This window comes from Holophaga foetida DSM 6591, assembly GCF_000242615.2.
In the GTDB taxonomy this organism is placed as follows: domain Bacteria; phylum Acidobacteriota; class Holophagae; order Holophagales; family Holophagaceae; genus Holophaga; species Holophaga foetida.
In genome coordinates this window covers 1,756,342-1,869,969 of sequence record NZ_KI912268.1, presented here as the reverse complement: position 1 = coordinate 1,869,969, position 113,628 = coordinate 1,756,342, and the positions used below count along the sequence as shown (strand labels likewise).

98 protein-coding genes, 3 tRNA genes and 1 pseudogene (2 of these 102 cut by a window edge) are annotated in these 113,628 nt (G+C 63.5%); 49 read left to right on the top strand and 53 right to left on the bottom strand.

The annotated features are described in order from the left end of the window. Together HOLFODRAFT_RS0208115 and HOLFODRAFT_RS20150 are read right to left on the bottom strand one after the other, a co-directional pair. Positions 1–304, bottom strand: the start of a protein-coding gene (locus tag HOLFODRAFT_RS0208115; protein WP_005037676.1) for a PAS domain S-box protein. The gene continues 1,937 nt to the left of window position 1, outside the view; only the first 304 of its 2,241 coding nucleotides appear in the window; the start codon lies at positions 302–304; its stop codon lies off the left edge, out of view. A 608-nt stretch (positions 305–912) separates the two neighbouring features. Beyond that, positions 913–1,491 (bottom strand): annotated as a pseudogene (locus tag HOLFODRAFT_RS20150) (GTP-binding protein); the annotation flags it as partial. Between the two features lie 146 nt (positions 1,492–1,637). Between HOLFODRAFT_RS20150 and HOLFODRAFT_RS0208105 the strand changes: the two are divergent. The 7 genes from HOLFODRAFT_RS0208105 (at position 1,638) to HOLFODRAFT_RS0208080 (ending at position 8,913) form a co-directional block, all read left to right on the top strand. Next, positions 1,638–2,702: an FHA domain-containing protein gene (locus HOLFODRAFT_RS0208105; RefSeq protein ID WP_005037673.1), complete on the top strand. Its 1,065-nt coding sequence runs from the start codon at positions 1,638–1,640 to the stop codon at positions 2,700–2,702. 66 nt (positions 2,703–2,768) lie between these two features. Beyond that, positions 2,769–3,242, top strand: coding sequence for a hypothetical protein (locus HOLFODRAFT_RS0208100; protein WP_005037671.1), 474 nt, complete (start codon positions 2,769–2,771; stop codon positions 3,240–3,242). After that, positions 3,233–5,161 (top strand): acyltransferase family protein, encoded by a 1,929-nt coding sequence (locus tag HOLFODRAFT_RS0208095; RefSeq protein WP_005037668.1) that lies wholly within the window; start codon positions 3,233–3,235, stop codon positions 5,159–5,161. Before HOLFODRAFT_RS0208100 ends, HOLFODRAFT_RS0208095 begins: the two co-directional genes overlap by 10 nt. Further along, entirely contained in the window at positions 5,161–6,405 is a 1,245-nt protein-coding gene (locus HOLFODRAFT_RS0208090; protein ID WP_005037666.1) for a GDSL-type esterase/lipase family protein, read from the top strand. The genes HOLFODRAFT_RS0208095 and HOLFODRAFT_RS0208090 overlap by 1 nt, the downstream gene beginning before the upstream one ends. Beyond that, positions 6,402–7,616 carry a GDSL-type esterase/lipase family protein gene (locus tag HOLFODRAFT_RS0208085; protein ID WP_005037663.1) on the top strand — a complete coding sequence of 405 codons (1,215 nt, stop codon included), beginning with the start codon at positions 6,402–6,404 and terminating at the stop codon, positions 7,614–7,616. The genes HOLFODRAFT_RS0208090 and HOLFODRAFT_RS0208085 overlap by 4 nt, the downstream gene beginning before the upstream one ends. 269 nt (positions 7,617–7,885) lie before the next feature. Continuing rightward, a complete protein-coding gene (locus HOLFODRAFT_RS24460; RefSeq protein WP_005037661.1) occupies positions 7,886–8,590 on the top strand; it encodes a hypothetical protein in 705 nt (234 codons plus the stop codon). A gap of 14 nt (positions 8,591–8,604) precedes the next feature. Further along, positions 8,605–8,913 carry a hypothetical protein gene (locus HOLFODRAFT_RS0208080; protein WP_026939157.1) on the top strand — a complete coding sequence of 103 codons (309 nt, stop codon included), beginning with the start codon at positions 8,605–8,607 and terminating at the stop codon, positions 8,911–8,913. A 194-nt stretch (positions 8,914–9,107) separates the two neighbouring features. Here HOLFODRAFT_RS0208080 and ssb read toward each other — a convergent pair whose 3' ends face one another. Then, positions 9,108–9,569, bottom strand: a complete 462-nt coding sequence (gene ssb, locus HOLFODRAFT_RS0208075; RefSeq protein ID WP_005037659.1) for a single-stranded DNA-binding protein — start codon at positions 9,567–9,569, stop codon at positions 9,108–9,110. A 92-nt stretch (positions 9,570–9,661) separates the two neighbouring features. Here ssb and HOLFODRAFT_RS20145 point away from each other — a divergent pair, with 92 nt between their 5' ends. Next, positions 9,662–10,387, top strand: coding sequence for a gamma-glutamyl-gamma-aminobutyrate hydrolase family protein (locus tag HOLFODRAFT_RS20145; RefSeq protein ID WP_005037657.1), 726 nt, complete (start codon positions 9,662–9,664; stop codon positions 10,385–10,387). On the opposite strand, the gene HOLFODRAFT_RS20140 is transcribed toward HOLFODRAFT_RS20145, so the two are convergent. Further along, positions 10,344–11,507 carry a sensor histidine kinase gene (locus HOLFODRAFT_RS20140; protein WP_005037655.1) on the bottom strand — a complete coding sequence of 388 codons (1,164 nt, stop codon included), beginning with the start codon at positions 11,505–11,507 and terminating at the stop codon, positions 10,344–10,346. The genes HOLFODRAFT_RS20145 and HOLFODRAFT_RS20140 overlap by 44 nt on opposite strands. 102 nt (positions 11,508–11,609) lie before the next feature. Between HOLFODRAFT_RS20140 and hrpB the strand changes: the two genes are divergently transcribed. Further along, on the top strand, positions 11,610–14,093 hold the full coding sequence (hrpB, locus tag HOLFODRAFT_RS0208060; protein WP_026939156.1) for an ATP-dependent helicase HrpB: 2,484 nt from the start codon (positions 11,610–11,612) through the stop codon (positions 14,091–14,093). Positions 14,094–14,125: 32 nt separating this feature from the next. Here the strand turns inward: hrpB and HOLFODRAFT_RS0208055 are convergent. Continuing rightward, positions 14,126–14,201: transfer RNA gene (locus HOLFODRAFT_RS0208055), tRNA-Thr, on the bottom strand. Between the two features lie 99 nt (positions 14,202–14,300). Here HOLFODRAFT_RS0208055 and HOLFODRAFT_RS0208050 point away from each other — a divergent pair. Continuing rightward, positions 14,301–14,543, top strand: coding sequence for a hypothetical protein (locus HOLFODRAFT_RS0208050; RefSeq protein ID WP_005037651.1), 243 nt, complete (start codon positions 14,301–14,303; stop codon positions 14,541–14,543). Between the two features lie 67 nt (positions 14,544–14,610). Beyond that, a complete protein-coding gene (locus HOLFODRAFT_RS0208045) occupies positions 14,611–14,835 on the top strand; it encodes a hypothetical protein (protein ID WP_005037649.1) in 225 nt (74 codons plus the stop codon). Between the two features lie 924 nt (positions 14,836–15,759). Here HOLFODRAFT_RS0208045 and HOLFODRAFT_RS24455 read toward each other — a convergent pair. Beyond that, on the bottom strand, positions 15,760–16,425 hold the full coding sequence (locus HOLFODRAFT_RS24455; RefSeq protein WP_005037647.1) for a hypothetical protein: 666 nt from the start codon (positions 16,423–16,425) through the stop codon (positions 15,760–15,762). 274 nt (positions 16,426–16,699) lie between these two features. Here HOLFODRAFT_RS24455 and HOLFODRAFT_RS24450 point away from each other — a divergent pair, with 274 nt between their 5' ends. Together HOLFODRAFT_RS24450 and HOLFODRAFT_RS0208035 are read left to right on the top strand one after the other, a co-directional pair. Beyond that, positions 16,700–17,140, top strand: a complete 441-nt coding sequence (locus HOLFODRAFT_RS24450) for a hypothetical protein (RefSeq protein WP_148300394.1) — start codon at positions 16,700–16,702, stop codon at positions 17,138–17,140. A gap of 359 nt (positions 17,141–17,499) precedes the next feature. Beyond that, positions 17,500–19,203 (top strand): IS1634 family transposase, encoded by a 1,704-nt coding sequence (locus HOLFODRAFT_RS0208035; protein ID WP_052572510.1) that lies wholly within the window; start codon positions 17,500–17,502, stop codon positions 19,201–19,203. A gap of 303 nt (positions 19,204–19,506) precedes the next feature. Here HOLFODRAFT_RS0208035 and HOLFODRAFT_RS0208030 read toward each other — a convergent pair. The 5 genes from HOLFODRAFT_RS0208030 to HOLFODRAFT_RS22880 all read right to left on the bottom strand — a co-directional run bounded on the left by HOLFODRAFT_RS0208030 (position 19,507) and on the right by HOLFODRAFT_RS22880 (position 24,346). Further along, positions 19,507–19,582 (bottom strand) — tRNA-Thr (locus HOLFODRAFT_RS0208030). Positions 19,583–19,618: 36 nt separating this feature from the next. After that, complete coding sequence (gene nusB, locus HOLFODRAFT_RS20135) at positions 19,619–20,107, bottom strand: transcription antitermination factor NusB (RefSeq protein WP_005035311.1); 489 nt, start codon at positions 20,105–20,107, stop codon at positions 19,619–19,621. Then, complete coding sequence (ribH, locus tag HOLFODRAFT_RS0208020) at positions 20,107–20,592, bottom strand: 6,7-dimethyl-8-ribityllumazine synthase (protein ID WP_005035313.1); 486 nt, start codon at positions 20,590–20,592, stop codon at positions 20,107–20,109. Before ribH ends, nusB begins: the two co-directional genes overlap by 1 nt. A gap of 60 nt (positions 20,593–20,652) precedes the next feature. After that, positions 20,653–21,804 (bottom strand): response regulator, encoded by a 1,152-nt coding sequence (locus HOLFODRAFT_RS0208015; protein WP_005035314.1) that lies wholly within the window; start codon positions 21,802–21,804, stop codon positions 20,653–20,655. Positions 21,805–21,811: 7 nt separating this feature from the next. Next, entirely contained in the window at positions 21,812–24,346 is a 2,535-nt protein-coding gene (locus tag HOLFODRAFT_RS22880) for an ATP-binding protein (RefSeq protein ID WP_005035316.1), read from the bottom strand. Between the two features lie 111 nt (positions 24,347–24,457). Here HOLFODRAFT_RS22880 and recA point away from each other — a divergent pair, with 111 nt between their 5' ends. Further along, complete coding sequence (gene recA / locus HOLFODRAFT_RS0208005) at positions 24,458–25,516, top strand: recombinase RecA (protein WP_005035318.1); 1,059 nt, start codon at positions 24,458–24,460, stop codon at positions 25,514–25,516. 100 nt (positions 25,517–25,616) lie between these two features. Here the strand turns inward: recA and HOLFODRAFT_RS22875 are convergent, their stop codons facing one another. Continuing rightward, positions 25,617–26,510 carry an ATP-binding response regulator gene (locus HOLFODRAFT_RS22875; RefSeq protein WP_026939153.1) on the bottom strand — a complete coding sequence of 298 codons (894 nt, stop codon included), beginning with the start codon at positions 26,508–26,510 and terminating at the stop codon, positions 25,617–25,619. A 48-nt stretch (positions 26,511–26,558) separates the two neighbouring features. Beyond that, positions 26,559–27,812, bottom strand: coding sequence for a 3-deoxy-D-manno-octulosonic acid transferase (locus tag HOLFODRAFT_RS20120; RefSeq protein ID WP_005035323.1), 1,254 nt, complete (start codon positions 27,810–27,812; stop codon positions 26,559–26,561). Positions 27,813–27,874: 62 nt separating this feature from the next. Between HOLFODRAFT_RS20120 and HOLFODRAFT_RS22870 the strand changes: the two genes are divergently transcribed. From HOLFODRAFT_RS22870 to HOLFODRAFT_RS0207975, 4 genes are all read left to right on the top strand, one after another. Further along, positions 27,875–28,867: a CobW family GTP-binding protein gene (locus HOLFODRAFT_RS22870; RefSeq protein WP_158412936.1), complete on the top strand. Its 993-nt coding sequence runs from the start codon at positions 27,875–27,877 to the stop codon at positions 28,865–28,867. An 81-nt stretch (positions 28,868–28,948) separates the two neighbouring features. After that, on the top strand, positions 28,949–29,539 hold the full coding sequence (locus HOLFODRAFT_RS0207985) for a rhodanese-like domain-containing protein (protein WP_005035327.1): 591 nt from the start codon (positions 28,949–28,951) through the stop codon (positions 29,537–29,539). Beyond that, positions 29,536–30,018, top strand: a complete 483-nt coding sequence (locus HOLFODRAFT_RS0207980; protein WP_005035329.1) for a MauE/DoxX family redox-associated membrane protein — start codon at positions 29,536–29,538, stop codon at positions 30,016–30,018. The genes HOLFODRAFT_RS0207985 and HOLFODRAFT_RS0207980 overlap by 4 nt, the downstream gene beginning before the upstream one ends. Before the next feature lie 99 nt (positions 30,019–30,117). Continuing rightward, complete coding sequence (locus tag HOLFODRAFT_RS0207975; RefSeq protein ID WP_211237940.1) at positions 30,118–30,261, top strand: hypothetical protein; 144 nt, start codon at positions 30,118–30,120, stop codon at positions 30,259–30,261. A gap of 123 nt (positions 30,262–30,384) precedes the next feature. Here HOLFODRAFT_RS0207975 and HOLFODRAFT_RS22865 read toward each other — a convergent pair whose 3' ends face one another. Together HOLFODRAFT_RS22865 and mqo are read right to left on the bottom strand one after the other, a co-directional pair. Further along, on the bottom strand, positions 30,385–31,929 hold the full coding sequence (locus tag HOLFODRAFT_RS22865) for a serine/threonine-protein kinase (protein ID WP_005035334.1): 1,545 nt from the start codon (positions 31,927–31,929) through the stop codon (positions 30,385–30,387). Between the two features lie 42 nt (positions 31,930–31,971). Then, entirely contained in the window at positions 31,972–33,471 is a 1,500-nt protein-coding gene (gene mqo, locus HOLFODRAFT_RS0207965; RefSeq protein ID WP_005035336.1) for a malate dehydrogenase (quinone), read from the bottom strand. A gap of 251 nt (positions 33,472–33,722) precedes the next feature. On the opposite strand from mqo, the gene HOLFODRAFT_RS0207960 reads away from it, so the two are divergent. The 3 genes from HOLFODRAFT_RS0207960 to HOLFODRAFT_RS20105 all read left to right on the top strand — a co-directional run bounded on the left by HOLFODRAFT_RS0207960 (position 33,723) and on the right by HOLFODRAFT_RS20105 (position 37,709). Continuing rightward, positions 33,723–35,333: an ABC-F family ATP-binding cassette domain-containing protein gene (locus tag HOLFODRAFT_RS0207960; RefSeq protein ID WP_005035338.1), complete on the top strand. Its 1,611-nt coding sequence runs from the start codon at positions 33,723–33,725 to the stop codon at positions 35,331–35,333. Between the two features lie 36 nt (positions 35,334–35,369). Then, positions 35,370–35,445: transfer RNA gene (locus HOLFODRAFT_RS0207955), tRNA-Arg, on the top strand. 326 nt (positions 35,446–35,771) lie between these two features. Then, positions 35,772–37,709, top strand: coding sequence for a pectinesterase family protein (locus HOLFODRAFT_RS20105; RefSeq protein WP_148300392.1), 1,938 nt, complete (start codon positions 35,772–35,774; stop codon positions 37,707–37,709). Positions 37,710–37,838: 129 nt separating this feature from the next. On the opposite strand, the gene HOLFODRAFT_RS0207945 is transcribed toward HOLFODRAFT_RS20105, so the two are convergent. Both HOLFODRAFT_RS0207945 and HOLFODRAFT_RS0207940 read right to left on the bottom strand, forming a co-directional pair. Further along, positions 37,839–38,708 carry an XdhC family protein gene (locus HOLFODRAFT_RS0207945; RefSeq protein WP_005035342.1) on the bottom strand — a complete coding sequence of 290 codons (870 nt, stop codon included), beginning with the start codon at positions 38,706–38,708 and terminating at the stop codon, positions 37,839–37,841. A gap of 10 nt (positions 38,709–38,718) precedes the next feature. Next, positions 38,719–39,522 carry a Rossmann-like domain-containing protein gene (locus HOLFODRAFT_RS0207940; protein ID WP_005035344.1) on the bottom strand — a complete coding sequence of 268 codons (804 nt, stop codon included), beginning with the start codon at positions 39,520–39,522 and terminating at the stop codon, positions 38,719–38,721. Between the two features lie 227 nt (positions 39,523–39,749). On the opposite strand from HOLFODRAFT_RS0207940, the gene HOLFODRAFT_RS0207935 reads away from it, so the two are divergent. The 3 genes from HOLFODRAFT_RS0207935 (at position 39,750) to HOLFODRAFT_RS0207925 (ending at position 42,005) form a co-directional block, all read left to right on the top strand. Continuing rightward, entirely contained in the window at positions 39,750–40,226 is a 477-nt protein-coding gene (locus HOLFODRAFT_RS0207935; protein WP_005035346.1) for a hypothetical protein, read from the top strand. 19 nt (positions 40,227–40,245) lie between these two features. Further along, complete coding sequence (locus tag HOLFODRAFT_RS0207930) at positions 40,246–41,346, top strand: ROK family protein (RefSeq protein WP_005035348.1); 1,101 nt, start codon at positions 40,246–40,248, stop codon at positions 41,344–41,346. 185 nt (positions 41,347–41,531) lie between these two features. Further along, complete coding sequence (locus tag HOLFODRAFT_RS0207925) at positions 41,532–42,005, top strand: ferritin-like domain-containing protein (protein WP_005035350.1); 474 nt, start codon at positions 41,532–41,534, stop codon at positions 42,003–42,005. A gap of 130 nt (positions 42,006–42,135) precedes the next feature. On the opposite strand, the gene HOLFODRAFT_RS0207920 is transcribed toward HOLFODRAFT_RS0207925, so the two are convergent. Next, positions 42,136–42,534 carry a hypothetical protein gene (locus HOLFODRAFT_RS0207920; RefSeq protein WP_005035353.1) on the bottom strand — a complete coding sequence of 133 codons (399 nt, stop codon included), beginning with the start codon at positions 42,532–42,534 and terminating at the stop codon, positions 42,136–42,138. Between the two features lie 335 nt (positions 42,535–42,869). Here HOLFODRAFT_RS0207920 and ispH point away from each other — a divergent pair, with 335 nt between their 5' ends. Further along, positions 42,870–44,585 carry a 4-hydroxy-3-methylbut-2-enyl diphosphate reductase gene (ispH, locus tag HOLFODRAFT_RS22860; RefSeq protein ID WP_005035355.1) on the top strand — a complete coding sequence of 572 codons (1,716 nt, stop codon included), beginning with the start codon at positions 42,870–42,872 and terminating at the stop codon, positions 44,583–44,585. Positions 44,586–44,597: 12 nt separating this feature from the next. Here ispH and HOLFODRAFT_RS20095 read toward each other — a convergent pair whose 3' ends face one another. Beyond that, the gene (locus HOLFODRAFT_RS20095) at positions 44,598–46,613 is read right to left on the bottom strand and encodes a S46 family peptidase (RefSeq protein ID WP_005035357.1); all 2,016 of its coding nucleotides are present in this window, start codon (positions 46,611–46,613) and stop codon (positions 44,598–44,600) included. 15 nt (positions 46,614–46,628) lie between these two features. Next, complete coding sequence (fabG, locus tag HOLFODRAFT_RS0207905) at positions 46,629–47,375, bottom strand: 3-oxoacyl-[acyl-carrier-protein] reductase (protein WP_005035360.1); 747 nt, start codon at positions 47,373–47,375, stop codon at positions 46,629–46,631. Between the two features lie 90 nt (positions 47,376–47,465). Between fabG and HOLFODRAFT_RS20090 the strand changes: the two genes are divergently transcribed. The 6 genes from HOLFODRAFT_RS20090 to HOLFODRAFT_RS0207875 all read left to right on the top strand — a co-directional run bounded on the left by HOLFODRAFT_RS20090 (position 47,466) and on the right by HOLFODRAFT_RS0207875 (position 53,848). After that, complete coding sequence (locus HOLFODRAFT_RS20090; RefSeq protein ID WP_005035362.1) at positions 47,466–48,608, top strand: diguanylate cyclase; 1,143 nt, start codon at positions 47,466–47,468, stop codon at positions 48,606–48,608. 281 nt (positions 48,609–48,889) lie between these two features. Then, on the top strand, positions 48,890–49,636 hold the full coding sequence (locus tag HOLFODRAFT_RS0207895) for a lysophospholipid acyltransferase family protein (RefSeq protein ID WP_026939151.1): 747 nt from the start codon (positions 48,890–48,892) through the stop codon (positions 49,634–49,636). After that, on the top strand, positions 49,633–49,908 hold the full coding sequence (locus HOLFODRAFT_RS0207890) for a hypothetical protein (RefSeq protein WP_005035366.1): 276 nt from the start codon (positions 49,633–49,635) through the stop codon (positions 49,906–49,908). The genes HOLFODRAFT_RS0207895 and HOLFODRAFT_RS0207890 overlap by 4 nt, the downstream gene beginning before the upstream one ends. Next, positions 49,889–51,358: a class I adenylate-forming enzyme family protein gene (locus tag HOLFODRAFT_RS0207885; RefSeq protein WP_005035368.1), complete on the top strand. Its 1,470-nt coding sequence runs from the start codon at positions 49,889–49,891 to the stop codon at positions 51,356–51,358. The genes HOLFODRAFT_RS0207890 and HOLFODRAFT_RS0207885 overlap by 20 nt, the downstream gene beginning before the upstream one ends. A 4-nt stretch (positions 51,359–51,362) precedes the next feature. Next, positions 51,363–52,037, top strand: a complete 675-nt coding sequence (locus tag HOLFODRAFT_RS0207880; protein WP_005035370.1) for a class I SAM-dependent methyltransferase — start codon at positions 51,363–51,365, stop codon at positions 52,035–52,037. Between the two features lie 50 nt (positions 52,038–52,087). Further along, a complete protein-coding gene (locus HOLFODRAFT_RS0207875) occupies positions 52,088–53,848 on the top strand; it encodes a M1 family metallopeptidase (RefSeq protein ID WP_026939150.1) in 1,761 nt (586 codons plus the stop codon). A gap of 699 nt (positions 53,849–54,547) precedes the next feature. Here HOLFODRAFT_RS0207875 and HOLFODRAFT_RS0207870 read toward each other — a convergent pair. From HOLFODRAFT_RS0207870 to HOLFODRAFT_RS22855, 3 genes are read right to left on the bottom strand one after another with little or no spacing between them, the layout of a single operon-like run. Further along, on the bottom strand, positions 54,548–55,537 hold the full coding sequence (locus tag HOLFODRAFT_RS0207870; RefSeq protein ID WP_005035373.1) for a cation diffusion facilitator family transporter: 990 nt from the start codon (positions 55,535–55,537) through the stop codon (positions 54,548–54,550). Next, entirely contained in the window at positions 55,534–56,595 is a 1,062-nt protein-coding gene (hydE, locus tag HOLFODRAFT_RS0207865) for a [FeFe] hydrogenase H-cluster radical SAM maturase HydE (protein ID WP_005035374.1), read from the bottom strand. Before hydE ends, HOLFODRAFT_RS0207870 begins: the two co-directional genes overlap by 4 nt. A gap of 9 nt (positions 56,596–56,604) precedes the next feature. Further along, positions 56,605–57,315, bottom strand: coding sequence for a ComF family protein (locus HOLFODRAFT_RS22855; protein WP_005035376.1), 711 nt, complete (start codon positions 57,313–57,315; stop codon positions 56,605–56,607). A gap of 124 nt (positions 57,316–57,439) precedes the next feature. On the opposite strand from HOLFODRAFT_RS22855, the gene HOLFODRAFT_RS0207855 reads away from it, so the two are divergent. Together HOLFODRAFT_RS0207855 and HOLFODRAFT_RS22850 are read left to right on the top strand one after the other, a co-directional pair. Further along, positions 57,440–58,828, top strand: coding sequence for a heparan-alpha-glucosaminide N-acetyltransferase domain-containing protein (locus HOLFODRAFT_RS0207855; RefSeq protein ID WP_005035378.1), 1,389 nt, complete (start codon positions 57,440–57,442; stop codon positions 58,826–58,828). Then, positions 58,825–60,075, top strand: coding sequence for a hemolysin family protein (locus HOLFODRAFT_RS22850; protein WP_148300391.1), 1,251 nt, complete (start codon positions 58,825–58,827; stop codon positions 60,073–60,075). The genes HOLFODRAFT_RS0207855 and HOLFODRAFT_RS22850 overlap by 4 nt, the downstream gene beginning before the upstream one ends. Here HOLFODRAFT_RS22850 and HOLFODRAFT_RS0207845 read toward each other — a convergent pair. Genes HOLFODRAFT_RS0207845 through HOLFODRAFT_RS0207830 form a run of 4 tightly spaced genes read right to left on the bottom strand, consistent with a single transcriptional unit; the run spans position 60,062 to position 64,458 of the window. Continuing rightward, positions 60,062–61,207, bottom strand: a complete 1,146-nt coding sequence (locus HOLFODRAFT_RS0207845; RefSeq protein WP_005035383.1) for a hybrid sensor histidine kinase/response regulator — start codon at positions 61,205–61,207, stop codon at positions 60,062–60,064. The genes HOLFODRAFT_RS22850 and HOLFODRAFT_RS0207845 overlap by 14 nt on opposite strands. Next, entirely contained in the window at positions 61,204–61,578 is a 375-nt protein-coding gene (locus tag HOLFODRAFT_RS0207840; protein ID WP_005035385.1) for a response regulator, read from the bottom strand. Before HOLFODRAFT_RS0207840 ends, HOLFODRAFT_RS0207845 begins: the two co-directional genes overlap by 4 nt. An 11-nt stretch (positions 61,579–61,589) precedes the next feature. Then, positions 61,590–63,899 carry an ATP-binding response regulator gene (locus HOLFODRAFT_RS20075; RefSeq protein ID WP_005035387.1) on the bottom strand — a complete coding sequence of 770 codons (2,310 nt, stop codon included), beginning with the start codon at positions 63,897–63,899 and terminating at the stop codon, positions 61,590–61,592. 13 nt (positions 63,900–63,912) lie between these two features. Then, positions 63,913–64,458 carry a YfiR family protein gene (locus HOLFODRAFT_RS0207830; protein ID WP_005035389.1) on the bottom strand — a complete coding sequence of 182 codons (546 nt, stop codon included), beginning with the start codon at positions 64,456–64,458 and terminating at the stop codon, positions 63,913–63,915. Between the two features lie 293 nt (positions 64,459–64,751). On the opposite strand from HOLFODRAFT_RS0207830, the gene HOLFODRAFT_RS0207825 reads away from it, so the two are divergent. The 5 genes from HOLFODRAFT_RS0207825 to lysS all read left to right on the top strand — a co-directional run bounded on the left by HOLFODRAFT_RS0207825 (position 64,752) and on the right by lysS (position 70,659). Continuing rightward, positions 64,752–66,032, top strand: coding sequence for a glycoside hydrolase family 113 (locus tag HOLFODRAFT_RS0207825; protein WP_005035391.1), 1,281 nt, complete (start codon positions 64,752–64,754; stop codon positions 66,030–66,032). After that, a complete protein-coding gene (locus tag HOLFODRAFT_RS22845) occupies positions 66,029–66,739 on the top strand; it encodes a response regulator transcription factor (protein ID WP_005035392.1) in 711 nt (236 codons plus the stop codon). Before HOLFODRAFT_RS0207825 ends, HOLFODRAFT_RS22845 begins: the two co-directional genes overlap by 4 nt. 101 nt (positions 66,740–66,840) lie before the next feature. Beyond that, complete coding sequence (locus tag HOLFODRAFT_RS0207815) at positions 66,841–68,079, top strand: DUF1015 domain-containing protein (protein ID WP_005035394.1); 1,239 nt, start codon at positions 66,841–66,843, stop codon at positions 68,077–68,079. Positions 68,080–68,166: 87 nt separating this feature from the next. Further along, a complete protein-coding gene (locus HOLFODRAFT_RS0207810; RefSeq protein ID WP_005035396.1) occupies positions 68,167–69,051 on the top strand; it encodes an NAD(P)-dependent oxidoreductase in 885 nt (294 codons plus the stop codon). A gap of 63 nt (positions 69,052–69,114) precedes the next feature. Beyond that, positions 69,115–70,659 (top strand): lysine--tRNA ligase, encoded by a 1,545-nt coding sequence (lysS, locus tag HOLFODRAFT_RS0207805; protein WP_005035398.1) that lies wholly within the window; start codon positions 69,115–69,117, stop codon positions 70,657–70,659. A 120-nt stretch (positions 70,660–70,779) separates the two neighbouring features. Here the strand turns inward: lysS and trxA are convergent, their stop codons facing one another. Genes trxA through ribB form a run of 3 tightly spaced genes read right to left on the bottom strand, consistent with a single transcriptional unit; the run spans position 70,780 to position 72,672 of the window. Beyond that, complete coding sequence (gene trxA, locus HOLFODRAFT_RS0207800; RefSeq protein WP_005035400.1) at positions 70,780–71,100, bottom strand: thioredoxin; 321 nt, start codon at positions 71,098–71,100, stop codon at positions 70,780–70,782. Positions 71,101–71,116: 16 nt separating this feature from the next. Further along, entirely contained in the window at positions 71,117–71,614 is a 498-nt protein-coding gene (locus HOLFODRAFT_RS20065) for a Crp/Fnr family transcriptional regulator (protein ID WP_005035402.1), read from the bottom strand. Continuing rightward, positions 71,611–72,672, bottom strand: a complete 1,062-nt coding sequence (ribB, locus tag HOLFODRAFT_RS0207790; protein ID WP_005035404.1) for a 3,4-dihydroxy-2-butanone-4-phosphate synthase — start codon at positions 72,670–72,672, stop codon at positions 71,611–71,613. Before ribB ends, HOLFODRAFT_RS20065 begins: the two co-directional genes overlap by 4 nt. 170 nt (positions 72,673–72,842) lie before the next feature. Between ribB and HOLFODRAFT_RS0207785 the strand changes: the two genes are divergently transcribed. The 5 genes from HOLFODRAFT_RS0207785 to HOLFODRAFT_RS0207765 all read left to right on the top strand — a co-directional run bounded on the left by HOLFODRAFT_RS0207785 (position 72,843) and on the right by HOLFODRAFT_RS0207765 (position 78,294). Beyond that, positions 72,843–73,784, top strand: coding sequence for a DUF4388 domain-containing protein (locus tag HOLFODRAFT_RS0207785; protein ID WP_158412935.1), 942 nt, complete (start codon positions 72,843–72,845; stop codon positions 73,782–73,784). Continuing rightward, positions 73,781–74,713 carry a cell division protein FtsX gene (locus HOLFODRAFT_RS0207780; RefSeq protein ID WP_005035408.1) on the top strand — a complete coding sequence of 311 codons (933 nt, stop codon included), beginning with the start codon at positions 73,781–73,783 and terminating at the stop codon, positions 74,711–74,713. Before HOLFODRAFT_RS0207785 ends, HOLFODRAFT_RS0207780 begins: the two co-directional genes overlap by 4 nt. A gap of 60 nt (positions 74,714–74,773) precedes the next feature. After that, positions 74,774–75,841: an NAD(P)/FAD-dependent oxidoreductase gene (locus HOLFODRAFT_RS0207775; protein ID WP_005035410.1), complete on the top strand. Its 1,068-nt coding sequence runs from the start codon at positions 74,774–74,776 to the stop codon at positions 75,839–75,841. A gap of 72 nt (positions 75,842–75,913) precedes the next feature. After that, a complete protein-coding gene (locus HOLFODRAFT_RS20060) occupies positions 75,914–76,558 on the top strand; it encodes a response regulator (protein WP_005035412.1) in 645 nt (214 codons plus the stop codon). After that, the gene (locus tag HOLFODRAFT_RS0207765) at positions 76,555–78,294 is read left to right on the top strand and encodes a tetratricopeptide repeat protein (protein ID WP_005035413.1); all 1,740 of its coding nucleotides are present in this window, start codon (positions 76,555–76,557) and stop codon (positions 78,292–78,294) included. The genes HOLFODRAFT_RS20060 and HOLFODRAFT_RS0207765 overlap by 4 nt, the downstream gene beginning before the upstream one ends. 8 nt (positions 78,295–78,302) lie before the next feature. On the opposite strand, the gene HOLFODRAFT_RS0207760 is transcribed toward HOLFODRAFT_RS0207765, so the two are convergent. The 15 genes from HOLFODRAFT_RS0207760 to HOLFODRAFT_RS0207690 form a co-directional block, all read right to left on the bottom strand. Next, positions 78,303–79,082 (bottom strand): slipin family protein, encoded by a 780-nt coding sequence (locus HOLFODRAFT_RS0207760; RefSeq protein ID WP_005035415.1) that lies wholly within the window; start codon positions 79,080–79,082, stop codon positions 78,303–78,305. A gap of 101 nt (positions 79,083–79,183) precedes the next feature. Next, the gene (locus tag HOLFODRAFT_RS0207755) at positions 79,184–81,490 is read right to left on the bottom strand and encodes a response regulator (RefSeq protein ID WP_005035417.1); all 2,307 of its coding nucleotides are present in this window, start codon (positions 81,488–81,490) and stop codon (positions 79,184–79,186) included. A 49-nt stretch (positions 81,491–81,539) separates the two neighbouring features. Beyond that, entirely contained in the window at positions 81,540–81,749 is a 210-nt protein-coding gene (locus tag HOLFODRAFT_RS0207750) for a hypothetical protein (protein ID WP_005035421.1), read from the bottom strand. Between the two features lie 10 nt (positions 81,750–81,759). Next, positions 81,760–82,239, bottom strand: coding sequence for a YaiI/YqxD family protein (locus tag HOLFODRAFT_RS0207745; RefSeq protein ID WP_005035423.1), 480 nt, complete (start codon positions 82,237–82,239; stop codon positions 81,760–81,762). A 27-nt stretch (positions 82,240–82,266) separates the two neighbouring features. Then, entirely contained in the window at positions 82,267–82,869 is a 603-nt protein-coding gene (locus tag HOLFODRAFT_RS20055) for a V-type ATP synthase subunit D (protein WP_005035425.1), read from the bottom strand. Next, positions 82,866–84,266 carry a V-type ATP synthase subunit B gene (locus tag HOLFODRAFT_RS0207735; protein ID WP_005035427.1) on the bottom strand — a complete coding sequence of 467 codons (1,401 nt, stop codon included), beginning with the start codon at positions 84,264–84,266 and terminating at the stop codon, positions 82,866–82,868. The genes HOLFODRAFT_RS20055 and HOLFODRAFT_RS0207735 overlap by 4 nt, the downstream gene beginning before the upstream one ends. Before the next feature lie 307 nt (positions 84,267–84,573). Then, complete coding sequence (locus tag HOLFODRAFT_RS0207730; RefSeq protein ID WP_005035429.1) at positions 84,574–86,325, bottom strand: V-type ATP synthase subunit A; 1,752 nt, start codon at positions 86,323–86,325, stop codon at positions 84,574–84,576. Further along, a complete protein-coding gene (locus tag HOLFODRAFT_RS0207725) occupies positions 86,322–86,942 on the bottom strand; it encodes a V-type ATP synthase subunit E (RefSeq protein WP_005035431.1) in 621 nt (206 codons plus the stop codon). The genes HOLFODRAFT_RS0207730 and HOLFODRAFT_RS0207725 overlap by 4 nt, the downstream gene beginning before the upstream one ends. Continuing rightward, positions 86,939–87,256, bottom strand: a complete 318-nt coding sequence (locus HOLFODRAFT_RS20050) for a V-type ATP synthase subunit F (RefSeq protein ID WP_005035434.1) — start codon at positions 87,254–87,256, stop codon at positions 86,939–86,941. Before HOLFODRAFT_RS20050 ends, HOLFODRAFT_RS0207725 begins: the two co-directional genes overlap by 4 nt. A gap of 7 nt (positions 87,257–87,263) precedes the next feature. Further along, positions 87,264–87,584, bottom strand: coding sequence for an ATP synthase subunit C (locus HOLFODRAFT_RS20045; RefSeq protein ID WP_005035436.1), 321 nt, complete (start codon positions 87,582–87,584; stop codon positions 87,264–87,266). Next, on the bottom strand, positions 87,581–89,425 hold the full coding sequence (locus HOLFODRAFT_RS25505; protein WP_005035438.1) for a V-type ATP synthase subunit I: 1,845 nt from the start codon (positions 89,423–89,425) through the stop codon (positions 87,581–87,583). Before HOLFODRAFT_RS25505 ends, HOLFODRAFT_RS20045 begins: the two co-directional genes overlap by 4 nt. After that, positions 89,418–90,374, bottom strand: coding sequence for a V-type ATPase subunit (locus HOLFODRAFT_RS0207705; protein ID WP_005035441.1), 957 nt, complete (start codon positions 90,372–90,374; stop codon positions 89,418–89,420). The genes HOLFODRAFT_RS25505 and HOLFODRAFT_RS0207705 overlap by 8 nt, the downstream gene beginning before the upstream one ends. After that, positions 90,371–90,691, bottom strand: a complete 321-nt coding sequence (locus tag HOLFODRAFT_RS0207700; protein ID WP_005035443.1) for a hypothetical protein — start codon at positions 90,689–90,691, stop codon at positions 90,371–90,373. The genes HOLFODRAFT_RS0207705 and HOLFODRAFT_RS0207700 overlap by 4 nt, the downstream gene beginning before the upstream one ends. A 33-nt stretch (positions 90,692–90,724) precedes the next feature. After that, the gene (locus HOLFODRAFT_RS0207695) at positions 90,725–93,307 is read right to left on the bottom strand and encodes a cation-translocating P-type ATPase (protein WP_005035445.1); all 2,583 of its coding nucleotides are present in this window, start codon (positions 93,305–93,307) and stop codon (positions 90,725–90,727) included. Positions 93,308–93,431: 124 nt separating this feature from the next. Continuing rightward, positions 93,432–94,328 carry a LysR family transcriptional regulator gene (locus HOLFODRAFT_RS0207690; RefSeq protein WP_005035447.1) on the bottom strand — a complete coding sequence of 299 codons (897 nt, stop codon included), beginning with the start codon at positions 94,326–94,328 and terminating at the stop codon, positions 93,432–93,434. A gap of 221 nt (positions 94,329–94,549) precedes the next feature. On the opposite strand from HOLFODRAFT_RS0207690, the gene hpdB reads away from it, so the two are divergent. The 6 genes from hpdB (at position 94,550) to HOLFODRAFT_RS0207660 (ending at position 101,981) form a co-directional block, all read left to right on the top strand. Next, on the top strand, positions 94,550–97,243 hold the full coding sequence (hpdB, locus tag HOLFODRAFT_RS0207685; protein ID WP_005035449.1) for a 4-hydroxyphenylacetate decarboxylase large subunit: 2,694 nt from the start codon (positions 94,550–94,552) through the stop codon (positions 97,241–97,243). Between the two features lie 39 nt (positions 97,244–97,282). Then, positions 97,283–97,543, top strand: a complete 261-nt coding sequence (gene hpdC / locus HOLFODRAFT_RS0207680) for a 4-hydroxyphenylacetate decarboxylase small subunit (protein ID WP_005035450.1) — start codon at positions 97,283–97,285, stop codon at positions 97,541–97,543. 6 nt (positions 97,544–97,549) lie between these two features. Further along, a complete protein-coding gene (hpdA, locus tag HOLFODRAFT_RS0207675) occupies positions 97,550–98,491 on the top strand; it encodes a 4-hydroxyphenylacetate decarboxylase activase (protein WP_005035452.1) in 942 nt (313 codons plus the stop codon). 565 nt (positions 98,492–99,056) lie between these two features. Next, positions 99,057–100,172 (top strand): Fic family protein, encoded by a 1,116-nt coding sequence (locus HOLFODRAFT_RS0207670; RefSeq protein WP_005035453.1) that lies wholly within the window; start codon positions 99,057–99,059, stop codon positions 100,170–100,172. A 301-nt stretch (positions 100,173–100,473) separates the two neighbouring features. After that, entirely contained in the window at positions 100,474–100,617 is a 144-nt protein-coding gene (locus tag HOLFODRAFT_RS24810) for a hypothetical protein (RefSeq protein WP_158412934.1), read from the top strand. A 326-nt stretch (positions 100,618–100,943) separates the two neighbouring features. Next, positions 100,944–101,981: a hypothetical protein gene (locus HOLFODRAFT_RS0207660; protein WP_005035456.1), complete on the top strand. Its 1,038-nt coding sequence runs from the start codon at positions 100,944–100,946 to the stop codon at positions 101,979–101,981. Positions 101,982–103,078: 1,097 nt separating this feature from the next. Here HOLFODRAFT_RS0207660 and HOLFODRAFT_RS0207650 read toward each other — a convergent pair. The 8 genes from HOLFODRAFT_RS0207650 to HOLFODRAFT_RS0207615 form a co-directional block, all read right to left on the bottom strand. Beyond that, on the bottom strand, positions 103,079–106,201 hold the full coding sequence (locus tag HOLFODRAFT_RS0207650; RefSeq protein ID WP_005035459.1) for a type I restriction endonuclease subunit R: 3,123 nt from the start codon (positions 106,199–106,201) through the stop codon (positions 103,079–103,081). A 103-nt stretch (positions 106,202–106,304) separates the two neighbouring features. Then, the gene (locus HOLFODRAFT_RS20035; RefSeq protein WP_005035461.1) at positions 106,305–106,652 is read right to left on the bottom strand and encodes a hypothetical protein; all 348 of its coding nucleotides are present in this window, start codon (positions 106,650–106,652) and stop codon (positions 106,305–106,307) included. 754 nt (positions 106,653–107,406) lie between these two features. Continuing rightward, entirely contained in the window at positions 107,407–108,780 is a 1,374-nt protein-coding gene (locus tag HOLFODRAFT_RS0207640) for a restriction endonuclease subunit S (RefSeq protein WP_005035465.1), read from the bottom strand. Beyond that, the gene (locus HOLFODRAFT_RS22835) at positions 108,777–109,811 is read right to left on the bottom strand and encodes a RhuM family protein (protein WP_005035466.1); all 1,035 of its coding nucleotides are present in this window, start codon (positions 109,809–109,811) and stop codon (positions 108,777–108,779) included. Before HOLFODRAFT_RS22835 ends, HOLFODRAFT_RS0207640 begins: the two co-directional genes overlap by 4 nt. Next, a complete protein-coding gene (locus HOLFODRAFT_RS0207630) occupies positions 109,808–111,550 on the bottom strand; it encodes a type I restriction-modification system subunit M (RefSeq protein ID WP_005035468.1) in 1,743 nt (580 codons plus the stop codon). The genes HOLFODRAFT_RS22835 and HOLFODRAFT_RS0207630 overlap by 4 nt, the downstream gene beginning before the upstream one ends. A 307-nt stretch (positions 111,551–111,857) precedes the next feature. Next, on the bottom strand, positions 111,858–112,235 hold the full coding sequence (locus HOLFODRAFT_RS0207625) for a hypothetical protein (RefSeq protein WP_005035470.1): 378 nt from the start codon (positions 112,233–112,235) through the stop codon (positions 111,858–111,860). Between the two features lie 15 nt (positions 112,236–112,250). After that, positions 112,251–113,288: a DUF932 domain-containing protein gene (locus HOLFODRAFT_RS22830; RefSeq protein ID WP_005035472.1), complete on the bottom strand. Its 1,038-nt coding sequence runs from the start codon at positions 113,286–113,288 to the stop codon at positions 112,251–112,253. A 304-nt stretch (positions 113,289–113,592) separates the two neighbouring features. Then, a protein-coding gene (locus HOLFODRAFT_RS0207615; RefSeq protein WP_005035474.1) for a hypothetical protein crosses the window boundary here: on the bottom strand, positions 113,593–113,628 show its 3' portion. Its footprint extends 417 nt past the window's final position; the window shows 36 of its 453 coding nt (coding positions 418–453); its start codon lies beyond the right edge, outside the window; its stop codon occupies positions 113,593–113,595.

Here is a 113,628-nt window from a genome sequence, read left to right as displayed (position 1 = left end):
AGACAACCAATAGCGTCGCCATCAGCGCGGGAGAGAACTTCCTGTCGAGGAATTGCGCAACTCCCACAAAGATGCACACGCGCCCAGCCACCAGGAAGGGGTTCCCGAACATGCTCAGGAACTCGATGGCGTCAATGACGGTCGCGCAGAGAAAGATGCACCCGAGTGCTGTCAGTGTGGAGCCCAACATCCACCAGCCGATGCCAGGGTAGGCGCGGTTCACCCGGTACTGCACCGTCAGGGCGACCGCCAGCGCAATGGAGATCAGGCCCATGATGAGTGCAAGGGTTGGAACATGGAGCATCGCTGGGGGCTTCTGTAATGATTAAAGCATAAATTATAGGCGACAGGCGGAGTATGTAGCCCGTGATAGAAAACTGACCCCTTGAACGGGGTTTCAACTGGTTTGCACCCTCCACTTTACAACATGCCCTTGAAGTTCGTTGCCAGTTGAACAGCGACTGTCCTTCCGCTTCGTAGCATGCGGTAATGAGGTCGACCTCTATAAGTTACAGGGTTTCAAAATGCCGTCGAAATTTGATGCACTGAAGGCAAAAAGACAATAATTAAATATTCATTCATGGTCTTTGTTTTTCTGGCCGGGAGTTTTTGGCCCGGATGCCCGGCCTACTTGAGATAGAGCTTCAGCTTGATCTCCACGGGGCCTTCCCCGCTGAACAGGCTGCGGTCCAGAACCACCGGAACCTCCACCACGCTGGTGTGGGCACTGAGGTGAAGTGCGGTGGTCTTTGTGCCCGCCTTGCCGTCCGCGCCTGGGAGTTCCTCGATCTCCTCCAGCATCTCGCCGCCACTCAGCTCCTCGACTTCGAGGGGCTTGGATTCCTCGGCTCTGGGGCGGGGAAGGGGCATGGGAGGCGGAGGTGGCTCAGCCTCGAGGGCCCCACCGTATTTCTCTGAAAGGTGTTTGAGCACGAGTTTGGCGATGCCTGTCAGGGTTTCACGGACGCCCTCACCCCGGGTGGCGCAGGCCTCGAAGGTGGGCGTCTTGAAACGGTTGACCTCGCGCTCCAGGATTTCCACAGGCAGGGCGTTGGGCGTATCCCGCTTGTTCCACTGGATGACGTGGGGCATGGTCTCCAGGTCCGCTCCCTGCTCCTTCAGATTGTCGATGAGGTTCTGGAAGCTCTCGCGGTTGCTGTCCAGCATGGGCGACTGGGAGTCCGCCACGAAGACCACGCCATCGGCTCCCCGGAGCACCAGTTTGCGGGTGGCGTCGTAGAAGACCTGGCCTGGCACGGTGTAGAGCTGGATGCGGGTCTTCATGCCACGGATGGTGCCCAGTTCGATGGGAAGGAAGTCGAAGAAGAGGGTCCGGTCGGTCTGGGTGGCCAGGGATAGCATCTTGCCCCGCCCATCCTGGGGAAGGGAGTCGTAGACATGCTGCAGGTTGGTGGTCTTGCCGCAGAGGCCGGGTCCGTAATACACGACCTTGGCCGTCAGCTCCTTGGTGGCTGCATTGAACAGGACCATGTGGCCTCCAGCGTACAGGTGACGTCTTTGCCAGATTGGCTCAGGGAATGAGTCTGGTCAAGGGAGGAAGCAACTGATTCATATGTCTTTGCAGGAAGCGGTCTGACCATCTAAACTTCAGGCACGCTATCCCATGTGAGGAACATATGGCCAAACTGCTTGTGCAAGAAAGCACCGGAGTCCGGGAGTTCGAATTAGTGGATGCCGAGATCCACATCGGACGGGAGTTGGATAATGCCCTTCGCCTGTCGGATCCCAGCATCTCCCGGCATCACGCGATCCTCCGCCAGGTGGGGAACTCCTACGAGTTGCAGGACCTGCAGAGCAGCAACGGGGTCCTTGTGAACGGCACCCGGATCCAGACATCTCCGCTGATGGACGGGGATCGCCTCACCCTGGGCCAGGTCCAGATGACCTTCGTGAACCCCCAGCCCACGGAGGCCATCAGTGTGAACCCCCTCGGGACCGTCCGCCTCAGCAGCGAGGATGTGGCCAAGCTCCAGGCGACCCCTGGTGGTGCTCCCGACCCTCTGGAGGTCACTCCCCAGGCAGAGCTTCCTGTCGTCCAGCCTTCCCCCCTGCCGCCGCCAGCGGCTCCAGCCGTTGCGCCCATCGCTCTGGCACTGCCTCCGCCAACGCCCCAGGCTCCCCCTCCGGTGGCTCCCAATCCCGCACCGGCTCCCACGTCCTTCACTGCCTCAGCGGCCAATCCTGCCCCGGGCTTCCTGCAGCGCCTCCTCCCCCCGGTTCCCGACGATGCCATTCCCACTGGCGAGCGGGGCGATTTCGTGACGCGACTCTGCGCCCATGTGCTGGACGGGGTCATCTTCGCTGTGCCGGTCATCGTGCTCATGATCGTGGGCGGGGTCCTCACGGCGATTCTTGCCAGGATCATCGGCCCCGGGGTGGCTTTCCTGGGCTGCATCTTCTCGCTGCTCTACTTCGTCATCTGCATCGGCTACATCATCTTCATCCCCTGGTGCTGGATGAAGTTCGGGGCGACCCCTGGCAAGAAGATCATGAAGCTGCGGGTGGTGCCCGAGGATGACCCCTACGGTCGCATCGAACTAGGCCCCGCTGTCCTGCGAATGGTCGGCCACTGGGTCAATGGCATGATCTTCAGCCTGCCCTATCTCATGATCCTGGGTGCCGAACGCAAGGGGCTCCAGGATATGTTCTCCAAGTCGATTGTCATCAAGGTTGATCGTTAGGAACCCTCCCCCAGCTTTTTGAAAGGCGGGCGGAATGCCCGCCTTTCCTGTTGATACGATATCCCTATGAAAATGGTCCTCGGCAGGTTGGCCTGCTACCTCGTCTGGTCTACCCTCCCGATCCACGCCCAGCCCGCCGCAGGTGCAGCGGAGATCCGGGAAGCCGGTCTGCCGACCAAAGCTCCCATCAAGAAACGCGCCCTTCGAAAGGGGCTCAGAGACCGCCGCAAAGGGCCTTCGCTGGTCGGTCCCTGGCCTGGGCAGGGGGATCCCGAGGTGGAGCGGGTCCGGAAGTGCATTCTCCGCCGGGAGGGGGGCGCAGACTACAGGATTGCAGACCCCTCCAATCGCTGGTTCGGTGCCTACCAGTTCCAGTTGAGCACCTCTAATGAGGCTGCGCGACGCATGAAACGCCCAGATCTGGTGGGAGTGCCAGCGAACCGATGGAGCCCGGCGGATCAGGACGCCGCCTTCTATGTCATCTATGACCGTGGTCGAGGCCGGAAACACTGGGCCGGAGGGGCGTACGCTTGTCTCTGAGCAGGGATGTCAGTCAGATCCAGGGCCTTGACGGTGCCAGAGCCCTCTCTGTGGCCGCAGTCATCCTCTACCACGCCGGGTTCGGTTGGATCCGCGGGGGCTTCCTGGGGGTGGAGCTCTTTTTTGTCATCAGCGGCTACCTCATCACCCACCTCCTCCTTCGGGAGGATCACATCGAGCTGGGACGCTTCTGGATGAGACGGATGCGCAGGCTCCTGCCTGCCCTTCTGGTGGTGATCCTGGCGGTGGAGGCCCTGGGGGTTTTCTGGATGGGCAGTGCCGCCTCCCAGTTCCGGGGGGATCTCCTGGCTTCGCTCTTCTACCTGGAGAACTGGTACCAGATCCGCTCCGGAAGCTCCTATTTCGCGGATGCGGGGCATCCCCTCCTGCGCCATCTCTGGTCGCTCTCCGTGGAAGCCCAGTTCTACCTTGTGTGGCCCTTCCTGGTGATTGCAGGGCGTCGGCTGCTCAAACGTCGATGGATGCTTGTGGCAGGCCTCGCCCTGCTGGCCCTGGGCTCGGCCCTCCTCATGGCTCTGCGGGTGGACCCCGGCAATCCTTCAAGCGTCAAGGCGCTGGAGAGCTTCAATCGGGTCTATCTGGGGACGGACACCCGGGCCTCCGGCCTGCTGGTGGGTGCCCTTCTTGCGGTGCTTCCCCGGCCCATCGAGCGGATCCGGGGGGCCTGGGTCCTGGACTTGGCAGCCTTCGGGGCCCTGTTGGGCCTTGGGGCCTTCTGTTGCCTGGCGGATATCGAAGGGCTCTTCCTCTACCGGGGTGGCTTCCTCTGCGTGGATCTCCTGATGGCTCTGGTGATCGCGGCCCTGGTCATGCCTGGGACGCGTATCCTGCGCTTCCTGCTGGGATGGGCGCCCCTGGAGGCCCTGGGGCGCCGTTCTTATGGGTTCTACCTCTGGCACTGGCCGATCTTCCGGGTGGTGGCTCCCGATCTTCAGGGGCTGCAGGGCTTTGCGCTTCGGATGGGACTGACCCTGGTCCTCTCTGAGATTTCCTACCGCTGGGTCGAAACCCCCATCCGGCAGGGGGCCCTGAGGCGATGGCTGGCCAGTCACCCCGGGATCGGGTCCTGGCGCCGCCGTCTGGTCCTGGCCTCCGGCATGGGCCTTCTGACGGCTTCCCTGGCTGGAGCAGCGGTCCTCATCCGCCGTCCCGCCTATGTGGACGAGGTTCAGGCCAGCCTTCAGGCCAGTGCCCCTGCCCTGGATACCGGGGTGCTGGTGCCCGCTCCGGTTGTTCCTCCGCAGATTCCGATGCCCGCCGTCCAGCCCAGACTGCCCCTCCCGCCCCCGGATCCTGCCCTGGAGGCCGTCTCCTTGGAGGGCATGCGCGTTACCGCCATCGGGGACTCCGTCATGAAGGGGGCGGCCCTTTCCCTCAAGGCTATGGGCGAAGCCCGGCTGGGCGAGGGGCAGCTCACCATCAACGCAGAGGAGTGTCGTTCCTTTGCCCGGGCCCTGGGGGTGGTGCAGGCATACAGGCGCCAGGAGCGGCTGGGAGAAGTGGTGGTCATCCACCTGGGGGCCAATAACAGCAACCTCGACTCCCGCAATTTCAGCCATCTCATGGAGGCCCTCTCGGATCGGAAAAGTGTCTGGTTCCTGACCGCCAAGTCCGACAAGACCGAGGCTGTTGAGGCCGTGAACCGCTCCCTGCAGGTCCTGGCCGCCCGTTACCCCAACGCCCATCTCTTCGACTGGCGTGGCGCTTCCGAGGCCCATCCCGAACTCTTCTATTCCGACCGGACCCATCTGCGCCCCGAGGGGGCCCGCTTCTATGCCCGGGAGATCTTTGCCCGCATTGCCTCCGAGGTTCTGCGGGCCCAGCCCCCGAAACAGGCGCATCAGGCAACGCCTGAGCGGCCGAACGACACCCAGGCCCCTTCGGCGGAAGCCAACTGATGAGGCACCGCGCCTTTCTGCTGATAGTCCTCGCCCTGGGGGCGGCTCATGCCGAGGATCTGGCTGTTTTCCTGTCCCGGGGCAAGCAGGCCAGGGCGGGGGGGGGGCTCCTGCGCATCCTGCACTTTGGCGACAGTCACCTGGCTGCCCCCGGCACCCGCCGAGCCTACCGTCAGACCTTCCAATCCCAGTTCGGGGACGGGGGGCCTGGGCTGAGCCTCCCATGGGCTGAGGCTCCTGGCAATGGGGCCACCTCGATGAGCCGGGGTTGGCGCAAGGCCCTTCACCCTGCTGGGGATACATGCTTGGGCCTGGGGGCCCGCTTCATGGAAGCCCGAGGGGCTGGGGAATGGGCTCGCCTGGAGGGCGCCTTCTCCAGGCTCCGGCTCCACTTCCTCCGGGGTCCAGGGGCTGGCTCTGCCCGGATCCTGGTGGATGGCCGGTGCCTGGGGGAAGTCTCCCTTCGAGGGGGCGGGCCAGGGCTGGAGCTCTTCGATCGTCAGGTGGGGGCTGGGCGGCATCGTCTGGAAATCCTGACCTCCCAGGACGGTCCGGTGCGCCTTCTGGGGGTCTCCCTGGAGGCAGCCTCAGGGGTGGCCTACAGTCCTCTAGCCTTCAATGGGGCCGAGGCCTTCTGGATGGGGGCACCGGGGGAACTCCTCCTCTCCCAGCTCCAGGCGGAGGCCCCGGATCTGGTGATCCTGGCCTTCGGTACCAATGAGGCCAACGGTCCGCGCTTCGATCCGACGGCCTATCGCCGTCGCCTGGAGGCCTTCCTGGGGCGTTTCCGGAAGGCGGTTCCGGGCGCTCTCCTGCTCCTGCTTGGTCCCCCCGATGCCCGGCTGCCCCAGGGCCTGCCGGGCTCCCTGGATCAGGTCATCGCCGCGCAGCAGGCGGTCGCCTCCCGTCTGGGGGCCCTCTTTCTTGACCAGCGGGAGGCCATGGGGGGGGCCGGGAGCATTGGCTCCTGGCAGCGGTCCGGGATGGCGGCCCGGGATGGCGTCCACCTCACCCCCCAGGGCTATGACCGGCTGGCGGACCTGATGACGGGGCGTCTATTCGATCGCATGGGGGCGCCGATGGCTGCCCGGGAGCGTCCCCGCCCCCAGGAACCCCCGGAGGTCTCCGAGGCGCCGCAGGGCCTTTTCCTGTTCCGCACCGAGGACGGGCGCACGATCATCACGGATCGCGCCTCCGTGGTGGCTGGCCAGCGCGGGAAGTGGATAGGGAGGAGACCGCAATGACCTTTGGACGACTCGGAAGGACGGTGGCCCTCCTGACCCTGGGTTGCCTGGCCTGGGGGGGCCACGCGCGCAGGAAACCCCGTCCAAGGCCCAGGCCGCGCCCCGGGAAGGTGCGGCTGCGGGAGACGACGCCATCCCAAGTGAACATTGTCAACGCCCTGGCCCTTTCCCCCTTCCTCGGTGCCCTGGGGGCCTTGGAACACCAGTCCAATGGTCGAGGCGTCCGCATCCTCCACTTCGGGGACTCCCATACCGCCGCGGACTACTGGACCGGGCGCTTGCGCCAGCGCCTTCAGGCCCGCTTCGGGGATGGGGGGCCCGGGATGATCCTTCCCGGGAGGCCTTGGCGGGGCTACCACCATGAGGGGGTAGATCTCCAGGAGGGACTCCATTGGCCCGCCGACAGCCTCCGCTCCAAGACCTGCGAAGGTTGGGTGGGGCTCGCGGGGGCGGCCCTCCAGAGCCCTGCCGAGGGGGGCACCTTCACCCTTCTGGCGGCCTACCGGGAGGCCCGCATTCAGGTCCTTGGATCAGGGAAGCCTGCGGTGCTGGGGGCTGCTGTCGAGCCCCTGCTGGAGCAGCCGATGGGGGAGCGGACCCTCCGGGTCTTCAAGGCTCCAGGGTACGGGCTGGAGACCCTGGCTATCCAGCTTCCCCAGGAGAGCCTTCTGCTGGGGGTCGATCTGCGTTCAGGAAAGCCCGGCGTCATCTACGACGAACTGGGGCTCAACGGGGCGGAGCTGCTGGACCTGGAGCGCTGGCGGCCGGAACTGAGGCGGAGCCTCCTGGCCCAGGTCCAGCCGGACCTGCTGGTGCTGGCCTACGGCACCAATGATATGGGGCGCACCGATATCTCGCCCGAGGACTACCAGGAACGGGCCCGTCGCCTCTTTGCCGCCCTGAAGCGGGAGAGCGGTGCCTCTGTGCTGGTGGTGGGCCCCCTGGACCGCATGGGGCGGAACCGGCGGCAGCTTCCCCGCCTTCGCGAAGGGGCCCGCTGGGTCACCAAAGCCCTTCGATCCGCTGCCCTTGCCTCAGGTTGCGCCTTCTGGGACGCCCGCCAGGCCATGGGGGGTGAGGGCTCCCTCCTGAGCTGGAAGCGCAGGGGCCTGGCCCAGAAGGATCTCGTCCACCTCACCGGACCCGGCTACGAGAAGCTGGGGGACCTGATGGTGGAGGCGCTGCTGAGGGAATACCGCGCGGGGGAGTAGAGCATCCGGTTGCCGACTTACTTCGGGCAAATCCGAAGGCTTGGGGGGACTTCTGAAAAAAAATCAGCCAGGATGAAGGGATGAGGAGCGACTCCCAACAAGCCCTTTGATCTGGGCTTGGCTGCCTGGATTGTCTTTCTTGCGGACGAACTTTGATTTCCCAACTCCTATCGTCGTCCTGGCTGCATCGCAAATCGGGTAGTTAATTATTTCTTCATATTTACAACACTGGATCAATGAGAATACCCTCCTTTGAGGAGGGCTGACTCATGTTCTTCTTTAGCCACAGAGGAAACCGCTACTGTATTCAATACGGAATGGGTTCATTCGGGAATGAGGCCGTAGTAGAGCACGTATTCAGCGAGGGAATCATACGTGATCTTTCCCGGGACTCTTTTGCAATTAATACTCTTCGGCAATTCCTAAGACGTGGTTGCGGCAGTTATGGAGCAGATCGACTGACCACTGTCGGGGTCATGGATGAGATCGCCCGTATGTTCCGAGAACGAAGGGCATACTTGGTGATGGAAACTCATCCCCAAAAAGTTCTAGATGACCCCAGGAGAAACCAATCCAATACCAAAGGACATTGGGAATGGCATGATTCCCAAAAAGTCTTCATGATTGACGAAAAAATGCCTTCCTTATCTGCTCAGGGTATTATTGACTTCAATTTGCGATTGTATCGCTGGTGGCAGAAGCATCTTGTTCAACTGGGTGTTGGCCAGTATGCTCGCCCTGGAATAGTCTCGAACATTAGAAAATATGTGATAGGTCAAGACAATCTACCTGATTGTATTGATTATTCTCAAGCATGTGCTGATTTTCTAAATTCTAACGGCCTCTACCCAGGTACATGGGCCGTACCAGTGCCAAGCGATAAGACTAATGTATGGCATTATTTGGTTGTTATAAAGTATTCTGGCGGTGAACTCGATCGTTATGATCCGTGGAAAAGCAATTTTTTCCACTAGAAGGAAGGCACTTTATGTCTAAGCCAATTGTGGACCAGTTCATGGTCTTGATTAGAAAGTTGCTTTTATTGATTTCCGTATTTATGGGGTGCATGCTTGGTTTCCAAATCTCATATCCTCAAGCTGCTGGTGTAGCTCCAGAGTCTACAATCTGTCGACTTTTGATATTATTTACGGCGCTGTTGGGTATTGTATTGATTTTTGTGTTTCTTAGAGAATGGTTTGTCAAAGTTAAGATGTTTGGGATCGAGTTGGCTATAGGCTTTGTATTAGGGGTAGTTGGATTGGTTTATGTTGTTTTTGTACTGACATGGGTAAGGTGATTTGTAAACGTGAAAGAAATTGGGATGAATTAATAAATAACCATGGGCTCACTCCGGGCCGCCCTGCTCTGCTGCAGAGATGCCCGAGTGTCCTGGTCGGCGCGCCAAGCTTCTCTTCGTGAAACTTGGTGCCCTTGGACCTTAGTGGTGGAATGCTTCTTTTTGCAAAAAACCCGCCTTCCGGCGGGTTTTTGTCAGAAGGGGATGTCGTCGTCGTAGCCGCCGGACTGGGCGGCGGGGCCAGGCTCGAAGTCCCGGGCGGGGCTGCTGCTGCGGTACTCGGAGGGGGCGCCGCCACCCTGCCGCTCAGCGTAGGGGGTCGAGTCCAGGATCACGAAGTCGTGGGCCACGATCTCGGTGTTCTTGACCTCCTTGCCGCTCTGGTCTGTGTACTGGTTGGTTCGGAGCTTGCCCTCGATGTAGACGAGGGAGTCCATCTTGATGAAGCGCTCGCCGAGCTCGGCCAGCTTGCCCCAGATGACGATGCGGTGGTACTCGGTGTTCTTCTTCTTGTTGCCTTCCTTGTCCTTGGTGACCTCGGTGGTGGCCATGGAGAAGCGCAGGATAGGCGTTCCTGAAGGTGTGACCTTGAACTCGGGGGGGAACTTGAAGCTCGTTTTCCCGATAAGTGAGACTTTATTCAATGAGTTAAACATCGATTTCCTCCAGGCATGATGGGAAAGGGCTCCTCGTTCCGTCCTGAGCGTTGAGCTGATGGTAGTTTGACATGATGCCCTGAGGGGGAAACGTGTCAAGCATCCTTCTGACCTGCAGAAACAAGGAAAGTGCCCACAAGCATTACGTTGCGGCCCTTCGCGCCGGGGGCTGGACGGGGTCCGTCGAGCTGCTGGCCCCCGGGGATCCGGTCCCTTCCCTGGTGGGCTGCTCCGGCCTGCTCCTCCTGGGGGGGGCCGATATCCACCCCCGGCACTGGGATCCCCAGGAGCCCATCCATCCCACCGTGGAACTGGACGAGGGGCGGGACGCCCTGGAGCTCCCCCTGGCACGGGAGGCATGGGAGCGGGGCATCCCGATCCTGGGCATCTGCCGCGGGGTGCAGCTGCTCAATGTGGCCCTGGGGGGGAGTCTCCACCAGGACATCCCGAGCTGCTTCGGGGTCGATCCGTGTCTGCACCAGCGGGGCACCCCGGATCATCCGGAACTGGCCCATGCCGTGGCGGTGGAGCCGGATTCGGCCCTGGCGGGGCTTGTGGGGTGCACCCATCTGGAGGTGAACAGCCGCCATCACCAGGCTGTGCGCCGCATCGCTCCGGGGCTGAAGGCCGTGGCCTGGCACCCCGATACCCACGATGGGGAGGGGCCGCTGGTGGAGGCGGTGGAGGCGGTGGAGGCCGGGCGCTTCGCCATCGGTGTCCAGTGGCACCCCGAAAACCTGGTGGGCCTGTCCAGCGAGGCGGGCAGGGCCGCTCTCAGGCTGTTCCGGTCTTTCGTGGAGCGGGCAGCGACAGGGTGAAGGTCGTGCCGTCCGCAGGATTGGAGTGCAGCTGCCAGGTGCCCCCGAGGTAATCCTCTCCCAGGAGTTTCATGCTGTAGGTCCCCAGGCCTCGGCCCCGGGAGGCCTTGGTGCTGAAGGAGCGCTGGAAGATCTGGCGCTGGATGTCTTCCGGGATGGCTCCGGCGTTGTGGATGGAAAAGGAGGGGCGGGATTCCAGGCCATGGAACCAGGCCCGCACTTCCCCTTCCGGTGGGGTGGCCTCCAGGGCGTTCAGCACCGCGTTGGTCAGGACCCGGAACAGCAGCGAGTGGTCCGACTGGAAGTGGGCGGAGGGCCCCTCGCGGAAGAGGGTGAGGCGCTTGCCTCGCGCGGCTGGATGCAGATGGAAGAACTGCACCAGGGCGTCCAGTACGGTCTGGGCATCCAGATCTCTCATCTGGGGCTTCAAGTCTCCCCGCTCGGCCTCCATGAGCAGACGGTGATGGGTGATGTCCGCGTCCAGCATCTCGCACAGTTCCGTGATCTGCTGGAGCGCCGGGCGATGCTCCGGCTCCGCCCTGCACAGCAGCTCGGATCGCATGCGAAGCCCCTGCAGGGTGTTGGCCACGTCGTGGAAGAAGACCTTCTCCAAGGTCTCAAGGCGCTTCTGGGGGCTGATGTCCTGGATGACAAAGACCACGAGGGAGCTGCTTTCCAATTCCAGAGGTGCGGCCCGGACCGCGAACTCATGGGCCTGTTCCTTTCCGTTCTGCTGGACCCTCATGAGGCATTCCCCCTGGGCCGGAGCCTCCCGGACTTGGCTGGCCAGGATCGCCAGGAGGGCGCCGCACTGAACGCAGGCTGGACTTGTTCCACAGCCGTCGGGGCCAAAGGGTACCCGAACGCACCCGAACACCTCTCCTGGGCGTTTTCCCAGCAGGGGCGAGGCGTTGCGGAGACCCATGGCCTCCAGCAGCTCCTGGTTGGCCGCGATGGTCTGCCGGTTCCTATCGAGGATCAGGGCGCGTCCTTGAAGGGATGAGAGCACGGCTTCCAGAATGGGGTTCTGCAGGCAATGCAACGCCAGTTCGCTCAATGCCTCGGGGGTCGATCGGGTCGACGGCATCTGGTCTGGGCGGGGGGCTGGGCGCTGGGACATGAAATGCCTGGGAATATCTGCACTATACGCCCATCCCATTCTGCTCACCCATACGAATGCGCCTCCATGCAGCCGCTCCTGCTCCCGTGCGATCCTGGTCCGATGCCTTTGAACTCCCTTCCCATCGATTCCCTTCTCTCCCGCATCGTCGAGGTGATCCGGGGGGGACGGGACCTGGTGCTCACCGCCGAGCCCGGGGCGGGCAAGACCACCCGGGTGCCCCGGGCCCTCCTGGATTCGGGACTCTTGAAGGACCAGGAGTGCTGGGTGCTGGAGCCCCGGCGCCTGGCGGCCCGCCTCGCCGCCGCCCGGGTGGCCGAGGAGCTGGGGGAGGAGCCCGGGCAGCGGGTGGGCTACGCCGTGCGCTTCGAGCACCGGGTCTCGGCCGCGACCCGGGTGCGCTTCGTGACCGAGGGGCTGCTGCTGCGGCGCTTCCAGGAGGACCCCGAGCTGAAGGGCATCGGCATCGTGATCCTGGACGAGTTCCACGAACGGCACCTCCAGACGGACGTGGCCCTGACCCTCCTGAAGCGCCTCCAGGCCCGCAGACCCGAGCTGTGCCTGGTGGTGATGAGCGCCACCTTGGATGCGGAACCCATCGCGGCCTACCTGGGGGCGGAGCTCCTCAGGAGCGAGGGGCGCGCCCACCCCGTGGAGCTGCGCCATGCCCGGAGCCAGGACGACCGCCCCCTGGCCCAGCGGGTGGCTGAGACCCTGGAGGGGCTGGACTGCCCAGGCCATACGCTGGTCTTCCTCCCCGGTGCGGCGGAGATCCGGGCCTGCATGGGGGCCTGCGAGGAACTGGGGCGGCGGCGGGGGCTCAAGCTCCTGCCCCTCCACGGCAGCCTCTCCTTCGAGGCCCAGCAGGCGGCGGTGGCTCCCTCCCGGGAACCCAAGGTGATCTTCTCCACCAATGTGGCGGAGAGCTCCGTGACCCTGGACGGGGTGCGCACGGTTATCGATTCCGGTCTGGGAAGGGAAGCCCAGCATTCGGTCTGGTCCGGGCTCTCCAGCCTGCGCACGGCGCGCATCAGCCGGGCCCGCTGCGTCCAGCGGGCGGGGCGCGCCGGTCGCCAGGGGCCTGGGCTCTGCATCCGCCTCTTCACCGAGGCCGATTTCCGGGCCCGCCTGGATTTCGACCCACCGGAGATGCTGCGCAGCGACTGGGCCGAGACCCTTCTGGGCCTCCACGGGGCCGGGGTGGAGGACCCCGCCGGGCTGCCCTGGTTCGAGACGCCCCCAGCGGCGGCCCTGGCAGCAGCCGAGGCGCTTCTCCAGCGCCTCGGGGCTCTGGAGGGGGGGCGCCTCACGAGCATGGGCCGTCGCATGGTCAGGTTGCCCCTCCACCCCCGATTGGCGCGGCTGGTGCTCGCCGGGGAGGAGGCGGGTATCCCCGAACTGGCCCGCCTGGCGGCGGCCCTGCTCGAAACCGGAGACCTGAGCGCCCGGGGCAGCCTGGAGCGCCGTCAGGGAGGGCACGCCCTGGCCTCGGATCTCTGGCCTCGCCTCGATGCCTTCCGGGAGGCCGAGGCGGCACGTTTCGCTCCCGGGGCCTGCCGGGCGGCGGGACTGGATACGGGGGCCGTGCGCCAGGCCCATCTGGCCTTCAAGGCCCTGGGGGGCCGCCACAGCGAGGGAGGCCCCGCCGATGGGGAGGAACGCCTCCTCCTGGCCTTGCTCCGGGCCTACCCGGACCGGGTGGCCCGGGCCGGGGGATCGGGCACCTTCGCCCTGGTGGGGGGCACCGGGGCCAGGCTGGACCCCGGGAGCCGGGTCCGGCGCTCCGAATGGATCCTGGCCCTGGAGGCCGACGAGGTGATCCGGGGCACCGGGCGGGAGGTGCTGGTGCGCGCCGCCTCCAGCATCGAGCCCGAGTGGCTGCTGGAGGCCTTCCCGGAGCGCCTTCAGGACCGCCTGGACTTCGCCTGGAACCCCGATCAGGGGCGGGTGGAGCGGCGCTCCAGCCTCTGGTACGAGGACCTCTGTGTGGATGAAACCCGCCGCAGGGCCGATGCCGATGATCCCCGGACCGCCGAGGTCCTGGCCCGGGCGGCTCAGGACCTGCCCCTGGAGGGCCTGGATGCACTGCTGGATCGCCTGGCCTTCCTGGGGCGGGCGCGCCCTGAGCTCGGCCTGGGGTCGGGGGCGGAGCTTCGTCACAGCCTGCTGGCCAAGGGCTGCCTGGGCTGCGGCACCCTGAAGGAGCTCCAGGGGGTGAACTGGGCCTGGGCCGCCAAGGAGCTGCTGGGCTCCGAGGGGGCCAAGCAGCTCGACGCCTGGGCCCCGGAATCCGTCGCACTCCCCAAGCGCCGCGTGAAGGTGAACTACGGCGGCGAGGCCCCATGGATCGAATCCCGGCTCCAGGACTTCCTGGGGATGAAAGAAGGCCCCCGGGTGGCCGGGGGCTCCGTTCCCCTGGTCCTGCACCTCCTGGCCCCCAACTTCCGGGCCGTCCAGGTCACCAAGGATCTGGCGGGCTTCTGGCAGCGGGCCTACCAGGAACTCAGGCCCCAACTCTCCCGCCGCTACCCCCGCCACCTCTGGCCCGAAGATCCCCTCAAGGCCGAGGCGCCGGAGAGGCGATAAAACAAAGGCCCCACCTCACGGTGGGGCCATCCTGGAGCCGCTTCCCGGATTTGAACCGAGGACCTTTCGCTTACAAGGCGAGTGCTCTACCAGCTGAGCTAAAGCGGCAGCGCGGGTTTGCGAGCCTTCATCATTTCCGTGCACCTCTATTGCACTTCTGTCCATTCTTCCAGATCCGCTCCCAACGCTCCACCGACAGGAGCGGGCTTGACCACCAAATACCAAAGAGGGCTAGCCAAACACGAAAGCGGAGTCTTCTACTACTGCTTCCGAATCAACGGGCAACAGTTCAAGGGCAGCACCCGAGCAACCGACCTCACCACTGCCAGGAAGGTGCTGGAAGAGAAGAAGAGGATCGTTCTCCAGGAGGAATGCGGGATCAAGCGCATCCCCACCCTTGCGGAGGTCCGGGACCAATGGTTGAAGGTCCACAAGGCTGTCTATAAGTAAATGCCATCTGGAGGATGTGGAGTGCGTATCACGCCTCTGGATTCTTCCCACTCTTGGACGGCGAGGGGTGGACAAGATCAGCACCGGGGACGTCACGCTTCTACGCGCCAAGATGCTAGAGGCAGGGCGCAGCCCCGTCTATGTGAACGACATGCTGAAGATCCTCAAACTGTTGGTTGGGTTCGCGGTGAAGCAGGACATTTTGAAGAAGCTCCCTTTCCGGGTCCAGTTTCTCAAGGTTCAGAAGAAACCCCGGTCGATCGTTCCTGCCAGTCAGGTATCTCTGCCATGACTCCTCCCTGGCGAAGGGGGGTTCAATACTTTTGTCGCCAGGGGGTTAGTTTCTTTTGACGCCTGACAATTGGTCCACGTCCGCTGGGGCAGTGCTTGCCGAGCCTTTCACAAGGGCAAGCGTAACCCATTCGTCTCGGCTGCATTCCTCAAGCGCAGGGGACGCTGAGATGCCTAACTGATCTAGTCTCTGACTTAGTGTGGTGATGCGATCCTGGGTCCGAGTTTTGTAGCCAAATAGGCGTAACAAGGACTTCAGCAGCATTCGTCTGGAACCCTTCGGGCTGGAGACAAGGCTATCCCGTAGCTCAAGGAGCTTGGTTTCCATGAGTTCGTCTGCAAAGCCGTCCGTCATACGGTCAGGAACCCCTTCTGATGTTTTGGAAATGCCTGAACCTATCACTTAAGACTTGGTAGAGGTATGCGAATTTGCGAAAAAAGGCGTTGAGTGGTTGAAAATTACAAAGTTATCTCGCTGAGACGCTTCGTCTCTTTATCTGGAGTGGCGGGCGGAAGATCTCCAGCACCCTCGGTATCTAGATAGACCACCCCTATGGTTCTGGGATTGTGTCCAGGTAGTCTGGGAAACCCCAGCCCCATATAGGTTTTCCTTGAAAAAGGACTGACGTAAATGTGACGCAGGGAGCCCCCTGGGGCTACAATCTGGGCATCACTTGCGGGTCACTCTTGGATCTTCGACTTGATAAGGAAAACCCCCGAAACCTTTTATTTATAAGGTTTTCATGGGTTTCTTCCGGTGCACCCGGCGTGACCTTTGGCTTCCATGGAAGCAAGCGAGCTCGTCCACTCAAATTGATATTTTCTGCGTTTCATGGAAAAAGCCCCTGAACCTTCAAGGGTTGAGGGGCTAGGCTGCTGCACGTCGGTTGAGCCGAGCAATAGAAGGGATTACTGCGGTATTATGTCACTTGTTGGTTTTTGATATTATGTATATGCCAAAGGTGTTTATTCGCAATAAGAACTGACCAAGATTTTCATCCACCTCTGGACTTTCGTTGCCGCCATTGGCGTATGCTTTTAGTTTTTCGTTAAAAGCTGAGTATGATTTGTCGGTTATTTGCACTGCTGTATTTTTGTCGAGTCCATATGTCATGAGGAGCATGATCGTGGCTATTTTTGAATTAAGTAGATTGGAAGGTTCTGAAATGTGGATATGGGAAAATGTATTGTCCCCATTGGCTCCTGCGAAATCACTTTTGGTTTTTGTTGCTAAGATTGTGAGTGGTCCATTATCGCTATTCAAGCTTCTTTTGGATATGATTTTCATGTTATCAAGTAGTGTGGCGTTCTGCATTATCCTGCGTTTGGCATCATCATTCAGTGCCACATCTTGCAGTCTTTGGCTTTGTTTGGAGATTTCAAGATCCAGGACACTATTCCATTTTGTGATGAATATGTCGATGTTTTGAATGTTGGCTGATTGTTGTTGTGGTGTTTTCTTGCTATCACAAGCTAGGCTGCTAGCTATTGCCAGTGGAAGTGTGATCAGCAGTGTCGAACATGCGATATGCTTGATGGATGTGCCGTTTTTGGTGATATGTGCTTTTTGGGTTTTGTGAATCTTATTCATTAATGCCTCCAGTGAGGTTGATGGATACAAGGCTCAGGTGGATTTTACAGGACCAAGAATATCACACACGTGAAGGTTGTGTCATCCATTTTATTTACAATGTCAAAGTCAATCCATCGCGCTGGTTGGGGGCTGTTTTAATAATTCATATTCTGTGCTTTAGTGCTGGATTGTGCGGTCTTTTGTGGTTGTAATTTATTACAATGCGAGCGGTGCCGACACTGGGGTCGCCTGATGTTATGATTCTGTATTTTATTGGGTAGGGAGCTGACTGATGAATATCGACGCCCTAGGTAGATGCCTCCATGAGTGGGGGAATGCTGAGCTTTCATCAATGGCAAGCCACATGCTTTCTACAGCAGGGGGAGGGCGCAGCATCGAGACTTGGATTACGCCATCAATGGGGAAGTATCTGAGTCAAAAGTTGAAGATTGATACATTAACAATTCATTATGAAAAAAGATATCCAAACTCTAGGTATCGGTGTGATATCTGCATTGGAGATTTTTGGATTGAGGTTAAACATATTTGGCTTGAAACGCAGAATAAAATTGAAGAGAGATTGAATCGGGATATCGAGCGCATTGCTATGGGTGGACAGGGTGTGCTGGTTGTATTCGAGATTGGCACGATGCCCAAGTGGTATGATGGATGGAAAGTTAATGTGGGTTCGGATGTTATGTGCATTCCGGTAGAGGGAAATAATTTCCCCTAATGAATCGTATTCCTGATTGTCTGGGGTAACGTTGCCCGCTTGGTGGTCTTGTGACGAACTGGGGCGGCTGAAGGGGCGCAGAGGTGTTTGGTGCAGGCTCTCCTGGTTGTGGTTTCGACCAGGGCTTGTGGGGCATCTCTGGCTCAATCTGGAGGACCAGGGGCAGGACGCCCGACCTCGGAATCTAGGAAGACCACCCCCTGTCCTTTGGTATGTGCGTCCTGGCGTTCCGGGCCGAAGTTCGATATGCGAATGGACGGCCAGCGTAGTCCAGGTGCGGCTTGGAATGGCTTTGCATGTGTCAAATGTAGACACTAATTAACCTTGACATATTCCGTGGCATGCCTATTTTGATTGGCATGAAGACCAATCAGCTCTCCGTTCATGTCGCCACAACGACCCGCAAGGTGGGCGAGAAGGTCTACCACTCGCACCTGCTGCGCCACTCCTTCCGAGAAGACGGAAAGGTCCGCAACGTGACCCTGGCCAACCTTTCCATGTTGCCGGACACGGTGATTGATGCGATCCGATTGGGACTCAAGGGGCAGGCTGTGGGCCCTGTGGGGCATTCCTTCGAGACGATGGAATCGCGCCCCCACGGTCATGTTGCAGCCGTGGTGGGGACGATGAAGAAGTTGGGTCTGGATCGCCTGCTGGCTGTCCGGCCGAGCCGGGAGAAAGACATCGCCTTGGCCTTGGTGGCGGGTCGGCTGATCCATCCCGGGAGTAAGTTATCCCTCTCCCGTCATTGTTTGGGCGAGACCCGGATGTCCTCGCTGGCGCAGGTGCTGGGGGTGGAGGGAGCCACGGAGAGCGAGTTCTACCAATCCATGGACTGGCTGTTCGAGCGCCAGTCCAAGATCGAGGCCGCCCTGGCCAAACAGCACCTGAGCAGGGGTTGCATGGTGCTCTACGACGTGAGCGGGAGCTACTTCCAGGGCAAGACCTGTCCCCTGGCCCAGCGGGGCTACTCCAGGGATCACCGCTCGGACTTGCTGCAGATCGTCTACGGACTGCTCTGCAACGCCCAGGGGGTGCCGGTGGCCATCGAGGTGTTCGAGGGCAGGACCGGCGATCCCAAGACGGTTCCGAACCAGATCAAGAAGCTCAAGGAGCGCTGGGGCCTGGAGCATGTGGTGCTGGTGGGGGACCGGGGCATGATCACCCAGACCCGGATCGACGAGGACGTGGAGCCTGCTCATCTCGATTACCTGACGGCTCTCCGGGGTCCGGCCATCGAGAAGCTGTGCGCGGCCAAGGTGATCACCCCAAGCCTGTTCGACGAGCGGAACCTGGCAGAGATCAGCCATCCCGACTATCCAGGCGAACGCCTGGTGGCCTGCTTCAATCCCTTTACCCAGGAGAAGCGTCAGGTCCAGCGAGGGGAACTGCTGGAACTGACGGATCGGAAGCTCCGTGAGGCCCACCGGGCCTGCATCCGGAAGGTCAAGCCACTGAGAGGCAAGGGGCCGATCGGGGTGGAGGTGGGCAAGGCGCTCGTGGCCTACGGCATGGCCAAGTACTACCAGGTGGAGATCGGAGAGACGGACTTCACGTGGCGGCGCAGGCTGGATCGCATCCAGCATGAGGCTGCAGCGGATGGAATCTATGTGGTGCGGACCAAGGTCCCGGCCACCCAGTTGAAGGCCGAAGAGGCGCGAGACGCGTATCACAGCCTTTCCCATGTGGAATGGGCGTTCCGCAGCCTGAAGGGAATGGATCTGCAGATCCGCCCCATCCACCACCACTTGGAGGACCGGGTCCGAGCCCATGTATTCCTCTGCATGCTGGCCTACTACGTGGAGTGGCACATGCGGAAGGACTGGGAACCCCTGCTGTTCGACGGCGAGCCCCAGGGCGTGGCGAACGGCAAGCGCAGGACCCGTAGAAGCCGGGAAGGTCATCCCGTCATGTCCTTCCATGACCTTCTGGCGGATCTGAAAGGGCTGACGCGGAATCAGGTTCTGTTCCAAGGAGCCAAATCGCCCGTCACGCTCTACTCGACCCCCAGCCCTCTGCAGCAGCGTGCGCTGGACCTGCTGGGGGTATCTCACGCCCTGTAGCCAGAACCGCAACACCCGATTTCCCTAGAAAGGCCCGCCAGATAAGGAAAGTCTCGCGGTTTCACTATCGAACTTCGGTCCGGGAAACACCTACCCCGGAATTGTGCACTTCTTTGGTTCGGTCAGAATGAAGAAAAGCTATGTAGGCAAAGGGCTTCTGGGTAAAATTCTGTGCACCTCTATTGCACTCTCGACCCGCAAAAGAGGGGCTTTTCTCCCTAAACCCAGCGTTGTGGGCTGATCCTTGAAAGCGTGACCAGATACAGCAAAGCCCCGTCAGCATTCGCTTTCGGGGCTTGATCCTGGAGCCGCTTCCCGGATTTGAACCGAGGACCTTTCGCTTACAAGGCGAGTGCTCTACCAGCTGAGCTAAAGCGGCGCGGAGCTCTATTGTCGCGCATCTGCGCGCCCAGGGCTACTCCTTGGGAGCTTCGATGGGGGCTTCGGCAGGGGGGGCTGGCTGGTGCTTCTTGCCCTTGTGATTGGCTCCGAACTCTTCCTTGCGGAACTCCCGGCTGGCGGCGTCCAGGATGCCGTTCACGAACTGGGTTCCCTCGTGATCGCTGAATTCCTTCACGATCTCCAGGGCCTCGTTGATGATGATGGGGAAGGGGGTTTCCTTCGCATACATCAGCTCGTAGATCCCCAGGCGGAGCAGGTTGCGGTCCACCACGGCCATGCGGTGGATCTTCCAGTTCTCGGCGAAGCGGGTCAGGATGCCGTCGATCTCTGCCTGGCGTCCGTGGATGCCCTCCACCAGGCGCCGGGCCTGGTAGAACGCGTCCCGGTTCAGATCCTGGATGGCGTTGAATCCGGCGAATACCTCCTCAGGCTTGTAGCCATTGAGATCCATGGCATACAGCATCTGGAGGGCGTACTCGCGCCCGCGGCGGCGAACACCCATTACTTGCCCTTCTTGGCAGGCTTGAGGGCGCGGTAGAGGTCCACCATCTCGATCAGGCTCTGGGCGGCTTCCCAGCCCTTGTTGCCCATCTTGGTGCCCGCCCGCTCGATGGACTGCTCGATGGTGTCGGTGGTGAGGACGCCGAAGATGATGGGGAGACCCGTCTCCATGCCGACCTGGGCGGTGCCCTTGGTGACCTCGTTGGCGATCATGTCGAAGTGGGGGGTGCCACCGCGGATCACGGCACCCAGGACGATCACGCCTGCATAATTGCCACTGCGGGCCGCGGTGAGGGCGGTGAGGGGCAGTTCGAAGGCTCCGGGGACCTTGATGATATCGATCTGGTCCTCGGCACCGCCATGGCGGACGATGCAGTCCGTGGCGCCGCCGATGAGGCGATCGACGATGAATTCGTTGAAACGTGAAGCCACAAAGGCGAAACGGTCGCCCTTGTCTACACGAAGCTGGCCCTCAAAGATCCCCATTGGAACCCCCCCAAAAGGTGGTGATCCATGAGACTAGCACAATCCGGAGAGCGGATAAACCTATGCGAAGAGGCTCATGATCTCATCGACCTTCTTGAGCACGGACAGGATCTTGAAGGGCTCCACCGGGAAGTAGTCCACAGCTCCGGCCCCGACGGCGCGGTTCCGCTTGAGTTCCAGATCCTCTTCGCCTCCCACCAGCAGGATGGGCAGGGGGCACTGTTCCTGTTCGATGAGCTGGCGTGTCAGTTCCAGGGGGCTGACAAGGCGGAGCTGGTTGTGGACGAGGATGAGGCGGAACCTGCCCCAGTTGTTTTCTCCGGCACCCAGGGGCCTGAGGAGGGCGTGGACCGGGCCCTTGATGTAGTCGAGGCTGGCAAACCCGAACTTCCGCCCCAGGCCCTCCGCCATGCGCCGGGCGAAGTCCTCCCGCTCCGTGAGGAGGAGGACCAGGGGATCGCGGTCCACCATGAGCCGGGCCGTAGGCAGGACGGGGGCATGGCTCATCCGCGGGCCACCCCCGGTCTCGAAAAGCTCCCGGTCCCGCTGGGCCTGGAGCCGCTGCTGGCCCTCCATCCAGTTGCGGAACTGGCCGAGGGCAGCGTTCTCCATCCGGTCGGTGAACTGGAGGCCGACGCAAGCCTCACCGAAGTAGGCGACCTTGGTGGGGGCCTGGACCCGGGTATCCCCTTCCAGAGCGATATCGAGGGTCGCCTCTTCGCCGATCCGGAAGAATTCCTGGATGTTCTGGCGTGGATCGTTGAGGGCCAGTTCCAGGCCATTGCGTCCAAACCCGCGGATCTGCCCGTCCATGAGCGTGTTGCGGGCGTTGATGAAGGTGCATTTGGGTGGGGTGTCCGGGACGAAGTCCACCAGACGGTTATCCTCGGAGCGGCGCAGGCTCCGAGGTCCCAGAAGGATGAGGGCGGGCGTGCCGTCTTCCTCTCCCTGACCCTCGATGTTCACCACGCCTTCGTACTTCATCCCTCGGTCTTCCAGGGTGAGCCCGATCTTCTCGCCGATCTCGGGCTTCCAGGTGGCGGCCTGGGACAGAGGCATGCGGACGGCAAAGCGCCCGGGATCCTGCTTTAGGATCTGGAACTCCTCCCTGAACTCCCGGTAGGCCAGGCGGACTTTGATATTCCCCAGGTAGAGGCGCTGGAGCACCATCTGGATGGCCAGGGAATCTTCAATAACGCGGTCGTTGGTCATGGGGGGCTTACTGGGGAAGGGTGTCGGCGGGAAGCCATCGGTGAAGAAGGAGCATCAGGCTATCAAGGGTGACAGGTTTGGCAATGTAGTCGTCCATGCCGGCTTCGACGCAGCGTTCCCGGTCCCCGTGCATGGCGTTGGCAGTCATGGCCAGGATGGGGACCCGCCGCCCCTCGCCTTCTCCGTCCCGGATCAGCCGTGTGGCCTGGAAGCCGTCCATTTCCGGCATCTGGCAGTCCATGAGGATCACGTCGTAGGCTTTTCGGCGGTTGGCCTCCAGGGCCTCCCGCCCATTGGCGGCGACATCCGCCTTGAGGCCCATCTTCTTCAGGATGGCCAAGGCTACCCGCTGGTTGACCAGATTGTCCTCCGCAAGGAGGATGGCCACCTCCGATTGGCCGGGCTGGACCTCTGGGTGGGCCTGGAGGGGATCCGCCTGGGGCGGGGCGCCGTCCACGAGGGCCCGCAGCTGGGATCGCCGGAGGGGCAGGGGAAGGAAGGCCACCTCCTTCAGATCCTCGCGGGCCAGGATCTTTTCCTTCTCGTAGAGGCTGTGGGCCAGGACAAGGTGCAGGCCTCCCAGTGAGGGGCGTGCCAGGAGGGCGGCGATCAGCGGCGGAACGGTGCTGCCCTGGAGATGGAAGACGATACAGGTGTTCCCGGCGAGCCGGGTCAGGGCATCCAGGTCTGCATCGGCTTCCAGGGCCCTGGCCTGGAAGCCCCAATCATGGAGCTGCCCCTCCAGGACTCGGCTCGTGGCTTCCGGCAGTCCATGGATCAGGAACTTGGTGGGCCTGGAGGGCCTCCATGGGTCCATACCTGTGTCCTGGAGGGGGAGGTGGGCGGTGAACCAGAAGGTGCTGCCTTGACCGGGGGTGCTCTCGACCCCGATGCTGCCATCCATGAGTTCGGCGATCTTCTTGCAGATGGCCAGCCCCAGGCCGGTACCGCCGTACTTGCGGGTGGTGGAGGAATCCCCCTGGAAGAAGGACTGGAAGAGGCGCCCGGCGACTTCCTGGGACATGCCGATGCCGCTGTCCTGGACCTCGAAGCGGAGGACTGCAGAGTCTTCATCCCGGGACTGGAGCGTGATCCTGATGAGGACGGAGCCGTGCTCCGTGAACTTGAGGGCGTTGTCCGTGAGGTTGGAGAGGACCTGGCGGAGGCGGATCGGGTCGCCCATGAGGCGGGTTGGGGCATCCCCCGATACCCAGGTGGCCAGTTCCACCCCCCGGTTATGGGCCTTGACGCCCAGGGCCGCCAGGAGGTCATCCAACAGCTCCTGGAGGTCGAAACCGATCTTCTCCAGGGTCATCTTGCCCGCCTCGATCTTGGAGAAGTCCAGGATGTCGTTGATGAGCCGCAGCAGGGTCATGGCGCTGGAGCGGATGGTCGTGGCGTAATCCACCTGCTCAGCGTTGAGGGGGGTACGGATCAGGAGATCCGTCATGCCGATGACGCCGTTCATGGGGGTGCGGATCTCGTGGCTCATGTTGGCCAGGAACTCGCTCCGGAGTCCCGCCAGCTGGAGCGCCTCGTCCCGGGCGTCCGCCAATTCCCAGTTCTTGACCTCCAGGTCCATGGCGGCCATGGCCAGCTTCTGTTCGGCCCGCTTCTGTTCGGTGATGTCGTGGAACTGCCAGAAATGGCCGAAGAAGTCCTCGCCAGCCTGGATGGGAACGAAGTCCATGGCGAGCAGCCGACCATCCTTGAGGGGCACGACCTCCTGGCTGGCCAGGGCTCCCAGCTGATGGATCTCGTGGAGGCGCTTCTGGAAGGATGAGGGGGATTCTGCCAGGGGAAGGCACATCTCCAGGAGTTCCGCGGCGGGGCTGTCGGTCAGCATGTGGGCCGGGACTGGCACCTCGAAGATCTGGCAGAAGGTCTCGTTCAGCAGGGCAATCCTGCGGTCCTGGGTCTCCACCAGGATGCCAGCCTGCATGTTCTCCAGCAGGGCCATGAGGCGGGAGGTGATGGTGGCCAGGGCGGTTTCGGCCCGGCGGCGTTCCGTGATGTCATTGAGGGTGCCGGTCACCCCGGTGACCGTGCCGTGGGTGTCCACGGTGACGCGGTTGTACATCTCCACCCAGCGGGGATGTCCCTCCTGGGTGACGAACCGGAACTCCCCCCGGATCGTGTCCTGGCTGGTCTCCAGGGCGTAGGTGAGGAGATTCATGTAGCGGGCGGTGTCTTCGGGGTGCATGTAGCCCAGGAAGGGCTGCCCAAGACTCTCCGCCAGCGGGAATCCCATGATGCTGGTCCAGGCCGGGTTCAGCAGGGACCAGTTCCCCTCGCGGTCAATCTGGAAGACCACCTCCTTGAGGTGATCCACCAGGGAGCGGTACTGGAGCAGGTCCTGGCATGGATGGCGTTCCGAGAGCTGGCACCCGGTGTCCATATCCTTCAGGAATGCCTCCCAGGCCGGGCCGCTGGGCAAGTCCACACCTCCGGCTTCCAGGCGGGCGAGAGCGAGGGCGAGGTGGTTGCTGCGTGACGGATGGGGATTGGATCCAGGAGGCATGCAGGTCCGGTGGGTGTCCATGAAAACCCCCCATCATGGCATCCTGGGAAGGCATTGTGGCGAAGGAAAAGTTTCTTGTTTTTTTCGCCTCTCTGCTTCATCCTTGGGCATTGACCCACGCAAGGAGATTCCATGGCCGCCACTGACCAAGAAGATCGTCTGAAAGTCCTGAACCGTGCCTTGGCGGACATCGAGCGGGCCTTCGGCAAGGGCTCCATCATGAAGCTCGGCGATCGCATGAACGCCGATGGCATTGAGGTCATCTCCACGGGTTCCATCAGCCTGGATTCGGCCCTGGGGGTCGGAGGCGTTCCCAAGGGCCGCATCGTCGAGGTCTATGGCCCCGAGGCCAGCGGTAAGACCACCCTCGCCCTCCATATGGTGGCCGAGGCCCAGAAGAAGGGCGGTCTGGCGGCCTACATCGACGCCGAGCATGCCCTGGATCCTGAGTACGCCCGCAAGCTGGGTGTGGATGTTGACAACCTGTTCATTAGTCAGCCCGATAGCGGGGAGCAGGCCCTGGAAATCTGCGACCAGCTGGTGCGCAGCGGTGCCCTGGACATCATCGTGGTGGACTCCGTGGCGGCCCTGGTGCCCAAGGCCGAGATCGATGGTGAGATGGGCGATACCCACGTGGGACTGCAGGCGCGCCTCATGAGCCAGGCCCTGCGCAAGATGACCGCCACCATCAGCCGCACCAATTCCTGCGTGGTCTTCATCAACCAGATCCGCATGAAGATCGGCGTGATGTTCGGCAACCCCGAGACCACCACCGGCGGCAACGCCCTCAAGTTCTACGCCTCTGTGCGCCTCGACGTCCGCAGCATCCAAAGCATCAAGGGCAACACCGGGGATCCCCTGGTGGCCGCCAAGGATGAGGATTCCAGTGTCGTGGGCAAGAAGACCAAGGTGAAGGTGGTGAAGAACAAGGTCGCCCCGCCCCTCAAGGTCGCCACCTTCGACATCATGTACGGCGAGGGCATCAGCAAGGTCGGCGAGCTGGTGGAGCTGGGCGTTCAGCTGGAGATCATCCAGAAGAGCGGTTCCTGGTTCTCCTACAAGGACTCCCGTCTGGGCCAGGGCGCAGAGAACGTGAAGAAGCTCCTCCAGGACAACCCCGAGCTGGCCGAGGAGATCGAGAACCAGATCCGGGAGAAGATCGGCCTGAAGGTGGCTGTGGCTGCCAACTGATACCCGTTTGCCGTCTATTGTAAAGATTCAAAAGCCACTTCCACCACCAGACAACCCCGCCGCGCGGGGTTGTCTGGTGGTGGAACGAGGAGACCAAGCTTCAACGAACCTTCTTCTTGAGGACCATGGTGATCTGATTGCCCGCCGGGTTCAGGGTGACTTCGTCCATCACCATGTGGATCATGGCCAGACCACGGCCGAAGCGGCGGGCGAGGTCATCGCTCACACACTGGCCGACCAGACGGGTGTCATATCCGTTGCCACCATCCCTTACGATCACCTCGTAACGCTCCGGGGTGACTTCCATGCGAACATCCACCCGCCGGGCGGCCCAGGGATCCGTTGAGAGCCTTGTCCGGCTGAGGGCCTCGAATTCATCCCTGGGGTTGAAGATATCCCCCTTCAGGGACGAATCCAGTTCAAGGTTTCCATGCTCCAGGGCGTTGACCAGTGCCTCGTGGTAGGCCATGGCGATCACATCCACATTCGAGGGCTGGGCGAAACCGAAAGGCACCAGGCGGTCTGTCAGATGCCGGACCATGCTTGGAATGTTCAGTTCGTCCGAACGGAAGGAGAAGTGACGGGTCTCCCGCACCAAGCCCCGCAGCCCCGCTTCCGCCAGACGCAGTTCCCGGTGCAGGCCCACCAGATGGAAGACGCTGTTGACCATCTCCCGGACTGTCAGAGGTTTCTGGTAGAGGTTGGCGGCTCCCATCCGCATGGCCCGGATGGCGAAGTCCAGTGTGGCATCTCCGGTCATCAGGACCACCGGCAGGGTGTTGTTGATGGCCTTGACGCGATGAATCACGTCGAAGCCGTCCATCCCCTCCATATTGATGTCCGAAATAACCAGATCCACCTCGGGCTGGGAGGGGTCCTCAAGAAACTTGAGAGCACAATCCCCGTCCGAAAAGGCGTGAACTGTCATCCCGTGGTGGCTCAATGCGTCGCTGACCATGCCCAGGACGGCCCGGTCATCATCGACAAGAACCACATGAGGTGATGGGTTTTCCATTTACGAGAATCCTGGCGTTTACAAACTTTACCGTTTATCGGACCGAGGGAGCAGATCCTTAAGAATATCCATGGTACGGTCCAGCGCCCCCTGAAGAGAAGGCGGGAGGGGAGGTGCGGTGCCTCCGGGACTTCGCGCCAATGTCTCCCTGAGGGCCCCCTCCAGATCGCCGATCTCGACAACCTGGACCAGTCCGGCCTCCCGAAGGGGAAGCACCAAGTCCTCGAAATTCTCGAAGCCTGGCCCGATGAGGGTTGGGACCCCCCAACGGAGGGGTTCCAGGGGATTGTGTCCCCCCTTCCAGTTCCAGCCTCCCCCCACCAAGGCCACGTCGCCCAGGGCATAGGCCGCGGAGAGCTCCCCCAGGGTGTCCACGAGGAGGGCTTCTGTCGTCTCCCACTCGGAGGAGCACCCCGGCCACTCCCCCGAGGCCCGGCGGAAGACCAGCCCCTCGGCCTGAAAGAGTTCCGCAACCTCCTGGAAGCGGCGGGGTTGACGGGGGGCAAGAAGGAGACGCAGCCCTGGATGGGCAGCCCGCAGGCGTCGCCACACCCCCAGCAGCAGGGTCTCCTCTCCATCCACGGTGTTGCCCACCGCCAGCACGGGGTGGGAAGCCCAGGCCTGCCGAAGCGTCTCCCAGCCTGCATGCAGGGAGGGGGGGGGCGGGAGATCCGCCTTGAGATTGCCCCCCAGTCGCACATCCGGCGCCCCCAGGGCCCGGAAGGCTGCTGCCGAGGCCTCGTCCCTGGCAGCCACTCGGGTGAGACGGGAGGCGGCCCGTCGAAGCCAGGGCCCTCCCCGCTCCATGCTCCGGGCGGTAAGGCGACCGTTCACTACGCAACGGGGCACCCCATGTCGCTCCAGTTCCCGGATCAGGTTGGGCCACAGCTCCGTCTCCAAGGCGATGAAGACCCCAGGTTTTCTGCGGAAGAAGGGGGCCAGCCCCCGGGGATCGTCCACAGGAAAGGCCCCGCCGGAGACCCGTCCCGTGTCGGCATCCCACCCGGGCATCCGCTTCTGGAGGAGTTCCAAACCTGCGGGGGTCCCGGTGGTGACGTGGATCCGATGCCCCTGGCCCCGGAGACGACACACCAGGGGATCCGCCAGCATCAGCTCCCCCACGCTCACGGCATGGAGCCAAATCCAACCTTCCTCGAGGTCCTCCGGGAGCCGGGCCTCCAACCGCAAGCGCCATCCGGGGGGCAGTCCCCGCCGGATGGCAGACGCCACAGCCCCGGCCAGACTGATGGCGATGAGATAGCTTCCATCCAGGATGTCCATGTTTCCAGCCTCCCATATCCGGGCCGGGAAGGCATCATGTAGGAATGGAAAGCTATCGCCCCGTGCAAATCCTCCTGGTCACCGGCCCCCTGGGGAGTGGCAAGACCACCGTCGTCAACCGCCTGCTGAAGGCCGAAATCGCCGCCGGACGCCAAGTGGCGGTGCTCATCAACGAGTTCGGCGATACCAGCGTGGACGGCTCGCTGGTGAACGCCGAGCGCCCCGAACTGGCGGGCATCGAGAACCTGGTGAACGGCTGTGTCTGCTGCAGTCTGCGCTCGGACGTGGTGGCCGCCCTGGCCGCCTGGTGCGATCTTCCGGAGGGACGGCGCCCCCAGCGGGTCGTGCTGGAGACCACCGGCCTGGCCGACCCCACGGATCTGGTGGACCTGGAGAATGAGCCCGCCCTCCAGGATCGCTTGGTGCTGGCGGGCTGCCTCACGGTCATCAGCTGCCTCACCCCCCTGCACCATCTCGCCCAGCGGGATCTGGTCCAGCGTCAGGTCGCCCTGGCCAGCCTCGTCTATGTCAGCAAGGCGGACCTGGATCCCAGCCTGGCCATGGCCTGGGAGGGGGAGATCCGGGGCCGCTTCAAGGATCACCTCATCCAGCGCACCCGGATGGGAGAGGCCCCCGCCGAAGGTCCGGATCCCTGGCAGGGGGATCGTCGAGCCCTCCCGGAAGGGATGGCGGCCCGGGTGGGCCACAGCTTCGCCGATGCCCGTTCCATCACCGTGAGGTGGGACCATCCGGTGGATCCCGTCGGCCTGGAGGAGCTCTTCCTCCGTCCAGCGGCCCAGGGGGAACTGCTTCGGGCCAAGGGCGTCGCTGTTTTCGAAGGCTGGGCCAAACGGAATGACGGCAGTGACCGCTGGGCCTTCCAGGTGGCGGATCGTCGGGTGGAGATCACCCCCTTGCCTGCCTTTGCCGACGCTTCCCTGGCCCCCATGGTGGCCGTCGTCATCGGCACCGGCCTGGACCTGCTTGCCTGGCGGAAAGCCCTCCGGGAACTGGAGAGGCCACCGAAGGGAGCGCGGCGGAAGATCGTCCTGTGACCTTTCTTTTCCCGTAGGCTTGCGGAAGGATGTAGGAGCAGCCCAGCCTCCGTCCACCTCGGCCACCAGAACCTGATTCCCATGTCCTCCATTCCCCGTCTCATCCTCCAGATGGCCACCCTGCTCGTCGTGGCCTTTCTGTGTGCCGTCTGGGCGAATTTCCTTTCCGGTCCCTCCCGCCGTCTGGCTTCCGTGGACGTGACGCAGAAGGTTGCACCCCAGGCGCCGCCCCAACCTGTGGTCACCGACAGGCCCCAGACCCCTCCGCAACCTTCACCAGCCAAGCCTGCGCCCCAGATGCGCTTCGAATGGAACCCGGAACAGCCCAGCCGCGATATCACTTCCAGGGAAGCCGCCGAGGCCTACCGCCAGGGATTCCCCTTCCTGGACGCCCGCCGCAGCGTGGAATACCGAGAGGGTCACATCCGGGGCGCCCTGGGCATGTCGGTCTGGGAAGCCGATATCGACGAGCGCCTGGCACGCTTCGACGCCATGGGCCGCCCCCTCAAGGCCCCCGTGGTGCTCTATTGCAGTGGGGGCGATTGCCAGGACTCCCAGCTCCTGGCCTCCAGGCTCCTGGGCCTGGGCTACCGCCACCTCCTGATCTACCAGGAGGGTTTCCCTGACTGGGTGACCAAGGGCCGCCCCATCCGCCAGGGAGCTCAGCCGTGAAGCCGATCAGGGAGCTGCTCCTCCACCCCTGGCTATCCCAGCGGGCTCAGTTTCTGCTTGGAATCCTCTTCGCCGTGGCCGCCTGGCCTAAGCTGATGGACCCGCCGAGCTTTGCCAAGGCCCTCTGGACCTATGCCCTCTTTCCGGCCTGGAGCATCCTGCCCTTGGCCCTGGTGGTCCCATGGCTTGAACTCCTATGCGGTCTCCTGCTGGTCCTGGGCATCTGGGTACGGGCCGCGACCTCCTGGATCACCCTGCTCCTCCTGGGCTTCATTCTGGCCCTGTCCATCAACCTGGTCCGTCGCCATCCGGTGGACTGCGGATGCTTCAGTGTGGCCGCCACGACCCGCACCACAGAGGAGCGCCTGGGGGACATGCGCCTCGATATCCTTCGGGATCTGGGCATGCTTGCCCTCGCCACCCTCACCCTGCTGGATCAACGGAGAAAGGCCCATGCCCTGCCCAAGGATCGGGGCTAGACTTTCCAGGAACAGGAGCCCCGCGTGCCGAACTGCGAATTGATTCCGGACTGCCCGTTTTTCAACGACCGGATGGGTACGATGCCAGCGCTGATGGGCATGTACAAGATCATTTACTGCAGTGAGGACAGCAGCCAGTGCGCCAGGTACCGCGTCTACCAGCGACTTGGTAGGGACATCGTGCCCCCTGATCTGGCTCCCCACATGCTGAGCGAGGCCGAGGCCATCCTCTCCGGGCGCTGACACCCGTCTGCCCTTATTTTGTAAGGCTTCAAAAGCCACTTCCACCACCAAACAGCCCCGCCGCGCGGGGTTGCTTGGTGGTGGAATGTATTCTTCTGTTTGCGAATGCGTATGAGTCGGGCTTCAGTTCTCAGGCGTCAAGCGGATCAGGGCCGGGAATGGGGCGTCCTTGTCCACCGCGGCGGACCACTCCTGATAGCCCTTGGTCCGGATCCGAAGCTCCTGGATTCCCGCTGTGGGGACCTGGAGGGCCGCCAGGGGGGTGGTGCCGACCTGGACCTGATTGAGGAACACACTGGCTCCTGGGGGGTCCGTCACCACGGAAATAACGAAGGGGATGGCTTTCAAGGGGATATCGAAGTCGCTCTCCCCCCCTTCGAGCACCCGGTCCACCGGCTGGTAGCCCTCCTTGCCAAGGTGCACCCTCCGGCCCACAGGCTTGTCGATCCTGATGCGCAGGGGGGTCCGACCCACATACTCCCCATCCAGGGAAACATCCGCCCCGGGGGGGGTACTGCCGATCGCCACAACCGTCGAGCGGTTCCGCAGATACCGGAGCCCGGCCGTTCCTCCTCCCAGCAGGACCACCGTCAGGGTCGCTGCAAGGGCCATGCGGAAGTTCCGAGAGCGCCCGGGAGCTTGGGGAGCGATGGCCTGGGGCTCAGGGGCCGAGTCCGGCATGCCGTCCGTGCCCGACGACAGGGAGAGGGTCTCCCCGGTTCCCAGGAAGGAAAGCTCGTCAGAGAGTTCGAAGGGATCCGAAGACCTGGGGGGCTGCTCAGGGGGCGGAATCGGGAAGGGGTGAGTGCTCACGAAGGGGGCATCCCCGGCCAGAAGGGCATGGAACCGCGTTCTCGTCTCGGCCGCCAGCTCAAGACTGTCCACAAGGTCTCCGAGGAAGGAGGGGAGATCCGGGAAGCGCTCCTCCGGATTCTTGGCCAGCGCCCTGTGGAAGACCTGCACCGCCGCCGCCGGAAGGGTCGAAGGAATCGCGGGCCCTTCGTGCACGATCTTGTAGAGAGTGGACCCCACCGTGCTCCCCTGGAAGGGCAGGGTCCCGGTCACCACCTCGAAGACCGTGACCATGAAGGCGTAGCGATCCGTCGCAGGCGAGGCCTCGCCCCCCACCAGGAGCTCGGGGGCCGTGTAGAAGGGCGTGCCGAAGATCATCCCGGCCTGGGTCAGATGGGATTCATCCCGCCGGGCGATGCCAAAGTCCATGAGCTTGAAGCGGCCATCCCGGCTTACCAGGATGTTGTCGGGCTTGATGTCCCGGTGGACGATACCCTCGGCCTGGGCCGCCATGAGCGCGCCCATGCCCTGGATCATGAGCCTGAGCCCGGCCTCCAGTCCTAGACCCGAGCGGATCAGATCGCTGAGGCTGGAACCCTCGATGAACTCCATGGCGATGAAGGGACCCATCTCCGGGTCCTCCCCCACATCGAAAACCGTCACGATGTTGGGGTGGTTCAGCCGGGCGGAGATCTCCGCCTCCCGCTGGAAGCGCGCCAGGGTCGTGGCCCGATCCTCCCCTCCGGGATGGACCACCTTGATGGCCACGGGACGCTTGAGCAGGGGATCCTGGGCCAGGTAGACCGCTCCCATGGCCCCGCGCCCGATCTGGCGTTGGACCCGGTAGCGGCCGATGGTCGAGGGTTCTTCAGGCATGGGAATTCCGGACAAACACCCATGATACCCTTCTGCCGGAAATTACTCCGCCTTGAGTCCCAGCACTTCCGAGTTGTGGGCCCGGATGCGTTCCAGGAGTCCGGCGTCCTCGGCCAGGCTGCTGCCGAAGGATGGAACCATCCGATGGATCGCCGTCTGCCAAGCCTCGGACTTGGCCTGCTCGGGGAAGCACTTGAGCAGCATCTCCAGCATGGTGGCCACGGCGGTGGAAGCCCCGGGGGAGGCCCCCAGAAGCGCCGCCAGGGAGCCATCGGCGGCAGAGACGACCTCGGTGCCGAATTCCAGCTTGCCCCCGAGCCTGGGATCCTTCTTGATGATCTGGACCCGCTGTCCGGCGATCTCCAGACTCCAGTCCTCCATTCGGGCCGTGGGAACGAAGGTCCGGAGGGTCTCCAGGCGGGCCTCCCGGGACTGGAGCACCTGGCCGATGAGGTAGCGGGTCAGGTCCAGGTTCTGCCAACCTGCCGCCAACATGGGGTAGAGGTTGTGGGGCCGAAGGGAGAGGGGAAGATCCAGGAAGGAACCCTCCTTGAGGAACTTGGTGGTGAACCCGGCGTAGGGGCCGAAGAGGAGGGCCGGCTTGCCGTCCACCATCCGGGTATCCAGATGGGGCACCGACATGGGGGGCGCCCCCACGGAAGCCTTGCCATAGACCTTGGCGTGGTGGCGGGCGATGACCTCGGGATTGGTGCAGATCAGCCACTGGCCGCTCACCGGGAAGCCGCCGTAGCCCTCGCTTTCGGGTATTCCGGACTTCAGCAGCAGCGGCAGGGCACCGCCCCCCGCCCCCAGGAAGACGAACTTGGCCCGGATCTCCCGGGTCTGCCCCGAGCTCTGATCCCGGACCACGACCCGCCAGCGCCCATCGGCCTCGCGGCAGAGGTCCTGGACGTGATGCTTCGAAAGGATGCCGAAGTCCGAGCTCTGGCCCAGGCCCGCGAAGAGCTGGGTGGCCAGTCGGCCGAAATCCACATCCGTGCCCCGGGGCACCCGGGTGGCCGCCAGAGCCTGGCCCGGCTCCCGTCCCTCCATCACCAGGGGCATCCATTCCCGGAGTTGGGCGTGATCCTCGCTGTAGCGCATGTCCGCGAACATCGGATGGGCCTGGAGCGTGGAAAAGCGGGTCTTGAGGAAGCGGACCGAGTCCTGCCCCCAGACGAAGCTGAGGTGGGGCACGGGAGCGAGGAAGGCCCCAGGCTTCGGCAGAAGGCCCTTCTCCACCAGATGGCTCCAGAACTGGAGCGAGATCTCGAAGGACTCGTTGATCTTGAAGGCCTTGGAGGCATCCACGCTGCCATCGGCCTGCTCGGGGGTGTAGTTCAGTTCACAGTTGGCGGCGTGCCCAGTGCCCGCATTGTTCGTGGCCAGGCTGCTCTCCTGGGCGATCCCCTCCAGTCGCTCGATGACCCGGATGCTCATGTCTGGGTGAAGTTCACGCAGGAGGGCCGCCAGGGTCGCGCTCATGATGCCCGCACCCACTAGCACCACGTCTGCCTGATCCACCCACTGAGCTTCCACCATCACTTGCCTCCAAACCCCCATTTTGGGGCCTGAGGTAAAGAGGGTCCATCCCCAGGCAGGGGAATCCGTCACGTCCAAACGCCGGGAATCCGGAAGAAATCCAGTGCAGACAAGCCTTTTTGTTGATTTGCAAATGTTGAAAAATATATATTTAACGATACGAATATATCGATTATCCGAGCCTGATCCAAGGAACCCGGCATCGCCAGAATCCTCCTCCCAGGGTAAAATGGAAGGTTTGGAGGGCTCGAATGCTGGCGGTTCAGAATGTGACGATGCGTTATGGTTCCAGGATCCTGTTCGAGGAGGTGACCACCACCTTCACGCCGGGACGGCGCTACGGCCTGACGGGCCCCAACGGGGCGGGCAAGTCCACCTTCATGAAGATCCTGAGCGGTGAGCTGGAGCCCACCAGCGGCCTGATCCAGCGCCCCCGCAAGATGGGCATCCTGAGCCAGGACCAGTTCGCCTTCGACCAGTACCGGGTCATCGATACCGTCATCATGGGCAACAAGGGCCTGTGGGCCGCCCTCCAGGAGCGGGACGCCATCTACGAGAAGCCCGAGATGACCGACGAGGACGGCATGCGCCTGGGCGAGCTCGAAGGCGTCGTCGCCGACGAGGACGGCTACACCGCCGAGAGCGATGCCGCCGTGCTCCTGGACGGCCTGGATATCCCTGAGGATCTCCACGAACGCCAGATGTCCGAACTCCAGGGCGGCCAGAAGGTGCGCGTGCTGCTGGCCCAGGCCCTCTTCGGCAACCCCGAGTCCCTGCTGCTGGACGAGCCCACCAACCACCTGGATCTGGAATCCATCCACTGGCTGGAGAACTTCCTCAGCCGCTACAACGGCAGCGTCATCGTCATCAGTCATGACCGCCACTTCCTGAATGGCGTCTGCACCCACATCGCCGACATCGACTACCAGACCATCATCCAGTACACCGGCGGCTACGACGACATGGTCATGCAGAAGACCCAGGTGCGCTCCCGCATCGAGTCCGAGAATGCCCAGCGCGAGAAGAAGATCGCCCAGCTCACCGAGTTCATCCAGCGCTTCGCCGCAGGCACCCGTTCGAGCCAGGTGAACAGCCGCCGCAAGGAAGTGGAACGCCTCCAGCCCGGCGATCTGGCTCGCAGCAACATCCAGCGTCCCTTCATCAAGTTCGAGCAGAAGCGCCCCAGCGGGCGCCACGCCCTGGAATTCGAGGGGGTCTCCAAGGCCTACGAGGTGGACGGCGCCCCCCTGAAGGTCCTTGAGAACCTGACGGCCAACGTGAGCCGTGGCGAGAAGATCGCCATCATCGGCCGCAACGGTGCCGGCAAGTCGACCCTGATCAAGGCCCTCCTGGCCAACGCCCCCAACGTCACCGAGGCCGACCGCAGCATCGACGCGGGCAGCGTCAAATGGGGCCACGAGGCCAACGTGGGCTACTTCGCCCAGGACTTCCGAGAGTCCATCGATCCCGGGTACACCCTGGCGGACTGGCTGCGCCAGTTCGATCCCGAGGCCCTGGTGGAGGAGATCCGCGGCGTGCTCGGGCAGATGCTCTTCCGGGGCGAGGAGGGCATGAAGAAGACCGAGGTCCTCTCCGGCGGCGAAGGCTGCCGCCTGATGTTCTCGAAGCTCATGCTCCAGAAGCCCAACATCCTGGTGCTGGACGAACCCACCAACCACCTGGACCTTGAGGCCGTCATCGCCCTCAACACGGCCCTCCAGAACTACGAAGGCACCGTGTTCCTGGTGACCCACGACGAAGACCTGATCGATGAAGTGGCCACCCGCATCTGGAGCTTCAGCGAACGCGGATTCGAGGACTTCCAAGGGACCTACGGGGAGTTCCAGGCCAAGCACGCCTAGCCAAAGCCCGTCCCGACTGGCAGAATAGCCCTTCGCGGTCCCGTAGCTCAGTGGATAGAGCATCCGCCTCCTAAGCGGAAGGTCGCGCGTTCAAGTCGCGCCGGGACCACCAGAGTAACCCCCAACAGATACAATATTTGTTGGGGGTTCTTTGTTGCGTCGGTGGTTTGCTTCTGGGGTTCCAGGTGTGCTCGTAAGTGCTGGAAAACCTTCAAGAATCATCGCGATTTTGCCCCATACCCTTTGAGGTTAAGCCGTCCTCCCGCATGTCATCTCCGACGATCGTTTGGCACTACGCGAGCCGCCATCAGACTCAGGGAGAAGTCGAATTCAGAAACATGACTCTTTGGGCTGAGATTGACTGATAATCAGGTTAAATTATGTATCGCCCGCGTCATCAGCTCGCTAACTCACGCTATGGGCCTGGGGGACTATCGGATGAATGTTTCGGTGCGGTGGAGTGGGGTATGGGTGGCGGCGGCCCTGGTGGCGGTCGTCGGGATGACTGGGTGTGGCAACTACCTGCCCTGGAACGACACCCACAGCAGCGGGGCCGCTACCGGTTCGCCGGTGCTGACGCTTTCGCCCTCGGCCACCACCTACACCGCCGTCGCGGGCGCCGACGCCACCACGGTGCAGGTCACGGCCACCAAGGCCGACGGCTCCGCCGACGATTTCACGGTGGTCTCGTCCCCCAGCGATGTGGTCCAGGTGAGCAAGGGCTCCCCCTCCGGCACCACCACCCCGGTGACCCTCACTCCCCTGGTGGACGGCACCGCCATCATTACCTTCACCAGCGGCTCTGACGCCTCCCTGGTCCGGACCCTCGTTGCCACCATTTCGCCCGACTACACCGATCCGACCGCCACCTATGGGCTGAGCTCCGCCCAGGTGTTCCCCGCGCCGGCGGCCACCACGGCCTACGAGGACGACCGCCTGACCCTGACCTTCGACAGCACGCCGACCCTGGGCCATGGCGCCATCCGCATCTTCCTGGCCAGCGACGACACCCTCGTGGACCGCATCGAATTGAGCGGTGAAAGCGACACCCTGGGCCTCGCCGGCAGCCAGCAGCGGGGCGTGGCCACTAGCCCCATTGTGATCAATGGCAACACGGTGACCCTCACCCCCCACAGCGGCAAGCTGGTCCTGGGGACCCAATACTATGTGGGCATCCCCGCCACCACCTTCACCGGCGCCACCCTGAACAGTCGGACCTTCGCGGGCATCGGCAAGGCGGCTGGCTGGACCTTTACTGTCCGAAGCAGCGGCCCCGCCACGGGGTTGTCTAGCCTCACGGTGGGGCCTTCGAACGACACCACCGTCGATTTCCACACCCTGCAGCGCGCGCTCGATTACTACATGGTCAACGCCTCCGTCTCCAACCCGGTCATCAACCTGAAGAACGGGACCTACCGGGAGCTGCTCTACCTGTATAACCGGACCAACCTGACGATCATGGGGGAGAGCCGGGCCGGGGTCATCCTTGAGTACGACAACAGCGAGGGCCTGAACGCGGGCAGCGGCTCCGGATCCCCCAATACGCCGACATTTGGCGGGGGCCGCGCAGTGTTCCTGGTGGAGAACAGCGACCTGCTCACCTTGGACACCCTGACCCTGAAGAACACTCACATCCGCAGCGGCTCCAGCAGCAACAGCGCCGAGGCCCTCTTCTTCCGGAGCAGCACCTCGTCCTCCTCCTCGGGACACCGTCTGGTCGCCAGGAACGCCAACTTCTACAGCGAACAGAATACCCTCCAGCTGCAAGGCTACACCTGGTTCTACAACACCAAGGTGAGCGGCAACGTGGATGCCATCTGGGGCAACAACTACGTCTCCCTGTTCGAGCTCAGCACCCTCGAGACGCTCGGAGATTCGGCGCACCCCGCCACTGTGTCGGGCTACGCCGACGGCACCGGCGGCAGCCTGGTACAGCCCCGCACCTATCCTGGCAGCAAGGGCTTCGTGTTCGCCGGGTGCAGCCTCACCCGTGCCGACGGACCGTCCGGCGTACACGTAGCCATCGACAGCCACGCCTCCAGCTATCTGGCGCGTGCGGCGGCGGGCACCTGGGAGGACAATGTCGCGTTCCTCAACTGCAAGATGGACACCCACATCACCGCAGCTGGCTGGGACTCCACCGTTGCGCCCTCCCCATCAAGCCCCACGGCGTCCGCTGGATGGCGGGAATACAACAGCATGAGCATAAGCGGTGACACCCTGGGCATGACCGGGCGATCATCTTTCAGCAAGGTGCTGACGGCTGCAGAGGTGTCCTCGGCCGCGCTGGGCGACTACACACAGACCACGAGCTACCCATCCAACAGCGAACGCGCCACCATCTTCTCCGCCATCGGCTGGGCACCAGTTCCCTAGCCTTGGCACGGCTCAGGTCCAGGGCTCGAAAGTGACGAGGCCGCCCGAGGTCGCGGAGGGTGCATGGGGTGCAAAAAAGCGGACCGATGGGCACCCCCTTGAGCATTCCTTCCAGGCCGACGCTCTTGGTCAGTCCGAGGACGCTGTGCTTGGCGGCGTGATAGATGCCCCGCTCCGCACCGCCTCGGTGTTCCAGTCCAGGCGCCGGTGTCCAGGGTGGCCGCCGCGCATGACCAGGATGAGCTCGCTCGCAATCGAGAGGCCGATCTCCCGGGGCAGGTTGTTCCCGAGGCCCAAACCGATGGGGCAGTGCACCCGGCGGTCGATGACTCCACCCCTCTGCTGGATGTTGCGGATCAGGACCGAAGCCTTTCTCGGGCTCCCGATCATCCCGATGTAGGGGATCTCCCGGTTGAGCAGCAGCTGGTCCAGGACCTCTTCGTCATGTTCGTGGCCCTGGGTCATGATCACGCAGTAGCTCCTGGGCGAAAGGGAAACCGAGGAGATATCGGCATAGGATCCGCACATCAGAGACTGGGCTCCCGGGAAGCGCTGGGGATCGACGAATTCCGGCCGGTCGTCGTACACCCGGTAGGGAAGTTCCAGGAGTTCGCAGTATTTGGCGAGGCTCAGGCCGACATGGCCTCCCCCGAAGATCACGACCTCCGGCTCGACCAGAACCGGCTCGATGAACACCGTCACCGCCCCGCCACAAACCCCAAGGGCCTTGTCCCCTTCTGAAGGCATCCAGTCCTCGCCGTCCCCCTTGGACTCGAAGCGTCGGGTGATGCAGGCCTCCTGGGCCATCGCCTCCTTGGCCAGCTCGATGCAGATCCGCTCCACGGCTCCCCCGCCGACGGAACCGGCGATTTCCCCGTTCTGCCTGACGGCCATTTTCGATCCGGCCTTCCGGGGGGTGGACCCGAGCGCCTCGATGATGGTCACCAGAGCACAGGGGACACCCTCAGAGCGCCATTGGGAAAGAGACTTAAGCCACATGGTCAGGTCCTCATGATCGTCCCCCGGCTAGGGAGGAAAGTTTGCGGGTGAGATCGGAAGGATCCCTGACCAGATTGACCCGATCCAGGGCCCCGGTCGGCGAGTAGGCGATGCTTCCCCCCCCCAGTTCGGCGTACCGGGCCATCAGGGGCATCTCCCGGACCAGGGTCACGCCGAGCAGGTCGAGACCGCACTCGAAGATCACGGGGCTTGGGGGCACCGTTGGCCCCATCATGATCCGGACCTGGGCGGCGGGCGTCCGGCGGATCACCGATTCCAGGGTCTCATTGACCACCGTCAGGCCGCTCATGACCACGATCTGCGCCTTTCCGAGGACTTCATCCGCATCATCCCAGTGGATGTCCCCTGGCCTCGGAAAGAGCTCCACGATGTTGACCGGGCGGCCCATCTCACGCCAATGAGCGGCTTCCTTGAAATAGCCGATGAAGCAGGTGGGTGCCTGGGCGGCAGCCGCCTCGACCATGGCCGCGGCATTGCCGGGGATCACCTCTTCGGGGACCGGGAGGAGCGACTTGAGGCAGGCCATCCCTACGGCCCTGTGGAGAATGAATCGGCTGGAGAGGAGCTCCAGGGCTGATGCCTTGGCCGGTCTCCCGATCCAGTCGCCCATCCAGGTGCCCATGCCAGGGTGTTCATCAAATCCAGGCATGCCGCGGAATAACGTGGAGAGGGACCACTTGCCCGTCTTCACCAGGACCCAGTTTGTATAGATCCGTATGTCCTCGATGAGCACGGCTTCATCAGCCGGACTGGCAATCGACTCGATCATCGGGAGATATGCTGGGATGGCCATGCCAAGGTCCTTGGTCACCGGATGGAACCCGGCAATCGAAGTATAGCCAGCCTTATAACGAATTTCGACACCGCAGAAACCGTCCCGCCGATCGGCCAAGCCGTGATCGCCTTATCTGACCCTTCCGGGAGGCATTTGGACACCTTGAAAAGGCCGCCTGCTGCTAGGCTCTGATCCAACCCTTCGATAGCCACATTCCCCCCATGCATAAGCTCTGGGAGTCAGGTATGACCGTGAAGTCTGCTCACTCGAAAGTGGAGAACGGCCCCATCACCCGCGGCAAGGGCCTCGACACCCTGGATCGCTTCATCATCCAGAACTGGGCTCCACCCACTCGTTTCGGCATCTGGCGCGCGGGGTTCGGGGCATTGTCGGTCCCCAGGGTGTCCCTGGAGCATTTCTTCAATGACGCCCTGAAGGAGGGGTGGATGCGCGATGGCGGGGGGGCGGTCATCACCATAGACCCGCCCATGGATCCTTTGGTGACGATCCGGGTTGAGAACGAGAACAAGTCCTGGACCCCGGCATCCACTTACAATCCAAAGCACTGGCTCTGGAAGGTGGTCCCGGTGGCGAATGCCCTGGGCAACCTGGAGGCAGCGGGGCAGATGCCTCTGCCCGAGGCCGAGGGGAGCTACCTGCTCGATCTGCGGGAAGGCAAGCTGAAGGAGGCCTGGTTGGCTTTCCTGGCCACCCGGAATTGACCAGGACTACACTTCCACCATGACTCCCGGACCTGCCCCCACCGTCCTCACCCTCGATGCCGGGGGCACCACGCTCACCTTCCAGGCCCTTCGGGGAGGGCAGGTGCTGGGGGAGGCCTTCACGATCCCGAGCCGCTGCGAGGATCTGGAGATCTTTCTGGAAGACGTGACCACGGGGTTTTCCAGGCTACGAGAGGATGCCCACGGCTGTGACGCCATCAGCTTCGGCTTTCCGGGACCTGCGGACTATCCCGCCGGGATCATCGGGGATCTCTGGAACATGCCGGCTTTCCGGGGCGGCGTGCCGCTTGGCCCCATCCTCCATGATCATTTCGGTGTGCCGGTCCATATCAACAACGACGCAGATCTCTTCACCCTGGGGGAGGCCGTTCATGGCCTCCTGCCGGAAGTCAACGCACACCTGGAGTCGGCAGGAAACCCCAAGCGCTACCGGCATCTTCTGGGACTGACCTTCGGGACAGGCTTCGGTGGGGGCATCGTGGTGGATGGGCGCCCCCTCCTGGGCGACAACTCCGGGGGGGCGGAGATCTGGTTGATGCGCCACAAACGGATTCCCGAGTGCTACGCCGAGGAGGGCATCAGCATCCGGGCCGTACGCCGTGTCTATGCCGAGTGCGCGGGCATCCCCTTTGATGAATCGCCGGAGCCACGACTCATCGCCGCCATCGCCCATGGACGCCTGCGGGGCCACCGGGAAGCGGCCCTGGAAGCATGGAAAAGTCTGGGTGAGGTTGCCGGAGAGGCCATCGCCTGCGCCCTCACCCTTGTGGACGGTCTGGTGGTCATCGGCGGCGGCCTGTCCGCCGCTTCGGACCTCTTCATGCCGACCCTGATGGGTGTCCTGAACGGTACCATCAGGAAGCAGGACGGCAGGGAGCTGCCCCGTCTCGTCCAGCGCGTCTACGACCTGGATCGCCCCCTCGAGCGGGAGGCCTTCCTCCAGGGCAGCCCCCAGAGCATCCCCGTGCCCGGTCGGACGGTCCCACTGGTGTGGGACGCCACGAAGCGGAGCGGGGTGGGCCGGACCCGCCTGGGTACCAGCCGCGCCACCGCCCTTGGAGCCTATGAGTTCGCCCTGTGGAAAGCCGGAGGCCGTTAGATGGGCTTCGAGGAGGACTGCCCTATCACTTCGGCCGGAAGCGAGACCGTTGGCAGTCACACCTCATGCTGGCCTGGCATCCGATGGGGAGGGTTCCTACCGACATCAAGCCTTGGCTGTGCCTGCCGATACGGACACTCACAGCCTTCCCATGGCCCACTCGCTTTCATGAAAGGACCACCAGCATGAGCTTTGACTTCAACGCTGACGACATCTTCGAGATGGCGGAGCAGATCGAGCGGAACGGGGCCAGCTTCTACCGAGAGGCCGAGTTGGGCGTTTCGGATCCCCGATCAAAAGCCCTCCTGGCCCAGCTGGCCGCCATGGAGGACGATCACGAAAACGCCTATGCGGACCTTCGCAAAGGCTTGAATGAAGCAGAGAACACCCCCACTGTCTTCGACCCGGATGATGAGGCTGTGCGGTATCTCCGTGCCATGGCCGATACCCGCGTGTTCTTCGAACAGACGGTCGACTTCCGTTCCATGGCGTCCATCCTGAAGACCGCCATCCAGATGGAGAAGGATTCCATCGCCTTCTATCTGGGTTTGAAGGACCTCGTTCCGGAAGCCCTTGGCAGGAAGCGTGTTGACGACATCATCCGGGAGGAGATGGGCCATATCCAGCTCCTCAGCCGGGAGCTGCTGGCCCAGCAGTAGTGGGCTGATCTATCGGCTTGTCGCCAGCCTGGAAGCTCCACCACAGAGGATACGGAGACGAATGAAGAGAGGGCACAGAGGAAAAGCCTGAACAGCTTTCACTCTGTGCCCACGGATCACAGGACTCAGATCAGAAGACGGGATCACCCGGCTTGCGGCGCCAAGCCTCGGCGCGGGACTTGGTCTCGGTCTTGGGCTTGTTGGCATTGGCCAGAACCTGGAGCAGGCCCGCGGTTGCCTTGGTGGCCACAGCCTTGGTGTGGCTGGGGTCGACGAGGGGTTCCACGGCGACAGGCGCGGCAGCCTCTTCCAGGGGCTTGGGGGCGACCTGTTCGCGGAGACGCTTGTCGTACCAGGCCTTCCGCTTGGGATCCACGACCCGTGCCTTGAGGCTGGATCCGTGTTTCTTGGCCGCGGTCACCTTGGGCTTTGTTTCCTTGCGGTCTTCCCGAACGGCTGATTCGGGATTGGAGGCTTCCTCCATGATCTTGGCCAAGTCCGCCAAACTACCAAGGGTTCGCTTGCTCATGTGTATTTGGAACTCCCTTTGCGGGGCCGAAAATGGGCCCGAATTTTCAGAATAACCTCAATTCCCAAGCCTTCCAAGCGATTCGTCCTCCCGGTACGGCCCGGGAGGACGAATCGCTTGGAAGGGGGCAGGGCTTGAGGCGCTGCTGTGGGCTCATTTCCCCTGTGATCCAAGCTGTTCTGCATGAAGAATTCGCACCGGCAGAAAGGCTTCAACAGATTCTCCTGAAGCTCCTGACGGGGCTGACGGTGGGAGCAAATCCATCCCCCTCATCCCAGATGCGTAACGGTATGCTGATTGTCTGACTTGATTGGTCGGGATTGTCGGGGGGTGTCATGAAGGTGATGGTCGCCAGGACTGCTGGCTTCTGCTGGGGGGTTCGACGGGCCATGGATGCGGTCCTGGAAGCCTCCTCCCGGCAGGAGGGGCCTGTGCGAACGCTGGGGCCCCTCATCCACAACCCCCAGGCGCTGGCCCTCCTGAAGAAGCGCGGCGTGGGTGTGGTGGATGCTCCCCAGGATGCCCTGGACGGGACCGTGGTCATCCGGGCTCACGGCATTCCCGTGCAGGAACTCCAGGGGCTGCGCAAGCGCCAGCAGGATGGGGAGATCCACCTGGTGAATGCCACCTGCCCGGAGGTGGCCAAAGTCCACGCCCGCATCCGGAAATGGAGTCCCAAGGGCTACTTCACCGTGATCCTGGGGAGCCATGGGCATGCCGAGAGTGTGGCGCACCAGAGCTTTGCCGCCCATGGCTCAGCCATCGTGGCCAATCTGGAGGAGGCCCGCGCCCTCACGGATGAGCAACTGGCCAAGGTGTTGGTGGTGGCACAGACCACCTTCACGACCAAGGACTACGCGGAGATTACCGAATACCTGCGTTCGAGGGCCGGGGATGCTCTCTTCGAGAACACCATCTGTCAGGACACCACCCGCCGTCAGGCCGAGGCCCAGGATCTGGCCCGGGTGGTGGATTACGTCATCGTTGTGGGGGGCAAGAACTCCTCCAACACCAAGCACCTGGCCGAGCTGGCCCGCCACTTCGGGAAGCCGGTGCAGTTTGTGGAGACCGCCTCTGATCTCGATCTGACAGTCTTTTCCGGGTCGGAGAGCGTGGGTGTCCTGGCGGGGGCCTCCACGCCTACCTGGCTGGTGGAGGAAGTCGTGGATGTGCTGGAGGCTCTGGGGAAGGGGCCTGGCACCCTGGCCCGTTTCCTCAAGGCAGCCTTCGGCTCCCCCACCGTGATGGCCGTCGGAGCGGGCTTCATGACCCTGGGAGTTCATCGATGGATGGGCAGCCCCCTCGCCTGGCAGTACCCGGTGCTGACGGCCTGCTATACCTGGGCCATGTACCTCCTCACCCCCTACCTCGACCCCATGGGTGTGGGCAGTAAGGGGCCCGCCCGGGCCCGCTTCCTGGAACGGAATCGGGGCATCATCCTGGGGGCGGGTATCCTGAGTCTGGTCGCCGCCCTGGGCTTGAGTCTCCAGATGGGAATCGGTTCGCTCCTGCTCGTGCTGGTGGCCTCCCTCTTCGGATTGACCTACAAGCGGGGGATCCACATCGGCTCCCGCCACCTGAGCCTGCGCTCCATCCCGGGCTCCAAGGACCTGCTGGTGGCCCTGGCCCTGGCCCTCGTGGCCGTGGCCCTGCCTCTGTGGCACCACGGCTGGGCCTGGGATGGTTCCGCCTGGGCTGGCCTCATGCTGGTGGCGGCCCAGGCCTTCGCCCGAACCACCATCCACAACATCCGGGACATGCAGAACGATCAGATCATGGGCAAGGAGACCCTGCCTATCCTGCTCGGGAAGCGCGCGGCCACCGGGGTGCTGGGGGCGGTGCTGACTCTCGCCTTGCTGGCGGCTCTTCTGCATGGACCCGGAGCCTTGCTATCCCACCCCTGGGCCGCCCGGGGCCTGCTGGTGTTGGCCAGCGGCTTCCCCCTTGCGCACCTTTGGCTCTATCACGAGCGCTTCACCGCCGGTAAGGCCGCCTGGGAGCCGAGCGTCGAAATCAGCTTCTACCTGCTGGGGTGTCTGGTCTTTATTTAGCGCGGATTGCTTCTACCGCTTCCCTGCTCCGGCGATTTCCCCAGCCAAGTGGGATGCCCCGTAGACCACCCGCAGGGCCTCCTGGATGGCGCGCAGGTCCACGGAGATGCAACGGTTGGTGCGGCCATCGTAGTAGAAGCGCCCCGGCAGGCTCTGGATGTTGCCATCGAAGGCCAGGCCCACCAGCTCACCTCGGCGGTTCAGCACGGGGCTGCCGCTGTTCCCGCCGATGATGTCGTTGGAGCTTATGAAGTTATACGGGGTGCTCAGCTTGAGCTTCCTGCGGGCCTCCATCCAGCGTTTGGGGAGGGCCCAGGAGCCTCCTTCGGCCTGGGGGCCCCAACCATCGGCGCGGTCGAAGAGCCCGCCGAAGGTGGTGAAGGGTTGCACCAGGGTGCCCGCCTGGGGGTAGCTTTCCACGGCGCCGTAGCTCAGACGCAGGGTGAATGTGGCGTCCGGGTAGTCGATCCTGCCACGCACGGCGAAGCGGGCCTTCGCGATGCGGGCTTCGTGTTCCGCCAGGGTGGCCATCAGGCTGGCCTGTTTTCGACGGATCTCCCGTTCCCGGGGATCGATGGCTTTGGCCATGAGGATCAGGGGGTCCTGGCATGCCTCCCGGGCAGGGCTTCCGCCGTCCAGCAGGGACTTCAGGAAGGCTGGGTCATCGATGCGGGTCTTTGCCAGGGCCTGCTGGGCTGAGGCTTCCGGGGTGAGGCCCCTCAGGAGGGCCCTCACCAGGGGGTGCTGGGCCCCCAGGAGATCCAGGGCGTCGGTCAGCCCTGCGGCGAGCAGGATGGTCTCCAATTCGCGATCGATGGGCAGGGCTTGGGCCGACCGGCCCTCCCAGATATCCAGGGCTCTCTCCAGGGGGCCCTGCAGCAGGCTCCGGTAGCGGGGATGGAGGAGCATCTCCTCTGGGAGGAAGGCCCTCTGCTGGGTCAGGGTCTCCCGGATTCTTTCCCAGCTCTCCCCGGCTTCGGATTGCAGGTGGGGATCGGTCTGGACCTTCGCCTGGAGTTCCCGCTCCGCCGCCTGGATCCGGGCCATGGCCTCCGGGTTCGCCAGGCCTTCGGTCTCTCCCAGGTACACCTTCAGGGCGTTGCCGGTGGCCATGCGCTCGGAGGAAACCTTCAGGGCGTGGGTCGGGCTTCGGCGGGCGTATGCCCGCAGGGCCGTGTCCCTGCGCTTGAGGATGCGGATCAGCAGGGGATTGACGGCTTCCCGCAGGTGCTCCATCTGCGCGAAGGTCTCCAGGCGGGAAGTCCGCCCGGGATGCCCCACGGTGAAGGTCATATCACCAGTCTGGACGCCCTGTTCCGACCCCTTGAGGAAGTGCGCGGGGTGGTAGGGCTGGCCCTTCTCGTAAACCCGGAACAGGGCGAAGTCCAGATCGTGGCGAGGGAAGGTGAAGTTGTCCCAGTCCCCTCCGAAGCCCGCCACCTTGTGTTCCGGTGCCATCACGAGGCGGATGTCACGGAAGACCTGGTAGCCGTAAAGCCAGGTCTCGCCCCCCTGGTAGAGGCTGACCGCCTCCCACGAAAGGGAGCCTTCGCCGTTGTGGACCCGGAGCAGGCCTTCCACCGCCGATCTGCGGATGCGGACGGCCTCTTCCTCGGTGCTTCCAGGGGGGACAGCCTTGGCCAAGGCCTCCGTGACGTTCTCCATGCCCACGAGGCTGCGGAGCTCCAGGCCGGGTACTCGGATCTCGTGGCCACGATCCGCAGCCACGAAGCCGTTCTCCACGAGATTGCGGTCCGCATTGGAGACCTTCTGGATGGCCCCGTGCCCCACATGGTGGTTGGTGAGCACCAGTCCGTCGGGACTGATGAACGAGCCGCTCCCCCCAGGGAAGCGCAGGGCCGAGAGGCGCACATGCTCCAGCCACGCGGCGTCCGGCGCGAAGCCATACTTCGCCTTCATGGCCTGGGTCGGGGGATGGTCGAAGGTCCACATACCCTCGTCCGCCCGCAGCGTGGTGAGCACCAGTGCCAGGGCGAAGAGGGGAAGGAAGCCGGGATGGACGGCCATGGGCGAGGTCGTGCCTCAGGGCATCAGCATGCCGCCGTTGACCGAGAGTACTTGGCCGGTCATGTAGCCCGCCTCCTCCGAGGCCAGGAAGCAGACGGCGTGGGCGATGTCATCGGGGGTGCCCAGGCGTCCCAGGGGGATCTGCTCGACGAATCCGGCCTTCACGTCTTCGCTCAGCTTGTCCGTCATGGCCGTGGCGATGTAGCCCGGCGTGATGGCGTTGGCGGTGATGTTGCGGCTGGCCAGTTCCCGGGCCACGCTCTTGGTGAGGCCGATGAGGCCAGCCTTGGCGGAGACATAGTTGGCCTGACCGGCGTTGCCCATCTGGCCGACCACTGAGGCGATGTTGATGATGCGGCCCCAGCGCTGCTTCATCATGGGCTTGGTCACCGCCTGGGTGGCCAGGAAGGCCCCCTTGAGGTTGGTGTCCAGCACCGCATCCCACTCATCCTCCTTCATCTGGATGAGGAGTTTGTCCTTGGTGATGCCGGCGTTGTTCACCAGGACGTGGAGGGCGCCGTGGCGCTCGATGACCGTAGCCACCGCCGCCTTGATGGATTCGGCGCTGGACATGTCCAGGCACACGTAGTCGGCCTTGCCCCCTTCGGCCTGGATGGCGGAGGAGACCTTCTGCAGGGCCTCCTCGTTGCGGGCGGCGCAGACCACCAGGGCCCCCTGGGTGGCCAGGCGCCGGGCGATGGATTCCCCGATGCCCTGGCTGGCTCCGGTGACGAGTGCGATCTTTCCTTCAAGTGCGAACATGGAAGCTCCGTAACGTTGGAACAGTCTACCCCAGGGAGGAGGTCCTGTTCCGGAGTCATCCTGGTTCAGCCTTGGCCGATACACTCTGGCATGAGCGCCAAGATCCTCCTTGCAGTCCTTGGTATCGCGCTGCTCTTCGGGGCCTGGGCCCTGGGGGTGTGGTGGGGACGGCGTGGGCGGAAGTGGCATGACTCTGCCGTGGACCCCGCACTGCTGGAGCGCCTGGATGCCCTGGAACGGGCCCGGGCTGCGACTGAGCGGGCCAACGCTGAGCTTCAGAAGGCCATGGTCGAACTGGAGATGGCGGCAGGTACGGACCGCCTTACCGGGGCCTGGAACCGCCGCCGTTTCGAGGAAGGGGCAGCAGCCATGATGGCCCTGGCCAATCGCAAGCGGGATCCTCTCCCCTTACTGCTCTTCGATCTGGACCACTTCAAGCGGATCAATGATACCTATGGGCACGACATCGGAGACCAGGTGCTCGTGCAGGTGGTTCAGACGGTCCGGAGCGAACTGAGGGCTTCGGATGCCCTCACCCGGTGGGGGGGCGAGGAGTTCCTGATCCTGGCGCCCGGCACCTACCTGTCCGGCGCCACGGCCCTGGGGGAGAAGGTCCGGGCAGCTGTGGCCGCCACGCTTTTCCCTGAGGTGGGGCAGGTCACCATCAGCGTGGGGGTGGCCGAGTACCGTCCGGGTGAGCCTTTGCTCGAATGGGTCAAACGGGTGGACCAGGCTCTCTACCGGGCCAAGGATGAGGGCCGGAACCGAGTCGTTACCCTGGGGGATCCGGTGGTTCCCCTGCCTTCGGCAAAGGGTTCGCTCCCCCTGCTGGAGCTTCGGTGGGACAGGAGCCTGGAGAGTGGGCACGCCCTCATTGATGCCCAGCACCGGGAGCTCTTCGACATGATCAATGCCCTTCTGGCATCCATCGCCACCTTCCCGGACTCCACGGAGGTGGGACTCCGGCTCCAGGTCTTCCAGGCCCATGTTGTCCAGCACTTCCATGACGAGGAGGCCGTCCTGGCGCAGATCGGTTATCCGCGCCTCGCGGTCCATGCCGAAAGGCACCGGCAGATCAACGAGCAGGCGAACACGCTGCGGAAAGACCTGCGGGAGGGCCGTCTGGAGTTGAGCCAGGTTCTGGGATTCCTGGCGGTGGAGGTGGTGAGGGATCATCTGGTGCTGGAGGACCGGGATTTCTTTTCCTGTTTGAAGTCCTCAGCGCTTCGCTGAAAGCTTCCCGTCTCCCGGGAGGCATGGTCGGTCGTGGCAGGGAGGATTCATGCAAGAATGTCTTATCGCACGCATGAATCTTCCAATCCCAGACTCTTTTTGGCCAGCCTTTGACACGCTTTATCCGTTCCACGCTCAAAGCCTTTGATCGGACAGTCCTCCGCCCAATTATTCAGAGGGTGAGGGGCCGTGTGCCTCTGTGCCAGTCCCTGGAGAGACTTTCCCGCCGTGCGCTACTGGTCGACCCAGAGGGCCCGATCCTTGACTGGGGACGACAGAACTTGAGGCTGGCCACCGATGAGGCGGAACGAGCCTGGTTCGCCCGTGCCTGGTGGGGGTACCACGCGATACGCACGGTGCGCGCAGCCCTGGTTGAAGGTCGGATCAAGGAGGTGATGGACCTTGTGGAGCCGATGGATACGAGCCACCTGGACAGGGCCTTGGCCGGGGGCAGGGGTGTGGTGCTGGCGGGCGCCCATCTGGGGCCCTATCCCGTCGGTCGCCAGATCTTCTCAAGGCTGGGCTGCGGTGCCCTTCTCCTCCAGAGCCATCCTGGGCTGGAGGCCCCTGGGATCAAGACCCTCACCCTTTCGCGTGAGGAGGATCGGAAGAAATCCCTGGCGGCCTGCTTCCTCCATCTGCGGAGGAGCGGGGTGGTCATGATCGCGGCGGATGGCCGTTGGGGCCAGCACTTCCAGCCGTACCCATTCCTCAATGGTTCGTGTGAGATGAGTCACGGCACCGCACAGCTTGCCAGGATGGCCAAGGCGCCAACGCTCTGGTTCTTCATTCTCTGGGATATACCGAGCAGGCGGATCCGAGTGATCTTCGAGGACTCTGGACTTGATCCTGAACGGGGCGCAGAGAACTGGAACGATGCCTGGATCGAAACCTACCTGCGGCGCCTGGAGGAAATCATGGTCCAGACGCCGGAGAATCTGACCTTTGCTGGGGGCTTCTGGAACTCGGGCCAGAACAGCGGTCTTAGGTATTCTGATTCAACCTCAACCATGCAGGGGCAGCGATGACTGACAATCTGAACGAAGGTCTGCAGGAAGTGCTGCAGCGTTATGTCGCGGATCCTGCGGACTGGCGGGCAGTGCTGGCGGGGGAACCCCTGCTGGGCATGGCCGAGCTCGATTCCCTGTCCGTCGTGAATCTGGTCACCGAGCTCGAACTCATCTTCGATGTCCGCTTCGACGACGACACCCTTGAGCAGACCCTCTTCAATATCCACACCCTGGCGGCCTTCGTCGAAAACGCCTCCCTGGGAGAGTGCTGTGCCTCTCGGAGAGATTGATCCCAGGCGCCTGCTGACCCTGGCGGCTCGGCGGGACGGCGGCCGCACGGCTGTGGTCGCCCAGGGGAAGCGACTGAGCTATGACGAGCTTTCCCACCGCTGCAGCTCCCTCGCCGGGGAGCTCCGGCAGCTGGGAATCGATTCCGGGGTTCAGGTGGCTTTGGCGCTTCCCAACTCGGTGGGGTTCATCGTCTGGTTCTTCGCTGTGCTGGAGGCCGGAGGTGTGGTGATCCCCCTGCCCGCTGACCTGCCGGAGGCGGGCGTGGCCGAGCGGCTTGCGACGGGGGAGATCCCCTTCCTGGTGCTTCAGGAGGGAGTCGCCTGCCCTGACCTGGCCCCCGTGAGTGGGCTCGGTGTCGTGGAAGGCTGCTGCCTCTGCCGGAGAGAGGGCCCGATTCCACGCCTCACCTCCAGGGGGATCCTGATGAGGCAGTATTCCTCGGGTTCCACAGGGCACCCCAAAGAGATGCTCAAGACGGAGGGAAATATCGCTCACGATTTCGAGCACTTCTCCGTGGCCCTCGGGTTGGGGCCTAGCGATGTGTTCCTCGGTGCAACCCCCTTCTGCCACTCCTTCGGGACCCTCGGCCTCCTGGCGGCCTTCCATGTCGGAGGGACTCTGTTGGTGCTGCCGCGTTTTCTTCCGGGCTCGGTCTTCGAGGCCCTTCGTCAGGATCCTCCGACGGTTTTCCTGGCAACTCCGCCCATGGTCGAGGTTCTGGGCAAGTGTCGGCTGGAAGGGGAGGATGGGGCGGTTTTCAAGGCACTCCGCTTCTGTGTCTCCTCGGCTGCCAGTCTTCCCCGGGCGGCCTTTGACGCCTTCAAGCAGCGTTACGGGAAACCGGTGCACGTCCAGTACGGCTCCACAGAGACCCTGAGTGCCACGGTGAATCTTGGCGATGACTATCAGGAAGGCTTCGTGGGCCATCCCTATCCCGGGGTGGAAATCGGCATCTTCGATGAGGCCGGAGGTCGCTGCCTGCCTGGGCAGCGCGGGCTCCTGGGCATATGCAGTCCAGCGGCCAGCCATTCCTACGACAACGACCCGGTGGCTAGCGCCAAGACCTTCCGGGAAGGGTTCGTGTTCCCGGGGGATGCCGGGTATCTGGACGCCCAGGGCGGGCTGCACCTTCTGGGGCGCTCCGACATCCTCAATATCGGGGGCTACAAGGTGGACTGTCTGGAGGTCGAGGAGGCCATTCGCAGTGCCTTGGCGGTGAGCGTCGTGATCGTGATGGAAGGTGAGCGGGCGGGGCTGCCGGTGGTCCGGGCGCTGGTGGAGGCTGATCCGGATCGAGTGACGGGCTCCATGGTCCGGGAAGCCTGCCGGAAACGGCTTTCGCCCTACAAGGTGCCCGCACTGGTGGAGGTCCTCTCCATCCTGCCTCGGGACGCCAATGGCAAGATCCAGCGCGCCCTCCTGCCGATAGATGCGCCCAAGGGAGATTGAACAAATGAGCGATAAACGGATCCCGCTGACCGATGAACTGTACGCTTACATGCTTTCATCCTCCCTCCGGGAGCCCGAGAGCCTCGCCCGTCTTCGCCGGGAGGCCGCGCAGCACCCGGCGGGGTGCATGGCGGCCGCTCCGGAAGTGGGGCAATTCCTGTCCCTCCTCGTGCGCCTGACGAACGCCTCACGCGTGATCGAACTGGGCACTTTCATGGGATACAGCGCCCTGTGGATGGCCACGGCACTGCCGCCGGGTGGGCGGATCCTGACCATCGACATCAACCGGCAATGGAACGAAGTGGCCCGCCGCCACTGGCGGGAAGCGGGGATGGAGGACAGGATCGAGGCGAGGTTGTCCCCGGGGCTGGTGGAACTCGAACGCCTGTTGGGGGACGGGGGGGCCGGGCAGTACGACCTCGCCTTCCTGGATGCCGACAAGAGGAATTACCCGGCCTACTACGAGCGCCTCCTGCTTCTGCTCCGGCCCGGTGGGCTGCTGGTGGCCGACAACGTCCTATGGGATGGCCATGTTCTCGACACGACCCTCGATCCGCAAGGGGTTGGGATCCAGCGCTTCAACGCTCAACTGGCAGAGGATCCCCGGGTCTGGGTGAGCATGCTTCCCCTGGGTGACGGATTGACCCTCGCGGTCAAGAACGGGGACCCCGCGATTTGAACGCTTACGTTCCGATTTGCGCCTCCCTGTGGGCCGCGCACAATACGGGCATGGCCAATCTCGACCCCCACTCGCACTTCGACCCCCTCCAGCCCCGGACCCGTCACTGGGATCTGCGCTGGCGGGTGGACTTCTCACGGCGGGTGATCGAAGGGGAGGTGACCCTCCACCTGACGGAACCCTCTTCCGGCACACTGGACCTGGATACCAAGGATCTGGCCATCCGCGCCTGTTCGGTGGCGGGGGAGGTCCTTCCCTTCGAACTGGGGGACGAGGAGCCCATCCTGGGACGCCGACTGCGCCTGGAACTCCCCCCGGCCACTTCGGCCATCACCATTGCCTACGAGACCAGCCCCGAGGCCATCGGGCTCCAGTGGCTGAGCCCCGAGCAGACCGCCGGGGGTCAGCACCCCTTCCTCTTCAGCCAATGCCAAGCCATCCACGCCCGCACCCTGCTGCCCTGCCAGGACTCCGCCGTGGCGAGGGTCTCCTACGATGCCGAGGTCACGGTTCCCGCGCCTCTGACGGCGGTGATGAGCGCCGACCCCGCCGGGGACCGGACCCAGGGCGGGAACCGCACCTTGCGCTTCCATATGCCCCAGCCCATCCCCAGCTACCTCCTGGCTCTGGCGGTCGGGGAGCTGGAGAGCCGGGACATCTCGCCCCGGGTGAGGGTCTGGGCCGAACCCGTGACGGTGGATAAGGCCGCCTGGGAGTTCGCGGAGACTGAGGCCTTCGTGGCCAAGGCCGAGACCCTTTTCGGCCCCTACGACTGGGACCGCTACGACATGCTGGTGCTGCCCCCCTCCTTTCCCTACGGCGGCATGGAAAATCCCCGCATGACCTTCCTGACCCCGACCCTGCTGGCGGGGGACCGCAGCCTGGTGGACGTGGTGGCCCACGAGCTGGCCCACAGCTGGACCGGCAATCTCGTCACCAATGCCACGGCGGAGCACTTCTGGCTCAACGAGGGCTTCACGGTCTGGGCCGAGCGCCGGATCCTGCGGGTCCTTCATGGTGCCGAGGCGGAGAGCCTGGGCTGGGCCATCGGCCAGAAGGACCTGGAGGAGAGCCTGGAGCGCTTCCATGATCAGCCGGAACTGACGGTGCTCCGCACCCACCTGGAGGGGATCGATCCGGACGATGCCTTCAGCAGCATCCCCTACGAGAAGGGCGCCCGCTTCGTGGCAGCCCTGGAACAGGCCCTGGGTGAGGAGGTCTTCGCGGCCTTCCTGGCGGAATACATGCGACGCTTCCGCTTCCAGTCCATCACGACCGAGCAGTTCTGCGACTTCGCAGAGGAGCGCCACCCCGGGCTCCTGGGCCGGGTGGGCGCTGATGCCTGGCTGAACCAGCCCGGGCTTCCTGAGGATGCTCCGGTATTCCGCTCCCATCGTCTGGATGAACTGACGGCCCTGGCCGAAGGCTTGTCGACGGGGCAGCGCCCCGCCGGGGCCGAGGCCTGGAACGCCACCGAACTCCTCATCTACCTCCAACACCTTCCCCGGGAGCTCTCTCTGGAGGATTGCGCCCGCCTGGACGCCCAACTAGGCCTGAGCCAGCGGGGGAACTACGAGATCCTGGTGGAATGGCTCTGCATCGCCGCCGGGAGCGGCTACAGCCACGTCTTCCCAAGGGTGCGGGAGGTGCTTTCCACCGTGGGCCGCATGAAATACGTCCGGCCCCTCTACCAGGCGCTCGGCCGCACCGAAGCGGGCCGAGCCCTGGGCCGGGAGGTCTTCGCCGAAGCCTCCCCCCGCTACCACGCCCTCACGCGCCGTGTGGCGCAGGGGATCGTCGATAAATACTGAGTAGCCGTTCAGCTAGAGAGCCACGGATCGCGCTTTCCCCGAGGAGAAAAGCATGTTGGCCGCGGATAAATTGGATGCACGCGGATAACGGACGCCCTGGTTACCGGCGTTGCGAAGCTTGAGCTCTCCGCTCTTGGAAAAGCAAAGGCATTTTCAACCACCGATGCACAGGATGCACACAGACTCAAGGAAGTCCACCTGGGCGCCTGGGACTGGTTCAGCAAGGGAGAGGGAGGCTATGGCAAGCTCGCTTGCCTCCGCCTCCCTCTCCCTTGCTGAACGCGGGCGGCTTCGCCGTCCGCCCCCGCGTTGCGGGGCAGGCCCAGGTGCCCCGCCCGTAGACCATTTCTTTATCGATGTCCATCTTATTTATCTGTGGACGATTCTGCTTTTCCCGGCGATCCCATTCCATGGCAGAGCCCTGAACGCCTGCAATACTGAAAATGATTCACCACGAAGACTCCAAGGCTCCAAGGCTCCAAGGCTCCAAGGAAAAGCAGAAGAAAGAACAAGCGGTGCCGCATGACGGACATGCGAGCCAGGTTGTCGGCATCAGGCTTTCTCGCCTTTTCTTCGCGTCTTGGAGCCTACCCTGTAAACCCTCGGGTTTACATCGCCCCCTGAAGCCGCGTATTCGCATTCGGTCATTCTCTTTACCAAGCAACCCCGCGCGGCGGGGTTGCTTGGAGGTGGATCTTTTTAAATGTCGCCCGGCGCCACGGCAGCTTCCACCGTGAGCGGGACGTTGTTCTGGTGGGGGTGTTTTCGGATGGGACAGGGGGCCACGCCGCACTGGGCGCACCATGCGCACTGGCAGGGGTCCAGGTGGGTGTTGAATTCGCCCTGGAGGGCCGCTTCCTCGATGATCTGATTCCCGACCCTCTCCACCAGTTCGTGCCCCTGGTGGACCGTGTAGAACTCGGGGATCACCAGGTGGATGTCGACATGGGTGTAGCGACCGCTGCGCAGGGTCTTGAGGTCGTGGACAGCGATGAGATCCACCGGGCGGATGCGGTTGATGATTTCCAGGATCTGCTCCAGGAGTTCGGGGTCTTCCATATCCAGGAGGGCCTGGCTGGAGCTCCCGACCAGCTTGAAGCCTGTCCAGGCCAGCAGGGCCGCGACCCCCAGGGCCAGGATGGGGTCCAGCCACGTGAGGCCGGTGAACTTCACCACCAGGAGGCCCGCCGCCAATCCGAGGGTCGACCAGAAGTCGGAAAGGATGTGGTGGCCGTCGGCCTCCAGGGCCTTGGAGCGATGCTTGCGCCCCATGCGGATCATGATGAGGCCCAGCACTCCGTTCAGCAGGCCCGCGAAGAAGTTCAGTGCCAGGCCCTGGCTCAGGTTCTGGACCTTCGCCCCGACGAGAAGGGTGTGGATGGCCTCCCAGGCGATGAGGACCGCCGCCAGCGAGATGAGCCCCCCCTCGAAGGCCGCCGAGAAGTGCTCGATCTTGCCGTGGCCGTAGGGATGCTCCTTGTCGGCGGGGCGGGCGGAGAAGAGCACCGCCCCCAGGGCGAAGACCGCTGCTATGACGTTCACCACGCTCTCGATGGCATCGGAGAGCAGGGCTGTGGACCCGGAGATGTGGTAGGCCACGTATTTGAGGGTCAGGATGAAGAGCCCGGCGAAGATCGAGAGGAGGGCCAGGCGGATCCGGCTCCGCTGGGCCTTGTTTTCCTGGCTCATGCCTTTCCTTTCATGCGGGGACTGGTGCCTGGACCTTGTCCCACGGTACGCCCCAGGGCTTCGATCTGGGCGCGGATCCTGGCCACGGTGATATCCACGGTCTCATGGAGTCCGGCCTTGCCGGGATAGATCTGATAGAGCGCCCGGTACTGGGCCGGGGTGAGGTTGGGCATGATGACGTTGGCGCCCCGGAGCAGGCCATTGGCCCTTCCCGAACTGGGGTCCAGGGTGGCCAGGGCCGTGGTGCTGGGGATGTTGGTCCGGGGGCAGACCAGACGGGTGAGGGCCAGGGCCTTGAGGGTGGTGAGGGGATCGTTGGGGACCTGGCGATCCCCGGCCCTGACCCTGAGCCTCCGCCCCAGTTCGCCGTCCAGGGGGGTGCCGGGGCTGGGGAGGTAGGGGCCGATGCCGATCATGTCCATGCCGTAGTCCCGGAAGGTCCAGATGTCCTGGGCCAGGGTCTCCCAGGTCTGCCCCGGGATGCCCACCATCACGCCGGTGCCGATTTCGAAACCGATCTCACGCATCCCCATGAGCTGGGCGATGCGATCGGAGACGGTGCCCGGTAGGCTGGGGTGGATATCCCGGTAGAGTTCCGGATCCGTGGTCTCGAAGCGAAGGAGGTAGCGGTCGGCACCAGCCTCCTTCCAGGCCCGAAGCTCGGACTCCTCCCGCTCCCCCAGGCTGAGGGTGATGGCCAGGCCCGTGCGGGCCTTGATCTCCCGGATGATGCCCGCCATCCACTCCCTGGAGATGGCCGGGGTCTCCCCCGCCTGCATGACCACCGTCCCGAAGCCGCAGGCCTTGGCACGGTCGGCGCAGTCCAGGATCTCCTCCCGGGTCATGAGATAGCGTTCCACCTTAGGGGCGCAGGCGCTGATCCCACAGTAGGCGCACTCCCGCACGCAGCGGTTCGACACCTCGATGAGCCCCCGGAGGTGGACATCGCTCCCCACATCGTTCTGGCGGGTTTCGTCCGCCAGACGCCACAGCTCCTCCAGGCGGGACTCGTCCGTCTCTTGCAGCCATGTAAGGATTTCAGCGCGTTCCAAGCCCATCCATGGATTCTACAGCGCCCGGAAGATGCTCAACACTCTGACTTCCTGGGCTCCTCCTTCCTTCAACGCCTGGGCGCAACGGAGGAGGGTGGTGCCGGTGGTCCAGACGTCATCCACCAGAAGGATAACCTTGTGGTCCAGGTTGATCCTCCGGGCAAGTTGGATGGCCTTCTGGGGCAGGCGCCTTCGATCTGTTTCATTGCGGGTTCCCTGGCGGCCTGCCCTCCACGCCTTGCGCAGGAGGGGGTGCCAGGGGCGTTCGGTACGCTTGGCCAGGACCTTGCCGAACTCCTCTGCGAGATCGAAGCCTCTCATGAACCTGCGCAGTCTGGTGGCCGGGGCGCTGGTGACGAGGTCCGCTTCCCTGGCGAAGTCGGGCAGGGGAGCTGCGCTGGCTCGGCGCAGCAGGGCCTTCTTCCACCCCAGTTCGCCGTTCTTGATGCCGGGCAGAAGGAGGGCCCCCAGGGGGGGGCGCCCGCCGTGGTAGCCCCAGAATGCGTCTCCCCATTCCCAGGCCACTGGCTCCGGGCAGGCCTGATCCGGGTCGTGCTCCAGGGCGCAGCGCGGGCAGCGCAGCTCGGGAAGGGGCAGAAGTCCTTCCCAGCACCCGCCGCAAAGCCCCGCTTCCGAAGCCCGGTCCAGGGGCCCGAGGCAGCCACGGCAACGGAGTCCGGAACGGAGCAGGAGTGCAAGCTGTTGGGATGCTGAAAAAAGGTTCATGGACTGCCTGGGGGATGGGGGGATGGTACCATTTCGACGTGTGTCCTGTTACGTCCGACGGGTCGCCAGCCTCCACGGAGTCCCCCCCTCATGTCTGACCCCTCATGCTGATCCGGAGGCTCCGTTGACCTGGAACGACCTGACGCCCTCGCGGCGCTGTGAATGGATTGACCTGCTCCGTGGGTGGGCTGTGATCGTCATGATCGAAGTCCATGTCGTGAACGTCTACCTTCACAAGGGAATGACCCCTGAGTGGCTTAACTACCTGAACGGCCTTGTGGCCCCCAGCTTCATCCTCTGCGCGGGATACAGCCTGGTCCTCTCCACCTTCAGGCCCGACGGCAGCATCCGGCCCTTCTGGCCCACCGCTAAGCGCCTGGGATTCATCCTGATCTGCGCCTACGCCCTCCACGCCCCCGGGCTCACCCTGGCCGAGTGGACGGTGCTCATCTGGCCCCAGCGGCTCCGGGAACTCTTCAAGATCGATGTGCTCCAGTGCATCGTGTTCTCCCTCCTCATCCTCCAGGGCCTGGCCCGGGCCATCCGGAAGCCCGGGGCCTACGCCCTCGCGGCCTTGGCGCTGGCCATCGGCGCCGCCTGGGCGGCACCCCACCTCTGGCGGCATGGCGTGGCCGAAGGGCTCTGGCTGCCCATCCGGGGGCTGATCAACGGGAATCCGGATCGCGGGGTGACGGCCCTCTTTCCCCTCTTTCCCTGGTTCTCCTTCGCCGCCTTCGGGTCGGTGCTGGGGGCGCTCTATCGTCACTTCCGGGTCATGCCCCGGGAGGGATTGGCCCGCTGGAGCGAATCCCAGTGGCTGAGCTTCCTGGCGGGTCTGGGGCTGGTCCTGCTGGTCTGGGGCTCCCTCTACGCCCGCACCTGGCTCTGGAGTGGCACCTGGCCTGCCGAAGACGCCTGGCGGCTCCACAACACGACCCTGCCCAGCGTGGCCCAGCGTATCGGGCTCGTGTGTCTGGCCGGGGCCTTCCTGGGCTGGTTCGAGCGGGTGCGCCCCCGGTTCCCGGGGCCGAATCTTGTGATGGCGGCGGGAATGGAATCGCTGCTGCTTTACATGCTGCACCTGAACCTGGTCTTCGGGCTGATGCTGGCCGCGCCGATCCGGCGCCTTACGGGGTGGGAGTGGTACGCCCTGGGTTGGGGCGGCACCCTGGGGCTCACGGTGCTGGTTATCGGCTTGAGCCTCCTCGCGGCCTGGGGCTGGCAGCGGGTCCGCCGGGCCGGGGATCTGGCCTGGAAGATCCAGCGGGTGGGGCTCTGGCTCCTGGGGATCTATTTCATCGCCGGGGGGTGGATGACCTACGCCTACTTCCGGCGGAGTCCGGAAATGGCCAAGGAACCCTATCCCTTCCTGAATGAGGCCCGGGTCCGGAAGGGCCTGCCTCCCACCCCGGACGGCCTCAGTCACGACCCCCGGGAAGTGGCCCGGGAAAAGGCTCGGCGGGGGAGGAAACTGAGTGATGAAGACAAGCGCCTGATAGAATCGGCCCCGTGAGCGACCCTGCCAGTAGTCCCCTATCCTCTCTTTTGATGGCCCTCCTGGCCCTCGTTCTGGTCTACCGTGCCCTCATGGCGATTCTGCGGGAGGCTTTCCACGCACTGCCTTCCATTCAGCGCCGTCGGCTGCTGGAGGAGGAGGCGGTCCTCAATCCCCTGCTCGCCCAGCTCCTGGAGCGTTCCCACGCCCTGGGGCTCGGCATCACCCTGGTGAATCAGGGGCTCCTGGTGCTTCTCCTGGTCCTGGTCTGGCCGATCTCCTTCTGGATACGGGGGGGCGTCTGGAGCCTTGGGTTCCTGGTCCTGGTCTACCTCTGGAGCATGGACTTGGCTCTTCCCGCCCTCCTGGTGGCCCGGGAGCCCGCCCCCTGGCTGATGCGGATCTTCCCCTTCTACGCGCCGGTCCATCGGCTTCTGGCTCCCTTGGTGGTGCCTCTGGCCCGCCACGTCGAACGGCGGCGGGAGGCCCAGGAGAAGGTCCGGGACGAGGAGGATGAGGGGGTCACTGACGACGCCGTGACGGCGCTGCTGGAGGAGGGCGAGGCCGAAGGCATCCTGGAGGAGGATGACCGGGAGCTGATCCGCAACGTGGTGGGCTTCGGCGATACCGTGGTGCGGGAGGTGATGACGCCCCGCACCCTCATCCAGGCCATCTCCGACGAAGCCGGCCCGGACGAAGTTTGGGCGGCCTTCCGAACCGGTCGCCACTCCCGCCTCCCGGTCTTCCGGGGCACCATCGATCACATGGTCGGGATTCTGCTCCTCAAGGACCTCATCCAGGGGAATCCCGGGGAGCCCATGGATCTCCACCAGTTGGCCAAGACACCCATGTTCGTGCCGGAAAGCAAGCCCACCGTCGAGCTCCTTCGGGAACTCCAGCGGGTCCGGAGCCAGATGGCCCTGGTGGTGGACGAGTTCGGAAGTGTTTCCGGCCTGGTGACGGTGGAGGACCTGCTGGAGGAAGTGGTGGGGGAGATCGGGGAAGAGCACGAGGGCTGTTCCGAGATCCAGGCCCTGTCGGCCGATGAGTTCCTCGTTTCCGGCCAGGTCCACATGGAGGACCTGGAGGAACACCTGGGCCTCTCCTGGGCACGGGAGGGCTTCGACACCGTGGCGGGCCTGATCATGGCCCGCCTGGGACACATCCCCAAGCCCGAGGAGCGCCTGGAACTGGACGGAGCGTGTTTTACGGTGCTGCGGATGGAGGGCCCCCGGGTGCTCCAGGTGCGGATCAGAAAACTCTGATCCCCGGCAGGTCCACCAGGAAGCTGGCGCCCTGGCCCGGTTCGCTTTCGATCTCGATGTGGCCTCCGTGGAGTTCCACCATCTGCTTGACGATGGAAAGCCCCAGGCCCGTCGAGGATTCCCCCCCGGTGGGCTGGGCCGAAAGGCGCTGATACATCCCGAAGGCGTGGTTCCTGTCCTCCTCGGTGAGGCCCGGTCCCTGGTCCTTCACCCTGACGCGGATCCAGGCCCCCTCACGCTGCATGATCAGTTCCACCCGGGACTGGAAGGGCGAGAACTTGATGGCGTTGTTGACCAGGTTGTCCAGGGCCTCCCGGATCCGGATATCGTCCGCCTCCACCATCCAGTCCCCGGGGGTGTCCACTTGGTGCATCAGTTCGATGTGCTTGGATTCGGCGTAGGACAGGTTCTCCTCCACGATGGTGCGGGTGAGTTCCAGAAGATCCACCGGGTGCTTGTGCAGGATCAGATGCCCTGCCTCCATGGCGGCTGAATCCAGCAGGGCCTGGAGGATTCCTAGCATCTTCTCCACGGAGCCTCGGATCCGCTGGGTGGCCTTCCGCTGGATGGAGGGCTGGGCAGGCGATTCCCCCAGGTCCCCCAGCTGGTCCACCAGCAGCATGAGGGTGGTCAGGGGATTCTTGAGGTCATGGGCGGCGATGGCGAGGAGGCGGCTCTTCAGGAGGTTCACCCGGCGCAGCTCTTCGTTGGAGGCCTGGAGGCGGGTTATGAAGTCACGTTCCCGGTCCTGGAGATGTTTCCGCCGCAGGCAGGCCGAGAGGCGTGATCGGAGCATGAGGCGGTCGATGGGCTTGGTCAGGTAGTCATCGGCCCCCATCTCAATGCAATGGCGCACCGCCTGTCCCTGGTCCAGGGCTGAGACCATGAGCACCGGTATATCGCGGGTTCCGGGATCCTGCTTGAGGACTCCCAGGGTCTCGATGCCGTCCATTCCGGGCATCATGACGTCCAGGAGAATGGTGTCGAAGAGGCCCGAATTGGCTTTCTGAACGGCCTCGTTCCCTTCGCAGGCGGTTTCGGAGCTGAGCCCCTCCCGTTCCAGGAGGCGGGCCAGGGCTTCCCGATTGGTCTCCAGGTCGTCCACGATGAGGATGTGTCCCTCAAGGCTCATGGCTTCACCTGCTTGAGGTGCTTCTCGATCTTCTCCAGTAGCCGGGGGAAGTCCACGGGCTTGGTCTCGTAGTCGGTGCACCCGGCTGCCATGGCCTTGTCCCGGTCGCTGGCCATGGCGTGGGCCGTCAGGGCGATGATGGGCAGATGGGCGCAGGCGCTCTGTGCCCGGAGGTGCTGCGTAGCCTCGTTTCCATCCATCTTCGGAAGGCTTATGTCCATCAGGATGAGGTCCGGGGCCAGTTCCAGGGTCATCTGGATGGCCGATTCCCCATCTTCGGCGAAGAATAGCTCGTAGCCGCGGCGTTTCAGGAGACGGGAGAGGACATCCCGGTTCATTTCATTGTCTTCCACCAGCAGGATCTTGGCCATGTCACACCCTCTCAGACTTCCGCGCCGGGTTTGAGCCAGCGCAGGGCAATGGATCTCACGGCTTCCACGAGCTCGTCCTTGGAACAGGCCCCTTTCCGGAAGACGTGGTGGATCTGGTCCACCTCCAGCCGCTTCAGGTCCTCTGGGGTGAGATCCTTGGCGGTGAGGACGATGATGGGGATTTCCCGCCAGTCCTGGTGGTTCTGCAGCTCCGTGAGGAGCTGGAAGCCGTCCATCTCCGGCAGCATGAGGTCCAGGATGATCAGCTTGGGCCGTTCGAACTGGATCAGCTCCAGGGCCTCCTGTCCGTTCATGGCCTTCCGGGACTCCCATCCCCCTTCGGTAATGATGCGATGGAGCACATCCTGGGTGGCGGCATCATCCTCCACCACCAGGATCGGGGCCTCGCTCTGGCCGGTTTCGACACTGGCGATGACCGCCAGGAGGTCTTCCTTGGACACGGGCTTCTGGACCACGGCCGAGGCTCCCAGCGCATAGCCCTTGCTGCGTCCATCCAGCATGGTGAGGATGACGACGGGAATGTTCTTCAGGTCCAGGTCGGCCTTGAGCTTGCCGAGCACCTGCCAGCCATCCATGCCGGGCATGGCGATATCCAGGGTGATGACGTGGGGGCGCAGGACCTTGGCCATCTGGATGCCTTCCTCACCATCGGAGGCCATGGCCACCCAGAAGCCCTCCTTGGTCAGCATCCGGGACACGGCCTCCCGCAGGGAGGGATCGTCGTCAATGATGAGGATCTTGCCCCGGTGCAGGCTGGGCTGCTGGGTCGGCACGAACTTGCCAGTGGGCTTGACCGGTGCCGGGGTGTTGCGGGGGATGCGCACGATGAAGGTAGAGCCTTCGCCGGGTCTGCTGACGACCGAAATGGAACCCCCCAGGAGTTCCGTGAACTTCCGGCAGAGGGTCAGGCCCAGCCCCGTGCCGCCAAATCGGCGGGTGGTGGAATCATCCGCCTGGGTGAATTCCTGGAAGATCCTGGTGGCCTGGTCCTCGGTCATGCCGATGCCGGTATCCGAGACCGTGAACTGTACGAAGGCTGGATCCCTGTCGGGCAGGACCTGCAGCCGGATCTCGCCGTCCTGGGTGAACTTGGCTGCATTGCTCAGGAGGTTGAAGATAGTCTGGCGGAGCATTTTCATATCGGAACGGATGCTTTCAATGGCGGGATCCGCCTCGACCTTGAAGCTGTTCCGGTTCTTGGTGACCAGGGGTTCGACCGTGGCCACCACATCCGTGAGGATTGAGGGGATGTGGCACTCCTCGATGTAGGCGGTCATGCGGCCCGCCTCGATCTTGGAGAGGTCCAGGATCTCGTCGATGAGGGACAGGAGGTGCTTGCCAGCCCCCCGGATCTTTTCCAGGTCCGGGACCACGTCCTGCATCCCCCGCTCCTCCATTTCGTCTGATACGAGTTCGCTGTAGAGGAGAATCGCATTCAGGGGTGTCCGCAGTTCGTGGCTCATGTTGGCGAGGAAGGCGCTCTTGGCCCGGCTGGCCTCCTCGGCCCGTTCCTTGGCGATGAGGAGCTGGGTGTTGACCCGCAGGAGCTGCTCGGAGCGCTGGGCCACCTGCTCCTCCAGGCTGCCCTGGTAGCCCAGGAGCTGGGCGTCACGGGCCTGGATCTGTGTGAGCATATCGTTGAGGGATTCGGTCAGCACACCCAGTTCACCTCCCTCATGCTGCTCCAGTCGGATGCTGTAGTCCTTTGCCTCGGTGATCCGGCGGGCGGATTCCGAGAGCTGGAGGATGGGGCTGAAGATCCTCTTCTTCATCCAAAGGGATGCCAGGAAGACCAGGGAGAAAAGGACCAGGGTGGCGATGGAGATGGGGACCACCGCCCACATGAGACGTTGGCGGATCTCCTCCAGATCGCTCTGGATGCAGACCATGCCCAAAATCCGCCCGTTCTTTTCCACCTTGCGGAAGATTCGCAGGCTGTTGGCCTGGAATTCAATGTGATCGGCCTGGGGACTGACGGGCATGCTGGCGCGAGGTGCGGTACTCGGGTACGCCGCAAAAACGTTTCCAGTGCTGTCATACACCGCCGCGAACTGAATCCGCTTGTTGGATGAGAGGGTGTTGAGAGTCTTTTCTGCCGCGCTCTGCACACCGAATTCCAGGTCTGCGTCCACGCTGCTGGCCAGGGTCCTCGCCTGCGTGATGAGGTTCTCCTGCAGGGCCTGCCTCAGGGCTTGGCGCTCATAGATCAGGAAGATCCCGTAGCTGCCCAGGATGGTCAGGCCCGTGATGAAGAGCATCAGGAGGGTCAGGCGCTGCTTTACCGAGTGGTTCGTGAGCATGCATGCCTCCAGGCTATTCCACGATCCGGGCCAGCTTGAGGACATGGGAGCTCATCTCCATGGCGCTGGTCTTGAGGGCGTTCTGATTGATTTCGAAGAGAACACGGTTCTGACTGAGGAAGAGATTGACCATCACCCCCTTGTGGGCAAACCCGGGAGTATCCCCGATGGTCAAGACAGGCTTGCCGCGCAACACCGCCAGCGTTTCGGCCAGGCGGTGGCTTTCTGAGGCGGAGATGAAGATGATATGGCAGTTCCTGGCCTCGCTGGGCTGGCGGAGGAGAACCAGTTCGATCCGGTACCCATGGATTCGGTAGTTGGTTTCGAGCTCCTTCACGAAGGGCTCGAAGGGGGCTGTGCCCAGGATTCCGAGGCGTATCGGCTCATCCTTGCTCTTCGGCAGGGCATAGGCAGGCCATGTGGTGTATTCCGCCAGTGTGGTGACATAGCGCGTCTTGATCTGATACTCCGGGGATCTTGGGGCCTGGGCCTCCCCCCAGGCACAGAACGCCCCCAGCGTGACCGCTGCCGGGAGGGCGATGAGGGGTGACGCTCGCATCAGGGGATGGCCTCTCAGGAGGCTATCGACGCCAGTGTGCCCCGCCTTGAAATATCCGGAGCAATCGCCATGCAAGCGGGGCACCCTTCCATCGGGGCATGGCCCCTCTGGCGAAAATGCACGCAGTGCGTGCATTTTCTGTCACCCCTATGGGGGCACTGACATGCCCCCATACCCCTGTCTCGTGGTGCCCGGCAGTGCTTCAGAATGTTCGGTTGGTTCCCGTGGGCACCACTGTGTGCCCCGCCTGAAATAGAGACACTCGCGATAGAGTGGAAGGGTCTGGAAGGCCAATGTTTCGAAAGCTCGTGATCGTCATCGCTCTGCTGGTGCTGCCCCTGGTAATGGGGGTGTTGCGCCATAAGGAAACGCATCGTCTGGTGCCTCAGCCCCGGGGCATGGTCCTGGGCTTGTACGCCGGGCTGCCCGACTACGACTACCGGGAGGAACTGGAGCGCATCGCCGCTTCCGGTGCCACCTGCGTCACCCTCCAGGCCATCTACCGCATGGAGCGGTACGACAGCGTGGAGGTGGTGCGTCACCCCACCAGCAGCCCCACGGAGCGGAGCCTCCGGATGACCTTTCAGCAGGCTCGGCGCCTGGGGCTCCGCATGATGTTCTTCCCCACCATCAACCTCCGGGATGAAGCGGACAACGCCACGTGGTGGCGGGGCAACATTAAGCCCCGGGACTGGGACCTCTGGTGGCGGAACTACACGGCCTTCAATGTCGAGATGGCCCGCCTGGCCCAGGAGGGCGGCGTCGAGTGGTACAGCGTGGGCACCGAGATGGGCAGCACCCATCCCTTCCCGGATCAGTGGCGGAACCTGGTTTCCGAGGTCCGGAAGGTCTTCCGGGGCAAGATCACTTACAGCGTCAACTTCGACAGCCACGACACCTTCGCCTTCGGTGACTGCCTGGACGTGATCGGCATGAACACCTACGATCCCATTGCCAAGCTCGACGACTATCCCAGCGAGGAGCAGATCCGCAACGCCTGGTGGTGGATCGTCTACAAGGCCAGGACCCTCTCGAAGCGCTTCGAAGACGCCAGGGGCCCCAAGCCCGTCATGATCACGGAGATCGGCTATCCCAGCGTGGCCCACGCCCATGTGGGTCCCTGGGATTTCCGCACGGACAAACCCGCAGACCCGGGGCTCCAGGACCATCTGATGAAGGGAGCCCTTGATGTGCTCCGCAACTGGAGTGATGGCGAGGCGGTCTTCTACTACCTCTACGGGGAGAACCTGAACCAGAAGCCCATCGGTGGCATGGCGGACCGCACTTACGCTCCCTGGGGCAAGCCCGTGGAGCAGACCCTGAAGAACTATTTCGCCCTCCCCATTTTCGAAGGGCATATCCCCCCCAGGCCTGAGAACCTTCAGGAGGCCATGGTGCAGACCCTGGTGAGCCATCACCGGAAGGTCCGGGACTACGAGGATGCGGTGCTGCCCGCCTGGGTCGTTGACTGGGAGCGGAGCCACCCGGAGGATGCCCGTCAGGCCCAGGCCACCCTGGCCACCGAGCCTGCGCCCAAGCACAAGATCCCCAAGGGACGGGAGGGGCGTTCATGAAGACCGTTCTGCTGGTGGAGGACGAAGCCACCACTCTGCGCTTCTACCAGACCGGTCTCCGGGGGCTTCAGGGGTGGCGGCTCCTGGGAGCCGAGAATGGCCGAAAGGCGCTGGAATCGATGCGCCGGGAATCCGTGGATGTCCTGGTGACGGATCTCCAGATGCCGATTCTGGATGGCTTCGGCCTCATCGCCGAGGTCCATGCCCGCTATCCTTCCGTTCCCATCATCGTCTTGACCTCCCTGCCGGAGGGGCTTTCCTTCGACCGGGCCAGGGAACTGGGGGCTTTCAAAGTGCTCTCCAAGCCTGTGCGGCTGTCCTCCCTGATGGAGGAGATCCGCGGCTTGGGAGAGCGGGAAGCCGAGGGTAAGGTCCGGGGGCTCAATATCGGGAGCCTGCTCCAGCTCATGAACTGGGAGCTCAAGACCTCGACCCTCACCGTGAAGTGCGAAGGGCGCATCGGCGTGCTCTACGTGCGGGGGGGCAAGCTCGTCCACGCGACCTGCGCGGAATTCGAGGGGCTGGAGGCTGCCTACCAGATCCTCTGCTGGCCGAAGCCTGAAGTGGAGTTCGTGGATACCTGCCGGGTGGGATCCAGCATCGAACTTCCCATACCCGAGATCCTCATGAATGCCGCACTCCTCCAGGACACGCAGAAGATGGCCCCGGAACCAGAAAAAAGAGATCCCTGGGCTTCCGGGAACTGAAACCCTGCTTCCCATACGGGGGGGTCTGGTGGACAATGCCCGAAGATTCCTCTATCGCCCTGTCGGGGCTCAACCTTTACGTTCTCTGATGGAAGGGATGTATGTCGCAGATCAAGCCTTTCAGGGCCTATCGCCCCAAAATGGGTCTCGCCGCCAAGGTCGCTTCAGTGCCCTACGATGTCATCAATACCCAGGAGGCCCGACAGCTGTCCGCCGGCAATCCCTTTTCCTTCCTTCGGGTGGGCCGCCCGGAGGTGGATCTGCCCGAAGGGGTCGACGAGCATAGCGATGCCGTCTACGCCAAGGGGGCCGAGAACCTGCACCGGTTCATCACCGAGGGCACCCTGATTCATGAAGACAAGCCTTGCCTCTACGTCTACCAGCAGAAGGCGGACGATCACGTGCAGACGGGTCTGGTGGCTCTCTGTTCTGTGAAGGAATACGAGGATGGCTTCATCAAGAAGCACGAACTCACCCGCAAGGACAAGGAAGACGATCGCACCCGCCACGTCACGGAGCAAAACGCCAACGCCGAACCTGTCTTCCTGACCTACCGGTCAGTCCCCTACATCGATGGCATCGTGGACAAGGTGCGGGATACCGCCCCGCTTTACGACATCGTGACTGCCGATGGCATCGGGCACACCGTCTGGTGCATCTCGGACGAGACCGTGATCTACGCCCTGTCCCATCTTTTTGATGGTATTGATAATTTATATATCGCAGACGGACACCACCGCACCGCCGCCGCCATTCGCTACAGCCAGGCCAAGCGGCTCATAACCGCCGGGGCCACAGGCGCAGAGCCCTTCGAAAGCTTCATGGCCGTCGTCTTCCCACACGATCAGCTCCGGATCATGGATTACAACCGGATCGTGAAGGACCTCAACGGCCTCACCCCAGAAGCCTTCCTGGCCAAGGTGGCCCAGGTCTTCAATGTCTCCGAAACGCGGCGTTCCAAGCCCGAGGATCCCCGGACCTTCGGAATGTACCTGGGCGGCAAGTGGTACCGCCTGGAGGCCAAGGTGGGCAGCTTCCCCGCCACGGACCCCATCAGGGGCCTCGACGTGAGCATCCTCCAGGACAACCTCCTGGGGCCCATCCTGGGCATCACCGACCCCCGCACCGACTCCCGCATCGATTTCGTGGGCGGCATCCGGGGCATGGGGGAACTGGAACGGCGGGTCAACGAGGGTGCGGCCGTGGCCTTCTCCCTCTATCCCACCTCCATCGAGCAGCTCATGTCCGTGGCGGATGCTGGCCAGATCATGCCCCCCAAGTCCACCTGGTTCGAGCCCAAGCTCCGTTCCGGCCTGCTGCTGAGGCTTTACGAAGACTGATCAAAGTCTGGCACTCTCCCGAAGGGGGAGCATCTTAGGGGCGTGTCCTGCTCTCAGGGCACGCCCCTGAGGCGTCTGGAGGGTGCCATGAAGATCCTGCTCGCTGACCCTTTCACCCCCGAGCTTCCCGCCCGCCTGGCGGCCTTTGGGGAGCTGAGCGAGGATCTCGGGGAGCTTGGAGACGCCGAGGTGCTGGTGGTGCGATCGCGGACCCGGGTGAATGAGGCTCTGCTCGCGCGGGCCCCCGGGCTCCGCCTTGTGCTCCGGGGCGGAGTCGGTATCGACAACATCGATCTCAGGGCCTGCGAAGCGAGGCACATCCAGGTGCTGAACACGCCGAAGGCCTCCAGCATTGCGGTTGCCGAACTGACGATGGCCTTCATGCTGGCGGTCACAACCCGGCTGGTTGAGGCCCACAATGCCATGCGGGAAGGGCGCTTCCCCAAGAAGGAACTCCTGCGGACCGAGCTCTACGGGAAGACCCTCGGGCTTCTGGGGGTGGGCAATGTCGCCACCGAAGTCGCACGCCGGGCCTTGGCCTTTGGGATGAGCGTCCTGGGCTACGACCCCAATCTCTGCGAGCACCCTCTGGTCCCCCTCGCCCGAAGCCTGGACGAACTGCTATCCCAATGCGATGTGGTGAGCATCCACCTGCCGCCCACACCGGGCACCCGTGGGTTCATCCAGGCCAGGGTCCTGGCGCGCATGAAGGACGGGGCCATCCTCATCAATACGGCCCGCAGTCAATGCGTGGTGGAGCAGGATCTGGCAGACGCCCTGGGAACCGGGAAGCTCCGCGCATATTGCACGGATGTCTATTCCACGGAGCCCCCGCAGCCGGACTCCCCGATCCTGAAGGCGCCGAATGTCTACCTCACCCCTCACATCGGAGCCAATACGGGAGAGAGCCTGGACCGCATCGGAGACGTCCTGGTGGCCATCCTCCAGGACTATGTCTCCAGGAAGGAATGAGCGTCATTCGCTCTCCTCTTGGTAGACTGTTGGATTCGCGGCATTCGCCTCGCTGGAGAGCCCATGGAGTCCAATCAGTACCGCCAAGTCCGCATTGAAAAGCTGGAAAAGCTGAAGGCGCTTGGGTTCGATCCCTATCCCGCCAAGGCGAAGCGGACCCACGGGGTCCCCCAGGTGGTGGCGGAGTTTGGCGATCGGACCCCTGAGCAGTTGGAGGCTGAGCCCCAGGTATTGAGCGTCATGGGGCGCATCCTGGCCATCCGGGAGATGGGCAAGAGTGTCTTCGCCCACATCGCTGAGGGGGGGCAGAGGCTCCAGGTCTACTTCAAGAAGAACGACCTGGATGAGGCGGACGCCCGCTTCTGGGATGCCCTCAAGCTCTTCGATCTCGGGGACTTCATCAGCGTCACCGGCTCCCTCATGCGCACCAAGACCGGTGAACTGAGCGTCCGGGCCCAGGATATCCAGTTCCTCACCAAGGCCCTGCTGCCCCTGCCAGAGAAGTGGCACGGCCTCCAGGACAAGGAGCAGCGCATCCGTCAGCGCTACCTGGACCTGGCCACCAACGCTGAGGTCATGGACACCTTCCAGAAGCGCAGCCGCATTCTGGCCACCCTTCGCAGCTACATGGTCTCCCAGGGCTTCCTGGAGGTCGAGACCCCCATGATGCAGCCCATCCCCGGCGGGGCCACGGCCCGGCCCTTCGTGACCCATCACAACGCCCTGGATATCGACCTCTACCTGCGCATCGCCCCGGAACTCTACCTCAAGCGCCTCATCGTGGGCGGCTTCGAGCGGGTCTTCGAGGTCAACCGCAGCTTCCGTAACGAAGGCATCAGCCAGCGCCACAACCCCGAGTTCACCATGATGGAGAGCTACGCCGCCGGGGACGACCTGCGCGATGTGATGCGCCTGACCGAGAACCTCTTCAACACCCTCGCCAAGGAGGTCATGGGGGCCGAGGAGCTTCCCTACGGTGAGCTCGAGGACGGCAGCCCCCGCATGATCAGCTATGCTGTGCCCTTCCGCCGCCTGCCCCTCAAGGACGCCATCGCCCAGTACGGAAACATCGACCGGGCCCGCCTGGAGGATCCCGCCGAGATCGTCAAGCTGGCCAAGGAGGCCCATGTCGAGGACCTGGACCGCAAGCTGCCGGGCCACCTCCTGGGCGACCTCTTCGAGCACTACGCCGAGAAACAGCTGATCCAGCCCACCTTCATCACGGACTACCCCGTGGAGATGAGCCCCCTCACCAAGGAACTGCCGGACCAGCCGGGCTTCGTAGATCGCTTCGAACTCTTCGTCGCAGGCATGGAACTTTCCAATGCCTACTCCGAGCTCAACGATCCCATCGTTCAGTTGGAGCGCTTCCAGGCCCAGATCGCCGAGCGGGAGGCTGGCAACGACGAGGCCATGATGCTGGACCAGGACTTCATCGACTCCCTGGAGCACGGCTTCCCCCCCTGCGGCGGCCTGGGGGTAGGCATCGATCGTACCGTCATGCTCATGACCAACAATCAGAGCATCCGCGACGTCATCCTCTTCCCGGCCATGCGCCCCATCAAGCCCGGCGTGGCCGAGCAGGTCTCGCGCGAGGCTGCGGAATAAAAAGAGGGCTCACGCGGAGACGCGGAGGGCGCGGAGTTAAACAAGAAAAACCCCCGGATGGTCCCGGGGGTTTTCTCTTTCTCCGCGCTCTCCGCGTCTCCGCGTGAGCCAGGTTTTTTCCTACAGCGCCGACTCGATCAGGGCCTTGAGGTTGGCCTTGGGCTGGCCGCCGACCTTCTGGTTGACCTTCTCGCCGTTCTTGAAGAGGAGCAGGGTGGGGATGGACTGGATGCCGTACTGGCTCGCCACCCCGGGGTTGTCGTCCACGTTGATCTTGACGATCCTGGCCTTGCCCTGGAATTCAGAGGCCAGTTCATCCAGGAAGGGCGCGATCTGGCGGCAGGGGCCGCACCAGGGGGCCCAGAAGTCCACCAGGGTCACACCCTGGGCAATCTCAGCGGGGAACTCGGCGTCAGAGATGTGTTTGACGAGATCAGACATGGGATACCTCAATGATTCAGGGGAGTGGAATGAGCTGGTTGGAGAGACCACCGCCCCCCCATTGGGCGATGGTGAAGATGCTCATGTAGCGGTCGTTGGTTTCCCTCAGTCGCTGGGTCAGGACTTCGCAGAGGGCGAAAAGGACCTTGAGGGCGATCTGGTGGTGGGTTTCGATGAGGGCCCGGAGATCCTTGAGGGGGATGAAGAACAGGTCGCAGGTCTCGTTGGCGATGGCGCTGGCGGCCCGAGGCATGTAGTCGATGAGGGCCATTTCGCCGAAGAAGGCGTTGGGCTCCAGCACCGCCAGCGCCTCTTCCCCGGTGGCCGACTGTCGGGAGATTCGGACGGTGCCCTTTATGACGATGAACATGCCATCGCCAGGATCCCCTTCCCGGAAGATGACTTCGTCGGGCTGATAGGTGTGGACCTGACCAATGATCAGAACCTGGGCACGCTCGGTCTCGTCCAGGTTCCGAAACAGCAGGGAGTCGGTCAGGAATGATGTGTTGATCAAGGGAGATCCATGAGAACTTGCTCAACAATATCGAGGTCGAAGCCTTTGAGTCCAATGTACTTTTTGCTGTGGCGGGTGAGCAGCCTCATCCTCTGGATGCCAAGATGACGCAGGATCTGGGATCCGGTGCCCACTTCGCGATCACTCAGATAGGATTCCGCAACCGCTTCGCTGTTCCGGCGCAGGTAGACCAGGGTGCCGCCCTCCTTTGCGATGGCGGTCATGGCCGCATGGAAGGGGGAGTTGTCGGAACCGCCGAGCCCCGCCAGATCCTCCGGGAGCGATTCCAGGTGGACCCTGACCAGGGGGGCCATACCGTTGCCGGGATCGGGGAAGGTGAAGGCGAAGTGGTCCGTGCCATCCAGCAGGCTCTTGTAGCGGTGGACCGTGGCCTGGCCCCACAGGGTCATCATGGGTTGGCTGTGGAGGTGGCGCACGATGGGATCCTTGCGCAGGCGATAGGCCACCAGATCGGCCACGGTCACCAGGAGCAGGCCGTGCTGCTGGCAGAAGGGCACCAGATCCGGCACCCGGGCCATGGTTCCATCGTCCTTCATGATTTCGCAGATGACGCCCGAGGGATGAAGGCCAGCCAGACGGGCGAGATCCACCGAGGCCTCGGTCTGGCCCGTGCGGGTCAGGACGCCGCCGGAGCGGGCTCGCAGGGGGAACATGTGGCCGGGTTTCACGAAGTCCGAGGGCTTGGCCGTGGGGTCGATGAGTTTCTTGATGGTCTGGGCCCGGTCTCCGGCGCTGATCCCGGTGCTGGTGCCCTCCCGGGCCTCCACTGTGATGCAGAAGGCGGTCTCGAAGGGGCTGGAGTTATCCTGCACCATCAGGGGGATGTGGAGGTGGTCGAGGCGCTCCCCTTCCATGGCCACGCAGATGAGGCCGCGGCCGAAGGTCGCCATGAAGGCGATGGCTTCGGGGGTGATGTGCTGAGCGGCGAGGGTCAGATCCCCCTCGTTCTCGCGGTCCTCGTCATCGATGACCACCACCATCCGGCCCTTGCGGATCTCTTCAATGGCCTCTTCGATGGTCGCAAAGGGTGTGCTCATGGAAACCTCGGAATGGGCGCCCCGTGACCGGAGGCACCTTTCAGCATCCTCCATCCCAGCTCGACTGGGAAGAGTCCCACAATCACTCATCAGGTCATGATAGGATTCAGCGCAGCACAAATGCGGATTGGAGAGGGATTTCGATGTCCCAAGGTCTCATTCAAGGTTCCATGCGCGGGGCACCCCTGCCGGACATCATCCAGTTGGTGTGCCAGGGCGGCAAGAGCGGGGTCTTTCATGTCACCGAAGACCCTAAGCGTGCCCGTATCTTCCTCCGGGACGGGAGGATCGTCCACGCCATCAGCCATGATGCTGAGGGCCTGGAGGCGGTCTACACCGTGGCCCTGTGGCTGGATGGGCGCTATCACTTCGAAGAGGGGGCGGTCGATGTGCCCACCACCATCACCAAGTCGAACCCAGCCATCCTGATGGAACTCCATCGGCGCATGGACGAGTGGCGAGTCATCAACCAGAAGATCGCCAGTCTGGACCTCTATCCCACGTCCGTCCTGCTCCCGGATGAGAACCCCCAGGGCGTCAACCCCCGGGAGGCCAGGCTTCTGGAGAACCTGACCGGGTACTACAACGTGGCCGAGTTGGCGGAAGCCATGGGCAAGCCCGTGCTTTCCGTCGCCAAGGATCTCTATGGCCTGGTCATGGCCGGTCACGTGATTCTCAAGGGGGTTCGTTCCGGACGCAGGCCCGACCTGCCGGAGGTGGCCGTTCCTGTTTCCGAAACCGTGCCGGCTGCGGCCATTGCGTCACCACCTGAGACCGCCCAGAACCACGAGCCCGACCATGGCGCTCCCGTTCCGGCGCCACATTCCCCGCGGCCCTCTGCCGTGCCCATGGTGGACCCGGCGAAGACCGCCCGTCTGACGGCCTTTGCCCAGCGCATCGCACAGACGGCCAAGGCCGCTCTGCCGCCGGAGCATCACGACTTCGTGACCCGTCTGCATTCCCGGGCCACCCAGCAGCTCATCCAGGGAGAGGGGCCCGAGGCCGTCAAGGGGCTGGCCCTGGCTGTATCCCGGGGTGCCGTGGAAGCAGGGTGTTCCCCTGAGGTCGTCAAGGGGCTTAACGCCCAGCTCAAAGCCCTCTTCAGCCGATGATCCCTTTTCGCCTGCTCGCCATCCTCCTGCGGGATGTGGCCAGGGACCTGCTGCGGCATCGGGGTCAGCACCTCCTGGTGGTCCTGACCCTGGCCTCGGGACTGCTCCTGGCGGGCGGGGGGCTGTTGGCGGTGGAATCCCTGGACCGTTGGGTTTCACGGATGGAATCCATGGCCAAGGTGACCGTGTTCGCGACCGAGGGGGGGCACCTGGATGAGGCAGAGGCGTCCCTTCGCCGCGACCCTCGCTTCCGAGGCGTCCGTCGCGTGTCCGCCAAGGAGGCCACGGAACGCTTTCTTGCCAGCTCCAGGGAGGCTGGCCTCCTCCTGGAGAGCCTGGGTGGCGAGCCTCTGCCCGAGAGCCTGGAACTGGACATCCGGCCCGATCTCGTGGCCGAGCGCCGGGCCATCGAGGTGGGTGAAAGCCTGCGCTACATGCCGGGGGTGGGGGATGTGGTGGTGGATCATGAGCGTCTCTCCGCCCTCCAGCGTTCGGCCCGTGTGGTGCGTTCGGCCGTCAGCCTCATGGGCGTGATCCTGCTCCTGGCGGCGGGGTTTTCCACAGGGAATGTGATCCGCATGAGCATTCTCTCCCGGGAAGAGGAGATCGGCATCATGCGTCTTGTGGGGGCCTCTGAGAGCTTCATCCGGACCCCTCTGCTGCTGGAAGGGGCCCTCCTGGGGCTGGCGGCCAGTGCGCTCTCCATGCTGGCCCTCCTCGGGCTTTGGCTGCCCCTGCAACGGGGCGCCTGGGGGCTTCCGCCCCTCTTCGTGGAAATGGCGCGCCTGGGATTCTTCTCCCCGCGGAGCATCATCCTGCTGGGGACCGTGGGCACCCTGACGGGCGCCCTGGGGGCCCTGTGGGGCTTCTGGAGCACCCAGCGGAGCCAGAGGCGGCTGGCCGCCGTAGATCAGGGAACCGAGGCGTAGTGCTCTTCCTCACGGAGGGAGGGGGCTCTTGCCTGTCAGAATGAGGGCTGGAGTCGATTCATGAGCACGGAACACGCGGAGATCCTCATCATTGGCGGCGGCATCGCCGGGTTGTCCACAGCCTTCCATCTGGTCCAGGCCGGCCAGAAAGAGGTGATGCTGCTGGAGCGGGAAGATCTTCCGGGCTTCTACTCCAGTGGGCACAACGCCGGGGTCGGGCGGCAGTTGACCGGACGCCCTGAGCACACGGCCCTGACCATCTCCGGGCGGAACCGGCTGGCCCAGGCCGGGCTCATGGATGAGCGTGGCGGTCTGCTTCTCGGGGCCGATCCTGGTGGAACCGATGCCCTGGCCAGGGAGGCGGAGGCCTTCGGGCTTGCCGTGGAGCGGGGCGAAGGTGCTGTGCTCCCAGGTATCTATGCTTCGGAGTTCCTGCGCATTCCCTCGGACGGGGTCATCGATATCGACGCGGTCCTCCAGCACTGCGCCAGCGGGGCCCGTCTGGGGGGGGCGATCCTGAAGTTCGGATGCATGGCGCAGGCCGTCGTTCCCCGGGAGGACGGCTTCCTGGTGGAGACAGACCATGGCGACATCCTCGCGCGCAGGTTGGTGAACGCCTCTGGAGGCTGGGCTCAGGAACTGGGGCGCATGGCCGGAGGGGTCGCCATCTCCTTCAATCCTCTTCGCCGCCACTTGGTCTGGAGCGGGGCAACCCATCCGGTGGACCAGTCCTGGGCCTGGTGGGCGGACCGTCCCCTCTACGTCCGGCCCGAATCCGGAGGGCTTCTGATGTGCGCATGCGAGGAGCAGGCAATCCCTCTGCCTTCCCGGGGGAAGCAGCCTGACAACGATCCCTCGATTCTGGAGGGCCTCCTCACTTCCCTCCGGGAGGTGGCCCCCTCTGTCCAGGACTACCCCATCACTCGCATGTGGTGCGGGATTCGGACCTTCGCGCCCGATCGCCGCTTCGTCATCGGGCCCGATCCCGTCAATCCTCGCCTCTTCTGGGTTGCGGGACTGGGGGGCCACGGCATGACCAGCGGTCTGGCCGTGGGGGACCTGGCGGCCAAGGCTCTGCTCGGGCAGGCCGATACAGGATGTCTCGCGCCGTCGAGATTCCTGGTGTAGATTGTAAAATTCCTTTTTCCGCTTTGGAAAATCGATTCACCAGCCGAAAGAATTTCCATCCAGGGGAATTCCTTGCCGCGATCCGCCCTTCCAGTCAGCCAGACCCCGCACCAGCTCCTGCTGGTGGACGACGATGCCCTGATCCGCGAAACCCTGGCGGAATTCCTGCACAGCGAAGGCTTCCGGGTGACGGCGGCCCAGGATGGCGAGAGCGCGGAGGCTTTCCTTCGGGCGGCCAATCCCCCTTTTGATCTGGTGCTCACAGATCTGGTGATGCCCGGGAAGGGTGGGATGGATGTCCTGCGGGCCGCCCTTCAGATCAATCCGAGCTGCACCGTCCTGGTGCTATCCGGCTTCGGCAGTGTTCGCGAGGCCAACGAGGCCATGGATCAGGGGGCCTACGGACTGGTGAACAAGCCCTTCCATCTGGACCAGCTCCGCAACATCCTGCGTCGCATCATGGAGCGCATTGCCCTTCTGGAGGAGGGGGAGCGGCTTCGGGCTGAAGTCGCCTCCCTCCAGGCTCGCGTGGAGATACTTGAGGCCACCAAGGGACGGATGGAGATGCTGGCCCAGCGTTTCAGCCCGACCCCAGAGGCACGGGATGACTACCTGGAGGGTCTTGAGCGGCTGGCGGATCTTCGGACCCGGGGGCTGCTTTCCGAGACGGAATTCGAAGCTGCGAAACGAGGCCACTTGGCGAAGTGGTATAAATGAATAAATTATTATATATACCTGCGCTTATCGTTCTGGTCGGCCACCCGGTCCAGGCCCAGGCGCCCAAGCTCACCGATCCTGCTGCGGAAGGGCTGGCCCGGGAAGCCCTGGCAAGCCAGGATCCCAGGTTCCGCCAGGAGGCTATCCTGAGGCTCCAGAAGCACTTCTTCCGGGGCCGGTCCAGGGAACGGGAATTCGTAGCCTACGCCCTCGGCACTCTTTTGGAGCGCCAGGGCGAGATCGCCAAGGCCGCGGTCCAGTTCAAGAAACTGGAACGGAACTGGCCCCAGTCGGTGTACCTGCCGGAGGCTCAGGTGGTCCTCGGGGAGTATGCCGTATCCTATGGGCGTTTCAAGGAAGGCGAGGGGCGGCTCCGGAAAGCCCTGGCTTCCGATATCCCCGTCGAGAGCAAGCGCCGGGCCCAGGACATGCTTCTGTGGTCGCTGGTGGAACAGAAGCGTCATGCGGATGGTTTCCAGATCGTGAAATCCCTCTACCCCGCAGGAGGGAACAAACCTTCGGAAAAGGGACTGGTCGCCATCCTGGAGATCCTGGCTGCCGCCAAGCAGCAGGAGGAGGCCGACGCCACCCTCAAGTCGTTGCAGGCGCACTATCCCCAGAGTCCATACCGCCTTCGGGCGGAACTGGCCCACGGCAGGATGCTGGGAGAGATGGGCCAGACCCAGGCGGCCGCCGAGGCTTTCCAGCGTCTCATCCAGAGCGCCCCCAAGGCCTCGGAGGCCGATGAGGCGCGGCTGGCTCTTGCTTCCATCCTCAGCGAAGGCAAGCTGCCTCCCAAGGCGGCCGGGGCATTTCCGACTCCCGATTCGCTCCTGGCTGGCATGGGCACCAAGGGCACCAGCGGGGTGCGTCCCCTCATCGTCCAGCTCCGGCTTCAGGTGAACAACGCCAAATGGTACGAAGCCCTGACGACCGCGTACCGGATCCGGGAACTCCACCCCAATCCTGCGGAATCCATGACGGTTTCAGAGCTCAGGAGCCAAGCCTTCCGTGCCTGGACCCAGGGGCACCTGGAGCGGAAGCAGGTCGGTCCCCTTCTGCCTCTCCTGGATGCCGAGGGTGTGGGGTGCCTCGATCCTAACCAGCGGCGTAACCTGGTGGCCCTGCTGGCAGGGGCAGGGCTTCCGGATGCAGCCCAGACGGTGACTGCCCTGGCCCCGGCCAGGGAACGCGACGAACTGCGGCGGGCGACCCTAGAATCCACGGTCCCAGAGGCCCACCCCAGGGAGGTTCTTGGCCTTCTGGGTGCTCGGAAGGAGAGCCCCCAGGATGCCCTCCGTCGCGCCAAGGCCCTGATCTCCTTAAAGCAGTGGAAGCAGGCTTCGGCTCCCTTGGCCCGTGCGACCCCGGGGCCTGAGCGCATGGCTGCGCTGATGGCATACCTGCGGAGACCTCGGGAGACGGGGGATCTGGCGATTCGTCGTCGGGAGGCTGAGGGGTGGCTGGCCCGGATCCGGGAAAAAGGTCGGGATCGTGAGCCCCTGGTGCTTCTCGTGGCGGATCTGCGGGCCCAGGGCGCTGATTGGCGGGGGGCCCTAGCCCTCTATCCCACCGCTCCCCAGGCCGAGAACAAGGGCTGGGTGGCCCTCATGCGGGCCACCTGCCAGTTGCGGCTGAACCAGCGGGAGGAAGCTCGGTCCACCCTCAAGGCTGCCGCCAATGACCCAGGCTTCAAGATGGAGCGGCAGACCCTGGGGAAGACACTGGGGATGTGAAGGCTGTGCTACTCCCGGCTGGGTTGACCGATCCTGTCCAGCATCCTCAGCAGTTCGATGGGCAGTGGAAAGACGATGGTGCTGTTCTTCTCCGCCGAAATCTCGGAAAGGGTCTGAAGGTAGCGCATCTGGATGGTGACCGGGTTCTTGCTGATGCACTCCGCTGCCTGAAGGAGTTTCTCCGAGGCCATCAGTTCGCCTTCGGCGGCAATGATCTTGGCCCGCTTCTCACGCTCCGCTTCCGCTTGCTTTCCCATGGCCCGCTGGATCTGTTCTGGAAGGTCAACGGACTTCAGCTCCACGGCGCTCACCTCAATGCCCCAGGGTTCTGTCGCCGAATCGATGATCTCCCGCAGGCGGGCGCTCAGCTTCTCCCGGTCTGCCAGGAGCTCGTCCAGGCTCACCTCACCCAGCACCGAGCGGAGGGTTGTCTGGGCGATCTGACTGGTGGCGTAGTAGTAGTTCTCAACCCCCACGATGGCCTGCTTGGCGTCCAGCACCTTGAAATAGACCACGGCGCTCACCTTCAGGCTCACGTTGTCCCGGGTGATGATGTCCTGACTCGGGACGTCCAACACCACGGTGCGGAGGCTCACCACCACGGCCCGCTGGAAGGGGCGGAAGACGAAAATCAGGCCGGGGCCCTTGGGGTGGATTCCCACCTTGCCCAGGGTGAAGATGACCGCGCGTTCGTATTCGTTGATGACCTTGATGCAGGCCAGCAGGTAGACGACTACCACCACGGCCAGGGGGCCGAAGCAGCCGAAACTCGCGAAAAGGGCGTCCATGAATCTCTCCCGGGAAGTGTGGCTCATGATACGCCGAATGTGCCCTCGAATGCGTTTGGCAATGGCGAAGAAGCTGAGCCGTTGACCGCTTTGATAGTCCCTCAGCCCTGGGGGGCGGACCACTTTTCGATCATGGCCTGAAGGTCTTTCGACCTGACGGGCTTGGTCAGGAAGTCGTTCATGCCAGCCCCCAGGCAGCGGGCGCGGTCGTCCTGGCTGGCGTTCCCGGTCAGGGCGATGACGGGAACCTGGCTGCAGGGCAGGTCCAGTTTCCGGATCCGGCGGGTCGATTCGAAGCCGTCCATGTTGGGCATCTGGCAGTCCATCAAGACCAGATCGAAGGATTCCTGTTGCAGGATTTCCAGGGCCTGGAAGCCATCCAGGGCTGAGGTGACCTGGTGTCCCGTGATGGTCAACATCTCCGCGAAGACCTCAAGGTTCATGGCACTGTCATCGACCAGCAGGATGCGCCTGCCCTGGTTGCTCAGGGCCAACTCCAGGCCCTGGAGAGACTCCGCCGAACTGTTCGGACGGGGCATGGGTTTTTCCCTGGGGGGGCTGAGCAGGTCGGCGATGGTCCGCCTGAAGGTGTCCCGACTGGCGGGGATGGACAGGATGTCATCAAAGGCCCCTATTTCCAGCCCCTCTTCGGGCATGTGGGCGAAAGGGATGCAAAGCAGCCTTCTCGGGGGATTTGTGGGCGCAAGCTCTTCAAGGTCTGGCAACTCCGCCCCCTTGGTGGGGTCCATGGCCACGACCACCAGATCGTAGGGGAGGGGAGGACGTCCTGCGTGGCGGTCTTTCTGGACCTCGACTGCCATGCCCAGGGCCTGGAGCTGGTGTTCCAGTGACTTCAGGGTGGCAGGCAGGGAACCGGCCAGGAGGGCTCGATGCCCTTCCATGGAGGGGAAGTAGGGGGGGGCCTCACGCTCCTCCAGGGGCAGGACCAGTCGGAACGTGGTCCCGCAATCGGTGCCGGGGAGGACCTCCAGCGTGCCGCCCATCAGGGTGGTCAGTTTCTTGCTGATGGAGAGGCCCAGGCCCGAACCGCCGAAGCGCCTGGCGAAAGAGGCATCCGCCTGGGTGAAGGGCTCGAAAAGGGTTGGGATGGTCTCCTGCGGGATGCCGATGCCGGTGTCTGCGACTTCGAAAAAGCAGGCTCCCGTCAGCTCCCTGGCTACTCCCATCCGGATGGTGACGCTCCCGTGCTCGGTGAACTTGATCGCATTCCCCAGGAGGTTCAGCAGGATCTGGGAGATCCGGTTGGGATCCCCGATCACCCTCTGGGGGACTCCATGGGCAATCTCGACGCAGACCTCCAGGGCCTTTGCCTTGGCTTGGGACGCCGCCACTTCGACGAGATTCAGGACCATCAGCTCCGGATCGAAGGCCTGTTTCTCCAGGGCGATCTTTCCGACTTCAAGGCGGGTGAAGTCCAGAAGGTTGTTGATGACGGACAGCAGGGTTTCCGTGGCGAGTCCGATCTCCTGGACCAGGTGCTGCTCCCGGCGGGGAAAGGACGCGTTCAGGAGCAGGGTGGTGATGCCCAGAATCCCGTTCAGGGGCGTCCTGATCTCGTGGCTCATGGTGGCCAGGAATTCACTCTTGGCCCTGTTGGCGGCTTCGGCCCTCTCCATCGCGACGGAAAGGGCCCGGGTCCGCAATTCCACCAGGCTCTCAAGTTGGTTCCGGTGCTCCCGCAGCTCGCGGTCCGAGGTTTCGATCTGGGCCAGCATGCCGTTGAAGTCCTTCAGCAGCTGTCCCATTTCGTCCTGCCCCTCCCCGGGCAATCGGACCGAGTAGTCGCCGTTCTGGCTGACACTGCGCGCGGTTCTTGCCATGTTCTCCATGGGGCGGGTGAACATGCGTCGGAGCGGGGAGGAGAAGGCTAGGGAGAGTCCAAAGGAGACCGCACCAATGATTCCGGCCGCCACAAAAGCCCAGGCAAGGGCCTGCTTCAGCCCCTCCATGCTGATCGCCAGACGGAGCCGACCCACTTCCAGGCCGTTGTTCCGGATGACCTGATCCCGGATCAGGAGGGGGAAACGATGGGTGACACCCTCGGAAAAGGGCAGGGATGCCCCCGTTGCATCCACCTTGCCGAAGGTGGCAAGGGGCCGACCGTCACTCAGATAGAGCACGGCATAGGACACCTGGCGCTGGCTTTCCAGGATCTCCAGGCTCTTGCGGGCTGCTTCGGCATCTTCGAAGACCACGGCTGCCAGGCTGTTGGTAGCCAGGAGGTCGGCGATTATTTCCGATCTGTTCTTTGTGGCCTGGCGGTAGCTGATGGTTTCCTTTACGACAAAGGCGCATAGGGCCAAGCCAAGGGCCAGGGCTGCCACCGCCATGACGGAGCAGGTGAACTTCCTCTGGATGGAGAGATGTTGGAACCAGGCCAGAAACATGCGAATCACGCCCCTGAACTAATCGTCGGGGCTGCCTGTATCTTGAGGATCAAAGCCCTCGTTTCAGAGCCATCTGCCCCAGGTGCGAGATCCGGTAGCAGCCCGACTCCCGCTCCCGGATCAGATCGCACTGTTCCAGGTAGGCGAGATCCGCCGCTTGGGCCCCCTTCACCGTAAGCAGCTTCTCCCGGCGGATGTCAGGGTATTTGGCAACGACCTGGAGCAGGTGCAGGCGCAGGGGGGTGATCACATCCACCATGGGTTTCCCTTCAGGGTTGGGCCGATCCGGGCTTGAGTCGCTCGGTCTTGAGGAGGGCCTGGATCTGGTTCTCCAGGGTATTCAGGAACTGGGAGCGGTCCCTGGGGGAATAGGGCTTGGGGCCGCCCCCCATTTCGCCCATGTCCCGCAGGAAGGCGCTCAGTTCGCGGCTGGCCAGGGCATCCCCGATGGAGTCGTCGGTGAAGACGCGGCCCTTGGGGTCCAGGACCCGCGAACCCTTCTTCAGGCAGCGGGAGGCCAGGGGAATATCCGAGGTGATGGCGATATCCGTGGCTCCAGCCTGCTCCACGATCCAGTCGTCGGCGGCGTCGAAGCGGCCGCTGACCACCATGAGCTTGAAGAGGGGATCCCGGGGAAGGTTGATCCGGCTGTTGGCCACCACATGAACTGTCAGCCCGTGCCGTTTCGCCACCCGGAAGACCTCTTCCTTGACGGGGCAGGCATCGGCATCGACATAGATCTGGATCACGCAGTTCCTTTCATCTCGGCTCCTCGATCATCGCAGCTTCCGGTCCATGAAGGACTCCCGCTCCCGTTCCTCCAGGGCTCCGGTGATGTAGTGGATGGATTCCCGGCAGTCGGGGATGAAGATCTTCGTCAGGGCGTTGCAGCGCCGCTGGGTCTTCCGGAGCTCCTTCGCCAGGCGCAGGATGGCGTTCTGGAGCCCCGCCAGCTCCGCCAGGAGGGGCAGCAGCTCCGCGAAGCGGCGCTGGGCCAGGTCGGCATTGGGGGAGCTGCCCGTGAATCCGAAGCTGACCCTGGGGGGGGCGATCTGGACCCTGACTTTGGGCAGCCGGAGGCCCATCAGGCGCTCCTCGGAGAGGGCGATCTCATGGCTCACGGGAACCCCCAGGGCCACCCGATCCAGGGCCTCGGAACCCGAATCCAGGGTGGCCTCGCGCAGCGAGTCGTGGGCTCGACCCAGGGCCTCGTTGGCCTTCCGCTCGGCTTCCCGCAGCCGCTCCAGGCGGGCAACCAGCTCCAGGGTGAGGATCTGGCGCTTCTGCTCCAGGAGTTCGAAGCCCTCCAGGGCGAAGGCCAGCTGCTTCCGCAGCTTGAGGAGATTCGACTTGGTGGGGGTGACCTTGAGCTGGGTCATGGTCGGTAGTGCCTTTCCAGCAGGGCATCGCTCACGCGGTGCAGCTCCTCCCGGGGGAGCATGGAGAGCACCTCCCAGCCCAGGTCCAGGGTGGTTTCCAGAGGGCGGTTCTCGCGTTCACCCTGCTTGAGGAAGCGGAACTCGAAGGCTTCGCCGAACTTCAGGTAGAGCCTGTCCAGCTCGCCCAGGTCGTCCTCCCCGATGACATCCGCCAGCCCTCGCACCCGCTTGACGTAGGCGTAGCAGGCGAAGAGCTGGCTGGCCAGGGCGGGGTGGTCCTCCCGGGTGTAGCCCTTGCCCACGCCGTCCTTCATGAGGCGAGAAAGGCTCGGCAGACCGGCGATGGGCGGGTAGATGCCCCGCTGGTAGAGCTCCCGGTCCAGCACGATCTGCCCCTCGGTGATGTAGCCCGTGAGGTCCGGCACGGGATGGCTGATGTCGTCGGCGGGCATGGTGAGGATGGCGGTCTGGGTGATGGAGCCCGGGCAGCCCTCGATGCGACCGGCGCGCTCATAGAGGCTCGCCAGATCCGAGTAGAGGTAGCCGGGGTAGCCCTTGCGGCCGGGGATTTCGCCCCGGGCGGTGCCCACCTCGCGGAGGCTCTCGCAGTAGTTGGTCATGTCCGTGAGCACCACCAGCACGTGCTGGCCGCAGTCGAAGGCCAGATGCTCCGCCAGGGTCAGGGCGGCTCTCGGGGTGAGCAGGCGCTCGACGCTGGGGGCGTCCGCCAGGGAGAGGAAGAGGCAGACCCGGGCCAGGGCTCCGGATTCCTCGAAATCCCGGATGAAGAACTGGGCGATATCATGCTTGACGCCCATGGCGGCGAAGACGATGGCGAAGTCCACCTCCTGCTCCAGGAGCCGCGCCTGGCGGACGATCTGGGCCGAGACCCGGTCGTGGGGCAGGCCGTTCCCGGAGAAGATCGGCAGCTTCTGGCCCCGGACCAGGGCGTTCATGCCGTCGATGGCCGAGATCCCGGTCTGGATGAACTCCCGGGGGTAGGCCCGGGCGAAGGGGTTGATGGGCAGCCCGTTCACGTCCCGGCGATCGGTGGCCAGGGGGGCGGCGCCTCCGTCCACAGGGCGCCCCAGGCCGTCGAAGACCCGCCCCAGCATCCTCCGGTCGACCCCCAGGCGGAAGCTCTCCCCCAGGAAGCGGGTCCGCAGGGTCTGGGTGGAGAGGCCCGAGCTGCCCTCCAGGACCTGCACCACGGCCTGATTCTCGGAGATGTCCAACACCCGCCCCATGCGCGGCTGGCCATCGGCGTCGAGGATTTCCACCGTCTCATCGAAGCCCACGTCCCGCACCCGATCGACGATGACCAGGGGGCCCTCGATGCGGGAGGCGCCGATGTACTGGAGACCGCGATCTCGCGCAGTCAGTTCGAAGCCGGTCATGGGAGTTCGCTCAGGAAAAGGCTTCCACCACCGAGGCGCCAAAGAAAAGCCGATTGGCCGCGGATGAATGGGATGGACGCGGATGGAAAGGATGTCATCCACACGAGCGGCGCTCGGGCCTGCCCCGCTCCGCGGGGGCGGGCGGCGGAGCCACCCGCGTTCCGGGAGGGCCGGATGGCTACGGCACGCTTGCGTGCCTCCGGCCATCCGGCCCTCCCGGAACCTGGCCCAAGCGCTAGTGCGAACGGCAGCCGTTTTCTATCCGCGTTTATCTGCGTCCATCCGCGGCTGATTCTTCTTTTGCTGTTCATGGTGGACCCCCCGCGCCAAGCCCATCCAGTTCTTCCCGCAGCCGCTGCTCCAGCTGGGCGAGCGCTTCCGGGCCCAGGTCCGACTTGGCGCGCAGGATCCGGGGGAGGCTGGGGAGGGCTTTCAGCGAGGCCAGGGGCACTCCCTTCTGGATCCGTTCCTCGCCCCGGCGGTGGAAGTCCAGGATGATCCGCAGCAGGGCCACCTGGCGCTCGGGCGAGCAGCTCATGTCCGCTTCGTCGTAGGCACTCTGGGTGAGGAAGCCGTCCTTGAGGAGTTCGGCGGTGAGGAGGATGAAGCGCTGGCTTTCGGGCAGGACATCCGGCCCCACCAGCTTGACGATCTGCTGAAGCCGCTCCTCCCGTTGAAGGAGGGTCAGGGCCTCGGTGCGCAGCTCGCCCCAGTCCGGCGCCAGCTTCTCCCAGCTGGGGCTCACGTCCTCCACGTAGTCGGAATAGGAATGGAGCCAGTGGATGGATGGGTAGTGCCGGGCGTTGGCCAAGTCCTCGTCCAGGGCCCAGAAGCAGCGGATGAAGCGCCGGGTGTGCTGGGTCACGGGCTCGGAGAAGTCGCCCCCCGGTGGACTCACGGCCCCCACGATGCTCACGGAGCCACGCTTTCCGCCCAGGGTGCTCACGGCGCCGCCCCGCTCATAGAACTGGGCCAGCCGCGTGGGCAGGGAGGCCGGGAAGCCCTCCTCGGCGGGCATCTCCTCCAGGCGCGCCGCCAGCTCCCGCAGGGCCTCGGCCCAGCGGCTCGTGGAATCCGCGAAGACCGCCACGTCCAGCCCCATGTCACGGTAATACTCGGCCAGGGTGATGCCTGTGTAGATGGAGACCTCCCGAGCCGCCACGGGCATATTGGAGGTGTTGGCGATGAGGATGGTGCGCTCCATGAGGGAGCGGCCGGAGCGGGGATCCTTGAGCTCCGGGAACTCCCGCAGCACTTCGGTCATCTCGTTGCCGCGCTCCCCGCATCCGATGAAGACGATGATGTCGGCGTCGGACCACTTGGCCAGCTGGTGCTGGATGACGGTCTTGCCCGTGCCGAAGCCCCCGGGGACCGCCGCGCAGCCGCCCTTGCCCAGGGGGAAGAAGGTGTCGATGACCCGCTGTCCCGTAAGCAGGGGTTCCGTGATCCGCAGCCGCTCCCGGATGGGCCTGGGGCTCCGCACGGGCCAGAACTGCAGCATCCCCAGCTCCCTGGGCCCCTGGGACGTCTCGATGACTGCAAGGGGATCCCTCATGGCATACTCGCCCGCCCCTACGACGCTCTTCACCCGGCCCGCCACGCCGGGGGGCACCAGGATGGGATGGCGCACCAGGGACGTCTCCATCACCTGGCCGATGGCCTGCCCTGGAAGGAGCTCCTGGCCGGGCTGTACCAGGGGCTCGAAGTCCCATCGGCGCTGGAGATCCAGGGGATCCACCTTCTCGCCCCGGCGGATCCAGGCACCGCTCTGGGCTTGGATGGCGGGAAGGGGGCGCTGGATCCCATCGAAGATGCTCCCGATGAGGCCGGGCCCCAGCCAGACCGAGAGGGGCTCCCCCGTGAGGATCACCGGGGCTCCGGGCTTGAGCATGGTGGTGTCCTCGTAGACCTGGAGGGTGGCGCTGTCCCCCAGGAGCTTCACCACCTCCCCCACCAGACCCAGTTCCCCCACCCGCACCACCTCGTACATCCGGGCCCCTGCCATGCCCGAGGCGTTCACCACGGGCCCGCAGATGCGGGTGACCTGGGGGGCCTTCATGGGGCCCCCAGGAAGCCGATGCCCCGGGCCACGGGGATCCGGAGCTGAGGCCAGAGGCGGCCCAGGCGTTCGGGGAGGCGGTTGTCCCAGACCTGACGGCCCTCCGCGTCCCGCAGGATCAAGCCGCCCCCGGTGATGGTGGCGTCCTCTGTGAGGTTAAGGCTCAGCCCGGGCCGCCGGATGCGGTCCAGGATCTCCTTGCCCAGATGCATGTCTTCAGGGGCCAGGCTCAGCGTGAATGCATCACCGCCCATGCCTTGGAGGGCCTCCGCCGCCAGGGTGGCCAGGGCCTTTCGGTAGTCGAATCGCCGGGCCGCCAGTTCCCGCAGAGCCTTTTCCCGTAAGGGTTCGAGCAGGGCTTCGATCCGGGCCGCCCGCACCCGGGCGATCTCGATGGGGGAACCCGCCAGGAGCCTCTCCCGCCTGCGGCTGGCCTCCCGGGTGGCGGTCTCCTGGCTGTCCTCCCGCAGGTTCTGCGCCTCGGCCTGGGCTGTGGCCAGGAGCGCCCCGCCTTCCCTCCGGGCCTCTTCGCAGATCTCGTCGGCCCGGCGACGCCCCTCCGTCAGGATCTCCTCGCAGAGTTTCCCGGAGGGGTCCGGTTCCGGAAGCCTGGTCATGGCATGCCCTCCAGGCTGGTGCCCACGGCGCTCTGCACGAGCCGACGCAGGCCCTCGTCCCCGGTCCGGGGGCCGGCGGGACCCGGGATCTCCACCAGAAGGGGGCGCTCGTGTTCCAGGCGGAAGGCCTCCAGCTGGGGGCCCAGGCTGGCGGCCACCTCCTCGGTGAGGATCAGGACTTCGCAATCGGGGTGGGCCAGGGCCCAGGCGAGGGCCTTGGCTCCCTCCTCGGGGCTGGAGACCAGCGGGCCCGGAACCCCCGCCAGGCGGAAGCCCCGGACCGTGTCCTCGTCGGCGATGCAGTAGAAGGGCACGGGGACCTCAGATCTTCTGGAGGATCATCATGGAGATGGCAAAGCCCAGCACCGCCAGCCCCTCGGCGAGGGCCACGAAAAGGAGGCTGCGGGTGAGGAGTTCGGGCTTTTCCGCCGCTGCCCCCATGGCCGCTGCGCCGATCCTCGCCACGGCATAGGCCGCCCCCAGGACGCAGACCGCCATGGTCAGGGCCGCCGTCAGGCCCAGACCGACGCTCCGGTAGGCCGAGGGCAGGTCCTGGGCTGCGGACCTGGTCTCCTCGGCCATGGCCGCCGTGGTCAGCAGGAAGAGCGGGGCCATGGAGATGCGTTTCATCCAAGTGCTCATGCTTCACCTTCTTTCATGGGCAGGCGGAAGGGCGCGAAGGGCCGTCCCGCCCCGGAGAAGAACTTGCCGAAGAACTCGTAGTATTCGAGGCGCAGGGCCTGGACCGAGGCGATGACCCCCTCCAGGAGGATGGCCGCCAGGTTGCCGAGAAGGAGGACCAGCCAGGAGAAGGAAGGGCCTACCGCGTCCGCCATCAGGAGGGTGGCCGCCAGCAGGGCCGCGTGGCTCATGGCATAGGCCGCCAGGCGCACAAAGCTGATGGTGTTGGCCAGGAAGACCAGGAGGGTCTCGAAGGCCTCCACCAGGGCATCCGTCAGGCCCCCGTGGCGGGCGTGCAGCACCCAGGCCAGGACGGGGATGAGCAGGAGGGTCGGGAGGGCCGAGGGGAGGGGGCCCCGCCAGAGGAGGAGCCCAAGGGCGCCCCAGTAGAAGAGGAGCCCCGCCAGCCCGAAGCGGCCCATGAGGGCCCCCGGCACGTCGCGGCGGCGGAAGTGGTTGAGGATGTTCAGTACCAGGCCGAGGCTGATCATGAGGACACCGAGGCCGATCGCCAGGCTCATCAGGTGGATCGGATCCCCCTCCAGTGGATCGTGCCAAAGGGCGAAAGGCTTGAATTGGGCGAGGCCGAAGCAGCTGCCGTAGACCGCGCCGGAGAGGGCGCTCGCCAGTCCACCCCCCAGGAGGAGAAGCCCCGCGTCCGGCCACTTCCGCCAGGCCAGCAGGCCAACCAGGGCAAGGACCAGCCCGTGTCCAACATCCCCGAACATCATCCCGAACATCAGGAGGTAACTGATGGCCACGAAGGGGGTGGGGGATAGCTCCAGGTACCTGGGGAGCCCGTAGTTGCCCACAAGCTTCTCGAAGGGGCGGAGCAGGGGGGAGGGGCGTAGGAGCACTGGAACCTGGGCTTCCTCCTCGGCTCCCGGGGGCCTGATCTCCAGGGCGCAGCAGGCTCCGGTGGCGGCCCTCAGGCGCTCCTCAAGGAGCGGCGCATCTGCGGCGGGAATCCAGCCCTGGAGGAGGAGGGTCGAAGCCGTGCGGGGGAAGTGCTCCCCGGCCTCCAGGAGGCCCTGTTCCAGCCGGATCCGCTCCTCCAGGCCCGCCAGGGGACCGGCGATCTCTTCCGAGAAGGCCTCGATTTCGGTTTCCAGGCGGGTCACCCCCGCTTCATCGGAATCGGCCGTCTGGCGGATTCCCTGGATGAAGTCATCCAGACCACCGGCTCCGCCCTGAGGAAGGGGGGCTTCCTGGAATCCCGCCTCCCGCAGGATGCGGTCCAGCCTGCTCCACTCACCCCTCGCGCAGAGCGCCACCAGGGGCAGCCTTCTCTCCTGTGCGGGCTGCGCCAGGAGAAGGGCCTGACCGCCCAGGTGCTCCTGGACTTCCTCCAGCCTTTCCTCCGGCAGGGTTCCCACCATGAGCTGCAGGAAGGAGCCCGTCCCGATCCGATCCAGGGGAATGCCCAGGCCGAGGTAACCCCCAAGGTGTCGGGCGAGATCCGATGCTTCCTTGTGGTGCCGCCGCAGTCCTTCCCGGCGATCAAGGAGCTCCTTGGCCCGTGCCTCCATCGCGCTCAGGCTCTCCTCCGGGTCCGTCATGGACAGCGGTGGGTGCGGGGGAACCCCCAGGGCGAGGCGAAGGCCTTCCGCACGCTCCAGAAGGCGGTCCCAGGGGGCCCTTGCCGGATCGGCAGGCGGAGGGTCCAAGGGGGCCGTATCAGGGCCGGGCCGCCCCCGGATCAGGTGGAGCAGGCCTAGTTCCCCCAGGGCCTGGAGGGCCGCCCGCTCATCCCGCTCCAGGAGCACGGCCCTGAGGCGCACCATGGGGACCGGGTTATGCACAGGCCACCTCCATGCGCGCGCGGAGCGCATCACTGGAAACGCCCAGGCGGATTCCTTCCGAAAGCGTGATGAGCCTGGCCACCTCCACCCGCCGGAGGGCCGCATAGCCCACCAGGGTGCTGAACTCCATGGAGCCCCGGCGGAAGGTTCGGTGGGCCAGCCGGAGGAAGCGGCTCCCGGCGAGGGCTTCCAGGAGAGCCGGATCGAGGCCTTGGGAGGGAAGGGCGTCCAGGGCCAGGTGGAGGGCCCGGGACGCCGCCCGGGGAAGATCGGGGGCCGAGAGCATGGTGCTGAAGATATCGCGGGTGATGCCCGTCCCATCGAGGTGCCAGGGCAGGAGGGCCTCCGCCTCCAGGCCATGGAAGAAACGGCCGCGGACCACCAGCATGAGGTGGAAGTGGTCCACTTCCTGGTGGATCAGGGGCCGGATCCCGGCCCGGTCACTCCCGTCGAGCCCGCGAAGGGCCGCGAAAAGTCCCTGGAGGTACTGCCGGTCCAGGGCGCACTCCAGTCGGAAGGGCCGAAGCGGGAGGCTCCTCATGCCTTCCGGGAGCAGCATCGCAAAGTCCTCCAGGTTGGTGGCCGGATGCTCCATGGGGCGCAGGAAGCGGTGCATAAGGACCTCCGGCTGGAGCCCGGCGGCCAGTCCCCGGAGCAGCAGCTTCTGGTCCTCCACCTGGAGGCGCCTGGCGATGGCTTCCAGCATCCGTGCCCGGGGAGGGCTGAGGCTTCGGGTCAGCTCCTCCATCTCCTCTAGCCACTCCTCCACGACCCGTCGCTGGAAGCCGGACACGTCCTGGATATGCCCTTCCGTGAGGACTGCGCCGGCTAGCTCCTCCAGGCTCCGGATGCGGCAGAGGGTGTCGAGCTGCTCCGCGTCGGCGATCCGGCTGTGTCGCCCGTGGATCCTGGCTGCCAGGTAGTCCAGATCCTCCGGCAACCCCGTCATGGCTGGCCCAGCGCGCACACGCAGCGGACGATGGCATCGACGGCCTGTCCGGCCAGGGTCTCGTCCAGCTGTAGCGATGTCTCGATTTCGGCCGAGGCTGCGCGGATCCGTTCCTCCCTCTCCCGGCGCGCTTCCTCCTCGGCCCTGCCCAGGATCGCCTCGGCCTCTCGGCGCGCCTCGGCGCGGCCTTCTTCGACCACTTCCCTCGCCCGCTGCCTGCACTGCGCCAGGAAGGCCTCGGCCTCTTTCTGGGCCTCCTCCAGGAGACGCGTCGCTTCGTCCTCCGCTGCCATCACCCGCTGGATCGTATCTCGCATGGCAATGGGTTCCCCCGGCTCAATATAGGTCGTTCAAGGATGCTGTGCCCTCCTTCGCTTGAAGCCTTTCTCGATCTCGACCGCGATGAAGATCACTGCCGACAGGCCCAGGGTCAGCAGCAGTTCGGGCAGCGTCAGGGGTTCCGTCTTGAAGATCCTGTTCAGCTCGGGGACATACACCGTGGCCATCTGCGCCGCGAACACGAAGAGCACCGCCCCCAGGAGATAGAGGTTGGAAAACAGGCCCATCCTGAAGAGGGAGAGCTTTTCCGAGCGGATGGCCATCACATGCCCCAGCTGGGTCAGGCAGATCACGGTGAAGACCATGGTCTGCCAGTGCGCATGCCCCGTTCGGATGGCCCAGGCCTGGGTGCCCAGGACCACAGCACCCATGAGCAGGCCGACCCAGACCGCGTGGATGCCAAGCCCGCCGCTGAAGATGGACTCCTGGGGAGCCCTGGGTCTGCGCCTCATCACATCGCCTTCAGCGGGTTCCATGGAGAGTGCCAGGGCGGGCAGGCTGTCGGTGACCAGGTTCACCCAAAGGATGTGGATGGGCAGGAGGGGGATGGGCAGTCCCAGGAAGGGGGCCAGGAAGAGGGTCCAGATCTCGCCGGAATTGGTGGTGAGAAGGTAGCGGATGAACTTGCGGATGTTGTCGTAGATCACCCGGCCCTCACGGATGGCTCGGATGATCGTGGCGAAGTTGTCGTCCAGCAGGATCAGGTCCGAGGCCTCCTTAGTCACATCGGTGCCTGTGATGCCCATGGCGATGCCGATATCCGCCTTCTTCAGGGCGGGGGCGTCATTCACCCCGTCCCCCGTCATGGCTGCGAAGTGTCCCCTCTGCTGGAGCGCTTTCACGATCCTGAGCTTCTGTTCCGGAGCGACCCTGGCGTAGACCCGGAGCCTTTCAACCTTCTGAAGAAGGGCCTCGTCTGAGAGGTTCGCCAGCATGGCGCCCGTCATCACGGCTTCGCCGCCCTCCTTCAGGATCCCCAGCCTCAGGGCGATGGCCCTGGCGGTCAGCGGGTGATCTCCTGTGATCATGACGGGGACGATTCCCGCGCCGATGGCCTCGGCCACCGCGGCCTTCACTTCTTCCCTGGGAGGATCCACCATGGCCACCAATCCGGCGATGGTGAGCCCCGTCTCCACGGTCTCCGCCGAAACCGCCTCGGGGAGCTGATCCCATTCCCTGTAAGCCAGGCAGAGGACGCGCATCCCCTGGGATGCCATCCGCTCGTTCGCCCGGTTCAACTCGTCGGTGCCGGACTTCGAGGTGCTGCCCGCGTTGGCCAGGATCGAGTCGATGGCGCCCTTGGTGAAGGAAATGACCTTGCCCTCGGGAGTGCTGTGGAAGGTGGTCATGCACTTCCTGGCGGAATCGAAAGGGATTTCCGCCACGCGCGGGTAGGTCTGCCTGAGTTCCCGCTTGTCGAAACCGCCCTTCAGGGCCGCGAGGCAGAGGGCGTTCTCCGTGGGCTCACCCAGGATGTCCCCTTCCGGGGAGAGCCTGGAATCGTTCGAAATCGCCATGGCGAGGAGGAGCTTTTCGTTGGCTGATGCCGGTTCTGACCATCCTCCGTCACTGTAGCAGTGCTCCACCGTCATCCTGTTCAGCGTCAGGGTGCCGGTCTTGTCGGAGCAGATGTAGGTGACCGATCCGAGGGTTTCGACTGCCGGGAGCTTCCGGATGAGGGCCTTGCTCTTCACCATCCTGCTGGCGCCCAGGGAGAGGGATATGGTGATGACCGCAGGCAGAGCCTCGGGAATGGCGGCCACCGCCAGGGATACCGCCGTCAGGAACATCAGGAGGGGCTGCTCGCCGCGCAGGAGCCCGAATGCGAAGATCACGGCGCATATCACCAGCACCGCGATGGCCAGCTTCTTCCCGAAGGAGGCCAGCCGCTTCTGGAGAGGGGTCTTCTCCTCTTTCTCCTCCTGGAGCATCGTGGCGATCTTCCCCAGTTCGGTGTGCATGCCTGTCCCGGTCACGATGCCCTTGGCCCGGCCATAGGTGACGGTGGTGCCCTTGAATGCCATGTTCCTCAGGTCGCCGAGGGTGAGGCCGGGCTCCGTGAGAGGTGCCGTCTCCTTGTCCACGGGGACCGATTCGCCCGTCAGAGCGGCCTCTTCGACCTTCAGCAGGGCCGCCTCGATGATCCTCATGTCGGCTGGAACCACTGCACCGGCTTCGAGAAGGACCAGGTCGCCAGGGACCAGGGTACATGCCGGGATGGCTCGCGCCGAGCCCTCCCGGACGACGGAGGCGCTGGGGGCCGCCATCTGCTTCAGCGCCTCCATGGCCTTCTCGGCCCGGTATTCCTGGATGAATCCCACAATGGCGTTCAGAAGGACGATGACGATGATGGCGATGGCGTCTATGGCCTCGCCGAGAAAGCCCGCGATGATGGCCGCGGCGATGAGCACAAGGATCATGAAGTCCGTGAACTGAAGAAGGAACATCATGAAAGGGTGCTGCTTCTTTCCTGTGCTCAGTTCGTTCGGGCCCCAGGTTAACAGCCGCTTCTGGGCCTCCGTCGCAGAAAGCCCCGCCGCCGAACTCTGCAGTGCTTCGATGACCTGCTCTGTCCTGAGTGAATGCCAGTCCATGGGGCCCTGCCTTCCGGGGATAGGAGGAGCTTGCTGGTTCGCTACGAGAAGACAGGGTAGCGGGCTTTCTAGGTCTCCTGCATCTTGCCGCAGCCGTGATTTGTTGGCGACAGGTTGGAATGATTCACGGATGATCTCTGATCACCTCCATGGCGACTTCCAGGAAGCGTTGGAGGACGGGGGAGGGATTGTCCGGGCGCCACACAAGGTGGACTTTGAGCCGGAGATCGATGTCCTCGATCGGGATCTGGACAATGCCTTTCAGGATGGTATTGGGCGGGACCGCGATCCCAAGTGCGCAGCCGAATCCTGCAGATACCAGGCTTGCCGTGGTGGCGAAGCTGCTGGCCTCCTGCACCACCCTCGGCCTCCAGGTCCGGCCTTCAAAGGCTTTCCGGAAGATCGTCCAGTACGAGGTGCTCGCTTCAGCCTCGGGCCAGATGAAATCCAGACCTTCCAGGTCCTCCAGTTTCAGGGACGGGCGGTCTGCAAGGGGGTGCTGCGCGGGAAGCATGGCGAGGATGGGGATATCCAGGATGGGCAGTGCCGAAACCTCCATGTCCTGGGTGGGGTGGTGGTCGACGATCCCCACGTCGATGCTCCCATTGCGCAGGGCTTCGTTCTGGGCTTGATAGTGCATCCCCACCAGCTTGAGGTGCAGGCCTGGGTGGCGGGTTCGCAGCTCCTGGAGAAGTTTGGGGAGAGGCTCGACGAGGGAGAGGGTCTCCAAGGTGGCCAAGCGGAGGGATCCCACTTCTCCCCGCTGGATCTGCCGTGCGGCATCGCTCGCAGTCGCGAGGCGCTCCAGCATTTGACGCACTTCTGCCAAGTAGTAGCGCCCCGCTGGTGTGAGGCGGATGCCCCGCCCCTTGGGCACGAACAGGGTGAGCCCCAGTTCCGCCTCCAGATCCTTCATCCGCTGGGAGAGGGCAGGCTGGGCAATGCGCAGCTGGCGGGCTGCCTGCGTGTAGTTCTCCGTCTCTGCAACGGCCACGAAATACCGTAGGTGCCGGAGCTCCATGCTTCCTCCTGGGGCAAACCATATCAAAATGATATAGGTTTGCCAATAAAACGGTGTTGGACGTTCTAGTTTGGTCTTCCCATGATCTTGGGTGATCCGAGGGGGCTCATCAGCACCTCTGCGGGGTCCCGAGAGCCGTTGGCCAATCTGGGGCTCAGTAGCTGTTGTCGCCACCAGGGGGGATGTAGGTACAGGTTTTCCACAATAGATGAGGTGCGAGCATGAATTCGAACGTGATTTCCCTCGAAGACGTCTTGAAACGCCGCGGTATCCCTTTGGCCGATGTCGTCGATGCGCAGGAATACAAGATCCCCGAAGCCAAGGAAAGCACCCAGCGGCTCATGGAGGTTTACTACAACCTGAAGGCCACGGCCGACATGGAGGTCCCGTACTGGTACAACAGGACATGGTGGGAGAACGAAGGGGATGTGACGATCGTCCGTCGCGCCAAGGCCATGGCCGCCTGTCTCTCGCACATCACGCCGACCATCCTGCCCTACGAAAAGCTCGTCATGAACAAGACGAAGAATGTCCGCGGGGCCTTTCCGTTCCCCTGGGTCTGCGCGAGCTTTTTCAACGCCCAGGCCGAAGCGCTGATGAACGAGGTGGACGCCCCCGCCGAAAGCGAAGCGGATTCGGTCAGCGTGGTCGGCAACGGCGGCGGGAATGTGACCCAGAGCTACGGCAGCGTCATCTCCATTGCGAAGAAGTTCGGCATGCGGAAGGAGGAGATCCCGGTCCTGGTGAAGACCTCCAGGCCCTGGGATGGCTGTTCCATCGAGGACCTGAGCGCGAAGTATGCCGCACTTACGCCTGGCTTCGACCAGGAGCAGCGGATCATGGACGCCGTCATCTGCATGTTCGATTCCTGGGCCATCCCCCAGGGGCGCGAGGTCATCAACTACTACATGCCCCTCGAATACGGCTTCGACCGGATCATCGAACTGTGCGAGGAGAAGATCGCTGAGGTCATGGGCGAGGCCGGTGATGACGGCATCCTCGGCATGAGCCGCGGCTACTATTACGTCGCCATGAAAGAGATCACCCAGGGCCTCTCCGCGTGGTGTGAGAACTACGCCAAGCAGGCGGGATACCTGGCCTCCATCGAGACGGACGCCGCCCTCCGGGCCAACTACCAGAAGATCGCCGAAGTCATGGCGAACGTCGCCCACAAGAAGCCCGCCAGTTTCTGGGAGGCCATCCAGATGACGCTGTGCTGCCACCTGGGTGTCGTCAACGAGGATCCGCAGTCGGGCCTCTCCATCGGCAGGCTCGGCCAGATCCTCCAGCCATACTACGAGAAGGACATCGCCGACGGCGTCATGGACGACGAGCAGATCATCGAGCTGCTGGAGCTATACCGGATCAAGATCTCCTGCATCGAGTGCTTCGCCTCGGCCGGTGTCTCCGGCGGCGTCCTTTCCGGCAACACCTTCAACAACCTGTCCCTGGGCGGCCAGAGCTACGACGGCCTTACCGCCGTCACCCCGCTGGAATACCTGATCGTCGAGGCGGGGATGCGTAACAAGACGCCTCAGCCAACCCTGAGCGTCCTGTACGACGAGAAGACGCCGGAAGACTTCCTGATGAAGGCCGCGTCCTGCACCAAGCTGGGCCTCGGCTATCCCGCCTGGATGAACAACCAGACCGGCATGAACTTCATGCTCCGCCATTACGGCCCCGAAGGCATGGACCTGCACGACGCTCGGGCCTGGTGCCTCGGCGGCTGCCTGGAATCCGCCCCCGGCTGCTTCCTGCCGCTTCACTACAACGGCAAGGTGACGATGATCCCCGGCGGCGCGTCCCCCACCTGCGGCACGGGCGTCCACTTCATCGGCCTGCCCAAGGTCCTGGAACTGGTGCTCACGAACGGCCAGGACAAGCGAACGGGCAAGCAGGTCTATCCGGCCCACAACCGGACCTTTGCCTCCTACGAGGAGATGGTCGACCAGTGGGAGAAATACGTCGAGCTCACCACCGATGTCGTCAACAAGGTCAACAACGTCCAGATGGATATCTGGCGCACGAAGAACCCGCCGATCGTCAATTCCCTGCTGAAGCCGGACTGCTTCGCCAAGGGCCGGGACATCGGCATGATGGGTTCGCGCTACAACGCGACCATCAACTTCGAGTCCTGCGGCACGATCACTTACATCAACTCCCTGGCGTCCATCAAGAAGAACGTCTACGACGAGAAGACCTTCTCCCTTGAAGAGATGGCGGATGCCCTGGTCCATAACTTCGGCTTCGAGACGGCCTACCAGACTGGCGTCTTCTCGCCGGATGTGCGCACCGGCACGCCTGACAGCCCGAAGTTTGAGAAAATCTTCGCCGCCTGCGTCAACGCCCCCAAGTACGGCAACGCCGACGCCTATGTCGACAGCATCCTGAAGGACTACCACTACTACCTGTATGAGATGCTGCCGAACTACAAGTCCTACTATGGCAAGCCCCTCTACCTGTGCCAGATCTCCGTCTCGACCCACGGTCCCCAGGGTTTCGTGACCCTGGCGACGGCCGATGGGCGACTGGCGGGCACCACCTATTCGGACGGTTCCCTCTCCGCGGCGGCCGGTAGCGACAAGAACGGCATCTACGCGATCTTCGAATCCGCGACCGTCTACGACCACTCGATGCACCAGAATGCGCAGATGAACCTCAAGCTGCACCCGACGGCGATCCGGGGCCTCAACGGCACGCGGAAGCTGCTGGACATCGTCCGGGCCTACATGCGGAAGGGCGGCTTCCACGTTCAGTTCAACATCGTCGATTCGAACGAGTTGCGGCAGGCCCAGGCGAAGCCGGAAGCATACCGGGACCTGATGGTCCGTGTGGCGGGCTTCACCCAGTACTGGTGCGAGATCGGCAAGCCCATCCAGGACGAAGTCATCTACCGGACCGAATACGACGCCTGATGAGCTTCCTCTTATCCGATTTCTCTGGAGATTTTTGGTATGAAGCATTTTGATTGCAAGAAGTACATCAACCTGGATTGCGAAAAGGGCATCTGCGCGCTGTGCAAGGCGGTGGTCCAGATCGATGGCGAAGGCAGTGAAGCCTGCAAGGGCTTCACGCCCGCCGAAAAGTGCGGCATCTGCGTTCACTTCGTCGAGCCCGACAAATATGGCATCGGCACCTGCCGCGGCCTCGGGAAGGCGGACTGGGCCTATGCCTCCATGAACGCCTGTACCTGCTCCGGGTATCGGGCTGAGTGAGCTGAGATGGCTGTGAAAGGGCATCTTTTCGACATACAGAGCTTCTCAGTCCATGATGGGCCGGGCTGCAGGACGAGCGTTTTCCTGACGGGCTGTCCGCTCCAGTGCGCCTGGTGCGCCAATCCGGAAAGCTGGGTCGTCAGCAAGCACTTGATGTATGCGGAAAATTTGTGCAAGTGGGATAAGGGCTGCCGGGCATGCAGGGATGCGTGCCCGAGCGGCTCGATCCGCTTCGATGGCGACGGCAGGCATCGCCTCACGCGGGAGACCTGCCTAGACTGCAGGACCTTCGACTGTGTTGCCAGCTGTCCGAACAGCGTCCTCAAACAGTGCGTCAAGGATTACACCGTCGATGAACTCGTCAGCATCCTGCGGCGCGACTTCAACAACTGGGGGCCCGATGGAGGCGTCACCTTCACCGGGGGCGATCCCCTCGTGCAGCACGGCTTCCTGCTGGAGGTGCTTGAACGGTGTCGTGTGTTGCAGATCCACACCGCCATCGAGACGAGCGCATGCGTGAGCCGCGACATCTTTCTCGGGGTAATGCCTTATGTCGACTTCGCGTTCATTGATGTCAAGCACATGGACAGGGATCGCCACCGGGAAGGGACAGGCGTCGCGAACGATCTGATCCTGTCGAACATCGCGGCGCTCAGGGCCTCCGACTGGGGGGGGCGCCTTGTCCTGCGTCAGCCGACCATCGGTGGCTTCAATGACGACGAAGCCAATGCGCTGCAGGTCATCGATTTCATGAACACCCACGGGCTGTACGAGATCAACCTCCTCACGTTCCACCCCCTCGGGGAGACGAAGTGGAACCAGCTGGGGAAGGACTATGCCTATACCTCCGGTCGCGGGAACGTGGCCCCTGGGGCCCTGGAGCGTCTCCAGCAGCTGTATCTCAAGCACAACATCGCTTGCTACATCGGAGAGAACACTCCCTTCTGATCACGGCAGATGATGGGCGCTCGGGTGTCACTCAGCGGTGCTCCAGAATCATTCGGACCTCTGAGACCAAGGTGTCCGGCGAGTTGTTGCTCGCCCATGATTCCAGTTCTTGCCCTGGCTGACCCTGAAGGGGTTCTAACCACGGGAATCATGTTGGGAATCACGGGTCATACTGAGTAGGCACAAATCGCTGTGATGAGGGACGCCGTGAGCACCGGGCCACTTTTCAAAAGGTGGCCCAAACTGCGTCTGGGTTCACGTTCTCTGACGTCCCGTCACGTCCCGACATGTGCAGTATCGCCCTATGCACCAGGGTGTCGGTTCAGGAGAGTCGGCTGATCACCTGGCTGGTGGTTTCCCAGGACATCCATCGGACTGCCTCGGTGTCCCCATCGGATGATGGGATGCAAGGCTCCTTCTGATCGGTGGGCCAACCCGGATTAATCAGGGCGCAGTCGTTCACGGGCGGGCAGACAAAGTGAGGTGCGGCGATTGAGTGCGTATTCGCCGCGTGCTTTGCGGTCAATATCTTGCGTATGAAGCGAATGGGACATACAATCTCCGCATGATGAGCGGCGATTATCACTACATCTGGCAGGATCCGGATTGGCCGGTTTGGCGCTACGACTTGGGAACCCTGGCGGGCCTCCTGGCCGATGTCAGCCGGGCCCAGGGCATGCTGTTGGGCCGCATGGTGGACATCGGGGTGGAGTTGCGGGGACAGGCGTGCCTGGCGGCCCTGACGGAGGATGTGCTTCGAACGAGTGAGATCGAGGGGGAGGTGCTCAACGTTGCCTCAGTGCGCTCCTCTATCGCTCGGCGATTGGGGGTGGAAATCGGTGCTCTGGCCCCGGTGGATCGCCATACAGAGGGTGTCGTCGAGATGGTGTTGGATGCAACCGCCCGATGCCAGGAGCCCGTGAGTCGGGAACGGTTGCTGGGTTGGCACGCGGCCCTTTTCCCCACGGGCTATTCTGGCCTCGCCCGGGTCAGGGTCGGGGCTTGGCGGGATGATGCCGGCGGTCCAATGCAGGTGGTTTCTGGTGCGATGGGGCGTCAGCGGGTCCACTTCGAGGCGCCTCCGGCCCATGGACTGGAGGCGGAGATGGCACGCTTTCTGGCGTGGATGGAGACCCCTTCCGGTGATGCTCCCCTGCTCAAGGCCGGGCTTGCCCATCTCTGGTTCGTGACCCTGCATCCCTTTGAAGATGGGAACGGGCGTATCGCCCGGGCCGTGGGAGACCTTCTATTGGCGCGGGCTGACGGCAGTCCGCAGCGATTCTACAGCCTGTCCGCTCAGATCCAGCGGGAGCGCAAGACCTATTACGAGATCCTGGAACGGACCCAGCGTGGGCCGCTGGATGTCACCGAATGGCTGGCCTGGTTCCTTGGGGCCCTCCAGCGGGCGGTGGATCTTGCTCAGGGCACTCTCGACCAGGTTCTGGCCAAAGCACGCTTCTGGACTCGCTGGTCCGGTGTGGCCATGAATGTCCGGCAGGTCGCCATGCTCAACCGGCTACTGGATGGGTTCGAAGGCAAGCTGACTTCCAGCAAGTGGGCGAGCCTTGCCAAATGCTCCTCCGACACTGCCCTTCGGGATATCAGTGAATTGCTGGCCCATGGTGTGCTCAAGCGATCGGGGGCGGGAGGGCGGAGCACCAGTTACGATCTGATGGACTGAACTCCTCTGAACCGGTGCTCCAAACTGCGTCTGGGTTCACGTTCTCTGACGTCCCGCCACGTCCCGGCATGTGCAGTCTCGCCCTATGCACCAGGGTGTCGGTTCAGGAGAGCGGCCTGGCTGGGATGCCGAAAACCTGCGCGCCATGTGCGCTACGCCGAGCGAAGGGGGCGCCTGCCCCCTGACGTCCCGTCCCATCCTGGCACCCGCGGGCCGTGTCCCGCTGGAGACCCCATGGCGAAGCTCAACAACGACAGCAAGCAACCCAACCTACCCGTGAACACCCACCTGCTATCGGTCCGTGAACTTCCACAAGCTCCTGGCCATCTCACGGTTCCCTCTGTGGGCGGACCAGCGCCAAGCCTGGGCCAAAGCCGTGGATTCCCCCGGCAGCAACACCGAGAGCAATCCGGGCGGGAAGGGGCCCAGCGACAACATGCGGTAGGTAAATCTCGCCCGGATCGAGGCTGGCTGAGGGCATGAGTCCCGAAGCTGCCCGCCAACGGCTGTTTGGGGATGAGCCAACCGCCCGGCGCAGGCTCACGGAGTTGGGCAAGGCGCTTCGTCGGAGTGGTCTGTTGCTCTCGGCAACCTGGACCCTGTCCCCCAGCGGGGAGATCCGTTCACAGGTTCTGCGGGGGGAAATGGTCGGGGGTTCCCCCGCCAATGGAGAGCGGAAGCAATGACCGTACCCGTAATCTGTCCCGCTGTCGCCGTTGCGCTGGCTTTGGATGGTTTGCCTGAGGGAATCTGGACCGCACAGGGGCTGCCATGAGTGACTCGACCATCCACTGCTCCTTTTTCAGAAATGCCACCGACAACCATGCCCGCTCCTGGGAAGGAACTTGGCCTCAGCTTGTGGAGATCCTGAATCGGACCTTCCCCCCTGCGGGCGGGGCTGTCGGTAACGAGGCCAAGAAGTCTCTCCCAGCCATCTCGGGTACCAGGTTCCATGGCACCCGCGCCCGTGCCAACGCCCTGGAGCTGGGGTTGCTGCTCTTCGACGTGGACAACAGCTTGGAGGTGCCGACTGGGGAATTCTGGCCAGACCCAATAAGCGGCGAGCCTAGCAAGCGCCCGAAGCTGCGTAAGGATCGCATTCCCGAGCCAGTGACCTTTGATGAGATTCAGGAGGCCCTCCTCGCCGCCGGGGTTGCTTCGTGCACCTGGTCCACCTGGAGCGCCAAGCCCGATTGGCCCAAGTTCCGGGTAGTGATCCCGCTGGCCCATCCTGTCCCGGCCACTGGCTGGAGCCAAGCTACCGAACGGGCTATCACTTCCCTTGGCTTCGATACGATCCGGCGGGGGGTTGACCTTCCTGTGCTCCGTGACGTGGCTCGGCTCAACTTTCTGCCAGGAGTCCCTGACTCGTCCACGATCGTTCGAGGGCAGACCCGTGGTGTTCACCTAGCCATACCCATAAAGGACTTGCCACGGAGCGTTCCCGCCCTTCCTGAGGCTGCCTGGCAAATGGGGATCAAGGCCACCAGGAAGGCCCGCCTAGGGGCCGGTGAACACTGGTGGCATCGCTACCAGGTGGGAGGCCGTCCAGTGGACTTCAAGGCCCTGGACCTAGCCGCTCTCCTAGACATCCGGGGTTACGGGGTGGGCTTGCCTCAGCCCCACGCTACGGGGATGAAGTGGCGGTGTCACTGCCCCTGGGCCATCGAACACTCTGGTGGGATCGATGATGATTGCGCCGTGGTCATCCAGACACCTGGGCAGTGGCCCTCTTTCAGGTGCGCTCACTCCAGCCATGCTCATCTTGGTCTCCAAGATGTGATCGAGCTTCTTTGGGGCCGCCCATGAGTAACGAAGGCGTCATTCAGGTTCCGGAACGGGGTACATCTACGGATTGCCAACAGGAAGGACAGAATATACCCCGTCGCCTGGAGCCGCTTCCCTGGTACCGCTGGTATCCGTTGCGGTGGGCGGCCGACAGGCGGGTGCAGAAACTATCGTGGGAGTGCCAAGGATTTCTCAGGGCATTGATGGACACATGTTGGACTGAGGGAAAAGTCCCTGCTGCTCCAAAGGATCTTGCGGATCATTTAGCCGAAGATGTTGGGGTCGTGGAAAGGCTTCTTCCGGCGATACTGCCCTGGTTCTACCGTCACGACGAATGGCTCTATTGCCAGCTGATTGAGGACGTACGGACTGACTTGGATTCCATCCGCCTCAAACGCTCGGAGGCTGGTAAGAAATCCGCGAGCTCAAGACGACAGAAAGGAACACATGTTCAACAAAGCTGAACAATGCTCCGTTTTGTTGAACGAGAAGAGAAATAGTAGAGGAGCAAAGAGAATAGATCATCCCCGTATAAGGAAAGCAGGTGCACCTCCTGACGGATTGAGGTCTCTTCTTTTCGCTCTTTTCGCCATCAAGAGGTGTGCCGTTTCTGGTGCTACACTCCCGGCTTGTATATGAACTCCGGGGTAGATTGGTCTGAGTCTGGGTATTACTAAGTGGGAAGCGCGTAACACCTATCTTCGACTCTCGACTGCCTCATTCTTGGTGTGCTGGGAGGCCAGCCAGGGCCATACCCAGTCCGGAACCTGGTACCAGGGATTCCTCTTCCTCCAGGCCTGCCAGCGTCGATGGGAAGCAGCTCTGCAGGTCGGGCATCGGCTCTGTCCGGCTGTCAGGTCCTCATCGCTTAGGACCAGCCCGCACTCCAGGCAGGAGCCCAGCTTTCGGAGGGCGCTCCTGCGCCGGGCTTGACGCGCCCCTGCGAGGTCTGCGCAGCGTCTGCACTGCTTGCGCCCAGGTTGAGCGGAACGCTTACAGGATGGCTTGCTGCATCTGGGATGGAGAGTCGGATTGGGTCGAAACACATCGGCACCTCTCCCCAAGGCTCGCCCCTGCATTGGGCCCCCAATCCCTTTACAAGGGGAGGGCAGGAAGCCCTACTCCACCCAGGCCGCCTCTTCCCGCAGGCTCTCCCAGAGCCCGGCATGGTTCACCAGGATCTCCTTCAGCCCCGCTTGGATCAGCTTCGAGTTCAGGGCCTGGGTGCTCATCAGGGTGTGGGCATCCAGGGACTCGATGATGGCGTTCACCAGCTCCTTGGTCAGGTCCGGGGAGTTGGCGAACTGCTCCTTGGTATTGTTGGCGGCCTGCTGGCGCAGGGTATCCGACTCCATGAGCTTGCCCTTGATGACGTTGTTCACGTAGACCAGCTTGTCCTGCTCGGTCAGCTCGCCCTGGAAGAGGTCGTTCACCTTCTCGATGATCGCTGAGAGGTAGGCTTTCTCCTTTTCCTGGACGCTCCCGCTGCCTGCCCCGGTGATGGGGTTCAGCTTGGGAGCTTCCCCCTCGTTCAGGGCCATGGCCTGCTTGCCCTTGTCTTTTAGATGGTGGTGGGTCAGCTTCACCTTGGAGAGGTCGATCTCCTCCCGTTCCCGCCCGAACTCCAGCAGGGGGAGCAGGCGCTTGAAGAAGATGGCCCGCTTCTCGATGGCGGTGTTTCCGTAGTCGAAGATCTGCGAGAGGAAGGTGTAGAGCCGGACATAGGTCCCCATGTCGGTCCTGAAGAGCAGCAGGGCATTCAGCTCGTTCTGGGCTGCTTCCTCCTCCTTGGCGTCGTGCTTGGCCTTGGCGGTCTTCAGGGCTTCCATGGCGGCCTTGTACTGCTTCATCAGACGGTCCCGCACCGGCTCCAGAGCCGCCACCAGATCCCCCTGCTTGGCCTTGGGGTCCAGCTCGACCTTCACCACCCGGTCCACCTCGAAGTCATCGTAGTAGCCAGCGGCATCCAGCTTGGCCCGGAGGTTGAGCACCAGATAGGGGTCCGTGGCCTCCGAAAGCTCGGCGGTGGCGTAGTAGGTCTTGAAGGCCTCCAGCACCTCCTTGTGGTCGTTGGCGAAGTCCAGCACGTAGGTGGTGTCCTTCCCCGGGTGGGCCCGGTTCAGGCGTGAAAGCGTCTGCACCGCCTGGATGCCCGCCAAGCGTTTATCCACATACATCCCGCAGAGCAGGGGCTGGTCGAAGCCCGTCTGGAACTTGTTCGCCACCAGGAGGAGCTTGTAGTCCTCGCCCTTGAAGGCTTCCCGGATGTCCCGCCCTTTGATGTTGGGATTGAGGGCGGGGCCGTTCTCCGTGAACTCGTCCGGACCCGAGGCCGCATCCTTCACGCCCCCGGAGAAGGCCACCAGGGTTCCGATCTTGTAGCCCGCACCCTGGATGTAGTGATCGATGGCCAGCTTCCAGCGAACCGCTTCCACTCGGCTGCCCACCACCACCATGGCTTTGGCCTTCCCCTCCAGCAGGGGGGCCACATGCTCCCGGAAGTGCTCCACCACGATCTGCACCTTCTGGGAGATGTTGTAGGGGTGCAGCTTCACCCAGCCCATGACCTTCTTCAGGGCCGCGCTGCGCTCCACCGAGATCTCGTCGTACTCCCGATTCTCATGGGCCAGCTTGAAGGCCAGGCTGTAGGTGGTGTAGTTCTGCAGCACATCCAGGATGAAGCCCTCTTCGATGGCCTGGCGCATGGAGTAGACATGGAAGGGGGCCGGGAGATTCCCTTCCCCAGCGGGCTGGTCCGGGTCGGGCCGCCTGCCGAAGAGCTCCAGGGTCTTGGTCTTCGGGGTGGCGGTGAACGCCACGAAGGTGATGCCCGAGGCAGCGGCCTTGGTCGCCATCTGGGCCGCCAGCAGGTCTTCGGTGTCCACCTCGCCGCCATCATTGAGATCGGCCAGCTCTTCGGCGCTCAGTACGGCCTTCAGCTTGGCGGCGGCCTCGCCGCTCTGGGAGCTGTGGGCCTCGTCCGCGATCACCGCGAAGCGCTTCCCCTGGGTGGCCGCCAGCTGCTGCACCGCCTCCAGGGCGAAGGGGAAGGTCTGGATGGTGCAGACCACGATCTTCTTGTCCCCGGAGAGGGCTTCCGCCAGCTTGCTGCTCTTGCTGCCTTCCTTGTTCGTGATGGTGGCCACCACGCCGGTGGTGCGCTGGAAGTCGAAGAGGGCCTCCTGGAGTTGGGTGTCGATCACGGTGCGGTCCGAGACCACCAACACGGAATCGAAGAGCTTCTGGTGCTGGGCGTCGTGCAGCTCCGCCAGGAAGTGGGCGGTCCAGGCGATGGAATTGGTCTTCCCCGATCCGGCGGAGTGCTGGATCAGGTACTTCCCGCCCGCGCCCTCGGCCAGCACCGCCGCCTGGAGCTTCCGGGTCACGTCCAGCTGGTGGTAGCGCGGGAAGATGATCCGGGCGATCTGCTTCTTCTTGTCCCGCTGGGCGATGAGGTAGCGCCCCAGCAGCTCCAGCCAGCTCTCCCGCTCCCAGACCTGCTCCCAGAGATAGGCCGTGGGGTGCCCGCTGGGGTTGGGCGGGTTGCCTTGGGCCCCGTCGTTCCCCTGGTTGAAGGGGAGGAAGCGGGTCTCGGGCCCTTCCAGGCGGGTGCTCATGGCCACCTCGCTGTTGCTCACGGCGAAGTGAACGAGGGCACCGTTGGGGAAGCTCAGCAGGGGCTCGGGCTGCCCCTTGGTCTTGGGGTTGCGGTCGAAGCGGTACTGGTCGATGGCATCCCCGATGCTCTGGGTGAAGTCGGTCTTCAGCTCCACCGTGGCCATGGGGAGACCGTTGAGGAAGAGCACCAGATCGATGCTGTTCTCGTTGTGCAAGCTGTAGTGGACCTGCCGCACCACCCTTAGCCGATTGGCCCCGTAGCGGGCCAGGATGTCCGGGTTGATGGCCAGGGCGGGCTTGAACTCCGCCAGCTTGAGGGGCTGCTTCAGGCCCAGGATCTCGATCCCGTGGCGCAGCACATCCAGGGTGCCCCGCTGGTCGATCTGATCCCGCAGACGCTTCAACAGGGTCTCTGAGGCCTTGGTGCCGTGGTTCTTGGCTAGGCTCTCCCAGGCCTGGGGCTGGCTGGCCTGTATCCAGGCCACCAGATCGGCGGGGAAGAGGGCCAGGGCGCGGTCGTAGTGGGCGGCATCCCCCTGGGCGTAGAGCCAGCCGTTGGCCGCGAGGTACTCGCAGATCTCGTTCTCGAAGCTGATCTCTTTGTGCAGAGGGGCTGGGGTCATGGCTTGGGCTTCCGGTGAAGAACTTCCTCGGGGAGATGGTCGTCAATAGATGCTTGCTCACCCGGATTCAGGTTGGGTACAGCTTGGATAGCAGGGGGGTGGGTTATCTGTCTATAAGTATAGGTAGTGCAGCAATAGTATTTGGGGTCATCCGAATGGGGGTTGGGTACCCTTGGATAACCCACCGGGCAGGGCTCTGCTCTATCCATCCTGATTCAGGACCCAGACACCCCCCTCTCCCGGTCTCGATCAATTCGTCGATCTCGACGAATTGATCGTCCACCCGCTGGCCGCTGTTGAAACAGGCCGTGCGGGCCTTTTCGACCACCGCCTCGAAGTTGCGGTAGTCCGTGTAGGAGAGCACCCGCCCGAAGTCCCGGCTGGACCAGAACTCGTTGCCCGCCGGGTTGGTGCGGCGGATCAGCTCGAAGGGAGTGGTGGCCGGGGTCATGCGAACTCCCAAAAAGCCATGCGGGAAAAGGCTTTGATCATATCGGTGAGCTCACCGATATGATCGCCCGGGGCCGGTGGCGTGGACCCTATCGTCGATACCAACGAAATGGTCTGAGCCGGGATGGGGGCAGCATTCCGTTTATCCCCATTTAAGCCAGGCTGAAGGGGATGAACGGGATTGAAGCAGAGATGGGATGGCTTGTGCGCTTGGATCCCCGTTGATCCCCGTGCATCCCCGGCAAAAAAGCGCTTGGCCGGGGATGGACGGGGATGGGGTGAAAAGAAAAAAGAATGAAGGAGCCGCGGATGGACGCGAATAAACGCGGATGAAGGACGGTGGGTGTTCACCGGGGCACTGGGGCCAGGTTCCGGGAGGGTGGGATGGCCGAAGGCACGCGAGCGTGCCGCAGCCATCCCGCCCTCCCGGAACGCGGTCGGCTTTGCCGCCCGCCCCCGCGAAGCGGGGCAGGCCCCAGCGCCGCGCGGCGTCAACCGGGGCTGCTTTTCATCCGTGTTCATCTGTGTGCATCTGTGGACAATCATCTTTTTTGGGTGATTGTCAGCCATGGGGTGATGGGTCACATCCGGGGCGAGGCATCTCCGATGATGACTTTCCGTGTGTTTCGTGTGTTCCGTGGTTTTTTCTCTTTTAACCACGGAACACACGGAGCACACGGAAAAAGATGCGAGGAGGGGCGAGCTGCCGCTGTCGGAGGGCTTGGTCACCCTCTCCCGGACTCCGCCGCCGGCACTCATGCGGGGCTGCCCGTGGCCAAGCCCCGCACATCAATCTGCCCGGTCACGGCGGCGGAGATGAGGGCGGCCCGGCGCTCCTGGAGGAGCTCGATGGCGCGTTGGGCTTCGGCGGTGAGGTTATTGATTTTAAAGATTATTTTTTCCAGGTGATGTTGGATTTCTACTTGCTCCTCCTGGGGAGGTAGCGGCATCCGCAGTGCCTGTAGTGAGGTCCCTGAAATTTTCCAGACTCCAGAAGCCGTTTGAGCTGCGTTTTCCACCTGATGTCGCATTGTGTAGCTATTTAAGCATGTTACAAAAAAAGAATTTTGAATAAGAGTGTTGAGTCGAAGGCGAATAAGAATATCTGGATATATACAATTTTCAGGAGGTATGCAGGCAACGATTCCTGCAGTGCCAACAAGGTCTTTGCTTCCGTTTCCGCGAAGCACCAGGATGTCATTCTGTTTTACAAGGTAGGGTTGGGCACTTTCTCTTGGGATGTCTGCAAATTTGATATGATTTTCAATGTCAACGATGCCGTTTCGGACGGCAGCAATGGAAAATGTTGGTGTAGAACCGTTATTGTTGATTTCTGGCGATACACCATTTTTAGAGGGTTCGGAAAGAAGATATGCGAGCTTCTTGACCTCCCAATGCTCCGGCACCTCCCCCAGCCACTCCACCCCAGAGTCCTTCATCGGCGCATCCGGGTTCAGCCCCTTGGTGACGGCGTGGGAGATGACGGCCTGGCGCTTTTCCTTCAGCAGCTCGATCAGCCGCTGCTGCTCGGCCACCAGGGCGTCGATCTTGGCGGTTTCGCGGTCGAGGAAGGAGGCGATGAGGGTTTGCTCCGCAGGCGTTGGCACAGGGACAACAATCTGACCGATCATTGTTCCGTTTAGATTTGCCAAACCGGTCGTTGAGTTGGAGAGAATATCGAACTGGCGGCGGGCCAAATTGTTATTCAGGACATGCCATGCCAGTTTGGGGTAGAAGGATGGATTCATCCGGATGCGTTGCATAAAGTTGGAATAACAGCAACGCATGGCATCGATTTCTGATGTTACTAGGGTTGTTTTCCCGATGTGGAGTGAGCTTCCACTCGATTTCGTCAATAAGAGGTCGCCCTCAATCAGCAACGAACTCTCGATGTCTGATTTGCTGAGTTTTCGCGGTGCTGGGTCATTGAGCTGCCAATGTCCATCAACGGTCTGTTCGGTGGATCGAAGCACAATAGTGTCGTCTATCCCATCGGGGTCATCTCCCCAGACACCTCCGTCATTGCGAGCGATCTGGTGCTTGAATGGCCCAACCTCCCAATGCTCCGGCACCTCCCCCAGCCACTCCACTCCGCTGTCCCTGTAGCTCGGATACCTCGGGAAGCTCATGACTTGCCTCCCTTCAGGCTCTGCTTGATGTGGCGGTCGAAGTCGGACTCGAAGAGGCGATCCTGAACAATCCGGTATTTCTCGAATTCACTCTCGGCGAAGGCCTTGGCCACGGCTTGGCTGACCTTGCCGGGGTCGCCGAGGATCTCCCGCTCGTTGAACTGGAGGAAGGCGTTCAGCTTGGTGGCCCAGTCCTGCATGGTCATGGGGATCTTCCGCTCGGCCTGATCCTCGGCGTAGTCGAGATACATGGTCACGATGCGATCGAGGGACTTCAGCTCCGTGTCGTTGAGGTAGTTCTTGGCCACGCTCACATCGGGCTTGAGGATCTTGCCGTGGGGGGCGTTCTTCCACGAGGTCAGGCCCATGTGGGGCTTTTCGCTGTCCGCCCGTTCGACGATCAATTCGGCGGCGGTGTGTCCGTGGATGGCGAAGTGGAGCTTGTTCTGGACCGTGGCGAAAAAGGTCTGGGTGGTCTCGGACTCGGGGTTGTAGTCCATGGCCGTGGCATAGATATCCGTGACCTTCTGGTAGAACTTCCGCTCGCTGGCGCGGATCTCCCGGATCTCGGCCAGCAGGTCCTCGTAGTAGTCCTCGCTGAGGAATGCGCCGTTCTTGAGGCGCTCCTTGTCCAGCACGTAGCCCCGGATGGCATAGTCACGCAGGACACCCACGGCCCACTGGCGGAACTGGATGGCCCGGCTGGAGTTGACCCGGAAGCCCACGGCGATGATGGCATCCAGGTTGTAGAAGTCCACGTTCCGGGCGACCTCCCGCTTTCCCTCCTGCTGAACTGTTCGGAAATTCCGAAGAGTTGCCTCCTCGATGATCTCCTTCTGGCTGAAGAGGTTGCTCAGATGTTCGCTGATGGTGGGGACGCTCACCTCGAAGAGGGTTGCCATGAGCTTCTGGCTCAACCAGACGCTGCCCCCTTCAACCCGGACCTCGATGCCCGCCTCCCCCGCCTGCCGGGTGAAGATCAGGAACTCGGCGGTGCTGTTGCGGATCTGGAGCTTCTTTTCGTGGTTCATTTCGACAGCCCCGCGATCATCTCCAGGATGCGGTCCGTGCAGGCCTTCAGGTCAGTGTCGATCTCAGCCAGGGGGCGGGGCGGCTTGAAGACGTAGAAGTGGCGGTTGAAGGGGATCTCGTAGCCCACCTTGGTCTTGTCGGGATCGATCCAGGCGTCACTGGCATGGGGCAGGACTTCCCGCTTGAAGTAGGCCTCCACCTCTTCGCTGAGGGGCACGTTCTCGGTGTCCCGCAGGCTGCTGTCGGCCACGGGCCTGCCCTTGGCCTTGCCCTTCTGGCCCACCACGATCTTGCCGCTGGCATCCCGCTCGGGGCGCTCCACGGTGATGCTGCGGTAGCCGAAGGCCTCGTTCTTGAAGATCCGGCTGATGGGCACCCCGTCCCGGGTGACTTCCTGGAAGTCGCCGAAGATCCGGGTGATGTCCGCGATGTGTTCGGGGCTCAGCTCCTTGCGCTTGCTGCCCAGGCTCTTGCGCATCTTCTGCCAGAAGGCGCTGGCGTCGATGAGTTGGACTTGGCCCTTGCGGTGCTCGGGCTTGCGGTTGCTCACGATCCAGACGTAGGTGCTGATGCCGGTGTTGTAGAACATGTCCGTGGGCAGGCCGATGATGGCCTCCACCAGGTCGTTCTCCAGCATGTAGCGCCGGATCTCGCTCTCCCCGGACCCCGCCCCGCCGGTGAAGAGGGGCGATCCGTTGAGGACGATGCCGAAGCGGCAGCCGCCATCCACAGCCGGGCGCATCTTGGAGACCAGGTGCAGCAGGAAGAGCAGGGAGCCGTCGCTCACCCGGGGCAGGCCAGGCCCGAAGCGTCCGTTGAAGCCCAGCTGCTCGGCCTCCTTGCGGACCTCCTTCTCGATCTTCTTCCACTCCACACCGAAGGGCGGGTTGGAAAGCATGTAGTCGAAGACCTTGCCGGGGTGGCCATCCTCCGAGAGGGTGTTGCCCCGGATGATCTGGCCGATGTCTTGGCCCTTGATGAGCATGTCCGCTTTGCAGATGGCGTAGGACTCGGGGTTCAGCTCCTGCCCGTGCATGACCAGCCGGGCCTTGGGGTTGTGCTCCAGGAGGTAGTCCTCGGCCACGCTGAGCATGCCCCCAGTTCCGGCGGTGGGATCGTAGAGGGAGCGCACCACGCCGGGCTTGGTGAGGGCCTCGTCATCCTCCACGAAGAGGAGGTTGACCATGAGCCGGATCACTTCCCGGGGGGTGAAGTGTTCTCCGGCGGTCTCGTTGGAGAGCTCGGAGAACTTGCGGATCAGCTCCTCGAAGACCATGCCCATGTCGGCGTTGCTGACGGCCTCGGGGTGCAGGTCGACCTGGGTGAACTTCTCCGCGACCAGGTAGAGCAGCCCCGCCTTCTGGAGGCGATCAATCTGGGTGTGGAAGTCGAAGTTCTCGAAGATGTCCCGCACCGCCGGGGTGAAGGCCTGGATGTAGGCCCGCAGGTTCTCCCCGATGTGGTCCTGGTCGCCCATGAGCTTCTTCAGGTCCAGGGCCGAGGTGTTGCAGAAGAGCTGGCCCGCCTTCTTCAGGAGGAAGGGCTCGGGGTTCAGCCCCGCCTTCTCCCGCAGGGCCTTCTCCGCCAGCACCGCCTCTTTGGTGGGCTCCAACACGCAGTCCAGACGCCGCAGCACCGTGAAGGGCAGGATGACCTTGGCGTAGTCGGACTGCCTGTAGTCCCCGCGCAGAAGGTCCGCGACGGACCAGATGAAGGAGGAAAGGTTGGTGTCGGCCATGGTCCTTCAACCATATCGCAACAGGGCTGATAGGGGGTGGACAGTGGTTGACAAGCCAATGCCACCCTTTGGGCAGGGTGAGTATTCCCTGAGCGGGGGAGACTGTCAGAGATCTCTCATCCAGCAAAGCCCCCCCGCTGCGATGCCCAACCGGGTCCGTGATATTGGACCCGCCGAAAATTTGGAAGGGGGTGGTCGGGAGGAGAGGCGTAGGGCGCCGGTTCCACCTACCCCCCCCTGCGGGACGGCAAAGGGGGTGGAATCGCCCGGATCAACCAAGCCTCCACCGCGGTGCCCTGTCAGGGAGTCACTCTGGTGGCCAGGAACTCCAAGGGCGCGGATAAGGCCGACGCTTGGCAAGCCATTCGACCTCGGCGATCTCCCCCGGTCCTGCCTCGGTCAGGTAGGCGTAGCGGAATTGAAGGATGGCCCAGTAGGGCGGGCCAACCTGGCCCAAGGTGATCCATGGGCACCCAGCATGGGCGAATGCCTCCTCGGGGACGCCCTTGGCCATGAGGCGGTCCTCAAAGGGTGCCGCATCAGAACCGGACATGAAGCTGCGGGCCAGCAGGTTCTCATCCACCGCGAGGACCCCGCCCTCTGCTAGGATCTCTTCCTCAATGCCAGCTTCCCACAAAGCTGTCCTCCGGACGATGACCGGGACCATGCCGAGTTCGACGCTCATGGAACACCTCCCAGCTCAGGGCTTTCCCAGCAGAGCCACGGCCCGCTTGAAGGCGTGGGACTTGAGCCGGTGGCCATCTCCGAACCAGGCTTTGTCCAGGGCCTGGGCCCGCTGGCTGGGTGAGGGGGATTCCTGCCGCCGCAAGTGGTCCACCAGTTCAGTGACCGCATTGTAGGCGGTCCAAAGCGTGTGTCGGCTCCCCGAGAGGTCGGCCCCTTTACCTTGATCCCAGAGGACTTCGACCGCTTCCCGATTGAGCAGAATTCGTTCCTGGCGCTGAATCCACCTTGTTTGTGCTTCCAGGTCTTTATGGGACGGTTCCTCGGGAAGGGGGAGGACTGCATCCAGGTATTCCATGAATTGAGCGGAGGGCAGGGGGCGTTGGACCATTCCCAGGAAGTATCCGTTCAGGTTCTCGAAGTGGTCCTGAATGAGGCCCAGCTCTTGGCCCGCCCAGTGAAGCCCCGCCTCCATGCCCGTCCGATGGGGAATCCGGATGGAGGGCCCGTTGCCCAAGGCCATGGTCAGGGTGTTTTGGCAGACCACTCGGATGGGGGTGAACTTCATCTGGACGCTGCTCTGTCCATCGTGGCTGTTGCTGAGGAGAAGGTACTTGTCCAGCAGGTCATCCCTCCCGACCACCATGGTTCCGGGGAGCTTGACCAGCAGCCAGACCCTCTCCCCTTGCCCCAGGGCTCCCGCCGTGTGGTAGATGGCCCGGTCCTGACCGCCAACCAAGCCATCCATGAAGCGGAATGCGTCCCGATTCTGCAATGGGGTGTAGTCCCGGCCCACGATGGCCATGACGGGGGGATCCTTCATCTTGAGGTGATCTTCACGGACCATGGCGAAGTGGTCGGGAATGGGTAGGTGACGATTGCCGACCATGAGGGCCAGGGGGATATTCTCCACCTCCCAGTCCAGACCGGCTGCCTGGATGGCAGCCTTGGATGTCGCGGGCCCGGCGAGGGACTGTCCCAGTCCGTGCCAAGGGACTTCCCCGCAATAGAAGAGCCTGGCCTTGCCATATTCGATGCAGAGGTTATGCGCCATGGAGTCCTCCTTGCTGGAAGGATGCTGTCTTTTAATGGTCAGTGGCTGACGTGGTGGACGACGGCCTCGAGCCGGGACTGCAGGGGAATTAAATCCACGGCCCGTGATTTTTCAACTCCGAAAACATGGGAAGGGGTGGTCGGGAGGACAGGTGTAGGGTGGCGGTTCCACCTACCCCCTCCCCTCGCGCGGGCATGTTGCCCCAACAGGCGGAGGCATAGGCGAACTGACCGCGATGAGGGGAACGGTTCTATGTCAGCCCCATTCATGGCAACCCGGCTCTTGGGTTGGAGGGACGGCATCGCTAAGGAGTCCTGGGAGACCAGGGGCGGCACTTGGT

Coding starts and splice junctions, on each gene's coding strand:
- HOLFODRAFT_RS0208105 (WP_005037673.1), top strand. CDS start 1,638: ATGGCCAAACTGCTTGTGCAAGAAAGCACCGGAGTCCGGGAGTTCGAA.
- HOLFODRAFT_RS0208100 (WP_005037671.1), top strand. CDS start 2,769: ATGAAAATGGTCCTCGGCAGGTTGGCCTGCTACCTCGTCTGGTCTACC.
- HOLFODRAFT_RS0208090 (WP_005037666.1), top strand. CDS start 5,161: ATGAGGCACCGCGCCTTTCTGCTGATAGTCCTCGCCCTGGGGGCGGCT.
- HOLFODRAFT_RS0208085 (WP_005037663.1), top strand. CDS start 6,402: ATGACCTTTGGACGACTCGGAAGGACGGTGGCCCTCCTGACCCTGGGT.
- HOLFODRAFT_RS24460 (WP_005037661.1), top strand. CDS start 7,886: ATGTTCTTCTTTAGCCACAGAGGAAACCGCTACTGTATTCAATACGGA.
- HOLFODRAFT_RS0208080 (WP_026939157.1), top strand. CDS start 8,605: ATGTCTAAGCCAATTGTGGACCAGTTCATGGTCTTGATTAGAAAGTTG.
- ssb (WP_005037659.1), bottom strand. CDS start 9,569: ATGTTTAACTCATTGAATAAAGTCTCACTTATCGGGAAAACGAGCTTC.
- HOLFODRAFT_RS20140 (WP_005037655.1), bottom strand. CDS start 11,507: ATGTCCCAGCGCCCAGCCCCCCGCCCAGACCAGATGCCGTCGACCCGA.
- hrpB (WP_026939156.1), top strand. CDS start 11,610: ATGCCTTTGAACTCCCTTCCCATCGATTCCCTTCTCTCCCGCATCGTC.
- HOLFODRAFT_RS24455 (WP_005037647.1), bottom strand. CDS start 16,425: ATGAATAAGATTCACAAAACCCAAAAAGCACATATCACCAAAAACGGC.
- HOLFODRAFT_RS24450 (WP_148300394.1), top strand. CDS start 16,700: ATGAATATCGACGCCCTAGGTAGATGCCTCCATGAGTGGGGGAATGCT.
- HOLFODRAFT_RS0208035 (WP_052572510.1), top strand. CDS start 17,500: ATGAAGACCAATCAGCTCTCCGTTCATGTCGCCACAACGACCCGCAAG.
- nusB (WP_005035311.1), bottom strand. CDS start 20,107: ATGGGTGTTCGCCGCCGCGGGCGCGAGTACGCCCTCCAGATGCTGTAT.
- ribH (WP_005035313.1), bottom strand. CDS start 20,592: ATGGGGATCTTTGAGGGCCAGCTTCGTGTAGACAAGGGCGACCGTTTC.
- HOLFODRAFT_RS0208015 (WP_005035314.1), bottom strand. CDS start 21,804: ATGACCAACGACCGCGTTATTGAAGATTCCCTGGCCATCCAGATGGTG.
- HOLFODRAFT_RS22880 (WP_005035316.1), bottom strand. CDS start 24,346: ATGGACACCCACCGGACCTGCATGCCTCCTGGATCCAATCCCCATCCG.
- recA (WP_005035318.1), top strand. CDS start 24,458: ATGGCCGCCACTGACCAAGAAGATCGTCTGAAAGTCCTGAACCGTGCC.
- HOLFODRAFT_RS20120 (WP_005035323.1), bottom strand. CDS start 27,812: ATGGACATCCTGGATGGAAGCTATCTCATCGCCATCAGTCTGGCCGGG.
- HOLFODRAFT_RS0207985 (WP_005035327.1), top strand. CDS start 28,949: ATGTCCTCCATTCCCCGTCTCATCCTCCAGATGGCCACCCTGCTCGTC.
- HOLFODRAFT_RS0207975 (WP_211237940.1), top strand. CDS start 30,118: ATGTACAAGATCATTTACTGCAGTGAGGACAGCAGCCAGTGCGCCAGG.
- HOLFODRAFT_RS22865 (WP_005035334.1), bottom strand. CDS start 31,929: ATGCCTGAAGAACCCTCGACCATCGGCCGCTACCGGGTCCAACGCCAG.
- mqo (WP_005035336.1), bottom strand. CDS start 33,471: ATGGTGGAAGCTCAGTGGGTGGATCAGGCAGACGTGGTGCTAGTGGGT.
- HOLFODRAFT_RS0207960 (WP_005035338.1), top strand. CDS start 33,723: ATGCTGGCGGTTCAGAATGTGACGATGCGTTATGGTTCCAGGATCCTG.
- HOLFODRAFT_RS20105 (WP_148300392.1), top strand. CDS start 35,772: ATGAATGTTTCGGTGCGGTGGAGTGGGGTATGGGTGGCGGCGGCCCTG.
- HOLFODRAFT_RS0207945 (WP_005035342.1), bottom strand. CDS start 38,708: ATGTGGCTTAAGTCTCTTTCCCAATGGCGCTCTGAGGGTGTCCCCTGT.
- HOLFODRAFT_RS0207940 (WP_005035344.1), bottom strand. CDS start 39,522: ATGGCCATCCCAGCATATCTCCCGATGATCGAGTCGATTGCCAGTCCG.
- HOLFODRAFT_RS0207935 (WP_005035346.1), top strand. CDS start 39,750: ATGACCGTGAAGTCTGCTCACTCGAAAGTGGAGAACGGCCCCATCACC.
- HOLFODRAFT_RS0207930 (WP_005035348.1), top strand. CDS start 40,246: ATGACTCCCGGACCTGCCCCCACCGTCCTCACCCTCGATGCCGGGGGC.
- HOLFODRAFT_RS0207925 (WP_005035350.1), top strand. CDS start 41,532: ATGAGCTTTGACTTCAACGCTGACGACATCTTCGAGATGGCGGAGCAG.
- HOLFODRAFT_RS0207920 (WP_005035353.1), bottom strand. CDS start 42,534: ATGAGCAAGCGAACCCTTGGTAGTTTGGCGGACTTGGCCAAGATCATG.
- ispH (WP_005035355.1), top strand. CDS start 42,870: ATGAAGGTGATGGTCGCCAGGACTGCTGGCTTCTGCTGGGGGGTTCGA.
- HOLFODRAFT_RS20095 (WP_005035357.1), bottom strand. CDS start 46,613: ATGGCCGTCCATCCCGGCTTCCTTCCCCTCTTCGCCCTGGCACTGGTG.
- fabG (WP_005035360.1), bottom strand. CDS start 47,375: ATGTTCGCACTTGAAGGAAAGATCGCACTCGTCACCGGAGCCAGCCAG.
- HOLFODRAFT_RS20090 (WP_005035362.1), top strand. CDS start 47,466: ATGAGCGCCAAGATCCTCCTTGCAGTCCTTGGTATCGCGCTGCTCTTC.
- HOLFODRAFT_RS0207890 (WP_005035366.1), top strand. CDS start 49,633: ATGACTGACAATCTGAACGAAGGTCTGCAGGAAGTGCTGCAGCGTTAT.
- HOLFODRAFT_RS0207880 (WP_005035370.1), top strand. CDS start 51,363: ATGAGCGATAAACGGATCCCGCTGACCGATGAACTGTACGCTTACATG.
- HOLFODRAFT_RS0207875 (WP_026939150.1), top strand. CDS start 52,088: ATGGCCAATCTCGACCCCCACTCGCACTTCGACCCCCTCCAGCCCCGG.
- HOLFODRAFT_RS0207870 (WP_005035373.1), bottom strand. CDS start 55,537: ATGAGCCAGGAAAACAAGGCCCAGCGGAGCCGGATCCGCCTGGCCCTC.
- hydE (WP_005035374.1), bottom strand. CDS start 56,595: ATGGGCTTGGAACGCGCTGAAATCCTTACATGGCTGCAAGAGACGGAC.
- HOLFODRAFT_RS22855 (WP_005035376.1), bottom strand. CDS start 57,315: ATGAACCTTTTTTCAGCATCCCAACAGCTTGCACTCCTGCTCCGTTCC.
- HOLFODRAFT_RS0207845 (WP_005035383.1), bottom strand. CDS start 61,207: ATGAGCCTTGAGGGACACATCCTCATCGTGGACGACCTGGAGACCAAT.
- HOLFODRAFT_RS0207840 (WP_005035385.1), bottom strand. CDS start 61,578: ATGGCCAAGATCCTGCTGGTGGAAGACAATGAAATGAACCGGGATGTC.
- HOLFODRAFT_RS20075 (WP_005035387.1), bottom strand. CDS start 63,899: ATGCTCACGAACCACTCGGTAAAGCAGCGCCTGACCCTCCTGATGCTC.
- HOLFODRAFT_RS0207830 (WP_005035389.1), bottom strand. CDS start 64,458: ATGCGAGCGTCACCCCTCATCGCCCTCCCGGCAGCGGTCACGCTGGGG.
- HOLFODRAFT_RS0207825 (WP_005035391.1), top strand. CDS start 64,752: ATGTTTCGAAAGCTCGTGATCGTCATCGCTCTGCTGGTGCTGCCCCTG.
- HOLFODRAFT_RS22845 (WP_005035392.1), top strand. CDS start 66,029: ATGAAGACCGTTCTGCTGGTGGAGGACGAAGCCACCACTCTGCGCTTC.
- HOLFODRAFT_RS0207815 (WP_005035394.1), top strand. CDS start 66,841: ATGTCGCAGATCAAGCCTTTCAGGGCCTATCGCCCCAAAATGGGTCTC.
- HOLFODRAFT_RS0207810 (WP_005035396.1), top strand. CDS start 68,167: ATGAAGATCCTGCTCGCTGACCCTTTCACCCCCGAGCTTCCCGCCCGC.
- lysS (WP_005035398.1), top strand. CDS start 69,115: ATGGAGTCCAATCAGTACCGCCAAGTCCGCATTGAAAAGCTGGAAAAG.
- trxA (WP_005035400.1), bottom strand. CDS start 71,100: ATGTCTGATCTCGTCAAACACATCTCTGACGCCGAGTTCCCCGCTGAG.
- ribB (WP_005035404.1), bottom strand. CDS start 72,672: ATGAGCACACCCTTTGCGACCATCGAAGAGGCCATTGAAGAGATCCGC.
- HOLFODRAFT_RS0207785 (WP_158412935.1), top strand. CDS start 72,843: ATGCGCGGGGCACCCCTGCCGGACATCATCCAGTTGGTGTGCCAGGGC.
- HOLFODRAFT_RS0207780 (WP_005035408.1), top strand. CDS start 73,781: ATGATCCCTTTTCGCCTGCTCGCCATCCTCCTGCGGGATGTGGCCAGG.
- HOLFODRAFT_RS0207775 (WP_005035410.1), top strand. CDS start 74,774: ATGAGCACGGAACACGCGGAGATCCTCATCATTGGCGGCGGCATCGCC.
- HOLFODRAFT_RS0207765 (WP_005035413.1), top strand. CDS start 76,555: ATGAATAAATTATTATATATACCTGCGCTTATCGTTCTGGTCGGCCAC.
- HOLFODRAFT_RS0207760 (WP_005035415.1), bottom strand. CDS start 79,082: ATGGACGCCCTTTTCGCGAGTTTCGGCTGCTTCGGCCCCCTGGCCGTG.
- HOLFODRAFT_RS0207755 (WP_005035417.1), bottom strand. CDS start 81,490: ATGTTTCTGGCCTGGTTCCAACATCTCTCCATCCAGAGGAAGTTCACC.
- HOLFODRAFT_RS0207750 (WP_005035421.1), bottom strand. CDS start 81,749: ATGGTGGATGTGATCACCCCCCTGCGCCTGCACCTGCTCCAGGTCGTT.
- HOLFODRAFT_RS20055 (WP_005035425.1), bottom strand. CDS start 82,869: ATGACCCAGCTCAAGGTCACCCCCACCAAGTCGAATCTCCTCAAGCTG.
- HOLFODRAFT_RS0207735 (WP_005035427.1), bottom strand. CDS start 84,266: ATGACCGGCTTCGAACTGACTGCGCGAGATCGCGGTCTCCAGTACATC.
- HOLFODRAFT_RS0207730 (WP_005035429.1), bottom strand. CDS start 86,325: ATGAAGGCCCCCCAGGTCACCCGCATCTGCGGGCCCGTGGTGAACGCC.
- HOLFODRAFT_RS0207725 (WP_005035431.1), bottom strand. CDS start 86,942: ATGACCAGGCTTCCGGAACCGGACCCCTCCGGGAAACTCTGCGAGGAG.
- HOLFODRAFT_RS20045 (WP_005035436.1), bottom strand. CDS start 87,584: ATGAGCACTTGGATGAAACGCATCTCCATGGCCCCGCTCTTCCTGCTG.
- HOLFODRAFT_RS0207705 (WP_005035441.1), bottom strand. CDS start 90,374: ATGACGGGGTTGCCGGAGGATCTGGACTACCTGGCAGCCAGGATCCAC.
- HOLFODRAFT_RS0207700 (WP_005035443.1), bottom strand. CDS start 90,691: ATGCGAGATACGATCCAGCGGGTGATGGCAGCGGAGGACGAAGCGACG.
- HOLFODRAFT_RS0207695 (WP_005035445.1), bottom strand. CDS start 93,307: ATGGACTGGCATTCACTCAGGACAGAGCAGGTCATCGAAGCACTGCAG.
- HOLFODRAFT_RS0207690 (WP_005035447.1), bottom strand. CDS start 94,328: ATGGAGCTCCGGCACCTACGGTATTTCGTGGCCGTTGCAGAGACGGAG.
- hpdB (WP_005035449.1), top strand. CDS start 94,550: ATGAATTCGAACGTGATTTCCCTCGAAGACGTCTTGAAACGCCGCGGT.
- hpdC (WP_005035450.1), top strand. CDS start 97,283: ATGAAGCATTTTGATTGCAAGAAGTACATCAACCTGGATTGCGAAAAG.
- hpdA (WP_005035452.1), top strand. CDS start 97,550: ATGGCTGTGAAAGGGCATCTTTTCGACATACAGAGCTTCTCAGTCCAT.
- HOLFODRAFT_RS0207670 (WP_005035453.1), top strand. CDS start 99,057: ATGATGAGCGGCGATTATCACTACATCTGGCAGGATCCGGATTGGCCG.
- HOLFODRAFT_RS0207660 (WP_005035456.1), top strand. CDS start 100,944: ATGAGTGACTCGACCATCCACTGCTCCTTTTTCAGAAATGCCACCGAC.
- HOLFODRAFT_RS0207650 (WP_005035459.1), bottom strand. CDS start 106,201: ATGACCCCAGCCCCTCTGCACAAAGAGATCAGCTTCGAGAACGAGATC.
- HOLFODRAFT_RS20035 (WP_005035461.1), bottom strand. CDS start 106,652: ATGACCCCGGCCACCACTCCCTTCGAGCTGATCCGCCGCACCAACCCG.
- HOLFODRAFT_RS0207640 (WP_005035465.1), bottom strand. CDS start 108,780: ATGAGCTTCCCGAGGTATCCGAGCTACAGGGACAGCGGAGTGGAGTGG.
- HOLFODRAFT_RS22835 (WP_005035466.1), bottom strand. CDS start 109,811: ATGAACCACGAAAAGAAGCTCCAGATCCGCAACAGCACCGCCGAGTTC.
- HOLFODRAFT_RS0207630 (WP_005035468.1), bottom strand. CDS start 111,550: ATGGCCGACACCAACCTTTCCTCCTTCATCTGGTCCGTCGCGGACCTT.
- HOLFODRAFT_RS0207625 (WP_005035470.1), bottom strand. CDS start 112,235: ATGAGCGTCGAACTCGGCATGGTCCCGGTCATCGTCCGGAGGACAGCT.
- HOLFODRAFT_RS22830 (WP_005035472.1), bottom strand. CDS start 113,288: ATGGCGCATAACCTCTGCATCGAATATGGCAAGGCCAGGCTCTTCTAT.